Source organism: Spirochaetota bacterium (assembly GCA_035477215.1).
Taxonomy (GTDB): Bacteria; Spirochaetota; UBA4802; order UBA4802; family UBA5368; genus MVZN01.
This window is the reverse complement of sequence record DATIKU010000031.1, coordinates 1-115,343: the sequence shown is the minus strand read 5'-3', so window position 1 is coordinate 115,343 and position 115,343 is coordinate 1. Positions and strand designations below refer to the sequence as shown.

The window sequence follows — 115,343 nt, the reverse complement described above, 5'->3', positions numbered from 1 at the left end:
CGGGGATTGAGGTCCTTCTTGATGAACTGCTTGATCAGAAAGTCTGCGCTGTACTCGAGTGAATAATAGATGTCGATGGTGCCGAGCCGCTCGTTCTTGATTTCAAGGAGCTTTTCCTTCTGGCCGTCGAATACGATCCGTATCTTGTCGCCGGTGATTTTTATGTATTCCCTCAGTCTTTCGAGGAGGCCGCGCCGCGCATCCGAAAGCCTCCCCTGGTACATCAGGCCTTCGAGGTCGGGGAATTTGTAGATGAGGTTGAATCCGTCGATAAGGTAGACCATACGAACCGGCTACAGGCTTTTAACGAATTTATCAATCCTTTTCATTGCGGTCCTGATGTTCTCCATGGAATTGGCGAAGGAGCAGCGGATGTGATTTGTCCCGCATGCGCCGAAAACTCCGCCGGGCACCACGGCCACTTTCTGCTCATTGAGGAGTTTCATCGCAAAATCCTCGGAGGACAGACCGGTCGGCGAGACGTCCGGAAAAACGTAGAACGCCCCCTGTGGAGAGAGGCAGGGGAGTCCCGCCTCGTTGAACCGGCTGACGATGAAATTGCGCCGCTTGGTGTACTCGGCGCGCATGTGCGCAACCTCCCGGTCGGCGCTCTGCACGGCCTCGATCGCGGCGTATTGTGAAATGGAGGGGGCGCAGAGCGCGGTGTACTGGTGTATCTTCAGCAGCACGTCGATGAGATATTGCGGCCCCGCTACATATCCAAGACGCCAGCCGGTCATGGCGTGTGACTTGGAAAAGCCGTTAAGGTAAACGGTGCGTTCTTTCATTCCCGGAAGAGAGATGATGGATTTGTGCTCGTTTTCGTAGATAATCGACGAGTAGATTTCGTCCGAGAAGATGATTAGATTGTTTTTTACCGCAATGCGCGCGATGGCCGTCATGGTGTCGGAGTCAATGCTCGAACCGGTGGGATTGGACGGATAATTGAGAAGAATGGCCTTCGTTTTAGGTGTAATCGCCTTTTTGAGGCGGTTGATGTCGATCCTAAAATTCTCGCCGGCGAAGCTCGGTATTCCCACCGCAACGCCGCCGATGAGGCGGATATTGGCCTCATACGAAACGTAGCAGGGCTCGATGATGATGACCTCGTCGCCGGGATTGACGATGCTGCGAAGCGCGATATCGAGGCCCTGGGATACCCCCATGGTAACGACGACCTCGTCCTCCGGGCTGTAAGAAACGCCGTGCTGCTTTTCGATGGCTGCGGTTATGAGGTTGCGCAGCTCGAGCAGGCCCCTGTTTGGCGTGTAATGGGTATACCCGTCCTTGATGGCGAAGATGCCTGTGTCGGAAATTCTCCAGGGGGTGACGAAATCGGGTTCGCCGACGCCGAGCGATATGCAGTCAGGGGTCGAGTAGACAATGTCGAAAAACTTGCGTATGCCTGATGGCGGGATGTCCCTCGCCGTTTCCGCCAGCAGTGATTCGAGATTTCCCTTATTGTTGACCAGAGTGAGTTTCACAATATTCTCCTGAAATACAAAGGCCGAACCCTGATGTTGCGAACGAAATGCACAAATAGAAAACATCGCGGTATTAATAGCAATACTATTTTCGGCTTTATTTTTAATAATGGTTGGGGTGCAAATGCAGTCAGCTATTCATCATTTCGGCACCTTTTTATAATCCTCGAGAAATTTCGCAAGGCCAATGTCGGTGAGCGGGTGTTTGACGATGTTCTCGAAGACCGGGTAGGGGATGGTCGCGATATGGGCTCCCATCAGTGCGGCGAGCTTTATATGGAGAGGGTTGCGGACCGAAGCCACGATGATCTCGGTGTCGAAACCGTAGTTATCGTAGATCGTAACGATTTCATCGATAACGTCCATTCCGTCGGAGGATATGTCGTCGAGTCGCCCAACGAACGGCGAGATATAGGTGGCGCCCGCCTTCGCCGCCATGAGCGCCTGCAGCGAGTTGAAGCACAGCGTGACGTTGGTCTTGATTCCCTCGCCGCTCAGCGTCTTAACCGCCTTAAGACCCTCCGCTATGAGCGGCACCTTGATGACAACGTTGCCGCCGATCTTCGCCAGCTCCCTGGCCTCTTTTACGATTCCGGACGAATCGGTGGCGATGACTTCGGCGGATACCGGTCCCTCGACCTCGCGTGCGATTTCGGCAAGCACCTCGATGTAGGGCCTCTTGATTTTGCTTACCAGGGAAGGATTGGTGGTGACGCCGTCGAGTATACCGACCTCGCGGGCCTTTCTGATTTCGTTGATGTCTGCGGTGTCGATAAAGAATTTCATTTTGTGCGCTCCGATATTTTTTAAGGGCCCTCCGGCTTCGGCGAAGGGCCTCAGTACATGGGCTTGTAGTCGAACTGGTGCATGGCGGTTATAAAACGAACCGTGCGCGTCTTCGATCGCATTACGACGGAATGGGTCTGAGCGCCTCCGGACACGTAAAGGACGCCCGGCAGGAGCTCCCCGTTGGTGATGCCCGTCGCCGCGAAGACGATATCGCCCTTGGCCATATCGCTGATGCCGTATATCCTGTCAAGGTCTTTCTCCCCGGAATCGAGCACCATCCTTTTATCGTCCTCGTTACGGTAGATGAAGCGGGCCTGAATGTCTCCTCCGAGGCATTTAAGCGCCGCGGCAGCCGCCACTCCCTGCATTGCGCCGCCGCTTCCCATCAGGATGTCGATCGACTTGCCGTCCATGGCCGTCGCCACCGCTCCCGAGATATCACCGTCGTTGATGAGCTTGATGCGAGCGCCGGTTTGCCTGATGCTCGCGATCAGGTCGCGGTGGCGGTCGCGGTCGAGCACGCACACGGTCACGTCCTCGATATATTTGTCCTTGGCGCGCGCGACCCGTTTAATGTTTATCTCGGGTGGCTGGGTGATGTCCACGACTCCCCTCGCCTCGGGCCCGACGGCGATCTTTTCCATATAGATCTGGGGAGCGCCGAAAAGTGAGTCTTTTTCGCCCATGGCGATCGCGGCGATCGCGTTGTTGCCGCCGTTTGCGCAGGTCGTTTTTCCGTCGAGTGGAGCGATGGTGATATCGACCTCGGAACCGGAGTTGGTGCCGACCATCATTCCCCTGGCGAAGGGGCTGTCGCCGTATTCGCCGCCGCTTACGATGCAGCCCCGGATAGAGACCGATAAAAACACCTTGGCCATGGCCTCGGTGGCCGCACGGTTGGCCAGTTCAGCGTCACCCCTTCCCATAAGTCGGCTTGCGTACAATGCAGCCGCTTCGGTGACTCGCACCACTTCAAGTGCGAGGTTTCTGTCCATATACCCTCCGGAAGTGCAAATTAGCCGTCGATAAGAGACGAGTACAGCCTAATCTTCCGGCGGATATAATCAAGCGAATATTCGTTTTCCCAGTATCGCCTGTCAAGAGAGAGCTCCCTGTAGGAGGCGAGGAGCGAGGCCCATGACCTCCTCAACAGGATTTCATTCTTTTTCATGAGCTCGATGTTGACGATGAAGAGGCGCCTGTTGAAAAGCGAGATAAAACGGCTTCCGGAAGCTGACAAACTCACGTCCTCGCCCTCAATTCCGGTGATCAGGGTCTTTCCGTCATGGACCGCGTAAAGACAGATCACCTGGTCGTTTAGAAACGAAAGCGTTGCGGCGTGAGGAGAGTAGCTGAGCGAGGTGTTCAGCGACGAGGACAGCAGGGTGACGACGGTTTTATTTCGTACGTCGTAGAGGCGCACCGAATAGCTGCCGGGTGCTCCCGAGCGGAATGCAATGGTATGAGCGTCCACCCAGAAGGTCTCGGAGGCGGAACTGATGCCCGGTATCGGGAAGGAGGTCCGGCCGCCGTAGAGCCGCGCGGCGTAGCTGCCGCCGCCGCCGCAAAGGACGAGCGTGTTGCGCCGGTCCGGGGAAAGCAGCGCCATGGTCGTGCCGCCCGGCACGGCGATATCGGCATATCGCCGCTTTTCGATCAGGAGCCTGGTCCTGCCGGTATCCGGATGGTACTCGGTGATTCCGGCGGGGGCTTCGTAGACAATGGCCGGTTCTCCGGACGGGATGTCGAAATCGAGGAAGCCGGTCGCCGTGGGCAGTATGCTCGTCTTTCCCGTTCGGAATGAGTAGATGACGGTCTCTCCGCTGGGAACAACGTCCTCTTTGCGTATCAGGCGTTTGAGGGCGAGAAAGCTTCCATCGGGGCTTGTGCGCACCGCAGTGATGATACCCGGAATACGGGTGCGCTCGGCACGTCGCTGCCTGTATGCATTGTACTGGAAGAGAATGTTGCCGGCGAGGCCGGGGACTTCCTGAATATAGAAAAGTTCCGGCCCGGACAGCCATCCCGCGAATATGACGTTGCTATCCACCAGGTGCGCCTGCACGCTCTGATAGGCGTCAAGCTTCTGTATGGCGAGGCGCTGTGCGCGGAGCGAATCCTTCCTGAAATAGAGTTCGTCCAGGTTGATGTCCCGTGCGAAAAGCGCCGCCGGGAGGAGCAGTAACAGGCAGGCTAACGATTGTCGGAACAAGCGCGGTCTATTCCGACGGCCGGTCAGCCTTGTCGTTTTCCACCGGGCCGAGCGGCGTTTCGGCGGTTTTCCCGGATGCGTCTTTTATGATTTCCGCCTCCACGGCCTTTCCCTTTTTTTTCCTTGGAATGGGTGGGATCGCGAACTTCTGTCCGGGGAAGATGAGGTCGGGGTCCTTGATTTTATCCCGATTGGCGACGTAGATGAGCGGCCACAGGCGTGCGTCGCGGTAGACGTATAGCGAGATGCGCCACAAACAGTCCCGCTTTTTCGGGTCGAATTTTACCACGTATTCCTTGACGGAAGGCTGTATGAAATCGGTATCGTCCTCTCCGGGGGGGGAAACCGATTTATCATCCGTATATTCGCCGGCTTTTTCTACCGCGGCAAGCCGTGCCTCGTCGGCCTTCTTTTCGATGGCGATCGCCATCGCGTTCAGAATCGCGATGGCCTCCCCGGATTTTTCGAGGGAATTCTGAAAGGCCCTGTTTCCGAGGTGCGTTTTACTTTCGACGATCAGCGAGCCGGCGCTGTGGATTTCGGTTGAGAACTCATCGTCCATGCCGGTGTCTTTGGCCCTGACAAGCGCGGTTTCGGCGGCGGCGAGGCTCTCGCGGGCGAGAGCCTCATAGGTCTTTTCAGTGGCCGCGGTCAGAAGCTCATCGCTTCCGGCAAGGACTCCGGCGGCCTCTTTGATGTAATTTTCAGCCAGCGCGGTTTCCGCTTTTGCGAGCTTTTCGTCGATGGCCGCGAGCTCATCGGCGGCGAATTCGGTCCCCCGGTTCTTTTTAAGCTGGTCGGATTCGGTACGGATGCGGTCCATTTCGCTCCGTATGCCGGGAAGCCCCGTCATGGCTTTTGATTTCGCCGCGGCGCTCTGTCTTCTGGACTCGAGCGATGCAAGATGGGACTCCCAATACGCCCGCTCCGTTGATCGCGCCCCGGCCAGTTTGAGCGAATCGCCCGCCGCGGTGAATTCCTCTGGTGCCAGTTTCTCGGCGTAAAGGGCCTCCGCTTCGGTGTACTCTTTTCCGGCTTCGTCCATGGACCCGGCGGCCAGGAGAGGAAGGGCCTTGGCGATCGCGGCCTCCGCCCGGCTGATGGATTTCAGCGCCTCATCGGCGGCTTTTTTAGTGTCCTCGGCGGTTATGTATTCATGGCTTTTAAGCAGGGAGGCCTCGGCCTGTTTCAACTCCTCGGGGGCGTACTTTTCGGCCTTTACTTCTATCGCGCGTCCAATTGTGGTTTTCGCGCGGGTCATCTCTCGGATGGGGACATCGAGTCGGCAGGATAGTGCGAAGGCCAGCGGCAGTAGGATCAACGCGAGATACGCGGCGCGCCGGATATGGTTATTATTCATTTGGTTTCCCTGTTCCCGTGATGTGTTCGTTACCAGGCAGACAGTACGGCAAAAAATGAAATTTTTCAAGAAAAAATTACATTGATGGCAATTCGCCGCCGGTTCCGCGGCGGAAAAATTAACTTGACAAACAGGCTAAAGTTTTAATTATTGGAGGTCTGTCGTATGGCGCTCATTGAGGCGGGTGCGTGCCATGGAAGCGATGAGTAAACGAAAAAAACGGAACACATTCACCACAAAGGTGCGAAGCTCGAACCCATAGCGAAAGCTATGGGTTCTTAATTTCAACGTGACGAGACGAATAGAGATGTTGACCTCGGAAGTGCTGGTGCTTAACGCGGGATTCATTCCGATACGGGTCACCTCGGTGAAGGAGGCGATATGCCTGCTCACGTCCATGAAGGCGGTATCCGTACTCGAGGAAGACCGGTATGTGCGCTCGCCGTCCCTGTCGATCCGCATGCCCTCGGTTATATCCGTGGTCGGTTACAGCGGCTTCCCGAGAAAAAGGGTGGCCTTCTCGAAGCTTAACGTCATCTACCGCGACGACATGGCCTGCCAGTACTGCGGGCGCCGGTATTCCATGCGAGAGCTTACCGTCGATCACGTCATTCCGCGCAGCAGATGGGAGTCGATTACCGGCAGAGTGCTCACCGACGGTTTCGCGAGCTGGAGGAACCTGGTGTGCGCGTGCAGGTGGTGTAACAGCAGAAAGGGAAACCGGCTGATGAACGAGATCGGCTGGGCGCTGCTCCGGGAGCCGTTCGAGCCCGAGTACATGCCGCACCTGGTCATCTCGCACGACAAGGCCGAGAAAAAGGGATGGCTTCCCTTCTGTCTGGTCAACGTCAAGATCATCGACCTTATTTCCGACGGCGCCTGTGCGCCGTTATCGCATGCGGGAGCGCGTGTAGTTTAGAAGCCCTCCGTCCATCAGGATATCGCGCTGACGACGCGTGGCCTGAAGATCGAATTCGAATTCCCTTCCGCCGATCCGTATGCCGATCCGGCCTTCTCCCGAAACGCGCGAATGAAGCTCCGTTGCCGCGAACTCCTGTCCCTGCGAAATGAGCTCGTAATCCGACTCGTTCGCGAGCACGAGCGGCAGTATGCCGAAATTAACCAGGTTCGCCGCGTGAATCCGTTCGAACGACTTGGCCATGACGATGCGCACCCCCAGATACATTGGACAGATCGCCGCGTGTTCGCGGCTCGATCCCTGGCCGTAGCTGTGACCTCCGAGAATGGCGGTGTACAGGCTTTGCGCTTTTCCCGCGAGCGCCCGTGCGGAGAAAGCCGGGTCGACATTTTCGAAAACGTACTGGGCGTATTTCGGGATGTTGGAGCGATAGATGAGACGCACGCCGGCGGGCATGATATGGTCGGTGGTGATCTTGTCGCCCACTTTCAGCTGAACTATGCCCTTGATCGTATCGAGGAGCGGGTCGGTACGGGGCGGTTCGCCGATATTCGGTCCCCGGAAGACGGGCGTCCTTATATCGGACGGCGGAATGATCATACTGTCGTCGATGATAAAGGATAGAGGGGAGGCTATTGCCGGGTACATATCCGACGGCATGTCCATGGGATCGACGAGCTCGCCGGCGAGCGCCGAAAGGGTCGCCGTTTCGGGGCTCACCAGGTACACCTGCGCGGATTTGGTGCCGGAGCGCCCCTCGAAATTACGGTTGTTGGTGCGAAGCGACACGCCCCCGGTCAGCGGGGCCTGTCCGGCGCCTATGCAGAATCCGCAGGCCGATTCCATTATGCGCGCCCCCGCGGCGATCATTTCGGCGAGCGATCCGTCGCGCGCAATCATCTCGAAGACCTGGCGTGAACCCGGCGCTATCGCGAGGCTAACGTCGGGGTGCACCCTGCGTCCCTTCAATATCGCCGATACGGTGGCGAGGTCTCGGTACGAAGAATTGGTGCAGCTTCCGATGGCGACCTGATCGATCTTCATGCCCTTGAGGGTGGAGATTTTCTCGATATTGTCGGGCGAATGCGGGCAAGCGATCATCGGCTCGAGCTTCGCCAGGTCGAGCTCAATGGTGCGCTCGTACGTCGCGTCCGGATCGGGCAACACCTCGCGCCAGGCGCTTCCCCTCGCCTGCGCGCGAAGGAACTCGCGGGTTATGTCGTCGCTCGGGAAAACGGACGTGGTGACGCCGAGCTCGGCGCCCATGTTGGTGATGGTGGCGCGCTCGGGCACCGAGAGCGTCGTGACGCCGGGGCCTGTGTATTCGATCATCGTACCAACGTTGCCCCTTGTCGTGAGTGTCGCGAGCACCTGGAGGATGATGTCCTTGGCGCTCACCCAGGGGCGGAGCCTGCCGATAAGATGCACGTTTATAACACGGGGACATGCAAGGAAAAACGGACCGCCTCCCATCGCGGCCGCCACGTCGAGGCCACCCGCGCCGATGGCGATCATGCCGATCCCGCCGCCCGTGGGTGTGTGCGAATCCGATCCCAGGAGGGTGGCCCCGGGCCTCCCGAAACGCTCGAGATGCACCTGGTGGCAGATGCCGTTTCCGGCGCGCGAATAATGGATGCCATAGTTCGCGTTCATGGTCTGGAGATAGCGGTGGTCGTCGGAGTTCTCGAAACCGGTCTGAAGGGTGTTGTGGTCGACATAGGAGACCGAGATCTCGGTCCGCACGCGGGGTATGCCCATGGCTTCGAACTGCAGATACGCCATGGTGCCCGTGGCGTCCTGGGTGAGTGTCTGGTCGATCCGGATGGCGATCTCACTTCCCGGGACGAGCCGGCCCTCGAGGAGGTGGTCTTTCAATATCTTGTAAACGACGTTGTCGCCCATGTGCCCGCTCCTGTCGTGCTGATGCTCGGTCAGTCGGCCGGATAAGAGTGCGCTGGAGTTGTCCGCTCCCCCGTGGCCGCTCCTTAGACCATATTTCTGAGCAGCCCGGAGAACCTGTCAAGATTTTCTCGAGCGGCCGCGTGTACGTCCGCCGCGGAGAACTTCATACCGTGCGGGGCGAAGGCGAAATCTCGGATTGCCTCGGCGGCCGATCCGGCATCCAGTGTGCCGCGCGTTCCGAGGTTCCGGATGCCGAGATCGGAGGGAGCGATATCGCACAGGCGGGAATGGTATTCCGAGGGGTTGATAGCGACCAGGCGGCATGAGGCCGCGCGGGCCTCGTAGAGGGCGATGCCGAAGTGCGAAATAAACACCCTGGACGAGAGGAGGAGACGGGCGTAGTCATCCTGTCCGACCGACTTCGTAGTTGATCCGTCGCGAATGAACGACCCCGTTCCCCGGAACACGGCGAATCGGGCGTCCGGAGGGAGAAGCGAAACGAGGAAGTTCACGTACTCGTCGGCCGGAAAGGCCCCGGCGTAAAGGGTGTAGTCGATGTTCTTTTCCATGACGGCGTCTCCGAGCTTTTCGAGCGCGGAAAGGAAGCCGTACCCGTAAAGGAAGAGCCCTCGGTCAGATTGATGGGGCGGCGCGTTCGAAGACGGATTGGGCAGCAGGTCGACGGCGTAGTCGGCGGCCTCGCGCCCCGGACCCAGGTCGTCGACGCAGAGCACAGGGGCCGATTTTTGTAAGCGGCGAATCTCCTCGATGGTCGAATCGCGCCTGTCGCGAACGAAGAGCGAAACGCGGCCATCCGGCCCGGTCCGAACGTGACGGCGCAGTTCGTCGGGGAAAAAATCGGGACAGGTGTCGGCCAGAAGCGTCGCACGCATGCCGGTATCAACGTTTAAATGGCTGAGAAGCGATGCCATCCGCTGGACGTGGCCGCGGCCGAGAGCGCCGTCCCATCCGGTGAGGATGGCGATCAGCGGTTCAGGCATTCCCGCTCTCCGCGTGCCGCATGGAGCGCTGGCCGATCCCGGCGTTAAGCGAAATTATTTCGGGGTGTTTTTTTACGTACTGTATGACGTCCGCAAGCGGGAACACTTCCCCATGATACAGGTTTTCATAGAGCGTAGCCGCAAGTCGAAAGTCCTCTTCGGTGTCGACCGTGAGGCGCAGGTCGGGATGGGGATTCCTGAGGTTGGCCGCGGGCCGTTCTATACGAAAGAGCTCGGGGTGCTCCTTTATATACGGGGTTACATGTTCGCGGTGATAAGCCTTGCTGTTCTGCTTATAGGCCTCCTCGAGGGCCTCGCGTTTGATGATCTCTACTGCGGTGCCCAGCGGCAAATTGGAGAGAGAGCAGAGGTCCGCGGTCGATTCGAGCGCTATCTCGACGGCCATTGATGCATATTCGGGGTCGGTGAACGGGTTGTCACCGGTTACGCGCACGATGTAGTCCCCGCCGAATTCGAGGGCCGAGAGGTAATAGCGTTCAAGCACGTTGTCGATCGATCCCACGAAGACGCCCGCGCTCATCGACCGGGCGAGCTCAATGATGGGCGCGTTCTCCTCGCCGATACTGGTGGCCACGACGACGCCCTCGACGCCCTCGATGCGCTGGGCCCGGTCGATGACATGGGCGAGCATCGGGCTGCCGGCCAGCTCGAGCATCGCCTTTCCGGGAAGGCGCTTTGACCGCATGCGCGCCTGAATTACCGCGGTAACGCGCGGTTTGAGCTTTCTGCCGTTTACGACTCCATTTACAACCATTTTGTTTTTCCTGTGGGCTTAAATTAGAGGTTGAAGGTATACCACTCGTCGCAGGAGCGGCAATCGGGCCGGGAGGACAGTTCGCCCTTATAGTCACGCACGAACGATTCCCGCGACTTTTCCCAGACGGCCTGGAGCGTCTCGTTCGCGAGCGTGCCGCGTGCTGAAGCGCCGTCGACGTCCTGCCTGCAGAAGGCGACGGCGCCGCTTGAGAGGACGTAGCAGTCTCGCTGAAGGTGCCAGCAGGGAATCCGCTCGAGCGGAGAGAGGTCGCTGTAGCGACGGTCCTGGATCATACCGAGATAGGTGTTTTGCTTCTGTAGGATGATCGCAACGCCGTTCTTTTCCCAGGCGTCGTAATAGCGGTCCAGGAAGGGCTCGGTTTCATTGATTTTAAGTATCTGCACATAGAGGCTTTCTTTCGCGGGCAGGGCCTCCCTGAGCGCGAGTACGTTGCGGTGCACCCGCTCGAAGTGATCCGCCCCGTGGAGCGCCGCGTAGGTCGCCGGGTCGATCGCGTTCAGGTTGACGATAACGCGGAGCCTCCCGTCGCCGGCCGATCGGACGAAGGAGGCGAAGTTCTCCCCGGCGAGAAGACCGTTTGTCTCGAGGATGAGATTTTTAAGGAGCGGTTCGCACAGGGCGCGCGATGTAAGCTCGAAGAACGATCCGTGCATGAGCGGCTCTCCGGAACCCCCGAAACAGAGTGAGTAAGGGAGGCCGAAGGATGCAAGCCCCTCGATAAGCCGCTCAAAAACACTTGTCTGCATATCCCCGCGCTCGGCGGAGAGCTTTTTCCGAAAGCAGAATACGCAGTCGAGATCGCACCGCCCGGTCAGCTCTATTTCGAGATATGACGGTCCGACGTGAAGCGCCTGAGGGTTCGCGGTGATTATGTCCCCGATCTCCGCATAGGAGGGCTTTTTGCCTGTGATGGAGAGGATATTTTCAATGATGCGCCGTTCGCGCCGGTCGCCCGAGCGGAATGAGAGGCGTTTTTCCCTGATGTCGGGATCGCGATAATAGAGCTCCACGTCGAACTGGTTGATATTCGAGCGGACGACCTCGGAGAGCGGAAGCATGGTGCCGTCGGATTCCGGCACCGATTTGACGAGCTCGTGCGAGATGATCTCACAGGAGTATCCGCGCGGGAGGTTCTCGGAATAGGTGAACTCGGCCAGATAGCGAAGGTGAACGCCGAGCATGTCCCGTATGATTTCGGGATCGAGTAACGGCGAGTCGGCGTAAACGAGCGCGATATGGTCCGCCCCGGTTTCGGCGAAGAGGCGTTTCCAGAAGGCGACGTCGTCGCGGTCGCTCCTGACGCTGAAGCCGGGCGTGCCGGCAAGAGCGCCGGAATACGACGCGGGCGCGGTTACGTGGACTGCGGCGAATACGCCAAGTGTAAGAAGCGCGTTCCGCAGCGTGTCGGGGACGAATTCCCCGGCCACGGCAAGGTCGGCGTCGGCGAGGCCGTCTTCTATGTACAGCAGGGCATCGACTTTCAACGCGGCCTCCTACGCCTTTACGTAGTCTTCCATGTAGATTCGAACCTCGGATTCCCTGCGGCGCTGCACCACCCATTTTGCGAACTGCTCGTCGAGCTTCTGCTGAAAAAGCATGCTGACGATCCTGTCCTCGACCGAGTCGAAGGTTACGGGCCTCTTGCCCAGGAATTTGACCAGGTGGTATCCGAAACCGGATTTGATGGCGCCCGAGAGCTGGCCGTCCTTCATCTGGAAAACCTGGTTGGCGAAATAGGGGTCGAGTTCCGCAAGCGACATCCACCCGATCGCTCCTCCCTTCCGGGAGGTACCCGGGTCCTCGGAGTGCGCGGCGGCAAGCTGTTCGAAGGATTCGCCGCGGGCAATGCGCTGGCGAAGCGCGTTGATCTCGGCGATCACGCGCTTTTCCTCTCCGAGCGAGGCGTTTTTGGGCCGAATGAGAATATGTTTCACGTTGACTTCGAAGCCGAGTTTGACCCTATTGGCGTTGTACCAGTCCATGGCCTCCCTGCGGGAGGGGGGAGTCACTCCGATGGCCAGCGACATAACCTGTTCGGTGATGAGGGATTTGCGGACATCCTCCCTGTATTCGTCGAAAGGGACGTTCTCGACCTTTTCAACACGCTTCTTGAAATCGTCCATCGAGGCAATGTTCATGCGGCCCATGAGTTTTTTAATATGATTGGTCACCTTCTCGTCGCTGACGACGATGGACTGCTGTTCGGCCTCCTGGAGAACTATGGAGTCCTCGATGAACCGGTCGAGCAGCCTGCTCCTCTCGTAGGCGAGCCGGTTTCGCGGAACGTTCTTTTTCTGTTGAAGGCGAATTAGCCTGCCCGCCACCTCGCTTTCGACGATGGGCCTGTCGTTGACGACGGCGATGACCCTGTCGAAGGGCTCCCACGAATAGGAAGCGGGGGTCGAGGCGAATACGATGAGCGCGAAGAGAGCGATATGCTTCGTTATTTTCATTGCCTTCAGCCGGGAATCACCAGTTTTTTTATCTCTGAACCGTTGTCACCGAAAAACACGGACTTGAGCCGCTGAATGGTGTCGGTAAGGTCCGAGGCGTACAACTCAATATCACCGCGGCCTTCCCGATTTTCAAGGCTTTTTTCCTTCAGGATGGCGCTTACCTCGCGGGCGATCTCGACGCCCGTATCGATGAGATCCATGCCGGGAAAAACGTCGGTGATGGCCTTTTTCAGAAGCGGAAAATGCGTGCATCCCAGGATGAGGTTGCGGACACCACCGTCGTACATCTCCTGCAGGTAGCGTCTGGCGGCGAGACGGGTGATCTCGTCATCTATCCATCCCTCTTCGGTGAGCGATACGAAGAGGGTCGCGTGCTGCTGGACGACCTTCATGCCGGGGGAAAGCTTTTGTATCTCGCGTACGTACGAGCCGCTGTTCACCGTGGCGCGCGTTCCAATGATGCCGACGGTCCCCCCGCACGCGCGGGCGCACGCGGCGCGTGCCCCGGCCTCTATGACGCCGATGACGGGCAGGGGAAATTCATTCTTCAAGGTCTCCAGCGCCGCGGCCGAGGAGGTGTTGCAGGCGACGACGATGATTTTGACGCCGCGCGATACCAGGTAATCCGTAATCTCGCGGGAGTAGCGGATTACGGTGTCGATCGAGCGGGTGCCGTACGGGAAGCGCAGGGTGTCGCCGAAATAGACGATGTTCTCCGACGGCAGGAGATCCCTTATCGCCTTGCAGACGGTCAGCCCCCCGACCCCGGAGTCGAATATACCCACGGGACGGTCATCCATCGCCGGTTTTCCGTTCGCCGGTCATTTTCTTTTTATAGAGCATGTATTCGATGCCGTCCACGAGCGCCTGCCACGACGCCTCGATGATGTTTTGCGAAACGCCGACCGTGCCCCAGTGGGAGGCGCGGCGCTTCTGGTCGATGAGCACCCGCACCTGGGCGCCGGTGCCGGCCTTTTCGTCGAGGACTCGCACCTTGTAGTCGGTGAGCTGTATCTCCGCGATCTCCGGGTAGAACTTCTCGAGCGCCTTGCGAAGGGCGTTGTCAAGCGCCTCGACCGGACCGACGCCGTTGGCCGCCGTGTGTTCGACGGTGCCCTCCACCTCGACCTTGATGGTCGCCTCGCAGGTCAGCACGTTATTCTCGTCCTTTTCGGTGATTACCCGAAAGCCCCTGAGGTTGAAAAACGGGATGTATTCGCCGGTGGCCTTGCGGATGATGAGCTCGAACGAGCCCTCGGCGGCCTCGAACTGGAACCCCTGGTCTTCGAGGGTCTTGATCTGCCTGAGGATTTTTGCCGGAAGCGCCAGGCCCTCTTTGAGTTCTATACCCAGCTCCTTCGCCTTGAATTCGATGTTGCTCTTTCCAGCGAGCTCGGACACCAGCACCTTCCTCCTGTTGCCGACCAGCGCGGGATCGAGGTGCTCGTAAGTCGAGGCGTCTTTTTTCAGGGCCGAAACGTGTATGCCGCCCTTGTGGGCGAAGGCGTTGTCGCCGACATAGGGGGCGCGCTCGTTGTGCGCGAGATTGGCGATCTCGCTGACATATCGGCTCACCTCGGTGAGGTGAGCGAGCGAGGACGCGGCGGCGCAGGTGCGGCCCATCTTGAGCACCAGGTTGGGGATGAAGGATGTCAGGTCGCAGTTGCCGCAGCGCTCTCCGTATCCGTTTATGGTGCCCTGCACCGATCGGGCGCCGGACATCACGGCCGCGATGGAGTTGGCGACGGCGACCCCGGCATCGTTATGGAAATGGACGCCGACGGGCGACTTTACCGACTGAACGACGGCCCGCGTCACCGCCTCGATCTCGTGGGGGAGCGTGCCGCCGTTGGTGTCGCAGAGTACGAGCATGTCGGCGCCCGCCTCTTCGGCCTTCGCGATGGCCGAAAGTGCGAAACCGGGATTGGCCCGGTGGCCGTCGAAAAAATGCTCGGCGTCGAGAAAGACCTCGAAGCCAAGGTCTTTCAGATAGGCCACCGTGTCGTTGATGAGCGCGAGATTCTCCTCCAAGGTGATGCCGAGCGCGCCGGTGACGTGGAAGTCCCAGGTCTTCGCGACGATGGTGATGGTATCGGCTCCCGACCCTGCCAGCGCCTGCAGAAGCCGGTCGTCCTTTGCCTTTGTGCGCGGACGGATGGTCGAGCCGAATGCGGCAATCCTGGCGTGGCCGATATCGGTCTTTCGAATTTCCGAAAAAAAGATGTCGTCCTTGGGATTTGAACCAGGCCATCCGCCTTCGATGTAATCGATCCCGATGCGGTCGATTTCGCGGGCTATACGGATCTTGTCGTGCAGGGAGAACGAGATGCCGAAGGTCTGCGCACCGTCCCTGAGGGTGGTGTCGTAGATGATGATTCCGTTTTTGTCAGCTTTTGATTTCATCGCTCAATCAGTATGATACTTTTCCGGTCCGCAGGGTCGTATTCGCGCGGGGATTGTCTGCCGTACGCCGGACCGGGTGCGCACCTCCGATTCCTTTTCCCCGATTATTTTATAGACGGGAACGTCCGGCTTCAGGATACGACGAGTATACCGCTCTTTCAACCGACGTCACGGGAAAAGGCATGCTTGGAGAGGGAATGAGATTTTTCAAGCAGTTTTTCGGCCGAAATAGCGCAGGAAGCCGTTCTCGAAAACGCCCAGGTCTCCCGTCCGCAGCCACCGTTCCTCGTCGAAAGCGTCAAAGGTGTCGCCTCTAACCTTGTAGTAACCGGCCATTATGTTGGGCCCGCGCGCAAGGATCTCCCCCTGATCGGATATCCGGACCTCACACTGGTCGAGCGGTTTGCCGGCGGTGCCAAACATGAAATTCCCCGGCGAGTTGATCGCGACAAATGAAGCCGATTCCGTAAGGCCGTAGCCCTGGTATATCTGGACACCGGCCGCGTAAAAAAGCTCCTCGATCTTCCGGGGAAGAGCCACGCCGCCACAGATCAGGAAGCGTACGCGCCTTCCTACAAAGCGCAGTATTTTCTCCCGGAGGATGAGTGCGGTCAGCCGGTGGCGGAGGCGCAATCCGCGCGTATACGGCCGCATTTCGAGCATGTAGCGCGCCAGGACTGCTCCGGTGTCGATTGCCCAGCGGCTCATCGCCTGCCGCAGGGGTGAATCCGCGGCCATGCTCTCCTGTATGGAGGCGTAGAGCTTCTGGTAAAATGACGGGGGCGCGGCCATACAGGTAGGCTGGACATCGAGCATGTACTCCCATGCCATGCGATGGTCGTCGCAGTAGCAGTTGACAGCGCCGCGGCTCAGAATGAAATACGACCACGTACGCTCGAGCGCGCGGCTGAGCGGGAGGTAACAGAGAGAAGTATCCGTTTCCATCAGGGGAAAGAGCTTCGCGAGTGACTTGACCTGATGGAAGAAGTTGGCGTGAGTGAGGATTACCCCCTTCGGCTCGCCCATGGTGCCCGGCGTATAGATGATGCTGGCGTAATCGTCGCTCGAGGCATGCGAAAGACGGTTACGGACGTCTTTCTCCCGCTTTGATTTTCGGCCCATTTCGAGGAAATCCGCAAGCGACTGGTTTTGCGCCACGGCGGTGTGCGCGGCGAGCCGGCTGAAAATGATGACTCGCTGCAGGTAATCCGACGAGAGGTAGAAGGTCATCGCCCTGTTGTATCGTTCCTCGTCTCCAACGAAGAGGAGCTTGATGCCGGCGCTGTTGACGATATACTCGAGCTGTTCCGTCGAATGGCCGCTGAAAACGGGGACGGAAACGGCGCCGACTGCGGCGATCGCGAAATCGGCGAGGTGCCATTCGGGGCAGTTCGGCGCGTAAATTCCGATCCGGTCGCCCTCGTTGATGCCCGACTCTATCAGGGCCTTGGCGATACTCATGATCTGTTCGCCCAGGCTATACCAGGTGATGTCCTTCAAGCCCGATGGTGAACGGTAGCGCATCGCCGTCCTGCCGCCGAACTTGTCGATTCGATCGAAGATCATCAGCGCAAGATGTTCTTTGTCCATTTACCGCCTCGGTACCTGCCGGGGGGATCCTTTTACAATGTAAAAGCTATAAAGCGGCTTATCGAATTTTTCAAGAACAATTACCATGGGTAATGAAACTGAATGGAAAGCGCCGCCCGCCCTCTCTTCCGCGGCGGGGGAGCGGGATGGATTTCGGATTAGGGACTGAGGCGGTAAACCCGCCCGGCATGCGGCATAAGCCATCGGAAGCCTTCATTTGGCGGCGAGTTGGTTTATGGCGTTATATGCGCTCGCCGGGACAAATCTGCTTGATTTATTTTGGATTTTCGGGTCTCACTGGGGCAGGCGGTGGCTGAAAGGAAGTAATTCTTGATATCGGAAAATAATTATAAAAGAGCACGCCCCCCCTCGTTGCGGGCCCGTGTACTCTCCACGTGTTTCGGAAAGGCGGGCACGATGGCCTTGACCGGCGGTCTCGCCCTTTTCCTGGCGACCAATGTCGTCGTGCTTCCCCTGATTTGGCTCGCGTCCTCGCTGGTGCTTTTTCGCCGGCTCCCTTCTTTTAATGAAGTGGTGCTGCTGTGGGTCATTCTTTCGGTCGTATCACCCGTGGCGATCTGGATTTACCGGAAAAAGGCCGGCGAAATGCGGGCCTCGATCGAGGACCTGAGCTATGAGATCAGGTGGAAAAATCTGATGATGGAGTATACCGACGAGATCTTCGTGGTGCTCAACATGTTCGGCCAGATCGTCGCGTTCAACCGGAACTTCGACAATCTCGTCGGCGTTCCGAAAGGAGAGCTCGTCGGAAAGCCCCTGCGGCAGATACTCGACCGGAGTTTTTTCGAAAAGGACTCACACCTCGGATACATCCTGCTCGACCGCTTCAGGGACGTGTTCTGGGGAAACGAGGCCGATTTCACCTGCCCGCTGCGGGACTGTTCCAGCGGGGAGATACGCACCGTAAGCTTTCGCATGATTCCCATTTTGAAGGAAGGAGAACTCCAGAACATACTGGTAACGGGCCGCCAGGTGTCGGACGATAACCTGACAAGTCTGTTCCTGGAACGCGAAACGAGCCACTATGTAATGGACAACAACCTAACGCTGCTGTACAGCCTGTCATACCGGCTTACGCGTAACCTTCAGCGATACCTGAACCGTGGCCAGGTTTACCTGGTGCAGATGGCTCTGCAGGAGGTCCTTATCAATGCCGTGGAGCATGGGAACCTTGAAATAGATTTCGATAGAAAGACGGAATTGAAAAAGAGAAAGGGAAATTACTGGGACGTCGTAATCACCGAGTCGGACCGGGATTTGCTGAAAAACAGGAAGGTACATGTGTCCTACGTGCTCGACGAAAACAAGGTTGTGTACACCGTCCGCGACGAAGGGCGTGGTTTCGACTGGAGGAAATATCTCGGCGATGTCCCGGTTAGTATCGGAGAGCAACTGCTTGAGAATTTTCACGGTGTGGGGCTTCATCTCGTGCGGAATGTTTTTCATGTTTCCTTCAACGAGGATGGCCGGGAGGTGACGCTGACGCGTTATTTCGACAGGAGGAGCGCGTAAAGTATGGCAAACGCGTATCGTAACCCGGTGCCGACGGTCGATCTAATCATCGAAACAGGGCGCCCGGACGGGGGAAGGGGGATTGTGCTGATCCGCCGCAAAAACCCTCCGTACGGATGGGCGCTGCCGGGGGGCTTCGTCGATTACGGTGAATCGCTCGAGGCGGCGGCGGTACGGGAGGCGCTTGAGGAGACTTCGCTCCGAGTGGAGCTGGTGCGCCAGTTCCACACCTATTCGGACCCGCGGCGCGACCCGCGGGGGCATACCATCAGCACCGTGTTTGTCGCGCGCGCAACGGGAACGCCCGCCGGGGCCGATGACGCGGCCGAGGCGGCGGTGTTTTCTCCCGGTGAAATGCCGGCCGACATGGCGTTCGACCACGGCGAGATCATCGCCGACTACCTGGCGGGCAGGCATTAAATTTGGTGCCGTTGCCCCGCGGGCGCAGAGAGGGCGGGGGTATCGCCCGGTTATGTCAAAGCACAGTTGATTACGGAATGAGGATGGCGGGATGAAGAAGACCTCTGGTTTTGTAAAGGGAGTAACCAAGCTCGCGCTGCAGGCCCTGATCAAGGCGACCAATGCCGATATCCGCACTCACGGGGATGAGAACCTGCCCGCCGGACCGGCGGTGTACGTCGTGAACCATTTCACGCGGATGGAGACCTTTTTTCTTCCGTACATCATCGAAAAGGCGGCTGGGATGGACCTGTTCGCACTTGCCCACGTTGACTTTTTCAGCGGCGGCTTCGGAAAATACCTCGAGAAGCTCGGGGCGATTTCGACGCGCGACCCCGAACGCGACCGGAAGATGATAGGCGGGCTGCTTCGGGGGGACCACTCGTGTATGATCTTCCCCGAAGGCCAGATGGTAAAGGACAAAAAGCTCGTCGAGCGCGGCAAGTTCATGATCTACAACGCGGGGATCCGCCGCCCGCCGCACACGGGCGCGGGACTTCTGGCGCTGCGGGCCGAGTTCTATCGGGCGAAGCTCAGGCATTTTCTCGAAACCGGTTACACCGAGGGCGTGAATGAATACATGGCGCATTTCGAAATAGCTTCGCGCGAAAAGGCGGTCGAGAGCGCGCAAATCGAAAGCGTTATAATACCCGTCAATATCACTTATTTCCCGATACGCGCCCGGAACAACATCGTCAACAGGCTGGCCCACCTTTTCGTGGAAAAACTCCCCGACCGTATAGAGGAGGAGCTTGAAGTTGAAGGGACGATGCTCAGCGAGGGGGTCGATATCGACATCAACTTCGGGCCGCCCATAGCCCCGGGCGCGTACCTGTCGGGAAGAAGGTACGACCGACGGGTGCATGACCACGCGCTCTATATTTCCGGGGAGGAGACGAAGAGCGCACTCCAATTCGGGCGGGAGGCGCTCGCGCTTATGCAGCGCTATATGGAGTCGATATACGGTATGACCACGGTTAACCACGACCACGTCTTCGCCTACCTTCTCGAGAAATACAGGAGAAAGCGGATCGACGTGCAGGATTTCAAGAATCGGGCGTTTCTGGCGATCGACCGGGTGCAGGGACATCCGATGCAATCGGCGCACACCTCGCTTTCACTCAAACAGCGCTACCTCCTTACGGGAGATGCGCACGGGCGCTTCGAGAGCTTTATGGACGCGGCGAAATCGGACGGGCTTGTTGTCGAGGACGGGAAGGCCATCTATAAAAACCGCGAGCGCTTCTCGCGGCCGTACGAGTTCCACGACATACGCCGGGACAATATCGTCGAGGTGCTTAAAAACGAGATCGAACCGCTTGGGGCCGTCGCCTCGGCCCTCGATTCGGTTATGAGACTTCCGTCGTGCCTGGTCCGTAGAAAAATCAGGAAGCGGTTTCTCGAGCTGGACCGAGACGTTTTCGAAAGCGATTACGAAAAATATTACCTCGACGGCGAGAGCAAGCCCCGGAACATCGGCAGGCCGTTTTTTTTAAAACGGTTTTTCGGCCGCAGGGGCATTCTTCTCATCCACGGCTATATGGCGGCGCCCGAGGAGGTCCGCGCGCTCGGCGAGTACCTGTACCGGGCGGGATACACGGTGTACGGCGTGCGTCTGCGGGGCCATGGCACCGCCCCCGAGGACCTCGCCTCGAGGAAGTGGGAAGAATGGTACGAGTCGGCGAATCGCGGCCTGATCGTGCTGAAAAACACCGTAAAAAAAATAGCGGTGGCGGGATTCTCGACCGGGGCGGGCGTGGCGCTCTTCCAGGCGATCAACAGGCCGGATGCATTCAGGGGTGTTGTTTCGATCAACGCTCCGCTCAAGGTCAACAACATCGGTTCGCGCCTGGCCTCGACGGTGGTGCTGTGGAACAGCTTTCTGAATAAACTGCGCGTTGGCCGGGGAAAGATGGAGTACGTGAAGAACGAACCGGAGAACCGCCATATAAACTATTTCCGAAACCCGATAAGCGGGGTCGCCGAGCTCGAAAAATTCATGGATGTCGTCGAGAAACGGCTGAAAAACCTTCATGTTCCCGCGCTCATCGTGCAGGGATCGAAGGACCCGGTGGTGAACCCGGCGAGCGGTATCGAGATCTTCGATCTGATCGGGGGCACCGACAAGGAGCTCTGCAGGCTCTATGCCGAACGGCACGGCATAGTGAACGGCGAGGGCTCGCAGAGAGTATTCCGGCGCGTGGAGAGGTTTCTGAGCGAGGTGATGTGCTGAGGGCCCGTATCAGTATCGCGTGGTGATGGCGATACCGGCGTCGACGATCATGATCGTGCTGTCGATATCGATCGAATACAGGCTTTCCTGTTCGAGCTTCGCGTCCATTTTTAAGCGTCCGCCGGAGACGAGTACCGAAATGCCGGTGGCCTGATTCAGTGAATAGTGCGCCCCCAGCGTCGCGTAGAGTATCTCCATCTTCGAACGAATGCTGACGCGTCCGATGGTCTCGCTCTCCTGTGAGGATTCCCGGTAGTCGTATCCGGTGCCGAAGGTGAAGGCGAGCCCTTCCATCACATTGAATTCGATTCCGCCCTTGAACTGCATCGACGCGTCGGTGGTGATGGTGAAATTGCGGCTGAACGGGGTGATGGAATCACTGCCGCCGTCCAACACGCTCGTTGTGAGATCGCGCTCCCTGTTGTACGATGTGTTTGAAAGCATATAGGCCGCCTCGAGCGCAAAACCGACGAGCGGCGAGAGGCGGTGATAGCCGCCGACGACGAACTGGGGGCTTTCGGTGTAATAAGCTTTATACGGGGTGCTGTTCGAGCCGCTGATTTCCGGAGCCGCGAGATCATATTCGACGTGATTGTACTCGAGCTCCTGCTTCCTCAGGGTTATCGTGCCCGAACGCAGCAAAAAACCAGCCTGTGTTTTGGGCGTCCGCAATGAATACCCGAAACCTGCACGTGCCGAGAGTGACTGGTCGGTTTTCTGAGTATCGAGGCTGGCGATTATTGGGCCGCTCAAGTAGTCCTTTGTTTTGTCCGCGCGCTTGTACCCGACGGCCGTTATAAGCTGGAACCCGATTGAGGAGCCGTCGGTGAGCGGAAGGGCAAGCGCCACGGCCAGCGACGGGTTGACCTCGAATATCTTTTCCTTTTCAATTTCTTCGGTTATGGCATAGAATGTATTTCTCGATTCTCTATAGGAAACAAGGTCTCCCGCCATCTCTCCGAAGACAAACCCCAGCACGGAACCTGAAAGCTTCATCGAATACGAAACCACGCCGCCGGCATTGAATGTTGACGGCTCGCCGACGCTGATTGGTAATGATGAATTATAATCGATGTCGGAATCGTCCACCGCCCGGTAGCGGACGAAGGCGGCGGCCGCGTGGTCGGCCGGCTGCAGGGCGAGCAGGGCGGGGTTGCGGGCGGTGTCGAACGGTCCGTCGGAGATCACGGTCACGAGGTTGCCCATCGCGGTGCCCCTTACCTGGGCGCTCCCCGCGGAGGGAAACGCGACGAGAAACAGGACAAGGGGAAGAGCGAGTATCGGTCGGTTCATCGATTCAGCCGCCTATTCGTACAGGAAGGAAATATCCACGCCATCCTTGATCTGCATCAGTGTGATCGGGATGATGCGTGACTCGTAGAGATTGATAGTGTCCGGGACGCGGAGCGAAAGCTCAATCTGCTTTGAGGCGAATTTCTTGTGGGCAAAGGTTATTGTAAACGGAATGTCCTTTTTCTCGTCCATTTGCTTCTCGATGTACGAGGGCCAAAAGTGGAAATAGCCTTTGGTCGCCTTGTTCGTGGTGTAGGGATTCGTCCAGCTTTCGTCGATCATCGCGGCGGGTTTGCCCTTGTACAGAAGCGTGACATCGACGCCGGGTATTATCGAAAAGGTGGTTTCCTCGAGGGCCTCCCCCATGATGTGCGGGAGCATGCGCTCGCGAACGGCCAGTTCCTCGACGCTTGAGGGGCTCGATGCGCGGCGGTTGCGAATGTTCTGTATGGCTTCCTGGATGAGAAAGAGAATATCGGTGCGCTGCTGGAACTTGAAGCGCGATTCGAGCTTGCCGTGTATGATGCCGCGCTCGCTGGTAATATAGCGCGCCGGTACGCGGTTGAGGACGTACGCGATGATGTCCTGCTCGTATATTTCGGCCTTGGGTATATCGTTATCCTTTTTGAGGACCTCGCGCGCCACGCTTGTTACGATGTCTTCCATCAGGTTTTTTACCGCCATCGCCGGACTCTCCTTTTTTCTGTTTATTGAAGGCTATCCCAATTACATCGGTAATACTCTCGACCGCGTGGAATTTCAAGCCTTTCTTTACGTACTCGGGAATCTCCTCGAGGTCTTTTTTGTTCTGTACGGGGATGATGATTTCCTTCAGCTTCGCCCGTCGCGCCGCGATGACCTTTTCCTTGATTCCGCCGACCGGAAAAACCCTTCCGCTCAGCGTGAGCTCGCCTGTCATGGCGAGGTTTTTTCGCATGGTCAAACCCGTGGCGAGCGAATACATGGAGCAGGCCATGGTTATGCCGGCCGATGGGCCATCCTTGGGCGTCGCGCCTGCCGGGATGTGGAGATGCACGATATTGTTTCGGAAGAATTTTTCGGCCCCATCGTTGCCGGCGAAGAGGTGCTGAACGTAGCTGAAGGCGATGTTCGCGGATTCTTCCATCACCTCTCCCATCTGGCCGGTGAGTTTGATGAGGCCGCCCTTCTGTGCGCCGACGCCGATAGATTCGATAGTGAGGGTCGCCCCGCCGTACGCGGTCCATGCCAGTCCGAGCGCGATGCCAGGCCGGTCCATTCCGGTGATCTCGTCGTCGATGTATATCTCCGTCCCGAGGTATTCCCGTATGGCTTTGCTCCCCAGTTCGGCCCGGGGGACCTTCCCGGTTCTGGCGGTTGTCGAGGCTGTCTTGCGGCAGATGCGTTCGATCTGCCGCTCGAGGTTGCGAACGCCGGCCTCCCGCGCCCACGCGTTGATGATATATAGAAAGCCGCTCTTGTTGATTTTAATGGAGCCCTTCGGCAGGCCGTGGCGTTCTATCTGCTTGGGGACGAGGTACCTGCGCGCGATTTCGTATTTCTCCTCGGTGATGTACCCTGACAGGCGAATGGTCTCCATGCGGTCAACGAGCACCTGGGGGATGGTGTCGAGCGTGTTGGCCGTGGTGATGAAAAACACGCTCGAAAGATCGAAGGGCACGTCGAGGTAATGGTCGCGGAACTCGACGTTCTGCTCGGGATCGAGTACCTCCAGGAGCGCCGAGGCCGGATCCCCCTGAAAGCTCTGTCCGAGTTTATCTATCTCGTCGAGCATGAAGACGGGATTGCGGGACTTGCAGATCTTGATGCCCTGGATGATCTTTCCCGGCATGGCCCCGATATAGGTGCGCCGGTGCCCTTTTATCTCGGCCTCGTCACGCATCCCGCCGAGCGACATGCGGAAAAACTTCTTGTTGAGCGCGCGCGCGATCGACTTGCCGAGCGAGGTTTTCCCGACGCCGGGGGGGCCCACCAGGCAGATGATCGAACCGCGCGCGTCGGGCTTTAGCTTGCGCACGGCGAGGAATTCGAGTATGCGCTTCTTCACGTCGTCGAGCGCGTAGTGGTCGTGGTTCAGTATCTTCTCGGCGCGGTTGATGTCGAGCGAGTCCACGGTTGTCTTGCTCCAGGGAAGCGAAAGGACGATTTCGATATAATTGCGCGTTACCGAGTACTCCGCTGAGTTTGCGTCCATCATCGAGAGCTTTTCCATCTCCTCGTCGATCTTTTCCTTCGCCTCGCCCTTCAGGCCGGCTTCCTCGGCCTTCTTTTTCCACTCCCTGGCCTCGCGGGAGCGTTCGTCGTCCTCCGCGCCAAGCTCCGAGCGGATTGCCTTGAGCTGCTCGCGCAGGAAAAACTCCCGCTGCTGCTTGTCTATCTTCTCGTTTATCTGGTTCTGGATCTTTCGCTGGATGGACAGCACCTCCATCTCCTTCTGGAGAAGGCGCAGGACGCGCTCGAGGCGTCGCTTGACGTTGATCGTTTCCAGAACATCCTGGTACTCGTTCTTCTCGAGGTTCAGGATCGAGGTGACGAAGTCGGCGATCTTTCCCGGCTCGTCCACGTTCACCATGGTGAGTTTCATCTCCTCGGTGAAGAGGGGATTGTTTTCCGAGAGCATTTTCAGCTGCGAGAGCACCGCGCGGGTGAGCGCCTTGATCTCCATGTTTTTTTTGGGCATGTCGTCGTCGAGATACTCGACATCGACGACGATGTGGGGCTTTTCCGATATGACGTTCTTGACGCTGAAGCGCTTGATGCTGTTGATGAGGACGTTGATGCCACCGTCGGGGAGGTTGATCTTCTTCAGTATTTTCGCGGCGGTTCCGAGCGTGCAGAGGTCGGCCATCTGGATGTCCTCGACGTCGTCGTCTTTAAGGAGCACAAGCCCCACCGTGCGCGTCGTGCCGAGCACACGGTCTATCGCGTCGGAAAATCGCCCCTGCGATATGATGAGGGGGGTGACGATCCCCGGAAAGATCGGCCGGTACCTGATCGGGATGAGATAGAGCTGCGACGGCAGAACATGGTCGATCGCGATGAGATCGCTTTCGAAAAGGTTGGAATCGATGTCGATGGCCGATTCGTCGGTGTAGCTTTCGTCGTTTATCATTAGGGTTTCCTGGTTTCTGTCTGTCGTCAGCATCGCCCGGCCTCGCCGGTGCAGTCAAAACATTTTTCCGGCGCGGAGTGTGAATCCTATCCGAGCAGCCTGAAAATCTTTTTTAGCAGAGAGAGCTTATTCCCGTAGGGCGGGTATCGAAGAGGCATGTCGATCAGGTTGGACCGTTCGAGGACGCCGCGCCTGTGAGTGAACGTGTCGAAGCCGTACCTGCCATGATACGCTCCCATGCCGCTCTCTCCGATTCCGCCGAAAGGCAGGTGATGGCTCCCAACGTGCGATACCGTGTCGTTCAGGCAGGCCCCTCCCGATTGAACCCGCGCGAAGAGGGCATGCGCTTTGCCGGGCCTTCCGGTAAAGTAATACATGGCCAGAGGGCGGGGCATGGAGTTGACGAGCGAGACGACCTCGTCGGGGGAATCGTATTCGAGTATGGGAAACAGCGGCCCGAATATCTCCTCCTGCATGATGCGGTGCTCCGGGCGTACGTTCGCGATAAGCGTCGGTTCGATATAGCGCTCGCCGGGAGAGGTGCCGCCCCCGTGGATGATGTCGCCGTCTCGCATGAGCGCGGTGACGCGGGCGAAGTGCCGCTCGTTGATGATGCGCGCGTAGTCCGGGCTCCGCCGTGGATCGTCGCCGAAAAATTCGCGGATGGTCTTGATGAAAAGACCGATGAACTCCTCGCGCACTGAGCGGTGCACCATCAGGTAATCCGGCGCCAGGCAGGTCTGGCCGGCGTTGAAGAACTTGCCCCAGGCTATTCGCTTGGCCGCAAAGTCGAGCCGCGCGTCCGCCTCAACGACGGTGGGGCTTTTTCCGCCAAGCTCGAGCGCCACCGGGGTAAGGTGCTTCGCGGCGGCGGTCATCACAACGCGCCCGACCGCGGTGCTTCCGGTGTAAAAGATGAAGTCGAATTTTTCGGCGAGTACCGCGCTGGCGGTCTCGACTCCGCCCTGCGCGACCGCGATATACGAGGGATCGAAGGTACTGGTAACCAGCCTTTCAATCAGATCCGAGGTTGCCGGTGACAGCTCGGACGGCTTGATAAGGGCGCAGTTCCCGGCGGCCATTGAGGCGATGAGCGGGCCGATGGTGAGGTAAAAAGGGTAGTTCCACGGGCTCATGATGAGCGCGGTTCCGTAGGGTTCACGGTAGATGACGCTCTTTGAGAGAAAGTGGATGATCGGCGTGGGGACCCGCTCGGGCCTTGACCAGTTACGAAGGTTCCCGGCGGCGTATTTGATCTCGGGGTACAGAATGCCGATTTCGCTGGCATAAGATTCGAACTCCGGTTTCCGGAGGTCCGTGCAAAGCGCCGTCATAATGTCGGCCTCGGCCGAGCGGATTGCCGTGCCAAGATTTTTCAGCATGTCGATCCGGAAACCGGGATCGCGGGTGGTTCCCGTTTCGTAGAATTTCCTTAACCGTGAGACTGTTTCACGAATAGCGGAATGTTCCATGATCAACCTCTCTGCGGTCCCGTTTTGAGTCCCGCAACCGCCATTAAGTTACCGAACATCGTCGCGCTGTTACCGCGCCGGGACCCGGCGAATTCAGGGTGTAATCGGGCGCCGTAGAGCGGACGCTACCGGGGTGGCAGGCCGATCACCCGAGTATGGCTCCGGTTGCGGCATGAAGTCAATAGAAATTAGGTATGCGCGGCCGAATCCGGCGTATCAGAAAAGATCGAGGATATCCATTGGATGTTTGATGAGCGCACGGGCGCCGGACGAGCGGAGTTCATCGGCGTCGCGGAACCCCCACAAAACGCCCGCCGGGAACATGCCGGCGCGGAGGGCCGTCTCCATATCGCCCCCGCTGTCGCCAAGCATGATGGAGCGCTCCGGCGCGACGCCCAGTGCGACGAGTATCTCGAGCGCCTGTGTAGGATCGGGCTTTTTGGGGTGGTCAGAGCGCGCCCCCCGGACGATTTTGAAATAGCCGTCCAGGTATTCGCGAATAATTTTCCCAGTGTACTCGTCGGGCTTGTTCGAAAGCACGGCCATTTTCAGGCCGCGCGCGGCGAGCTCGTCGAGGAGCGGGGGTATTCCGTCATAGGGGCGGGTGGTCGCGTTGTACCGGCGCGCGTACTCGCCTCGGGCCCGATCCAGGCAGCGTGTGGTCGCCCCGGCCGCGTCAAGACGTCCGGCTATCGCCCGTTCCACGAGGACGTCCATGCCGTTGCCGACCATCAGGCGATAGCGGTCCACCGGATAGGGCGCAAGCCCCTCCTCGGCCAGCGCGGCGTTAACCGAATCGGCGATATCCTGAAGGGTATCGAGCAGGGTTCCGTCGAGGTCGAAGACGACCGCGTCGTATTTGGATGGCTTTTCCATGCGGGGAAGGGTTCCAGCCGGGGATGGGGGTGTAAAGTACATTTTCCCGTGAAACGGGAACACATCGGACGAAATCAACCGGGGTAAGCACCTCGTACTTTATCAACACGTGCACGGGGAGGGTGTCGGCAAACAACCCCGGCTTCCTGTAAGTATACATACCATAACGCACCGGAGGGCGATGAGGTTCGCGTCTTTGTAAAGCCCGGGGCCCTGGGATATGAATGAGTGGAGTCATACGAAATGATGAGGCAGGGTGTGGCTTTCCGCGGGAAGTGCTTCCGATGATGGTTTCCAGGTCGTAATAAGAAAATGCCCGGAACATGCAGCGTTTGCCTCCGCAATAAATGAACCTCCCCGGAGTCCAACGGGGCCCATCTTCGACAAGCGTCAGGCTTATTATTTCCTCGCGTTTTGGGTAAACAGCATTTCAAATGATGTCGTCATTTCCACATACCAATATTTTTTCCGCAAAACCCAGTGTAGCCGTATTTCCGCTTGACTTACTTTGTAATATTGTCATACAAAGTAAATGTACACATTGGCGCAGGGTGTCTCTGGTTGTATTACCTTTGTCTCACGGCGAAGGGACTGGGGAACGCCCCGCTGCAAGTAAAATAATCTATTTAACGCGCATGCACTATTTCGCCGGCTCCATGAGGAACACGGGAACGCGGCGGTTCGCACCGCATGCATCCGGAGGAATGAGGGATGAGTACGGAAAAAGCGCGACGTGTGGCCGTGATAGACGGACGTCGGACGCCGTTTCTCAGGTCGGGGACCGGATATTACGATCTCATGGCGTGGGAGCTGGGCAGGTTCGCGGTCAAGGGACTGGTCGCGGCGACGGGAATCGATCAAAAAGCGATTGACCAGGTGATCATGGGAACGGTCGCATCGGACGTGGCGACGACCAACGTTGCCAGGGAGATCATGCTTGGCGCCGGGATTCCGGAAAATGTTCCGGCATACACCGTCACCGTGGCCTGCATATCGGCGAATGCCGCGATTACCGCCGGGGCCGACATGATAGCGACCGGGAACGCCGACGTTGTGATTGCGGGAGGGACCGAGAGCTTTTCGGACCCCGATATTAAAATTTCCAAGCGATACCGCCGCTTTCTCCTCGACCTGACGATGTACCGCAGGCCGAAGACGCTTGCGGGAAAGCTCAAACTTCTCAAGGGAATGAAGGTGATGGACTTTATCGTTCCCCAGCGGCCGGCGATCGGCGAATACTCAACCGCCCTCTCGATGGGCCACAACGCCGACCGGCTTGCGAAGCGGCTGGGGATCTCGCGGGACGAGCAGGACCACTACGCCGAGTTCTCACACCGGCAGGCGGTCGCGGCGATCGCCTCGGGCGCTTTGAAAAGTGAGATCGTGCCGGTAGTGGTCCAGGGAACCGAAAAAACGATAACCACGGACAACGGTCCCCGCGCGGACGCGACATTTGACGGGCTCAATAAGTTGAGGCCCGCTTTTTATAAAAAATACGGAACGGTCACCGCGGGCAATTCCTCGTTTCTGACCGACGGAGCGGCCGCCGTGCTGTTGATAAGCGAGGAAAAGGCGAAGGCCCTGGGGCTGAAGCCGAAGGCCTATATCAGTTCGTATGTTTATTCGGCTCAAGACGTGTGGGATGAGTTGCTGCTGGGGCCCGCTTTCTCCATTGCGAAGCTGCTGAAAAAAACGGGCCTTGAGCTCTCGGAAATAGGGGTGCTGGAGATACACGAGGCCTTCGCCGCGCAGATGGAAGCGAATATCCGCTGTCTCGAGTCCGACTCCTTCGGGCGTGAAAAGGTCGGATACCCGGCCAGGGTCGGCATGGTTGACAGGAGCAGGCTGAACCTGTTCGGCGGGTCGCTGTCGCTCGGCCATCCCTTCGGGGCGACCGGCGCGCGGCTGCTCACCACATGCTGCAACCGGCTTCAGGAAACCGGACAGCGGTTCGGAATCATCGCCGGCTGCGCGGCGGGCGCGATCGGTAGCGCAATACTGGTTGAAAACGCCGCCTGATGATGAAAAGGAGGATAATCATGAGCAACGAACGGACTACAGGAACGGGAACGAAAGAAGCGCGGGAGGGTGGTCATGTCCCGGTGGACCGGCTGTCGCTTTCCCATCTGAAAATAGAAAAGACGCGCGACGGTATCGTGCTGGTGATCATCGATTCGCCCGGCACCAAGGTGAACAAGGTTTCCTCAGCGCTGCTTGGAGAGATAGAGACGATGATAGAGTCGGTCGAAAAAGACGTTACGGTGCGTGCGATGGCGGTTGTCAGCGGCAAGGACGACAACTTTATTGTGGGGGCCGACATCGACGAACTCAAGGGGAAGAACACACGGGAGGAGATATTCGAGTATATCAGCACGGCGAACGGCATACTCAACCGGGTCGAGCGTCTGTCCATTCCCGTGGTGGCGGGGATCAACGGAAACTGCCTGGGCGGAGGGGTCGAGTTCTGCCTTGCCGCGGATTACCGGATGGCGACGGACTCGCCAAAGACCGTCATGGGCCTTCCCGAGGTGCAACTGGGGCTGTTCCCCGCCGGGGGCGGTACACAGAGGCTCCCAAGGCTCATCGGTCTTACCCAGGCGCTTCCTTTGCTCCTTACGGCAAGGAACATACGCCCGCGAAAGGCGAAAAAACTCGGCCTCATCGACGAGATCGTCTATCCCCACGCGGTCCGCGATGCCGCCGTGCAGAAAGCGCGCGAGCTCACCGAGCGAAAAGGAAAAATTAAAAGGAAACGCAAACGCTCGATTGTCACCGCTTTTCTTGAAGGTACATGGTTCGGCCGCCGGATCGTCTTCTCGCAGGCAAGGAAAATGGTTATGAAGCAGACGCACGGACTGTATCCGGCGCCGCTGGCTATACTCGATTCCGTGGCCTACGGCTACAGGAAGGGTGCGCTGCGCGGTATAGAGGCCGACTGCAGGCGGTTTTCCGAGCTTGTGCTCTCGCAGCATGCGAAGTCGCTGATGGGGCTCTTCTTCGCGATGACCGAGGCGAAAAAAAACCCCCGGCGCGACATCGCGCGACAGGTCAAGAAACTCGCGGTGCTGGGGGCGGGCTTGATGGGAAGCGGCATAGCCGCGGTCTCGGTCGAGCGCTGCGATACGGTGCTGGTAAAGGACACCACGCTCGATGCGGCCGCGCGCGGCATGCGCGAAGTATGGAAGGGACTGGTGAAGCGCGCCCGCTCGGGAGGAATCACGCCTTTCGAGCGCGACACGCTGTATGGGAAGATGGTTCCCTGCGATGATTATTCGCTGTTCAGGGAAACGGACATCGTCATCGAGGCGGTCTTCGAGAGCCTCGATCTCAAGCGGCGGATACTGGCCGATGTGGAGCGCGCCACCGGCGAAAAAACGATTTTCGCTTCCAACACCTCGGCGCTGCCGATCCGCGAGATAGCGGCGGAGAGCCTGCGCCCTGAGAACGTTATCGGCATGCATTATTTCAGCCCCGTGCAGCGAATGCCTCTTCTCGAGATCATCACGACCGATAAAACGGCCGACTGGGTGACGGCGACAGCGCTCGAGTTTGGCATTCGACAGGGGAAGACCTGCATCGTGGTTAAGGACGGGCCGGGGTTTTATACGACGCGGATACTGGCGCCGATGCTGAACGAGGCGGTACTGCTCATTGAAGAGGGGGTGGACCCGTCCGCCATCGACAGGGCGATGCTCGCCTTCGGGTATCCCGTTGGTCCCATCGCCCTGCTTGACGAAGTGGGAATCGATGTGGGTGCGCACGTATCGATAGGCCTCGGGCCGATGTTCGAGGCGCGAGGGGCAAGGCCGTCAACGGGGCTCGGGCTGCTCTACGAAAAGGGCTATCACGGCAAGAAAAACAAAAAGGGTTTTTACCGTTATGACGTCAAAAAGAAAAAGGGGATGCGTCAGATCGACCGGGATGTTCTCGGCATTCTGAACGCCGCTGCACACAAAGAAATCGGTGTGCGCGAGATTCAGGATCGTGTGAGCCTCATGATGGTGAACGAGGCGCTACTCTGCCTGCAGGAGGGCATCATCGCCTCACCGCGCGACGGGGACACGGGGGCGATCCTGGGCCTTGGATTTCCGCCGTTCCGGGGAGGCCCCTTCAGGCATATCGACACCGAGGGCGCGGGCGCGATACTGGGACGCATGGACGAGTTGGCCACATCGCATGGAGAGCGCTTCAAGGCGGCCGGGATCCTGCGCGACGCGGCGTTATCCGGTAAAGATTTTTATTCGTCAAGAAAGGGGTAACAATGGAACGCACACTGCCGATCAGCGAGGAGCATGTCATTTTCCGGGATTCTCTGAGGAAGTTCATCGCCGTGGAGATCGGCGATAACTACGCGCAGTGGGAGCATGAGGGGATCGTCCCGCGCGGGATATGGAAAAGGTTCGGGGAGAACGGCTATCTCTGCCCCTGGGCGGCCGAGGAGTACGGCGGCTCCGGGGCGGATTACCTGTTCTCGGTCATCATAACGGAGGAGCTTGCGCGTGCGGGCATGGGGAGCCTGTTCGTCCCGCTGCATAATGACATCGTGGCCCCGTACATCGACTCGTACGGCACGCGCGAACAGAAGGCCAGGTGGCTGCCCGGATGCGTTTCGGGGGACATCATCCTCGCCGTCGCGATGACCGAGCCCGAAGCCGGGTCGGACCTCGCTTCCATAAAAACGACCGCGGTGAAAAAGAACGGCCGCTGGATACTGAACGGCCAGAAGACCTTTATCTCGAATGGTATACTTTCCGATCTTGTCGTGGTTGCCGCGCGTACGGGCGCGGCCGACACGCCGGCGAACCAGGCGATGAGCCTGTTCGTGGTGGAGCGGGGCGCGGAAGGCTTTTCGCGCGGCGCGCCCATTAAAAAAATAGGCCTCAAGGCGCAGGACACGGCCGAGCTCTTTTTCGACGACTGCGCCATTCCCGAGGAGAACCTTCTGGGAGAGGTGGGGATGGGCTTCATCTTTCTCATGCAGAAGCTACAGCCCGAGCGGCTCATCTGCGCAGTGGGCGCGCAGGCGGCCGCCGAGCGCTGCCTGGAGATCACCGTGGAGTACGCGAAGGAGCGGAGACTGTTCGGCAAGCCCCTTTCAAAATTCCAGAACACGCAGTTCGTCCTCGCCGAGATCGCGGCCGAGGTCGCGGTCGGAAGGAGTTTTGTGGACGACCTCATCCGAGCGCACATGTCCGGCAAATCGGTGATGAACGAGACCTGCATGGCCAAGCTGTGGGTGACCGAGATGGCGAAGCGCGTCGCGGACCGCTGCCTGCAGATCTTCGGAGGCTACGGCTACTGCTCCGAGTACCTCGTCGCGCGCTTTTACGTGGACGCGCGCGTCCAGACCATATACGCCGGCACATCGGAGGTCATGAAGATGATCATCGCGCGGTTCATGGGGCTATAGGCGTAATTTCCTAAATTTTGCCTTTTCCCGCACCGATAAGGAAGGAGAATCCAACTATTCTCCGGAGTTGACAATGCTGAAAAAATTGCTGGCCGCAGCTTTCGTCATCATGCCCCTGGCGCTCTTCGCCCAGTCCGGGCCGGTTAAGGACGCGCCCGATAAAAAAGAAAAATCCGCGCTATCCGTCACCAATATCCCGGTACAGGCGCAATACAGCGGAAAGTTCGAGGTGGAACACTGTTATTTTAACAGACGTATTGATCCCGGCGGCAAGGGAGAACTGCTCGAGGTAGAGATCATCCTCAAGAGCCGTCAGAACGATCCGCTCGACATGTACATCTTCACCGTGGCGACGTATGAAAAGGTCGAGAAGACCAAATCGAGCTTCGAGCTCCCTGTCCCGGAAAGGGAGCGCATTCGAAATTTAGTGCCCTATCCCGACGACATAAAGAACTACGAGTACGATAATCCTGACGCGAAGGGTAAAACCATGCTGGTGAAGCACCCGAAAAATCCGAAGGCCGGCATCGACCCTGCAACCGGAAAGCCCTATACGCTTAAGGACAGGCTGGTCGTGCGCACCTATCACCTGAGCCCGTATCGGGTCGACTACGTGTTCTTCAACAACGTCATCATTCTCATTTTCGACGGGGAGGGGAACCCGCTGTACCGCAAGCTCTACGAGATCAAGGGTCGGCGACGCTGACACGAACCTATTATTGATGAAAGCAAAAGGCCCCCGACCGGGGGCCTTTGCGTTAAATAGTGGTTGACCTCGGGGTTGCTGTGAAAAAGGCTTGTTATTAAATTGTTTTACTCTATGGTGGTTCCGCTTGAAACAAAAAGCGGATTCCCCTTCAACGAGGAACGGATATGAGCTGCGTGGTGATCATTGGCACACAGTGGGGCGACGAGGGCAAGGCGAAGATGATCGATTACTTCTCCGCCGGGGCGGATATCATCGTGCGCTACCAGGGCGGGGCGAACGCCGGGCATACGGTCGTGGCCAACGGAGTGAAGCATGTCTTTCATCTGATCCCCTCGGGGATACTGCATCCCGGCAAGGTGTGCGTGATCGGCAACGGCGTGGTGCTGGATCCCGAACAGCTTCTTAAAGAGATCGACGCCATCGAGGAGCAGGGTATCGAGGTCGGCAGCAGGCTCCTTATTTCGGACGCGGCCCACCTCATCCTGCCCTACCACAAGCTCTTCGACGAACTCGTCGAGGAGTCGCGCACCAACCGGATCGGCACCACGAAGCGGGGCATCGGCCCGGCGTATTCGGACAAGGCGCTTCGTCTTGGCGTACGCGTCGGCGATATCCTCGATGACGATTATCTCGCGGAGCGGCTGGGCTGCGGCCTGTCGATGAAAAACAGCTTGTTGGAAAAGATGCACGGGCGCGGGCCGTTCGACAGCGCGGAGATACTGGAACCCGTGCGGAATTTCAGGGACCGCGTGAAAGGAAATATCATCAACACCCAGAATTACCTGCACCGCGCCGTTGAACAGAAAAAGAAAATTCTACTTGAGGGAGCGCAGGGAGTGGCACTCGATATAGACCATGGCACCTACCCGTTCGTCACTTCGTCGAACACGACGATCGGCGGGGCGCTTACCGGCACCGGCCTTTCGCCGTTTAATATCGATAAAATAATCGGTATCACCAAGGCCTACGTGACACGCGTCGGCGAGGGGCCGTTTCCGACGGAGGACGAGGGCGACGATGGCGCTCGTCTTCGCGAGAAGGGCGGTGAGTTCGGCTCGACAACCGGCAGACCCCGTCGCTGCGGCTGGTTCGACATGGAGATCATGCGGTATTCGAAGCGCGTGAACGGCCTTACGAGTCTTGCGCTTACGAAGATAGATGTATTAAGCGGCTTTAAAAAGATAAAGGTCGCCGTGGGATACGAGATGGATGGAAAGCGACTGGAATACTTCCCCTCGTCGATGAACCACAAGATTCGACCGGTTTACGAGGAGCTTGACGGCTGGGACGAGGACATTTCGGCCTGCCGCAGTTTCGAGACGCTGCCCTCGAACGCCAGGGCGTATGTCGATTATATCCGGAAAACACTCGATATCCCGATTTCGATTGTCTCCGTGGGGCCCGACAGAGAAAATACCTTTGTACTCGATTAAATTTTACATTCGAGCCGGTGCGCGACCGGGGAATACCGGCCTGCCAGAGATTTGCAACACGGTTATTATATTGTTTTTTAACGGTTGTGTGCTAATTTTTATTTGACAGTAAAACCGGCGTTTAATACCCCTAAGCCCGTACGTTTTGAGTCGCTAGCTCAGTCGGTAGAGCAACTGCCTTTTAAGCAGTGGGTCCGGAGTTCAATTCTCCGGCGACTCACAGAAAATTGCGAAATATTGTTGACCAATCGACGCAATTTTTTATAGTGCCTCAGCATTTGTCCCCGTCGTCTAGGGGTCTAGGACACCGGGTTTTCATCCCGGCAACAGGGGTTCGAATCCCCTCGGGGATGCGTTGAAAAGGCGGCCGAAAGGCCGTCTTTTCAGTTTTGGATGAACACATCCATTATCGCCTCCGCCATCAGGCGATATCCCTCCGTGGTCGGATGGACCTGGTCGAACTGTACCAGCGTGCGGAAATCGACGCCCTCCAAGATTTTTCTTCGCCAGTATTCATGCACCCTTGCGATTGGAAGCGAGTTTTCCGCCGCCAGTTCCTCGATCTTCGCGTAGAAAGGCGCCGCTATCGCATTGTCGCGGGATTCGCCAAGGTGGACCGAGGTAAGGAGGATGATTTCGGCATCGGTGTTTTCGCGGATGCGGTCGATGATGGACTGGAGGCTGCGTTTAAAGCGTTCGACGGGATGGCCGATAAAGGCGTCGTTGAGCGCGAACTGGATGAAGACGCAGTCCGGGTCCTCGTCGATCACGTCCTCGCGGACGCGCAAGAGGCCGCCCTCGGCGGTGTCGCCGGGGATGCCCCGGTTGATGATGTCAAACCGCGCCAGCGGATACTTTTCTTTTATCATCTCGCATAGAAATACGAGATAGCCCCTGTTCACCAGCCATCCCTGGGTGAGCGAATCGCCCAGAGCGACGATCACGGCGGGCGAACCTTCCATGAGCTTACGGATTGTGGTAATAGCCTTCATGACAGACCCCGGTTTCATTTCGAAAATGACGATTATTCAGAGATACCGAAATTGCGGAGTGCGTCAAATGAAAATACGCCGTATCGCATCCGCGGCCTGAAGCGGAACCTGCAGGAATATGGTTGATTTTTATACGTGAAGCGGTAACCTCTATCGGGATGCCTGGGGCGTTGCGGATGTAACCGTCCCGAGGGTGGCGATATCGCAATTGTATACAGGTGAGAGGAAATCTATGAAAAACGTACTGATTACCGGGGCGACGGGATTCATCGGGGGGCATCTGTTAGAGGCAAATCTGAAGAAGGGAAACCGCGTTCGGGCGATGGTATTGCCCGGCGATCCGGGCGGGGAGCGGTTGGCTAAAAAAAAGGGCGTTCAGGTCGTAAGCGGCGATGTGCGGGAGTATGATTCGGTAAAGCGCGCCTCCTCTGGAATGAACATCGTATTTCACTGCGCCGCGGTGGTGACCGACTGGGCGCCAAAGGCCCTCTTTCGGGAGGTGACCGTGGGTGGGACCGAGAACATGTGCCGGGCGGCGCTCGCGGCGAACGTAGACCGGTTCGTCGACATGAGCACGAACGACGTCTTTGGTATCGATGAGAAGAACATAATGGACGAGAAATTTCCTCTCAGGAAGTGGGGCGAGCCCTATCCTGATTCCAAGATCGAGGCGGAGCGGATCACCTGGCGTTTCCATCGGGAGCATGGCCTGCCGGTGACGATGGTCTATCCGTGCTGGGTATTCGGTCCCGGCGACATGACCTTCGTCTATCCTCTCGCCGAGGCGATCGTAAAGCGGGATCTGTTGTTTTGGAGAAAGGACGTCATCGTATGGCCGGCCTACATCGATAATCTCGTGGACCTCCTCATGCTCATCTCGACCGACGAGCGGGCGGTCGGCAACGGCTATCTTGTCCACGACGGCGAGTACGATACGCTGCAGAACTTCTGCAAGGGGATCGCCACGGCGCTGGGTGCGCCACCGACAACGCTGCACATCCCCTATTTCGCCGCCTACGCGGCCTCCTTCGCGATGGAGATGATCTGGAAGGCGCTGGGTAAAAAGGAACGGCCGCTCCTGACCACTTACGTGGTGAAAAACCTCGGTTCGCGCTTCAAGTTCTCGATCGACAAGGCGGCCAGGGAGCTTGGATGGAAGCCGAAGGTATCCTATGGCGAAGGTTTTGTGCGGACGATGGAATGGCTGAAGACCCTTGGCGTGGGAAATACCGCAGCGAAGTAGGCGTCGGCCCTATGCGTCCAACGCCTCGCGCACCTCGCGCATTATCTGCAGTTCCTCATTGGTGGGGACCACCATGGCGACCACGCGGCTACCGGGCCGGGTGAGGATTGCGCCGTGTGCCCGGTTCTTTTCGTCATCGAAATCGATACCGAGGAAGCTCAGGTTTTGCAGAATGTCCCTGCGTAAAGAGGGCGAGTTTTCTCCGATTCCCCCTGTGAAGACGATACTGTCGAGTCCGCCCATCTCGGCGGCATAGGCGCCGATGGTGCAGACGATGCGGTTGATCAGCACCTTCTCGGCGCGGATGGCGTTAGGGTCTCCCGAAAGGATGGCCTCAGCGATGGCGCGATGATCGCTGGATATTCCGCTCAGTCCCAGAAGTCCCGACTCCTTGTTGATAATTCTTTTTATGGCCGCGGCCGTATAGCCGTGGCCCATAAGAAAGAAAATGATCTCGGGATCGAATGAACCGCTGCGGGTACCCATTGGCAGACCCTCGAGCGGGGTGAATCCCATCGAGGTGTCGACGCTGCGGCCGTGTTTGACCGCGCAGACGCTCTGGCCGTTGCCGAGGTGGCAGGTGACGATTTTGAGTTCGGTGATATCCCTGCCCAGAATCTCCGCGGCCTTCAGCGAGACGTACTTGTGGCTTGTGCCGTGGAAGCCGTATTTCCTGATGCCGAATTTTTTATACAGCGCGTAGGGCAGTCCGTAGAGATAGGCCTCCTCCGGCATGGTCTGATGAAAGGCCGTGTCGAAGATGGCGTATTGTCGGGCGCCGGCGAGCTCATGAATGAGGATTTTTATGCAGGCAATGCCGACAGGATTGTGCAGCGGGGCGAGAAAGGCGATTTCCCCGAGATCGGAAGTCACTGTTTTGTCTATCAGGGTCGTGGCTCTGTAACGCTCTCCGCCATGCACGACACGATGCCCCACCGCGGTGATCTCGCTACGATCGTCTATGACGCTCTTCGCGCGGAGCGTTTCGAGCATGTCGCCGATGGCGCCCTCGTGGTCGCGAACGGCGCGGGCGCCCCGTTCAGTCTTACCGGTGATGACGATCTTCCTCTCGCAGGAGGTTTCGGTTCCCGACAGGCCTATACCGTCGTAATTGCCCCTTATAAGTACGTCCTCGGTCCGGGCGTCGAAGAGCTGAAATTTTAACGAGCTGCTGCCCGCGTTGACGACCAGTATTTTCATTTTAGACTCCACTATCTCCCGGTTGGGTGAATGGCGCTTGTCCATTGTGAGCAAACAGTACCCCGACACGTCCGATTAAATCAAGCAAAGAGTGCACAATCGGGCGCTCCGTTAAAAAAATCCCCTCCGGCCGTCAGGCCGAGGGGCATGCGCAGGAGGCGCCGGCGGAGTAACGTCACTGCGCCGGACAGCTATGTATAGAAGGATAGCTATACCATGCTCAGGTGCTTGTATTTCGGAAGGTGCCGCACCGCGGGCTTGAACGCATCGCGGCGGAACGGCTCGGCAAGAACATTCGCCCCTCCTTCGATAACGGCGTTGATGACAACCGGCTTTTTGGACTTCACCGCCTCGTTCACGACATCTTTCACATGGCTGTAATCCTCGACCTTGAACCCGAGGGCTCCCATGTCTTTGGCGACCTGGGCGTAATCGGGATTGGTTGGCAGGTCGCAACCGACGAAACGGTTGTTGAAAAAGTCGATCTGGTTCTTTTTCTCGGCGCCCCACTCGTGGTTGTTGAACACGACGGCGATTACCGGGATGTTCTCGCGGACCGCGGTCATCACCTCGGCTATGCCGCTGATGCCGTAGGCGCCGTCACCCTGGAGGGCGAACACCGGACTGTCGGGCGAACCCATCTTCGCGCCAAGCGCGGCGCCGTAAGCGAATCCGCAGTTGCCCCAGCTTAGCGCCGATATGTGCTGGCGCGCCCCGGCGAACCGGAGATAGCTGTTGCAGATCGACGAGTTGTTGCCGATGTCGGTCGTGACGATCGAGCCTCTGGGCATCGCGTCCGTGAGCTCCTTGATGAAGCGGCGCGGATGCATGAGCCTGTTGGTCGAGGACGACCATTTATCGAGCTCGTCCTTCCAGATGTTCTTTTCCTTTTCGATGTCCTCGATTCGCCTGGCGTCCGCCGCCCGCTTGCCGTCGATGGCCCGGAGGCGCAGGATAAGCTGCCGGGCGAATTCCTTTGCGTCGGCCATTATGCCGATATCGGCCTTTTTGGAAAGACCGAGCTGGCTGGCGTCCACGTCGATCTGGATGATCTTCGCGTCCTTCGGCCAGTAGTCGATGTCGTACTGTGGAAGCGTGCCGAAAGGTCCAAGACGTGTGCCGAGCGCGAGTACAACGTCGGCTTTGGCGATGAGCCGCATCGCGGCCTTGGAGCCGCAGTAGCCGATAGGTCCGACTGCGAGCTGGTGGTCGGCCGGGAAGCTGTCGTTATGCAGATAGGTGTTGACCACGGGCGCGGTGAGGTATTCGGCGAGCGCCTTGGCCTCGTCGTGGGCGTTAGCCTGCGATACGCCGCCGCCGGCGAGGATCACCGGGAATTTGGCCTTTGCAAGCATCTCGGCGGCCTGTTTCACCTGCTCCTCGGGGCCGGGACCGTAGCATACGTCACCGGATTTGTATATCTCGCAGTCCAGATCACCGTAAAAAAAATCGCGTGGGATGTTGAGCTGGGTGGGGCCGCTCAGCAGTTTGGCCATGTAAAAACAGCGGCGCGCGAGTTCGGTCATGCGCTCGGGGCGGTTTACCCGCACCTGGTACTTGGTGGATTTCTCGAACCAGGGCATCTGGTCGAGTTCCTGGAATCCGCCGGTTCCGATACCCATGCTGCCGGTCTCGGGCGTGATGGCGACGACGGGAGAATGCGCCCAGAAGGCGGCGGTGATCGCCGAAACGAAGTTGGCGGCGCCGGGGCCGTTCTGGGCGATACAGCACTGCGGCCTGCCGGTGACGCGGGCGTAGCCGTCGGCAGCGTGCGCGGCCGCCTGCTCGTGGGCAACCGGAATAAAGCGGATACCCGCGGCGGGGAAAAGATCGAGTGCGTCCATGAATGCGCTTCCAACGATGCCGAATACGTCGCGTATTCCCTCGGCAACCAGTGTTTCAACGAGCGCCTCAGACGGTGTCATTCGCGGCATACAGAACCTCCTCGGTTTACGATGTTTTAAGTGATATAATTACGCCACCCGGGCCATATTTCGATTATTCGGACATGCGCCTGGATGCGGTTCGGATGTTTAATTATATGAATTCAATTCATATAATGAACATGGTTCAGTATGTTATAATTGTCAATAGTTTTTTATTAATTTAATCGGGCCCGGGTTGGATCAGATATCGTTTCCAGGTTTTTAGAATGACGAAAAGCGGGTCTTATAAGTTTTAGGCGGGCGCATAAATTATCTTGACGACATATTTCAGAGTCCTAATAAAACGATATTGTACGCATGTATCCGAACCGGCTTTTTCGACTCTACCGGGTGCACAGACGGGGAATTACAGGTAAATGATAAAAAAGGACTTCAAGTACAGGGAGATACCTTACAACTACACCTCCTTTTCGGACCGGGAGATAATCCTCAGATATTTCGACGAAGAGACGGCGGATATCATCGAATCGCTGCGTTCACAGCGCGTTACCGGCAGGAGTGCGAAGCTCCTCTTCGAGATATACGGAGACCTGTTCATAATAGACCGAAACCCCTATATCTTCAACGATTACCTGGAGGACCGCCGTAAGCAGCGACGCTTAAAGCGGCTACATGGTGCGCGCCTTGATATCATCGTCAAGGGAGCGAACGGCAATCCCCTTGTTTTGAAACTGGTCGGGAAGACGCTGGAGCTTGATAAAAGTTTTTTCGCCGGTTTCGCCGCCGAGAAGCGGCTTCGAAGAAGGATATTCCACGTCCTGAAATCCTGCACGGCGCGGGCCAATATCCAGTTTTCGGCGTTTCACAAGGTGTCGCACGCCACCGACGCCACCGACTGGAGGGTCGAGTACCCCGCGGTCGTGGTCTATCCTGACGCGGTCGAGGAGATACCGGCGCTCATACGCGCGGCCAGAAAGCTCCACCTCGGCGTCATCCCCCGAGGGGGCGGTACGGGGCTCACCGGCGGCGCGGTCCCCGTGCGCCGAAACTCAATGGTCATCAACACTGAAAAGCTCAACCGGATTTTCGGGATCGAGATGGAGCGGGAAGGCGGAAGAGAGTTCCCCGTGGTACGCGTCGAGGCGGGCGCGGTCACCGAGGACGTCATAACCTTTTGTGAGCACAGCGGCTATATCTTCGCGACCGATCCCACATCGGCCTGGGCCTCGACGATCGGGGGCAACATCGCCGAAAACGCCGGCGGCAAGAAGTGCGTGATGTGGGGCACGGCGATCGACAACCTGTATTCGTACACCATAGCGGACGCCCAGGGGCGCGTGCTCGAGGTGAAGCGCCGCGATCATCCGTACCGGAAGATCCTGCCGGGGGACACGGTGGTCTTCGATGTATGCCGCATCGAGGGCGCGAAGAGTGTCCCGGGTAGCACCATTACGCTCCTCGGCACCGATATCCGCAAGAAGGGACTGGGAAAGGACATCACCAACAAGGCGCTCAAGGGGCTTCCTGGCGTGCAGAAGGAGGGCGGAGACGGGATCATCACCACGGCGCGCTTCGTGCTCTATCACCCGTTCGCCCATTGCAAGACCATATGCCTGGAGTTTTTCGGCAATAACCTTATCAACGCGTCGAAGGCGATCGTCGATATCGTGAGCACCTTCGAAAAGGACGCGGTGGTCTTTCTGACCGCGCTGGAGCATTTCGACGAGAAGTACGTTCTGGCCATCGATTATCGAAACAAGTCCAAACGGACCGCCATCCCCAAGGCGGTGCTTTTAATCGATATCGAGAGCAACAACGAGGATCTTTTACTCGATGCATGTGAGCGTATTATCCGAATGGTGGGGCCCTATAACACCGAGGGGATCATCGCGACCGACGGGAAGGAGCGCGACCTGTTCTGGGCGGACAGAAAGAACCTCGGCGCAATCGCGCGGCACACCAACGCCTTCAAGCTCAACGAGGACGTGGTTATCCCGCTCGAGAAGCTGCCGCTGTTCGCCGATTTCATCGAGAAGCTCAATCTACAGAAGGAGCTGGAAAACGACATCCGTATCATCGACGACGTCGAACGCTTCCTTTGCGATGCGAAATCCGCCCAGGGGGCGGATTTCAGCGCCGCCCGTATCGACTCCTACATCGACGGTTTGCGCAAAGTCCGCGAATGCTACCGGGCCTACGTCGAAAACTTCGACCGGCCCGCGGGGCCGGAGCTCGGGGGAGGAAAGGGAGAGACCGTTTTCAAGCTGATCCAGGACGGGACTATCACCATCCAGTTCGAGGATGACGTCATTACGCACTTCGCCATAACCTTTCACGGCTATGGGGAACTGCTCGACAGGTTCAGCGCGGTGGTCCGGAACGAGCGTAAGCGCAAGATCATCATCGCCACTCACATGCACGCCGGCGATGGAAACGTTCATGTAAATATTCCGGTGCATTCCAACGACTACATGATGATGCGCGAGGCCGACGAAACGGCGGGTGTCATAATGCAGGAGACCGTTCGGCTGGGGGGCGTCATCTCCGGCGAGCACGGCATCGGGCTTACAAAGCTGCGGTTTATCGACAACGAGGTGCTCGAGGAATACCGCCGGTACAAGCTGGAGAACGATCCGGAAGACCTGTTCAATCCCGGAAAGCTCAGCGCCGATTTCCCGCAGAGCAGCATCTACACGCCGTCATTCAACCTGCTCGAGCTGGAGGCCTTCATCCTCAAGGCCACCGATCTCGAGATTCTCTCGACCTCGATCGCCCCGTGCGTCCGCTGCGGCAAGTGCAAGTCCGTATGCAACACGCACTATCCCTGCGGCACGATGTTTTACAATCCGCGGAACAAGATCCTCGGTGTTGGGCTCATCATGGAGGCGGTGCTCTACGACGCGCAGACCTCCACGTCGCTGTCGTTTCGCAATTTCAAGAAGCTGCGGGAGATCTCCGACCACTGCACCATGTGCCATCGCTGCCAGGCGCCGTGCCCGGTGAAGATCGATTTGGGGAACATCACCCTTGACGTGCGCGAACTCATGGTGCAGCGCAAGAAATCGCAGTTCAAGGCCGCGACCCAGTTCACGATCTTTTTCCTGCGCCGGCGCGGCTATTACATCAACAAACTCCTTCGGGTCCTGGTCTTCCGGCTGGGCTACGGCGCACAACGGCTCGGGTATTACGTGAACAGGCCCGTCTCGAAGGTCACCCGCGAGCTTTTACCGCGGATCAGCGGGTACCTGGCCGGTCGCTTCCCGCGGACGGGACAGAAGTCGATTCGCGAGCGCCTTCGCCTCAAGGGCGGCAACTGCTTTTATTCCTTTGAAAACCCCGACATGCCGGTCAGGAAAAGCGTGGTCTATTTCCCGGGTTGCGGTTCGGAACGGATGTTCCCCGAAATAAGCATCGCCGTGATCGCCCTGCTGTACAATGCGGGCGTACGGGTGGTCATTCCCCCGGAGTTCATCTGCTGCGGGTATCCCATGCTCGCCAACGGAATGACCGCCCAGGCGGACATGCGCAGCTACGAGAACCGGGTGCTCTTTCACAGAATTGCGGGCACAACCGGCTATATGGACATCGAGCATATTATCGTGTCGTGCGGAACCTGTTTCGAGATGCTCGAAAAATATGAAATTGAGAACATTTTTAACGGCGCCTCCATCATGGACATCAACGAGTTTATCGCGCGGGAGGAAATATACGGGAAGGCCACGGCGCCGCGGCATCCCGTGCTCTACCACGAGCCCTGCCACACGCCGCTGAGGCGCCTGGGCTACGAAAAGACCTTCGAGAAGCTGTTCGGCATCAGCCCCGTAAACATCCCCAACTGCTGCGGAGAGGGGGGCACACTGGCCCTCTCAACGCCGGAGATATCCAACACGCTCAGGGAACGCAAGAAACTGAACCTTCTCGGAGTTACGCGGCGCGGCAGGGTAAGCGTCCTCACCACCTGCCCAAGCTGTGTCCAGGGGCTCTGCAAGATCAACAACGAGCTTGCGGTGACCGGCCGCTCTCTCGCGGTGTATGCCGCGGAGCGTTTTCTGGGGCGGGATTGGGAGAAAAAGTTTCTTCAGACAGTGAAGAAAAAGGGAATAGAGAGAATCCTGTTTTAAGCGGACGCCGGCGGCGGATGGCCCGCAAACTTCCACCGCCGGATTACGGGTCTACCTGAGCGCTTCTTTGGAAAGCTGTGAATCCGCGATCGGCACGTTATAGGTCACCGATTTGATCCTGAGATCGGTTTTACTCTTTCCGTCCGCGGCATGCATGACCGCCCGGTAGGGAGTAAGGATGCCGTTCACTTTCCTGATGTCGTGGTTCTCCAGATATTTGTGCAGTTCGCCCTTCATGTAGATGTCGATCCGCATGGCGAAGAAGCTCGTTTTGTCGATATAGAACACCGCCTTATCGTACACGACATTTTTTGATCTGGCCTTCGCCTCGACCTTGTAGCAATCGACCCCGCCGGCCCTGGCGTCACCGAGAAGTGTGTAACCGTAATCGTCAATGTCCCTGGACTTGAGGTCCTCGTAGTAAAAATGAGAATTGACGAAGGGTTTGTCCGAGTCGGCGAGCGCGATACGCTTCACCTTGCCGGAGGAAAGAACGAGCCACTGGTCGTCATCGCGGCCCTTGTAGGTGTGCGTCAGAAGCTGTATGCTGGTCGGACGGCTGAACGAGATTAACACCCTTTCGTTGTCACCTGACTTCTTCCCGACAAGCTCGAATTCCTTCTCGACAACCCTGCCGCCCTTCTCGATAAGCATGAGCACCGCGGCACGAACGCTCTTCGGCTGCGTCAGTGCATCGCTCTTTTCCATTATCTGTCTTCCGTCAAGCGCGTGGAGCGGGGAAGCGACGAGGGCAAGTAAAGCCGAAAGCGCGATTAAGAACGATCTCATCGTAAACCTCCTTCAGGCGTGGCCTGGTTTTCTATGTTGAATATTTTGCCTATATAAAAATATTTCCAGAATCGCGAGTTGGATTTTGATTCCGAGAGATCAACCCCCGTAAACCGGATGACCGCCGGAAGAATGAGCAGCGCCCCTGCCGTGGTTGCCATGAAAGTTACGCCCACAAGTAAAGCGAAAAAGATGATGGGCTTGAAACTCGATACGATGAGCACCGCGAATCCGAGGATGAGCGCGAGCGCCGTATAGATGATCGCGCGCCCCGCGGTCGAAAGGGTGGTGCGGATGGTATCGTCGAGATCTTTGCCCGCACGGCGGTGGTGGCGGAAGGTGTTGAGGAAGTGGATGGTGTTGTCGACGCCGATGCCGATGGTGATCGATGCGATGATGGCGGTGGCGATATCGAGCCGTATTCCCGCCCATCCCATCAGGCCGAAATTAAGGGCGACGGCGATCCCGATAGGAATGAGCGAAACAAGTCCCGCTTTCCAGTTTTTAAAAAGAAGCGAGATGACAATGCCGACCACGGCAAGCGAAAGAAACAGGCTCATGAGCTGGCCCGTCACCACGTGTTTGGCGAGCCGGGTAATGATGATGGGCTCGCCAGATATCGCCAGACGGTATCCGCGCTCTTCGAGCATTGGGGTAACCCCCGCTCGTATGGAGGCGATGATCTCGTTGAGCCGCGAGGTCGAGAGCGGCGCGCCCTCCTTTTCGTACATCCGGGCGAAGAGGTTGACGGTGCGGAAATCCTGATCGATGTACGGCTCGAAGTCGTCGGCGCGCCCGTCCGAGTTCAGGTCTTCACCCGAGTAGATTTCGAGGTAGTCGGCTATGTCGGATTTGGATTCGGGTATGACGTAGGCGGCCGGGGCGTTGTTGTTCATGGCCATATGCATGCGCTTTATCACATCAGTGAAGGAATCGGTGCGCCCGATCTGGAAGGACTTATTTTTTTCCGCGACCAGCCATGTTCGGACTGCCTCGACGGTCGTAAGAAACTGGGGGTCCTTTGCGCCGTCGGTCCTTCCGGAATCCAGAAGGATGTTGAGGCCCAAGCTTCCACCAAAGCGCTCGCCGATAAGCCTCGCGCTCACGTTGATTGCGTCATCTTCACGAAAATAGGCGCTTATGGATGTTTCGGTCTTGAGAAACGTGATGCCGATGGCGGAAAAAACAAGGATTGCCGTCGTCACGGCCATGACGGCGCGCGTGCGCTCGGTCGCAAGGCGGGCCATGAATCTGACGATAAAGTCGACCGGGGCTTTTCCGGAAGATTCGCCGGCACGGCCCAGGTCCCGCGACGCTTTGGGCAGGAAGATGCAGAGCGCGGGGATGAGCGAGGAGGCGATGAGCACGGCGAAAAAGGTGCCGATCGCCGAGTACAGTCCCCACTCCCGGATGGCGGAGACCTGGTTGGTGACCAGTGTGGCGAATCCGATCATCGTGGTGAGGCTCGCGAGAAGCAGCGTGATGGCGATGGTATTGAGCGATGTCCTGATTCCTTCAACCGGTCCACGGTCGCGTATGAGCCCCGCATCGAGAGCGAAGCGGTTGAGTATGTGAATGGAATAGGAACTCCCTACGGCGATCATCAGAGGCGGAAGGGAGATGCCGATGACGGTGAGTTTGCCGCCAAGATGCCCCATGAGCCCCAACACCCAGACGTCGGCGAGGATAAGCGTGATGAATGGAAAGGCAACGCCGAGTGCGGACCGGAAATTGAGGTAAAAAATGAGAATCATCACGAGCATCACCAGCGGCATGAAGAGTCGCAGATCATGCTGCATGTAGCGGTTTATCTGACGGTAGAGGACGGGAATACCCTGCATGGTGATGCGAAGGTCCGGATGGCTCAGGGCGATCTCCTGAATCTCGGAGGTGATGCCATCATAATCGCGCACGTCGATCAGGCGGATGAGGACACCGAAGTTGGTGATCTCGTCCGAGGCGGGGTTGCGGTAGAAAATGCCTTTCTCGAACGCCGGGTTAGCCCAAAGGCGTGATTTTAGCTCCGGCGCGCCGACCCTGGATGTCGGTACCATGCGGCGGTCGTTTTCATCGCGCTCGACAAGGTCAAACGCGGAAAGGGTGTCGTCCCGGCCTGAGATGTCTTTCATGGTGAAAGGCGAAAGGATTCTGTCGACCAGACGCTCGGCGCGCACGCGCGCCGACTTTGCAAGCTCACGGTCGAGCTTCGAGAGCTGGTCACGGTCAAGGGATTGCGCATTCCCGAAGAGCGAGATGATTTTCCGGGACAGAAGACGCGAGTAGGCCTGATCATCTTTATAGTGCTCCAGGAGTTCTTCCCTGTTAAACGGAGCCCCCGCGGCGATAGAAAGGAATTTTTGGCGTCGGCCGGCCTCGCGGGCCTCATCGAAATCCCGGTACTCCTCGATATCGCTTATCAGGTTGTCGAACTCGAGGAGCCGTTCATCGCTCCAAATATTATCGGGGGCGACATCCATGATGATGAACTTGCCATTGTTTCCGTACGTCTTCTTGACCTCCTCATTGAGAAGGAATTCCGCGTCCCTGGAAGGCATCATGGAGTCGAGGGAGTTGTCGAAGCGAAGCTTCGGAAGTCCCGCTCCAAGCGCGATGGTTATAAGTACGATGACCGCCACGATGGTGCCGGGGCGGTTGATGATAAACCTGATGTATCTGTCAAGCATGCCGGTCCTCAGCCTGTCGGTCAAGGAGGCCCGAGAGAAAGAGGCTTTTGAAAGCGACGATGCTGTCCTCGACGGTCAGATTGTGTTCAAGAATAAAATCGGGATTGAGCACGGTGTTGCTCGCTCCGGTCAGAAACCCGACCACGATGGAAGGATTTATGTTTTTAAAGACGCCGGCACGTATGCCGGTTCGGATGGTGCCGGTAAACAGATCGACCTGTTCGCGCTCGAATTCGCGGATCCTCTCGTTGATGACGGGGTAATAGCGTCTGACGTCCCTGAGTAACGGCCGCGAAATGCTGCCAAAGAGCTTGTATGCCGTCGCGAAAAAGCGATCAAGTCGCGTAAGCGGATCGGACTCCGTCCTCTCGATCGTCCTGAATTCCGCCCGCATCTGGTCGAGGATCGCGGCGAACACGATTTCCACGAGCTCATCCTTGCTCCTGAAGAACTTGTAGAGCGTCTTCTTGGATATGCCGCACTCGCTGGCGATCATGTCGATCGTAATGCCCCTGATTCCGAAAATCGACGAGAGGCGCTTGAATATCTCGATGATCTTCGCCTTTACGATTGATTCACCCATAATCAGGTACCGTTCATTGAATCGTAGTTTTATTACCCTATGGAAACTATAAAAACCAATACAGTTTCCCTGGTATTTTGTCAAGTCAATAATGCCCGGTTCGATACTTGCTCCACTCGGGTGGGCAAAGAACCAAGGAAAATACTCCGCGCATATAAATACTGTTGAAGCGAGAGCTTTGTTTTATCGATTATATCAGAGTCGTACCTCAATCAGGTGTTATCGGGCATAAAAGACGCGCGGATGGCCATGTGGCGTAGCGTGAACATCATGCCCGCACCGATATATCGGCGAGGAAATCGGGATGAAAAAGCTGGTGAGCGTATGCGCAGCAGTGTCGTTGGCGCTGACTGTTTCCTGTTCGTTAAAAAAGGAAACACCGCTGAGACAGGAAATATCACCACTTGGCGATAAGCTTTCAGCCTTTTTCAGGCTGTGCAGCCGGGATGCGGCAGGCGGGGCGAAGGTCGTAGAGAAGCACGATATAGTTAAAATGCTCACTCATTTTCTGCGTATGGACGGGGGCGGGAAAAAGTATTACCTCCTCGAGCGCGAGCACATCTCGGAGATGATCCTTGCGGTTACCGAAGGCCTGTACTCGGATTTTATCCTTATAAACCGGCACGGGGTCGTGGTGTACAGCCGCGAGAACGACGATATCTTCGGGAAGAACGTACGCACGGGCCTTTCGGAAAGTCCCCTGGCCAGATGTTTCGCCCGGCAGGACCAGGACCTTCATGTGGAGGACGTTGCCGTTTTTCCCCCGGGGTCCGGCCGGTATGCGATTTTCATAAGTTCGAGGATCATGGTCGAGGATTCTTTCCATGGTTTTTTTATATTGCAGGCGGGGATTGATAAGATTGAGGGATATCTGGACGGGAAGACGGAGATAATCGATTATGAGGGCAGGTACCGTATCTCGCCGCGCCGGGAGTTGATAATGACTGAGCACCCTCTATTTGAGCGCATGGAACAGGGGAAGGCTGGCAGCCTGTCGGCCGACGGCAAACGCTACGAGTACCATCCTTTCGAGTTTTTGGGAATCCGCTGGCTTATCGTCGGCGAGCGCTGATCAATCGATCATAAAGCGCGCGACGAGGTCGTGCGCGTTCATGAAAAGCGAGAGAGGTCGTTTGTCCCTGGCACGCTGCCGGTTGATCTTTTTCGCCGTTTCGACGAGCTTGCCGTCGTCAAGCGCCCGAGCGCCCGTCTTGAGCAGACCGCTGAGCAGGCCGGGGAAGATCACCGCGGTGTCGATGTGCTGGCGGGAAACGAAATCGCGTACGCCCTTTTCAGTGATGATGCCCCGTTCGAGCTCGTCGAACTCGATCAGCGAGATGACGATCTGTCCCGCCCGTATCCGGTGAAACTCGTCAATGGTGAAGTGATTTCGAAATAAGAGTATCACATCGGCATTGTTAAAGATGTTCTCCGGAGTGGTCGCGAGCCCTCCCGATTTTTCGAAGGTAAGCATGAGCTTTTCGTTGTGGTCGTAGCCGAGAACTCGATGACACCCGAGTCCGTGGAGCAGACGCGTGATGCGGAGCGAACTCGTATCGATGCCGATTATACCCCCGGTCGCTTCGGGAAGAGCCAGGTGGTCCCTTTCGAGAAGATGAAGGGTCTCCACCAGCAGGAGGAGCGGTAACTCATCGTATGCCGTCGAAATCACGGGAAGCGTCATCTCGGACAGGAGCTGCTCATACACACCGCTGTCGTCGACGTCCTCGATGCCGGTTATGCGCAGCGCCGCGAATCCGGCTTCGATGCTCTGGATGGTTTTTATGAGGTCCTCGATCTGTCCGTATGTGATGATCAGCGGCAGCGCGTTAAGCCCCGTGAAGTGGCCGGCGATCACAGCATCGCGTTCGAGATCGGCATGACAAAGGCGTATCATCTCGATCGGGGGCTCGACCCTTCTCTTCATACAGCCGATCATCCCCACTGTCCTTAAAATGCCGGTGCAGTGGTCTCCCTTCCCCTGGCGAATCTGCGCACGCATGAGTGCCGCCGATCCAAGCAGGCGTATCTCGTAGTCGGCCTGGTTTTCGATGGGCATCTTCCCGGAGACGTTCAGCAAACCCCCGGCTATCGAATCCTCGAGGATGTTCCGCTCGCTTACGATCTGGTAGGTGTCGCGGGACGCCGGTGCGCCGGCGAGAAAGGCCTCGTAGGCTTCAGGGTCGGAATATATGATCTCCGTGTCGAGGATATCGTACCCTTCGACGCTTTCTTTCAGGCGCAGCCGTTGAAGCCGACACCCGTGCCGGAAAAGCTCGTCAGTGAACGCGCCGAGCGATCCTTTGGTGATTTTGACCTGGAGTTCGACAATCAATTGCATGGTTATGCCCCGCCGCTTTACTTTTATTATCGAAAGGAAGGGCGCCGATATTAACCAGGAAAAGGCCGCCGGCCGGGCGATTGCCGAAACTGGAGCGAAGAAGGGAACTCCGGTGCGGCAGTTTCGGGCGATCGGCGGAGATTGACCCGCAACAGGAGCCCCCCGGCTACCGGGAAAGGCGAAGGCGAAAAGAGGCGCCGAGCTTCCGGGCGCCGGACAGGTATTTTTCGTGAATATCTCCGGCGTGACATCCTTCCATGTTCGCCAACAGAAGAAAATCCTCTCTGCGATAAACGTATTCCAGTGCGTTGAAAAAATGGCGTATAATCGTTACCGTGGGCGAAAACATGTTGCGGTAGTTCGAACCGCCCGTGCAGATCAGGTTCCCCGTCTGTTGTTTCGACGTCCGTTCTCCGCGCCGCCTGCTTTCCCACAGTACCTGGCTGCGGTCGATGAAGAGCTTGAGGGGGCCAGGTGGAGACGAGAAATACAGCGGCATGGAAATCGACAATAGATCGGCCGCGTAAAGGGCGTCGTAAAGAGAGGTCATGTCGTCATTAAAAACACATTCCCTTCGGCTCGCGCAGTGCCCGCAGGCGGTGCAGGGATGGATGGAAAGATCATAGAGGTAGACACGCCTGACATGGTCGGGTCCGAGGGCCGCCAGAAATGATTCGTGAAGAGCCGACGAAGCCCCCGTTTTGCGGGGGCTTCCGAAAAGCGCAAGGACCTTAATCTCAGTCCTCCCTGATACGGGCAAAGATCATCCTCCCCGCGGTCGTCTGAAGCACCGAGGTCACGATGACCTCCACCTCGTGCCCGAGGCGGCGCCGTCCGTTTTCCACCACGACCATGGTGCCGTCGTCCAGATATCCTATGGCCTGGTTGGGGTCCTTGCCTTCCTTGATGAGCGCGACCTTCATCTCCTCGCCGGGAAGGACGATGGGCTTGAGCGCGTTCGAAAGCTGATTGATATTAAGGACCCTGACGCCGTGGAACTCGGCGACCTTGTTGAGGTTGAAGTCATTGGTGATGACCATCGCCTTCATCACCTTGGCCATCTTGACGAGCTTGGCGTCGACCTCGTGTATCTCCGGGAAGTCCATGTCCGAGATCTTCACCATGATGGTCTGGTCTTTCTGCATCTTGTTCAAAATGTCCAGGCCCCGCCTGCCGCGGTTTCTCTTGATCGAATCGGCCGAGTCGGCGATCATCTGCAGTTCGTTGAGGACAAAGTTGGGTATGACCAGTATGCCCTCGATGAAGCCTGTGTCGCATATGTCGGCTATACGCCCGTCGATGATGACGCTGGTGTCGAGTATCTTATAGGCGATCCCGCTCTCTTTCCCCTCCTCGGCCTTCTCGGGAATAATGTAATCGAGCAGTGAGATGCTGTCGTTGTTGATGACGAAAAAGAGCATTGTGGCGAAGCCGATTACATGGTAGATGAGCGCCTTTACGACCGACTGCGACTCGGTCGAAATGGCCAGCGGCATCGAGGCGAACGCGATGACCAGAAGGTGGCTGAAGATGAGCCCGACGAAGAGTCCCAGAAGCGCCGCCAGCAGTATCCGCGTGGAAAAGGTATGGGATACGTACTCGATTACGATGATGATCGCAAGCGCCGAGATTGCGGAAATAAACCCGCCCAGAACAACCGCCTGGAGTGATACGTTGACGTAATACAGCGAAGTGAATACGACCGAGGCGAGGATAAAAAGAATTCTGAAAATAGCTATCATACCGGATGACTCCTTGAATTTGTAATGGCGTTTACGAATGGACCGATCACCGGATCGGCGCCTTCGGCGCCACTGTTTTATTTCTCCCCATGCGACGAATCCGGACTTACGCCAGATTCTTGCGGGTTTATACTGAGAGGGCTTCGGAGACCAGATTGCCGGCTTCTTCGATGACGATGCTCTTTGCGAGCGCTATCTCGTGAATAACCAGTTGGTAGGCGTTCTCGTAGAGTTTGCGTTCCATGATGGATAATTCCTTTTCCCTTCCCCTGCGGTAAAGGTCCCGGGCGACCTCGCCCACCTCATAGATGGAGCCGCTCTTCACCTTGTCAAAATTGCCCTGGTAGCGAAGCTTCCAGTCGTCCTCGGTGATTACTTCCTTTTTCTTGAGCAGCTCGAGCACCTTGTTGACCTCGCGCTTGGAAATGATCGATCGAAGACCGATTTCCTTGGCCTTGTCGACCGGGATCATCACCTTCATGCCGCTGTTGATGATCGTCACCATGTAGAACTGATTCCTCTTTCCAAGAATTACCTTTTTCTCGATAGCATCGATATTTCCGACCCCATGCATAGGGTAGACGACCTTGTCTCCGACCTTGAACATAGCCCTCTCCCTATAAAGGAGGAATGAAGAGCCCCCTTTATAGATCGCGAATTTTTAAACGATACACAAAATGACGCGTACACGGGCCTCTTTCCCGTGCCGGCGCACGGGAAGGGCGCGATGCCGCCATTGATAAAACGCTTCGGGGGAAGCCGATAAATGGTTGTATCGGGCCATACGCCACCGCCATCCAGTATCTGCCGCCCGCGGCGGCATACTGAACAATACCGTTTTATGTTTGGTATAATTACAATCAGGCTCAGATTATAGCATAGGTGGGGGCGAATTCAAGTATAAAATAATCGTCTGGCAATTATTCTTTGGTCTTGAGGCCTTCTTTTTCCATATACACATCGAGTATGGACTTCATTGTTCCGGTTTCTTCTTCGCCACCGTACGATGGCGTATAGTGCGTTCCGGGAGGTTCACCCGGGAAAACGGGGTCGCTCATGCCGTTATAGACCTCCCGCATATAGTGCCCCCATACTGGCGCCGCGATTCCCGCCCCGGCCTGGTGCTTGCCAAGGGACATGAACGGTCTGTCGTATCCGAACCAGACGACCGCAGCGACTTCCGGGGTAAACCCGCAGAACCAGGCGTCGGTCCAGTTCGATGTGGTGCCGGTTTTTCCGGCGCACCTCTTGCGGAACTGGGCGATGTTCCTGATCGCGTCGGCGGGCGTTCCGCCGTTTACGACCGCCTGCATCATATCGTTCATTATATAGGCGGTCTGCTCGGAAATCACCTGTATGCTGCCGTCCATCTCCCTGGAGGCGATGATGTTTCCGACCTCCTCCTCAATGTTGGCGAGCTCGTTTCCGTCGCGATCGACTATGTAGCGTATCGCGAAAGGAAACACGTCCCGGCCGCGATTGGCGAAGATGGCGTATCCCGTCGCGATTTCAAGGGGGGTGAGCTCGGATGAGCCGAGCGCGAGCGACGGGCTGGGCGTAAAACGCGACTGGGGCACCTTGAGCATCCGGGAGGCGAAGTCGATGATGCGGTCGGCGCCGACGATATCATAAATGCGCACCGAAATCACGTTGATAGACGCGGCGAGCGCCCGGCGGAGATTAACCATGCCGGAGAAGCTTCCCTCGTAGTTTCCTGGCGCCCAGGTCTCCCCGGTTTCATCGATGTCGACCAGCGGAGCGTCGGGGAGCACTGTATTGGGGCTGATTATCTTGTTTTCAATTCCCGCGCCGTAAACGAACGGCTTGAATGCCGAGCCGGGCTGGCGCCGCGCCTGGACCGCGCGGTTGAACTGGTTGTTGACGTTGAAGCCGGAGCCGCCGATCATGCTGGTTATATAGCCGGTTTTAGGCTCGATTGCGAGGAAGGCGCCCTCGACCTTAAGCGTCGATGAAATGGCCGAGGTTGCGGTGCGGAACGCGTCAATACTCTGCGAGGACGACCGAACGTCCATGAGGATCGCCATGATGTCGATGGAATCGATCACTTCTTCCGCCATTTTCTTTTTAACGATAGTCTCGAAATCATTTTTCACATATACGCCGGGGAGACTGAACACCATGCGCAGGGTTTCGTATGCATCGAAGAGCCCGCGATCGACCGCGCTGTTGGAGTACTTGTTGGCGAGCTCCGAGACGGCGTTCTGCCTGACAAGCGCGGGCGGAAAATATTTTTCAGCGATTTCCTGCCGCTTGAGGTTGAGGGTGGTATAAACCGACAGCCCCTCCGTGTAAACGGCATCCTTGCCGAAGCGAGCGGTGAGTATCTGACGCACGTAATCGGTGAAGTACGGGGCGCGGTCCTCGCTCCTCGAAAACGCGTTCTTTGTCGTGAATTCGGTCTTAATTGAATCGACGAAGCCGGGCCAGAATTCCTGGTAAATCCTGTCGGCGCGCCCGGCGCTCAGGTAGCCCGCGTCGACCATGCGGCTGAGGGTATCGCGATTCTTGATATAGGCCTCGTGGGTGTTCATGAGCGGGGAGTGACGCCCGGGCGCGGAGGGAAGGGCGGCCAGTACCGAACTCTCGGCGACATCGATCTGGCGCACGTCCTTGTTGAAAAAAAGCCGCGCGGCGGACGAAACGCCATAACAACCGTGACCGAGGTATATCTGGTTGAAATACATCTCGAGGATCTCCTCTTTGGAAAACCTCTTTTCGATCTGCAGGGCGAGTACCGCCTCCATGGCCTTTCGCGCGAGCGTGCGTTCACCGCTGGTGAAAAGCCTCTTGGCGAGCTGTTGCGTGATGGTCGATCCGCCCTGGACTACCCTTCCGGCGATCAGGTTTTTGGACATCGCGCGGACGATGGCGAGCGGATTGATGCCGAAATGGCCGTAGAATTCGCGGTCTTCCGCGGCTACGAACGCATTGATGAGGTTGCGGGGCAGGTCCTCGTAGGCGACCAGATCCCTTTTTTCGCGAAAGAGCTCGGCTATGAGCTCTCCGTTGACATCGTATAGCTTGGTCGGGAGGCTTACCTGGAATTGCCGGAGGTTTTGTATGCCGGAGAAATTCTTAATCTGCGCGATTACATAGCCGAAAACGACGCCCCCCACAAGCGATGTGACCACCAGCGCAATGAGGAAGCCCTTCTCTATCCTGAGGATGTTTTTTTTAATGTCTTCCATGTAGGGAAGCCCCTTTGCATGCCCGCAGCGGTTCCGCGCATTTCAACGCGCCCAGATTTCTATTGATGGCCGAATTAATCAAGGAATTATTTCATTTACCGGGTTCAGGACCGGAGGGTCTTCGCTATGTACCCGAAAAGCCAGACTGCGCCGATTATAATCAGAAGTATGATGACGGCATATATAAGGAAGCCGAGAATGCCGACCAAAAGTTTAAGTATAAGGGGAATGACGTATCGAAATCCCACGTACAGGACACACAGTGCAGCCCCGAGATACAGTATAAAACGGATGTTTTCCCGCACAGCAGACCTCCCTGCGGCGATTGCGGCAACGCCGCCTGATGAAGACAGGATAACATCGGGCTACAGCGGCGTCAATGAATTTGAGGCTGCTGATGATGAATGCGAAACGAAGAACCTCCCCGCCGGTGGGGGAGGTTCGATGCTGTTAACAGATTTCAGCAGGCAAGGCCTGCCGGTGTTTAATCACCAGCCGACGTTACGGCCGCTCTGAAACCTTAATGAACAGGTTAAGCTCCTTCCCCTCCCTCCATACCGTGGCCTTGAGAGTTTTTCCAATTGGCGTTTTGCCCACAATGTCCACGAGCATATTATGGTCCCTGATCGGGGCGTCGTTGAGTTTTATGATAACGTCGCCCGCCCGGACGCCTGCTCTGGCCGCGGGGCCATTTTCCTCCAGGCCGCCGATCAGGGCGCCTTCCGCCGCCTTGAGACCGAACTGTCTGGCATATTCTTCGGTAAGGGGCACGATCTGCACGCCGATATACCCGCGTTTAATCTTCTTGTGGACCTTGAGCTGTTCGAGTATGGATCTGGCCGTATTGATGGGGATCGCAAAACCGATGCCGAGATTGCCGCCGCTGTTGGAATAGATCATTCGATTGATACCGATGACCTCGCCGTTAATATTGATGAGCGGACCGCCGGAATTGCCGGGGTTGATCGACGCGTCGGTCTGGATGTGGGACTGCGAACCGCCCATCATATCGACGTCCCTGCGGCCGGTGGCGCTTATCACTCCCACGGTGAAGGTCTTATCCAATCCGAAGGGGTTTCCGATCGCGATGGCCCAGTCGCCGACCCGGACCTCGTCGGAATTGCCGAGGAACACCGGTTTGAGCTTTTCCCTGGGCGATATTTTCAGAAGCGCGATATCAGTTTTCTGGTCCGAGCCGATGATCGTCGCGGGGTATTCCTTTTCGTTGATTTTGATCGTGATTTTATCCACGCCGGAAACCACATGGTGGTTGGTGCAGATATAACCGTCCTCGGACAAAAGGAAGCCAGTCCCCAGTCCGGTACGCCGCTGGGTTCGTGGTCCCTGCTGCGGTGCGCCGAAGAATTCCCTGAAAAACGGATCGTTGAAGAACGGGTGCTGTGGTATTTTTACCGTCTGCTCGGTCGCGATGAACACCACCCTGTCCTTGTAGATGTCGTAGATGTCCCTGAAGGCCTTCTGGATCTCCGTCGCCTTGACGGCCTCGGCGCTCGACTTTATCGGTGACGGGGACGACTCTCCGAATACCGGCGCGTCTTTCTGAGAGCATGAGAACGGGTAAATGAACAGCGAAGCGAACAGGACGAGGAATATGGGTAGTACTGCGGTTCTCCTGACGGTCATCACGGGCTCCTTGCGCTATTTTTCTGGAGAATAGGGTCTCTCCAGGCAATTCCTGTTACAGGGGTCGGCAAAAGATCATGCCGGTGACAGGATTCTCGATATTTAAGATAGCACCGCCAGGCAGGGTATTCAAGCATTAATATATTTCGGACGTGCCGACGGTGCTCGTTCTTGACACGGCCGCACACCGGGTGCATACTCGGGGACGGATGCGTCGTTTATCATCGGCGGGAGATCGGTAAAAATGGAACCTTCACTGCGTGTAATGAACATCGGAGATGCCGCCATAGAATACCTCTTTTATGACGGTGACGGTCCGACCATTATAATGCTGCACGCCACGGGCTTTCTCCCCTGGCTCTGGCACCCCATAGCGAGAAAACTCGCGGGGAAATACCGGATCATCGCGCCTTATTTCTGCGATCACCGGCATGCCGAGCCCGAGGACGGCGGCCTGGGATGGATGATACTGGCCGAGGACCTCTTCCGCTTTTGCGAAGCGCTGGGCAATGGTCCTCCGTATCTGGTGGGGCATTCCATGGGCGCGACGGTGATGGCGATCGCGAACGCGGCGCACGGTTCGCCGGCGGAACGGATGGTGATCATAGAGCCCATATTCCTGCCGCAGGATTTTTACCGTGCAAAGATCAGCGTTGAGCAACATCCGCTGGCGTCGAAGTCCATAAAGCGCCGCAGTCACTGGAGCAGCCGCGCAGCGGCGAAAGAGTATCTGCGCTCGAGGGCGCTCTTTAAAAACTGGGACGAAGAGATGCTCGACCTGTACGTGCGCCATGGGATGGTGAATGGTCCCACCGAAGGGCTTACGCTCGCCTGTTCTCCAAGACGGGAAGCGTCGCTTTTCATGGGTGGTATGCAGTACGATCCGTGGCCGCTGTTGCCGAAGCTTTCCTGTCCGGTTCTGGTGGTTGAGGGAGAAGAGAGCGAAAACCGTCAGTTCATCGACCTGAAAAAAGCGGTCTCGCTCATGCCACGCGGGGAGTATGCCAGTATAGCCGGCGCGGGACACCTGGTTCCGATGGAAAAGCCCGCGCAGACTGCGGATATGATACAGGAGTTTTTTTCGCGCCCCGTCTGAACGGCCGGTCGGGATGGCGGGGAGTCAGGAGCGGGAGGGGAGGGGGACGTGGAAGCAAAGCGAGTGGATGAAAGCGCGATCGAAATGGTACAGCAGATGTCGCATCAGGACGCCAACCTGGCGGGGAACGTGCACGGCGGTGTCATAATGAAAGCCATCGACACGACGGCGGGTATCGTCGCCGCGCGACATGCCGGCAGCAACGTGGTTACCGCGTCGATCGACCGGCTGGACTTTCACAGTCCGGTGTACATCGGGGATATACTGCGCCTGAAGGCCGGCCTGAACTTCGCCGGCAGGACGTCCATGGAGGTGGGCGTGCGCGTTGAGGCCGAGAACTTTATTACCGGGGCGGTACGGCATACCTCGTCGGCCAATCTTACGTTCGTGTCGCTCGACGCGCAGGGTAGGCCGATGGAGATACCCGGACTGATCCTTGAGACCGACGAACAAAGGAGGCGCAACGCCGAGGCCGCGTCCAGAAGGAGCCTCAGAATACAGCGCGACTGACCCGGCCGCGGACCGCGAGCGGGGTGCTTGTCATTTGTCGGCGAATGGATCCTTTTTCCCCTTCCGGGATTGTTCCGTTTCCTTTTCAATCGCTTTCCTGAAAATGAAACGGTAGTTGGTTGACCGGTCCATCTCGATCTGGTCGAGCGAAACCTCGTTTCGTTCCTCTTTTTTACACCCGGACGCGGCCGTGATTACGGCAAGTATCAGAACCATCGCGCAGCATGTCCGCATCGCTTTTTCCATGAACTGTTTATAGCCCGGGCGTTTCTCCGGCGCAATCCATTAATAAATAAAATCGGGAGGCGTCAACGGGCAATTAAATTGACATTGAAAGGCCACTCATATATACTTCATCCCACGAGGATCGGCGAAGGACTTCGATGAAGATAAACGACGACACGATAAAACTTGCGGTTGAGCGCCGTGTGGTTGTAAATCACGGGGCTAAGGGGAATAATGCCGCGGAGAAGGCTTCGATAATTTCCCATAAACCGGTTAATCCATCGTTCAGGTGGGTGTCTGACCGGCAGGCCGGGGAAAGTCGCATGACCGAGGCGCTCAGCATCGCTCAGATGGCGCGGCATGTGCTGCAGCGGGCGGTGGAGATATCGTCGCGCCTGCGCAACATGGCCATGGAGGCGATGGCCTCCCGCCGGGTGGATTACGTGGGAATCGCAGGAGTAAGTGCGGAGTTATCCTCCGCACTGGGTGAGTACGCCGGAAAATTCGGCATGACGGCGCTCCCTGTGGCGGCGCTGGATCCGCAACCCCAGGGCGGCACCGGTGGCGTGAAGGCGTTGCATGCGGAAATTGGCGCTGCTCTAAAGGAGATGTCCGCTTATGCGGCGGAGATAAACAAAGGGAAGGAGGTGGATACCTCCCGGCTCGACATTCTTCGGGCCAGGCTTCAGGACAGGTTCGCCGATGCCGAAAAAACGGTCGCCCTGTTCGCGAGCAGGGGCCTGGACATGGCGCGGGAATACGCTCCCGGCGGCGCACAAGGGGATTTCGCCGGCATGCGAATGCTGGTTCAAGAGTCCATCGGTCGGGATTCAAAAGCGGCCCTAATCGCGCAGGGAAACATCAATCGCGAGACGGTTACCGTGCTTTTGCAGGCGTAGCCGCCTCAGCGTGGCGCGCTGTTTAATGTTGAGCCGACTGCAAGGAGAATAATGTAATGGAAGTATTCGACGGTTTTATCGCGGCAATCGCGGCGGAGTTTAAAATTAAGTTCCATAAAGACGGCCCTGGCGCGTATTCCACCGAACTGAGTTTCGACAACGACCGGTCACAACAGGTGCTCATTACACTTAGCAAGGACGAGGTCGGCGACCGGATCATCAACTATTATTCATCGATAGGGAAACTGAAGGGCGACTTCTGCGAACTTTTCAAGTACGCGCTGCAGACGAATGCGACGCTACCACTCGGATCGCTCGCCCTGATTGAGGACAAGCTGGTGCTCCGTAACTCAATTCTGCTTCAAGACTGCGATCCGCGCAGGTTTCTCAAGTCGCTTACATATATCGCCGCGAAGGCCGACGAGCTCGAGGAAATCCTTCTTAAAAACGACGCTTCGTAACCCGTCCTTATAGATTGTCCAATCTCTCGCCTATCTTTTTCATCATCTCCCTGATGACGGGGAAGTCGTCGATGTCGTCGGCGTGCAGGAATACCACTATGTTTTCCCTGACCGACACAATAGCGCGGTCCGAGTTATATCCAACGAAATCGGTAATCTTTTTTATCTCATTTTTTGCCGACGTCATGTTGTTGTAAACGATGATATAACAGACGATGTCATCGCCGAAGGGCGTAGCCGGACGCGTGAGAATGGTCATGTGGATATCGGCCACCCGGTCGGGGTCGCCGTCGGGATATATTTCTTTGGTAAGCCTTTTTATTGCGGCCCGGTCGAACTTCCAGGGGTTTTCCCTGAGCACCCGCTGGGCGAAGGGGGGTATGCTGCCGTAGACGAGACCCTGGGGGATGTCGTTGACGGCCAGGCGTATCTGGTCGATAATGGTTCCCTTGTATTCCGCCCCGGCGAGCGGCATGATCAGGAGCAGCATCAGGATTGACGAGACGACGGGGAGAGCGCGTTTTTTCATGCTTGCCTCCATGTAATTCACTTGGGCGGCGCCGTCCGGCCCCGCCTGCATCCCTTTTCGGCATCCGGGCGGCATGTCTGCAGCCATATTTTTCATTCGGAGGCATCGATAGCCTGATGTTGTTTATCAGGTGAAATTCAGGGTTTTCCGAGGGGTTCGGCGACAACGATTTATTCCACATAATATATGCATATTGATGATTATGATGTTTATCATCTGTCGATGCCGTTTTTTTATTGAGACATAATATTTTCCTTGACGAATAGCCAAAATGACGGTAGTTTCATGAATCGCGGTTCGGGCGCCTGATATAAAAACGTTACTGCTCTGTCTGATGTGTCCCTGCTGTGCTTTACGAGAGCGGCCCTGTATTTCAACCGTTACTTGCAGCGTCAATGAAATCTTAAGAATAAGATCATCTGGAGTATCTCATACATGGAAGATAATGCGTCCCGGGTGCAGTATATACGTAAAAGGGATGGGCGAATTCTTCCCTTCGACGCCGAAAAGATTACCGACGCCATTTTCAAGGCGGCGAAGGCGGTCGGTGGGAGCAACAGGGAGACGGCGCAGTCGGTATGCGATTCCGTGGTCGGTATCCTCGATATACTGCATTACAAGGAAGGCAGAACCCCCACGGTCGAAAACGTCCAGGACCTCGTCGAGAAAATGCTCATTGAGAGGGGCCACGCGCGTGTCGCGAAGGCGTTCATACTCTATCGCGAGCAGCACCGCAAGATCCGCGAGGGCAAGGACCTCCTCAACGAGGGCATACAGCTCATCGAGCATTACCTTGACCGCTCCGACTGGCGCGTCAACGAGAACAGCAACATGAGCTATTCCCTTCAGGGGCTCAACAACCATATTGCCTCGGCGATCACTGCCAAGTACTGGCTCGAGCGTCTGTATCCGCCCGAGATACGCGAGGCGCATGTCTCCTGCGATTTCCATCTTCACGATCTGGGCCTCCTGTCCGCGTACTGCGTAGGATGGGACCTCAGGGACCTGTTGCTGCGGGGCTTCGGGGGCGTTCCGGGAAAGGTCGAAAGCCGCCCTGCGAGGCACTTTCGCAGCGCGCTCGGCCAGGTGGTAAATTTCTTCTACACCCTGCAGGGGGAATCGGCCGGCGCCCAGGCCTTCGCGAACTTCGACACCTATCTCGCTCCGTTCATCTTCTATGACCGGCTTACGAAGACCGAGGTGAAGCAGTGTCTGCAGGAGTTCGTGTTCAATATGAACATACCGACCCGCGTCGGTTTCCAGACACCCTTTACCAACGTGACTCTTGACCTCAAGGTCCCCTCGACGATCGGCGAGGAGTATGTGGTAATAGGCGGAGAGATCCGCGACAGGAAATACGCCGAGTTCCAGGAGGAGATGAACGTTTTCAACGTGGCGTTCGCCGAGTGCCTCCTCGAGGGCGACGCGCGAAACCGCATTTTCACCTTTCCCATTCCGACCTATAACATCACCGCCGACTTCGACTGGGAGAACCCGGCGCACGACCGGCTGTGGGAGATGACGGCAAAATACGGCATACCCTATTTCGCCAATTTCGTTAATTCCGACATGGACCCCGAGGACGCGCGCTCCATGTGCTGCCGCCTGAGGCTCGACAACAGGGAGCTCCGAAGCCGCGGCGGTGGGCTTTTCGGGGCGAACCCCCTTACGGGAAGCATCGGGGTGGTGACCATAAACATGCCCAGGCTCGGGCATCTCGCAAAGGATGAGGCGGGGTTTTTCGAGAGGCTCGCGCACCTCATGGACCTCGCGAAGGATTCGCTTGAGATAAAGCGGAAGGTGCTCGAGAACTTCACCTTGAGCAACCTGTATCCATATACAAGGGTATACCTCTCGGACGAATACGAGCGAAACGGCCGCTACTGGCTGAACCATTTCTCAACGGTCGGCCTGGTCGGGATGAACGAGACCTGCGTCAACCTGCTCGGAAGCGATATCTCAACGCCCGAGGGAAAGGGGTTTACCATACGCGTGCTCGACTTCATGAGGGAGCGCATACGGGGATACCAAAACGAGACCGGAAACCTCTACAACCTGGAGGCGACGCCCGCCGAGGGTGTGAGCTACCGTTTCGCGAAGCACGACAGGGACGCCTATCCCGACATCAAATCGGCCGGAACGAACGAGCCCTATTACACCAACTCGGTGCATCTCCCCGTAGGGCACACGGAAGATATCTTCGACGCGCTGGACCATCAGGACGAGTTGCAGACGCGCTTTACCGGCGGTACGGTTGTCCACGGGTTCATCGGCGAGAAGATCGACGACCCGCAGATGGTCAAGCACCTGGTGCGCCGCATCGCCGAGAACTATTCGCTGCCCTATTTTACCATCACCCCGACGTTCAGCATCTGCCCGGTGCACGGTTATATCGCGGGCGCCCATAAATTCTGCCCATACGAGCACACGGAGGAGGAGCTGGAGAGATTCGGCGTTGAGATTACGGCAAGAGATGCCGATTATAATAAAAAGATAGCGATGTAACAGGAGATATGGAAATATGAAGAAGGACAGGCGGATCCCCGTTGAGGTGTATTCCCGAGTGGTCGGATATTTCAGGCCGGTCAACCAGTGGAACAAGGGGAAACGGGAGGAGTTCAACGAAAGAAGGGAGTTCTCCCTCAAGGATGTCAAGGAAGCATGCATATATGAATATAAAGGGAATACACAAAACCTCGCTGATAGACTTTCCCGGTAGGATATGCTCGGTTTTCTTTACCGGGGGGTGCAACCTCCGGTGCGGCTACTGCCATAATCCCGAGCTCGCCTGCAACAGCGGCAGCCTGCGGTTGTATTCCAACGACGAGGCGCTCGGCTTTATTAAAAAGCGCCGGGGCTTTATCGACGGCGTGACCATCTCGGGCGGTGAGCCCACCATCTCGAGAAATCTGGAGTCGTTTATCGGAGCCGTCAAGGAGATGTCCATGGCGGTGAAGATCGACACCAACGGCCTCAACCCCGAGGTGGTGGCGCGCCTTGTCGACAAGGCTCTGGTCGATTATATCGCTATCGACATCAAGACATCGCCGCAGAAGTACGATTTCGTTGTGGGGCGGCAGGTCGATTTTTCGCGCGTGATTGAGACGGTTGAAACGGTAAAAAGCTCCGGACTGGAGTATGAGCTTCGGACCACCTGCATCCCGAAGTACGTGAAGCTCGAAGACTTCGGGAGTATCGGGGCCGCGCTCGGCCGCGTAAAAAGATATTACCTGCAGCAGTTCGTGGCCGATGTCACGCTGGACGAGTCCTTCCACAATTTAAAGCCATATCCCGTCGAAACGCTCTACGGTTTCCGCGAATATGTAGCCACCTTTGCCGACCTGTGCGAGCTTCGCGGCGTCTGACAGACCGGCCGCGCGGTGCGTTGGTCGGCGTTTCGCGTACCAGACACGGGTGCCGGTCGGACGGATTTGACCTCCGGTGAAAATCACATGATGAAATTTCAAAGAACTGCGATACTTATTTTTCTCTGTACTCTGGTCGCCATCCCACCCGCCGCTTCCGGTGCCGGTGCGGAGACAGGGGTTTTGCCCGTGAGGTGCGCGCTCTGGCTCGATGTCTATACCGGGGAGCCGGTATCATTCGATTCGATGATCGAGGATTGTTTGAAGGCCGATGTGATATACATCGGCGAGCGGCACGGCCTGAAGCGCCATCACGACATGCAGCGGTCGTTTGTCGAGGCGCTTGCGGCGAAAGGCAGGACGCTGCTGCTGGGGATCGAACAGATGGAGTCGCACTACCAGCCGGCGCTTGACCGGTTTAATCGCGGGGAGATCGATTTCGACCGGCTTGCCGCCGATACGGACTGGGAGCGGCGGTGGAGCAATTACCTTGATTACCGTGCCGTCCTGGAGGCGTGCAGGGAGGCCGGAGGATCGGTGCTCGCGCTCAATGCGCGAGCCGAGGTAGTGCGCGCAGTAGCCCGCGCAGGACTCTGTGCGCTGGATGAGCGTGAGCGCGCAGAACTGCCCGCCGAAATCGATCTTGAGAATGAAGAACACAAGCGATTGCTGGGTATGATGCTTCCGGTGCACGCGTTCACCAGCGGAGAGGGGCTTCGCCGTATGTATGAGGCGCAGGTCGCACGCGACGAAAAGATGGCCGACATTCTTTCGGAGAGGCTGTTGAAGGAAAACGCCGCCGGAAATAATTCTATCATTGTTGTCATCGCCGGGGCGGCGCATTTTGCGTACGGACTCGGGGTGCCCTCAAGGGTAGGCCGCCGCGTTCCGGGCATACGCGGGCGCATCATCATCCTCTCCGAAAGCGGAGACCTGCGCCCGGGAGAGCGCGAGCGGATGATGGCTCGCGATACCGGCATCACTCACGAGGGCCTGAAATTCATCTCCAAACCCATCGCAGACTATATACACATAACCGAAAGGGCGAAGTGATCCCCGTTTCTATGGGAACGCGAAGAACGGCGTATCTTTGTGCACTTGTGCTGGGTGTTTTTATCGTGGCGGGACCCGCGGAGTGCGGAGGGAAGGGCTATTCGGGATCGTATGCCGGCATAGCGATCGAAAAATTCCTGACTGGACGGTTCGATCCGGAGAGGGAGAAGGGTTTCGTCGAGCTGTCGACGCTCGGCGTTCCGGTGCAGGGAGGGCGTCAGTATCTTCGCCGGGAGGCCGCGGAGGCGCTGGCGGCAATGTTCCGTGATTTCAGGAAGACCCACCCGGGCCTTGAATTCCGTGTGCGGAGCTCGACCCGGAGCTGGGGACACCAGAAGACAATATGGGAAAGCAAGTGGTACGGGGCGATGCCTGCCGGAGGAGTGCGGCTTGCCGAAGCGATAAGCGATCCCGGTGCGCGGGCCGTGAAGATATTGGAATTTTCCTCGATGCCCGGCACCTCGCGGCACCACTGGGGGACCGATTTTGACCTTCAGGAGCTCGATAACCGCTATTACGAGTCGGGCCCGGGAAAAACTTTATATCGCTGGCTCGCCGTTAAAGCGCAGTCGTACGGCTTCTGCCAGCCCTATACCGCGGGGCGCACCGGCGGACATATGGAGGAGAAATGGCACTGGTCATATATGCCGCTGGCCGGGGGCTATCTTGCGGACTGGATCCGTATCTTTAAAGAGTGTCCGGCATGCCTCACGGAAGAGGACGGCTTTGCGGGATCGGATGCGGCGCTGCCCCTGGCCGTCCGGTACGTGGAGAGCATCAACCCGGCCTGCCGGTAGAAAGTATGCCGCTTGCATACATGCCCCCGCCGGTTCAGGGCGACGACGCCAGTAGAATCGCCTCGAGCACGTCCTTCTCGCTGTAAATATCCCGCAGGCACACGGGTTCGTTAAAACGCTTCCCGGGCGGGAAGACAGCCAGAAGCGGGATGGAGCGGCTGCCGAGCGCGCGAAGGAGGTCCTGCGCCGCCGGGTTTTCGCGCGTGAGGTCGGCCGTAAAAAGCGTAATGGACTGTTCATTTATCCGCGCCACGACGTCTGGGGTGTAGAGGGATGTTTTCTCCACCAGGACGCAGTTGGGGCACCAGTCCGCGGTGAACTTCACGATCGATATCCTGCCCGCCTCCCTGTTCGACTCGAGCGCTTCCATGGAAAACCCGGCCGTTGAAGCGACCGCGGCGCGTTTGTTCGCGCCGTCGAAGGCCTCGAATGAAAGCCAGTATCCGGCGGCGGTGAAAAGAACAAGCACCGCGGCGGAGACCGCCCTGCTCCTCGCGCTTCGTGTAATGTTTCCGAACCGCCCGTATTGCCAGAGCCCGATTGCGAGTACGAGAAGAAACCACAGTACCGGTATAAAACTGTCAGCGTGGAGGATGCCCATTAGGTAGACGGTGGTGCCGAGCAAAAGGAGCCCCATCGCCTGTTCGAAGATGACCATCCAGTCACCCGGCCTGGGGACGAAACGGATGAGCCCTGGAGCGGCCGCGAGCGCCAAATAAGGGAAGGCCATGCCGACGCCGATGCTCATGAAGATCGCGAATATCACCGTGGGCGGCTGGGTGAAGGCGAAGGCCAGCGTCCCTCCGAGGAACGGTCCGCTGCAGGGCGTGGCGAGGAGCGTGGCGAGCATTCCCTTGACATAGGAATCGACGTAAGCATTGCCGATCCCGCGCGAGACCCGCGACGCGAACGAGGGCACGCCGAGCGTGAAAACGCCGAGGAGTGAAAGTCCCATGGCGAAGATTACCGCTATCATGCCGACGAGGAAGAGGCGTTTCTGGAAAAGCTCGCCCCAGTTGTAGCCGAGGAACGAGCCGAGCGCGGCCAGCACGGCGAAGCTGGTGAGGATGCCGAGCGAAAACAGAAGGCCCAGCCTTTTGAGCGTGCCGCGCTGCTCGCCGACGTGGCGCACGAATCCCATGAGCTTCAGGCTTACCACCGGAAGCACGCAGGGCATGAAATTGAGGATAAGCCCCGCGATGAGGCCCAAGAGCACGGCCTGAACGATACTCGAGATGTCGCTTGCCGACACGTAGCGAGGGGTGAAACGCGCGTCTTTTATCGATCCGGACGGCGGTGTGCCAACGGCCGTTTTATCAGGCGCATCTGAAGAGAATATCGTATATCGCGAGAGAGTCTCTGCCGAGAATTTCACGGAAGCGGGATAGGAGGGAAGTACTTTGATACTGTGGTCAATGTCCATCATCTGCGGCATGCAGGCCCCATGCGTGCACACAAGCGCCTCTACTATAATTTTTATTGAGTGCGTTGACGGTTTTACCTCCGGGTCCACGTAGAACGGGAGGAGAATGCTCGTTGCGCCCTCGTATATCCAGACGAAGTCTTTTTCGCCGGCGGCCGTATACCGGCCGGGGGGAAGGAAACGGGCGGGCTGGAACGCAAACCCCGCAACGGGGACCACGCGCACCGTAGTCGGCTTACCAATCCCCGGGCCCTTGGGGTTCCCGTAGATGTAGGAGCCTCGGGGAATCGTCAATTCAATAATGAAATAACCGCTGCTACCGGCGGTGATTGCCGTCTGCTTTTCGGCGCTCTGCACGCGTATGCCGGAGAAGCTCCACGCGGGGGAAAGCGGCTGTAGGATAAGCGCCAGGAGCGTCGCTATAATGGCGAATACGGACAACAGTCGTGTCATTGCACTTTCTCGGATAACGGAATCGGGTATTACGATGCAACCCTACGGTAAGAGGATGTATTATTCAAGTGAAAACTCCGCCGAAAAAACGGTTCATCAACCACTTGGGCGGCAGGTAAGGGGAAATGCCTTTGACAGGAGTGCGATACGGGCATAAAATATACCGGTGAGCGGGATGGATAAGCATCATGGCGGGGTTGAGTGCATTCGGTGCGGCACCTGCTGTCTTGCCGATATGGTCGCCTGCGCGAGCGCGGAGGATGCCGAGCTGTGGAAGCGCGCGGGGCGGGATGACGTCCTGCATATCATCGATAATGAGCGGGCGGTCTGGATGGGGGACCATCTCGTATCGGCGATCGATGGCCGGGAGCTTCATCACTGCCCGTTCCTCGAACGGGTGAACGGCTGCTTTTCCTGTTCCATATACGACCTGAGGCCGCGGGTATGTGCGGAGTATCGACCCGGCTCATCTCAAATATGCCCGCAATTCAAAAAATGACTTTACGGATATCCCCCCCTGATTTAGGGTACTGCTTTGAACAAAATGCCTAAAATTGATCATATTAGTTGCGGGAAGTGTCGATGAAAAGTCCTGGATCTTCGAGTCCCTACCAGGGGTGGGTCGTCAAGCTCATTATCGTTAACGTCGTGGTGTACGTCTTTCAGATATTCACCGCATCAAACCAGACGCAACATTCCGCGCTTACTTACTTCCTCGGCCTTACACCGTCCCTCGTCGTGGAGAAAGGCTTCATCTGGCAGGTGGTATCGTACATGTTTCTGCACAGCACCGCCGGTTTTTTTCATATTTTTTTCAACATGTACGCGGTGCTGATATTCGGTACGCCGATCGAACAGGAGTGGGGAAGCCGGAAATTCCTCGGGTATTATTTCTTTTGCGGTGCCGGCGCGGGTATTTCGATCCTGGTAATCAACCTGATTTTACAGGGGGACGCGTATCACATCCCGACGATCGGGGCTTCGGGCGCCGTATTCGGACTGTTGCTCGCGTTCGGGGTGTTGTATCCAAACTCCGAAATCCTGCTTTTCTTTTTCATTCCGATGAGGGCGAAGTACCTTGTCATGCTTTTCGGACTGGTCGAACTCTACCTTGTGCTCTTCAGCAGGGGACACGGCAGCATCTCGCATATCGGGCATCTTGGCGGGCTCTTCTTCGGAATCGTCTATTTCCTGGCGACGAGAAGGAACAGCATTAAGTTCCGCACAAAAATGTTCGCGGCCAGGATGGAAAAGAAGGCCGCGGAAATAGTGCCGAAGATCGGCTCCACGGCGGCGGCGCAGGACGAGCGGGCGAAACAAAAGGACATCCTCGCCAGGCTGCGGAACGGAGGGCTTTCTGCGCTTTCCGACGACGAGGTCCAGTACATCAAATATCTCGCGATCATGAAGGACGGCGCCTCCGCGCGATGCGACAGCGCTGATTACAACATCGACGACGCGTACTGCGCAAACTGCGAGGACGCGGACGCATGCTTCATCCGCGAGGTGAAGCGCCACAAGGAAAATTAGTCTTTACAATTTGATCTTTCGGTATTTTCATTAGCCGAAGGGGCACGACAGCGCCCCCGGGTCGTCGCGCCGCCGGGTTCGCAGGAACTCGAATGGGCTTGTTGTGCAAATTGCGAGTGTCACGGTTTCCCCCCGCCGTCGGCGGGCGGGAAACGGAGATTCTCCGGTTTCGCGACATCTCTAATCATTTAAAAAGACAAAGGAGAATCAAAATGGCGAAGAGAGTGTATCTTTTCGGAGGCAAGAAGGCCGATGGAAAGGCCGAAATGAAAAATCTCCTCGGAGGGAAGGGGGCCAACCTGGCCGAGATGTGCCAGATTGGTATTCCCGTTCCCGCGGGCTTTACCATCACCACCGAAGTGTGCAATGAATACTACGCGAATAACATGAAGTATCCCGCGGGACTCGAGAAGGAGGTGCTGGACGCGCTGAAGGGGGTCGAGCGGATCATGGGGGCGAAGTTCGGCGACCCAGAAAATCCGCTGCTGCTTTCGGTACGCTCGGGCGCGCGGGCGTCCATGCCGGGCATGATGGAGACCGTGCTCAACGCGGGGCTCTGTTCAGCCACTATTCCCGGCATGATTAAAAAGACCGGCAACCCCCGCTTCGTATACGACGCGTACCGGCGCCTCATCATGATGTATTCGGACGTTGTGATGGAAAAGGCGGCGGGTCTCGAGTCGGAAGAGGGCAGGGGCATACGGGTGCAGCTCGACAGGATGCTTCAGGAACTTAAAAACCGCAAGGGCTACGCCACCGACGCGGACATCAGCGATTCCGATTTAAAGACGTTGTGCGATGATTTCCGTTCCAGGGTGAAGGAGGTGATCGGTAAAGAGTTTCCCGACAACGCCCTCGAGCAGATGTGGGGCGCGATCGGAGCGGTGTTCTCCTCATGGAACGGCAAGCGAGCGATATCCTACCGGCGGATCGAGGGGATCCCGGACGCCTGGGGAACGGCGGTCAACGTGCAGGCCATGGTCTTCGGCAACATGGGCGCGAGCTCGGCGACCGGCGTGGCCTTTTCGCGGAACCCCGCCAACGGCGACAACCACTTCTACGGCGAATGGCTGGTAAACGCCCAGGGCGAAGACGTGGTTGCCGGCATACGCACTCCGAACCCGCTGAACGAGGCTACCAAAAACGAACAGAACAGGCACCTGCCCTCGCTCGAGACCGCGATGCCCGAGGCGTACAAAGACCTGGACGCTTATCGTACAAAGCTGGAGCGGCATTACAAGGACATGCAGGACATCGAGTTTACGGTTCAGGAGGGGCACCTGTGGATGCTGCAGTGCCGCGTCGGCAAGCGCACCGGAACCGCGGCGTTGAACATGGCGATGGACATGCTGGACGAAAAGCTCATCTCGACCGACGAGGCGGTGATGCGCGTTTCGCCGGCCCAGCTCGACGAGCTGTTGCACCAGATCGTCGACCCGGCCGCCGAGATGGAATCGACCGTGCTGACCAAGGGGCTGCCTGCAGGTCCGGGCGGCGCCGCTGGCCAGATCGTGTTTACGGCCGACGATGCGGTCGAATGGGCTCTCCAGGGTAAGGACGTGATTTTGGTCCGCGAGGAGACCAACCCCGAGGACGTGGAAGGGATGCGGGCAGCCATAGGCATTCTCACCGCGCGCGGGGGCATGACCTCACATGCCGCGCTTGTCGCGCGCGGATGGGGCAAGTGCTGCATCGTGGGTTGTGGTGCGCTGCATGTCGACGTTCAAGCGAAGACCATGCGCGTGGGAGAAAGGACATTCAGCGAGGGCGATTACCTGACGCTGAACGGCACCCGCGGATACGTATACAGCGGAAAGCTCGCGATGATTGACTCGACCGAGAACCCGCGCTTTGTGGGATTCATGACGTTCGTGGATGCACGCCGACGACTTAAAGTACGGACGAACGCCGACACTCCCGAAGACGCTGCGAAGGCGAGAGGCTTCGGGGCCGAGGGGATAGGCCTTTTCAGAACGGAGCATATGTTTTATGGAAAATATTCGGAGCAGCCTCTCTTCTTTCTGCGGCGCATGATTATATCGAAGGATGAAAAAGAACGCCGTGCCGCGCTCGACGAGTTGTATCCGTTCGTGAAAAAGGACTTCAAGGCAACGCTTGAGGTGATGGACGGGCTTCCCGTAACCATCCGCCTTCTCGACCCGCCGCTGCACGAGTTCGTGCCCAACCGCCAGGACGAGCGCGAGCGTCTGGCGTCGAGCCTCGGTATCACCCTCGACGAGCTTAACAGGCGCGCCGAGGCGCTCCACGAGTCCAATCCGATGATGGGGCACCGCGGTGTTCGCCTCGGGATCACTTATCCCGAGATTACCGAGATGCAGGTGCGCGCCATTCTCGAATCGGCGGTCGAGCTCACTCGCGAGGGTAAAAAGGTGGAGCCGGAGATCATGATTCCGGTGGTGAGCACGAAGGCCGAGTTGGATCACCAGAAGGCGATCGTGGAAAACGTCCACGCCCAGGTGTGCAGAAATTACGGCGTGAGCAAGATCGATTACCTGTTCGGGACTATGATCGAGGTCCCGCGCGCGGCGCTCACGGCCGGAAAGATAGCGGAGGCGGCGGAGTTTTTCTCCTTCGGCACCAATGACCTCACCCAGATGGGGTTCGGCTTCTCCCGTGACGACATCGGAGGGTTCGTGCCTGAGTACGTGGCGAAAAAAGTGCTGCCGGCCGATCCCTTCCAGATTCTGGACCAGGAGGGCATTGGCGAGCTGATAGTCATCGCTATCGAGCGCGGCAGAAAAACCCTTAGGAATCTGAAGGTGGGGATTTGCGGCGAGCATGGCGGCGAGCCGTCCTCGGTCGAGTTCTGTCACAGGGTCGGGATGGATTATGTGAGCTGTTCGCCGTTTCGGGTGCCGATAGCGCGCCTCGCGGCGGCCCAGGCGGCGATCCGCGGCCTCGGCGCGGGGCCTAAAAAGAAAAAACCGGCGGTGAAAAAAGCGGTGAAGCTTGCGAAGCTTACCAAACCGGCGAAACCCGTAAAAAAGGCCGCGGCGGTTAAGCCGATAAAGAAGGCGAAACCGGCCAGACCAGTAAAGAAGGCATCCCCGCCCAAAAGAAAACCGGCGGCGAAAAAAGCGATAAAAAAAGTTGTGAAGAAGGTTGTGAAGAAACAGGTTAAGTTAGTGACTAAGGCGGTTCGCGAAAAAAAGGCCGGGAAGAAAAAGGGCGGTAAAAAGTAGTTTCGGCGTGAAACGGGGGGCCGCATGGCCCCCCGACGAATTACCGAACTGGAGAGGGGCGATCATGAAAAAACCGGTATGTATTGCGGCAATTCTCCTGATTCCGGCCACCATTGTGCTGGCATCATATGACGACGCGCTGAAACTATTTCAGGAAAACAAATACCGCGAGTCGCTCGAGAAGATCGCCGCCGAACTATCGGTGGACAGGGATTTTCAGGATAACTCCCCCAACTACGCCCTGCGCTTTCTCGCGGCGCATAACCACTGGAAAATGGGAAACCACGAGGCGGCGATCTCGCATTTCCGCCGGTGCGCCGACATCCGGAAGAACCTGCCCGATCCGCTTATAGACCTGGGACTCCTGCTTATAGACTTTAAGCGCTACAGGGACGCCGAACTGTTCGCTCAGCGTGCCCTGACTTTACAGAAAAGCCCGACCGCCTATTACGTGGTCGCAAAATCCGCATACGGTCTGGGGAATTACTGGCGGGCAAAGGAATTTTTCGAGAAGGCGATTTCCCTTGACCCCGAATTTTTCGCCGCATACAACGGCCTTGGAATGACGCTGATGCGGCTGGGGAGGTACACCCAGGCCAGCACCGCTTTCGCGGCGGCGCTGGCATCTGCTCCCGCATCGCCCGAGCTGTTGAACAACATGGGGCTGTGTCTTGAAAAAATGGGAAAGCCAAAGGAAGCCCTCGAATATTATAAAAAAGCCGATCGGTTGAATCAAGGCAACGCTGTGATACAGCAGAATCTGGCACGGCTGTCGGCCCGCGGATAGGAAAAAGGCGTCGGGCCCGATGCTGTCCGGACATTAAATCCAAACCGCCAATGCTTTGTAAACGCCGGGCCTTATACACCGACGCGTTTTACCGGATTAAACGGGCGGCGCTCTGCGTTTTAATCATGCCGCTCGCGCTCCTCGCCATGTCACCATCACCCCCACGGACTCTCGGCTGGCCTATCGACCGTCCGCAGCGCATAACCGGCACTTTCTGCGAACTCAGGGGACCGCGCTTTCATCTGGGGCTCGATGTGAGTACCGGAGGGAGGAAGGGATTCGAAATCTTCGCAGCGGATGACGGCCATATCAGCACGGCACTGTACCAGAAATGGGGGATCGGATACGCGATATTCATTACACACCCCGACGGCAGAAGAACCTTTTACGGGCACATGGACGGGTTCGCCGACAGGGTGCTTGAGAATTCTGCGGTCGTCGGGTACCGCCAGAAGATTCTGGATAGGGAGGATTTCAGGCTGGAATTCAAAGGGGGCGATATCCCCGTCCGCAAGGGCGAGCGCATCGGGTATTCGGGAGACAGCGGCATCGGAAGGGAACATTTTCACTTTGAGGTGCGCGATGAAAAAGGCGTGCATCTCAATCCGCTGCGCCACGGTCTTAGCATCGATGATACCATCCCTCCAGATTTTTCCGAGCTCGGGCTGGTTCCTCTGGATGGCCGGTCGCATATCGACGGCGTCAATGCCGGTCGGTCGGTGGCGGTTGCAAGGCCCTCTAAGGGCGGGGTATACAGACCCAAGTGGAACGGCACGCCGGTTGCCGGGGGAATCATTGGAATAACGGTCGCCGCCGGTGACAGGGCCGGGTATATCAGCAGAATCGCCGTGTACAGGATCGAGCTCCTCGTTAATGGGAAAAAGATATTCGAAACGCGGTTCGACCGCATGAAACGCGAAAAGATACATCTTGCGGGGCTCTATTACGATTATTCCGCAGCGAACGGTACTTTTTATACCCATTACCTCTACTCAAGGATCGGAGACGAGGGGAGGATCGACACCACCCGACTTGTGGGGAAAGCGCGCGTTACGATACTCGCGTATGACGCAAACGACAACAGGGCGGAGCTCGAGTTCGATCTGCTTGCGGCGCCGCCGCTCGAAAAGCCGGTACGCGAGTTCTCGCCGAACCTTGTTCCAGGGAGGGAGCTGCGCCTGTCAAGCGAAGACGGCCTGTTTGCGGCCGTCTTCGATAAAAAGGCCGCGTTATACCCCGAGCGCGTGTGGCTGAAACAGGATCCGCCGCTTCGCATCGCCGTTGCGGGGCTTTCCGTCCGGAGCGCCGTGTACACAATGTTCCCTCCGGACCTCTGCGTCGATCGACCGATGGAGCTGTCGCTGGAGTACAGGGGTGATGACCGCGCAAAGGTCGGGCTATACCAGATCAATCCGGCGACCGGACGCTTCCATCCCATAGGGAACCGGTACGACCTTAAAACGGGCTCGTTCGTGCATTCCAGCCATCGCATGGCCGGCTTCTTCCTCCTGCGCGACGACGCGCTCCCCGAGGCCCGGTTCAAATCGCCCGGAATCATCGCGCCCGGACGGCCGCTCTATATTCCCGTATCGGATATCGGAAGCGGGATCGACCTGGGTTCCATTTCTCTGACTGTCGACGGGAAACCGGTAAAGTGGGACTACGATCCGGATTATTCGCGCATCGAGATACTCCGTCACAATGATATCTGGTCGAAAGGAGTGCATGAAATCGAGCTCGGTTTAAAAGACATGGCGGGCAATGAAATGAAAAAACTGACGGCCGGGTACACCGTTAAATGAGCGTTTACCTTAACGGAAACCCAGTTCCCTGGCTGATATCCCGGTGCGGACCGGAGGTCCGCCACCTGTGCCTCCGCGACATCCTGCGACCCACGTGTGGCGATGCGGCCGTTCTGGAAGGGTATGAGTCGCTGCGTTCTTCTGATGTATATCGTCGGTTCTTCAGTGCGGCCAGGGGAGGTATTCTCGGCGATAAGAAGCGTTTCGACCTTGTCGCCAGAGGGGCCATGTGGCGTTTCGCGGAAGCAGTGGCGCGCGGCTATGACCGAAGGGAGCCGGTCGTCGATGCCACGGCGGAATTCATCATGCAAAAATGCCGCGGCGAGTCCGGTGGATTCGTAATGAACTGGAAACCGGCTATCGAGGCCGGATGCATCACCGGGGCCATGGTCCGTCGTCTGCTTGAAGCGGGCTTCGATGACGAGCGGACGGAGCGGGGTATCGCGTGGATACGGGAGCATCAGCGGGAGGACGGCGGCTGGCTGCACTGCCCCATCGCCGGCTCGATGGACGTGATGTGGCTGCTGCTTTTCAGAAGGGCCGGGGCGGGCCTCGCGCGCGAGGGAGACGCATCGGTTCCGAGCTGTGTGTTTGCCACGTTCGAGTGCCTGATGGCGTTGCTCGAACATGGCGACAGACGCGGCCGCCTGGAGGAAGCGGCGGTGAGCGCTTCGGAATTCCTGCTTTTAAACCGACTTTTTGCGGATATCACGAACGGCGCTGATTCCGTATGCGCCGCGGGGGGAAGGGCATCTGATTTTTCCCGCTCCGGATTCCCCGTTCTTTTACATTATGACACTCTTGCGGGCATGATCGCGATCGCCCGTGCCGGACGGTTCGGGGACACCAGGGGGAACGGTGCGTTCAATGCGCTGATAGCCAAGCAGAACACTGACGGCTCGTTTCCGGCCGAGCGACGAGAGCGGGGGATGCTTTGGGAGGGGGGCAGGATGGCGCGGCACAACAGACGCGATCCCTGGGTGACTCTCAACGCGCTTCGACTGCTTACGCGTGCCGGTCTTGTTTCAGCGAAGGATTTAGTTTGAAAATGCGTAACCGGCGGTAAGGATGAACGCGACGGCGTCTATGGTTCCGGATGTCGCGCCGTCGAAATATACTTTTGAGAGGTCTTGTGGATTCGTGATGTTAAACGGCTCCCCGAAGCTGCAGTTAAGCCTGGTCCAGTCGCAACCCAGCGACACGAACAGTCCTCCTGAAAAATAGATGGTGCAGTTGAGCTCGGCGCCGTAAGTAAGCGCGGAAAAGCTCCGTTCATTTTCCCCGGTGACGCCGATTAAGGTAGTATTATGGACCAATATTTTACTGGCGACCGGCGCCGCGTGATACGTGGCGAACGCGTAGCCAATCATCGGCGTGAGCGTGAAATCCCAGCGTTTGCGCGTCGTGACGTGGAATGAAGGACCCAGATAAAACGACAGGTCTTTGTAAAGATATCCCCTCCAGTTCTCGTAATCAGAACCGAAATTGGTCTTCTGCACCACGCTGTTGCGCTTCAGCCGAATCTTCGCACCGACATGGTCGAACGGCATGTACTCGAACGAAAAACCAACACCAAAATAAAGATGTGAAACTTCAAAGGCTTTCGCCAATCCTTCACCTGCGTCGATGGTGTAGGTAGAACCCTCAAGAAAGGCGTTTTCGGCGTCGAGACAACTGCCGAAGGGCATCCCGATCGAAAAAAAGGCACCCAAGAGCATCTGGCCCTTGTGCGCGCCTTCGGGGGGTTTGTCAAGCTCGTCGAAGTCGGCGGCGTATGTGGCCGTTGCGAAAAAAACGAGCAGGACCGCGGGGACCGTTTTGAAAAGGCTTCGGATCATTTAATGCTCTTTTTCTTTTCGATCTCATCGAGCGTTGACAGCACCTTTTTTACGATCTGTCGCGATATATCATCGTATCGCGAGCTTCCAATGAGGATGTCGTTTCTGTCCCATATAAGCGAAAGACTGCAGCAGTACTTGGCGTAATAGCGACCGACCAGGATGACGTCGGCCACCAGCAGTTTTCCGATCTTCACCGCGCTTTTATCGTCGATGAAACCGGTCATTGAGAGGTTCTGCTCGTTAAGTATGCGCTCGAGCGCTTCACGCTCCACGACCTCTACCCGTCCGGTTTTGAAGAAGTAGTGGCTGATGGCGTCGGAGAATTCATCGCCCCAGGCGGCTCCTTTTACGTCGAAGGGGAACACGGCAACTTTGTTCAATTTTTTGCTGACATCGACCTTCTTGGTTATGGCGATGTCGATCGTGGAGCACGCCGATAATCCGATCCATGCAATGGTAATTATGAATGGCAGGTGTTTTTTCATGGTGTCCGCCGTCCGAAAAAGTGGTCTGTATTTATCGCATTTCACGAACCCTCCGAGCATAGATCAGCGCCGGCAGTGTGTCAATATTAATTGCTGGTGTGGCCCGAGAAGACGTTTTCCCCCTGCCGGCGGGCCGGCAGGGGGAAAACCCGCCCCGGGTAAAAATAACTTTACTATTTCATAAAGGGAATGATGATTGAGCATGTGCCGGCAACAATCTGCGGAGATATCATCTTGAAAATACTCATCATCAATTATGAATTTCCTCCTCTCGGCGGAGGAGGAGGTGTTGCGACAATGGACCTCGCGCTGGAGTGGGTGAAAACCGCGCGGGTGGACGTGCTGACGTCGTGGTTTAAAGGGCTTCCTTATTACGAGCGGGTGCAGGGGATCAACGTTTATCGCGTCCCGATTTTTTTTAGGAAGTCGAGAGACGCGGCGAGCTTCCTTTCCATGTTTTCGTATCTTCCCTTTGGATTTTTCAAGGGGCTGCGATTATGCCTGAAAAACCGCTACGACGTCATAAACACCCATTTCGCCGTGCCGTCGGGGCCGCTGGGGTATATCCTGGGGCTGATCTTCCGGATTCCCAATGTGCTCTCGCTCCACGGGGGAGACATCTACGATCCCAGCAAGAAGATGTCGCCGCATAGAAGTTTTTTCTGGCGGAACGTGGTACGGTTCATCATGAACCGGGCCGATCGTATCGTCGCCCAGTCGAGCAATACGCGCGATAACGCGCTAAAGTATTATGCGCCGCGGAAGGAAGTCGGCATCATCCCCCTTGCATTTCATCCCCCGATTCTTTCGGGGGCAAAACGTGCATCCCTTGGGTTCAACGAGAACGAGTTCCTCCTCATAACGATCGGCAGGCTCATCAAGCGAAAGGCCATCGACCACATGATCCGGGCCGTCGCCGCCGTCCCCGACGCGCGGGTGCGGCTGCTCGTGCTCGGCGACGGGCCGGAGAGGGAATACCTCGAATCGGTCACCCGCGAGCTTGGCATGAACGGGAGGGTGGTGTTTACCGGCCATGTCACCGACAGGCAGAAGTTCGAGTATATCGAGGTATCGAACGTTTTCATTTCCACGTCCCTGCATGAAGGTTTCGGGATCGTCTTTATGGAGGCGATGTACTGCGGCCTGCCGATTATTTGCAGCAATCATGGCGGCCAGGTCGATTTCCTGAAAAATGGAGAAAACGCGCTCCTGGTCGGCGTCGGCGATATCGGAGGCTACGCCCGGTCGGTACGCCGGTTTATCGATGACGGCAAGCTGTACAAACTGTGCTCCGGCAACAATCGAACGAAGGTAAAGGATTTTTACGCGGAAAACGTGGCCGCGCGCTATACCGCTACATTCAGAGAGGTTTCGGGCAATCGTGAGTGAAGATTCCGAACGCAGCATAGGCCTGCTGTCGGTAAACAGCGAGCTGGTCGACGATTTTTCCGCGCAGTATGCCGACCAGGATGTGCGCGTGTTCCGGTCGGTCGACGCGGTAAAGGGCGAGGGAACGCTTTTGCTCGCGATCGACGCCGACATGTTCGAGTCGAACGACCTCATCCAGTTCCATCTTTCGCGCCTGAGGAAAAAGCTCCAGGGCGTTCCGGTGCTTTTGATTCTGCGGGTCAGCCATCTGGAGGGCCTCGACCACGAATGGTTCTATGACGAATTCGTGCTCTACCCTTTCAGAAAAAGCGAGTTGCGCAGCCGTGTACAAAGACTCCTCTGGGACAAAAACCTGCCGGACGATGAAAACGTCATCGCGATCGGCAATATTAAAATCAATCTTTCAGAATATTCGATTTACCTTAATAAAGAGAAACTGGATTTCACCTACAAGGAGTTCGAGCTTCTGAGGCTGCTGGCCCAGAACGAGGGGGTCGTCTTTTCGCGCAAGGACCTCCTTGCCAGGATATGGGGTGTCGAGTATATCGGCGGCACCAGGACCGTCGACGTGCATATTCGCCGTCTGCGGGGAAAGCTGGGCGACGAGTTTAACAGCATCATCGAGACCGTACGCAATGTCGGCTATCGCTGCCGGGTGCAGGGCGGGGAATAAGGCGAAAATTGCTTGCTATTTTAAATCGTGTGTCGATACTGTCCAGGGTTTTTTACGCGAGAAGCCGCCTGTCGGGCGATTCGAACACACTGTCAGAGAAAGTTGCGCGACCACCATCCCAAAGTATATGACTGCCACCATGTCACCACGGAGGAGCCCGGTGAACCCGGGTTGCCCCTGGCGGGTGACGATTTTTATGTGAGAGGATTCCATGAATCAGGAAAAAAAAATCGAGAAGGTCCTCGAAATTGCACTCACGGAAGATCTGACGGAATACGTTAAGCTTTTAAAAATTTTAAAGAAGCCCCTTCCCTTCTTCGGCGCCACGAAACGCATCGCCGCGGCGCTGTTAAAGGAAAGCCTGGGGGACATATCGAGGCTCGATTTGTCGCTGGATAAATTCACCAGAAAACCGGAGGCGGGCTCGGTCGTATTCGAGGACATCAAGGACGGTCGTGCGCGGTTGTTTATCAACATAGGCAAAAACCACGGGATTTCGCCGGGCGATCTTATCCGCGAGGTAGTCAAGAGGTCCGGCGTCGACGGCAAGCAGATAGGAAAGATCGACATCCATCCCACGTACTCGTTTCTCGAAGTGCCCGAGCAATACGCTGAACTTGTGCTGCTTTCGTTCGAAAACGTGAAGATCAAGGGAGTCCCCATCGTCATTGAGCCGGCGAAAAAAAGGAAAAAAAACGGGTAGCGCACCGGATAGTACCTCGCCCGAGGGACTGACATGCCCTCTCTGTTCGGCGCCCGGCGGCGAACCGGTTTCCCGTGATATCGATCATTTCCACCGATGCCGCCGGTGCGGTATCGTCTTTAATTCCGCGTACAAGCCATTGCGTTATGATGAGCGCTATTTTCTCGATGCTTACCGGAGCCAGTACGGGAAAACCTACGCCGAAGACAGGGACGCCATACGGCTCCTGGCCGACGCACGACTGCGTAAAATACTGGCCCTCTGCGGCAGAAAGGAGAAGCGCGGGAAGTTGAGCCTGCTCGATATTGGTTCGGCGCTTGGCTTCTTTATGGAAAGCGCGAAAGATGCCGGTATCGGCCGGGTGTATGGTGTGGAGATATCCCGCTATGCGTGTGAGTGGTGCAGGCGCGAGACGGGTTTCCGTGTCGCCAACACGGCGTTTGAAAAGACCATGTTCGATGAAACCTTCGATATCATAACCGCCTGGTATTTCATCGAACATTGCGAGCGGCCACGCGAGGTCATACAGCGTATATACGCGCTACTCAACCCCGGCGGTATTTTCGCCTTCTCGGCCCCCTCGGTTTTCGGTCCCCAGTTCCTGTTTGACCGCCGGACCTGGGGGGAAAATCATCCTGAAGACCACCGGATTGACATCTCGCCCGCCTCTGCGGAACGAACGCTAAAGAGGATGGGATTTTGCACGGTAAGAATTCGCGCCGCGGGCGTTCATCCGGATCGCGTCCTTCCGCGGGCTTCCCCATTTTTCCGGCCTTTCAGCCTCATCTACGGGAAACTTGCGCCGCTTCTGCGTTTTTCCGACACTATCGAGGTTTATGCGCGGAAATAAGCCTTCCCCCTCTCCTTAAAGGATTTGACATTTATTTGATTTAATTTATCGTTTTCCTCTTGACTGAAATTGCTTTTTATCCGGCTTCTGTACCGGAAACCCTGACCCAGCGCAGGGGATGTTTTGTCATATCCGGACTCGAGGATTAATTGCATTCCGTATGATATGCAACTATATGATAAATAATAATGAGGTGTAAGCGATGAAGATGACATTTCAACCAAGCCGACTGAAAAGGAACAGGACACACGGGTTCCGCGCGCGGATGAGTACGCCCGAAGGCAGAGAGGTCTTGCGGCGGAGGAGGGCGAAGGGAAGGCATAAGCTGACTGTTTCCGACGAGAAGAGGCTGCCCAAATAGAGAAATGACCGGGTGAAGAAGATCTATTCCTTGAAGGGAAAAGGGAATTATCAAGAGGTATTCGAGAAGGGGAAGCGATTCAATATTGAAGGAATCCAGTTAATCGTGTTAAGATTGAAATTCAACGAAGCTTCATCGACGCGGGACGGCGGGCCGGAAGGCGGCGGACGCATGATACGGATAGGCATCTCCATCGGCGCACGATACGGCGGCGCGTGCGAACGGAACACGGCAAAGAGAAGAATACGAGCGATATGCGGGGAGATGCTGCCGTCAATAGAGCAGGGGTATTATCTTGTGCTGCGCCCGACCGGCGCATTCGGTGGACTGGAGTATTCCCGGGCGAAGGATTCGATACGGCGACTTTTTCTGATGTCAGGTGTGCTGAAGCGATGAATCGGGCGAGCGCCTTCGCGGTGATGACGCTTAGAAAACTGATATTACTTTACAAGGCGCTTCTTTCTCCGTACCTTCCGCCTTCATGCAGGTTTATTCCGACATGCTCGATGTACGCGATGGAAGCGCTCGGCAGGCATGGACTGGCGAAAGGGCTTATTCTAACGGTCGGGCGCGTCGCCCGCTGCAACCCGTTCTGCAGGGGCGGTTACGATCCCGTGCCATAGAGCAGTGGGGATCTCATACATTCAGCCGCGACTTCCACGAGTTTGTTCCCTCCCATCAAGGTGCCGATCCTTGCGCCCGGGCGTGCTTAGCGCGTACTTATGTGCCGATGGTCCTTTTTGTAACTATTGCGGTTCGCAGCTGACGACATCATTATAACCTCAGAAGGATGGATAATGGAAAAAAGAACCTTGCTTGCAGTCGTGCTCGCCCTGGGAGTCTGGCTCCTGTGGTCCTATTTTTTCGTGCAGCCCCAGGCCCCACAGGAGGGGCAGGCCCCGGTCCCACAGGAGCGCGTTGAAAAATCGCCGGATACCCCCGCCCTGCGGGAAGTTCCGCGCGCCCCGGCGGGAGGCGCCATAACGGTTCGCGGCGCGGCGAAGGAAGAGACCATAAACGTTACTACCGACAAGTATACGATCGTATTGAGCAACAGGGGCGCCGCGATGAAGAGCTTCAAGTGTAATGCCCGCAGCACCCAGCTTGTAGTGGAAGACAGTGGTTTTCAGGCGAAGGGGAGGTTCGATTTTTCCCTGCACCTGAGTGAGAACGAGTTTCTCCAAGGCTCCGCTCTGGATGAGGTACTGTGGAGAACTGTAAAGGCTTCGAACGAGGAAGTAAAGTTCGTGGCCGCTGGCACCATGCAGGACGTGCCGGTGCGCATTGAGAAGATCTATCGATTCGTTAAGGATGCCGATTATTTTACCGTTTCTTACAGGGTGCAGAACGCCGGCAGAAGAAGCGTGGTCTTTCCCGGCGGGGCGGTGATATTCTCGGCCTCGGATTTTATCGGCCCGGCGATGGACTTCGACAATACCTATAACCAGGTCCACGGCATCTATTCCGTGGACAACAGCTTCGAGAGGACATCGAAAGGCAGCGGTTTTTTCACAAAGGAAGGAATCGTAAAAAAGGAAAACGGCGTCATCCAGTGGGTCGGGATGATGAGCAGGTATTTCCTCCTCATAATGATTCCCGATGATTTTTCGGGAAGCGGCGTGATCTCGGACAACAGGCCGGGAACCGGTTTCCGGACCGGAATGTACCTTCCACTCGACGAGCTGAAGGGAGGGGAGACTCTTTCCAAAAACTTCAAGGTCTACGCGGGCGAGAAGGACAAGGACAAGCTTCGGGCCGTATCGGAGAGCGTCATAGACGCGGCCGATGTGAGCAAATGGATAGAGCCGATACGCGATTTTGTGCTGTGGTCGTTGCTTAAGATAAACATCCTTTTCGGCAATTTCGGCTGGTCGCTGGTGGTGTTCTCGATTCTTTCTAAAATCGTACTATTGCCGCTGACTCAGAAATCGACCGAATCGATGAAGAAGCTGCAGGCGCTCAATCCGCAGATAACCGAGCTCCGGGAGAAGTTCAAGGACAAGCCCGAGGCACTTAACAAGAAGATCATGGAACTCTACAAGAAAAACAAGGTCAACCCGGCGAGCGGCTGCCTGCCGTTGCTGTTGCAGATGCCCTTCTTCTTCGCTCTCTACAGCGCGCTGATCAACTCGATCGATCTCTGGCAGGCGCCGTTCATACTGTGGATTCAGGACCTGTCGCTTCCGGATACCATATTCAAGATATACGGGTTCAACATCAACATCCTGCCGATCATAATGACGGGTACCACCTATCTTCAGCAACGCATGACAACCGGGGAGGCGGTGGGCCAGCAGCAGAAGATGCTCATGTACTTGCCGCTGATATTCATCGTGATATTCTGGAACATGCCGTCGGGCCTGGTGCTTTACTGGATCATGCAGAACGCCTTGCAGATGCTGCACCAGCTCTATACCAACAGGAAGGGGAGCGAGAAGACCGCATAATGATCTTTTCTCGTACGACGGGTCCCCGGATATCCGTCGTGCGACGCATTTGAATTGTCGCGATAGTGAGGATATGCACATTCCAACCTTCCGCCGGCGGGTGGAAGCCGGTATCCTGGATCTACGCGGCGACTCTATTATTTCGGTGAGGAGGCTTATATGAAGGTGTTGGAGATTGAGGGTAAGACGGTTGAGGACGCAACCCGGAAGATGATGGCCGAGCTCAATATCGACGACGTCGCGAAAGTGAAGATGGAGGTGCTTGACCAGGGAAAGAGCGGAATATTCGGATTCGGCGTCTCCAGGCCCGCCAGGCTCCGCGTATATTATAACGACATCGCCGCGGACGTGGGGGAGATGACGAAAGAAATACTTGTAACGATACTTAAAAAGATGGAAATAGAGGGCACGGTCAGGGACGTTAAAGAGGGCGAAAACAAGGTGTACGTTGAAATAGAGAGCCCGAAGTCCGGCCTGATCATCGGCAAAAAGGGGAAGACGCTTGAGTCGCTGCAGTTCCTGGTGAACCTGATGGTGAACAACCGGACCAAGGGTGACAAGAAGATCATTCTCGACATAGAGTCATACCGCGCCAAGCGCGAAAAGACGCTCAGGAAACTCTCGAAGGAGATAGCGCTCAAGGTCATCAAGACCGGGAAACCCTGGACGCTCGAGCCGATGAATCCCTTCGAGCGGCGCCTGATACACCTGACGCTTCAGAACGATTCCCGCGTTACCACCAAGAGCGAGGGGCTTGGCATCTACCGGAAGGTGAAGATTTCGCCTAACAGGTGATGAATGGTGATGATCGAGGACACGATTTGCGCGCCGGCGACGCCGCCGGTCAACTCGCCCATAGCGATACTGCGATTGAGCGGCCCTGAAACTTTCAGGGCCGTCGCGTCTCTGTTCAGCCGCCCGGACCAGCTTGCGCACCGGCGGGCCGTGTACGGATCGATACTCGACGGGCGGTCGATTGTGGACGATGCCGTAGTGCTGGCTTACCGCGGGCCTGCGAGCTTCACGGGCGAGGACATGGCCGAAATATTCTGCCACGGGAACCCACTCATCGTCAACCGGATCATGACGCTTCTTCGGGCCCGCGGCGTGCGGGTGGCCGCTCCGGGCGAGTTCAGCAGCCGGGCGTTCCAGAACGGCAAGATAGATCTTACCGAGGCGGAAGCGATCAATCATATCATCACCGCGCGGGGGGAGTGGGAGATCGAGGCGTCGATCAGGCAGATGCACGGATCGCTTGCGCGTGCGATCTGCGAAATACGCGAGCGCCTTGTGGTATTGAAGGCGGACATTGAATGCGGCATCGACTTTGCCGAGGAGGATATCGAGTTCGTCGACAACGATTCCGCCCTGGAGGGGCTGGATTCCATCCGGGAGCTCGTTGAAGGAGTGCATCGACAGTGCCGGATCGGGGAGCGAATCAGCCGCGGCATCGACCTTCCCATTGTCGGCAGGCCAAACGTCGGGAAATCGAGCGTGCTCAACCTTCTGCTCAACACGGAACGCGCCATCGTTTCGGCGATACCCGGAACCACGCGCGACACCATCAGCGAGAGCATACGGATAGCGGGCATGCACGTAAACCTTATCGACACCGCGGGGATCGACGTTCCCTCGTGCGAGATCGAAAAGATGGGGGTGGAGCTGAGCCTTGCGAAGATTGAGGCCTCTTCAATGCTGGTCGTCGTCGTCGATGTGTCGGTCGGCATCTTTCCAGAGGACCGCAGGGTTCTCGCCGCGACCGCAGCGAAAAAACGCGTACTGCTCCTCAACAAGGCCGATCTGGTCGACGAGGCGGCGCTTTCCCGTCTGCGCGTGGAGCTTGGCGGCGAGGGGTTGGCGTTTTCGGCGAAAACCGGTCGCGGATTGAAGGAGTTCGAGGCGACGATTGCCGCATCCCTCGCGGAGGATTTCGCGGATCAGAAGGATTTTTTCGTTGCGGACGTCCGGATGACCGGTTTGCTCGAAGAGGCGCTCGGTTCGATCGGCAGGGCCGCGGGGCTACTCTCCACGGGGGAGCCCAGGGAGATCGTCGCGTTTGAACTCCAGTCCCTGCTCGACATCCTGGCGTCGGTGACCGGCGCGGTGACGCCGGACGATGTCCTCAATTCAATATTCTCCCGTTTCTGCATAGGAAAATAATCCGGTATCGTCGTTGGCGAGGATCTCGCCCATCAGTGGCAGGACGATCCCGCGATAGCCCGAGGGATCGTCGCGGACCGTATTGAAATGTTCCGCATGGCGTCTGAGAAACTCGCGGGCGCCCGCCGCGTCGCCCTGACGGGCGCGCAGGCGCGCGAGCCGGTAGAGCGCCACGCTACGTTCATTAAACGCGAGGCGCGTTTCGAGCAGGCCGCGAAGCGTGCGCTCGGCCTCCGCAAGCCGGCCCTTCCGTTCGAGCGCTCCGGCGGCCGACAGCTCCGGGCTCATGGCCAGAGGAGTGCCCCGGGTTTCGCCCAGCCGGATTTCATCGAGCATCGGTGCGAGCCGTACAGGCGGAATCATGTTAATCCCCGCAAGAATCTTTAAAAATTCAGGCGAGCTCCGGATCGCGTCAAAAAGCGGTTCCCGCCGGATGAGCTCGTGCGAGTTGAACCCCAGTTCAATGGCCTCCCGTAAAAAACGAATTGCCCCGGCCGTGTCTCCCGAGCGAAGCCGAATTAGCGCTCGTTCGTACGACAGCCAGTGGACGCCCTTTGTCGGGGGGAGCGACCGGAGCATCGCATCGGCGGCCGACGGGTCGCCCGCAAGCAGGGCGGAATAAAGATAGGGAATCGCAAGCGTTTCGCCGGACTCGAGCGCAGTTCGGTAGGAAGAGAGGGCCGCGGAAGGGCGTCTTTCCATCTCGTCGATTTTACCGGCGTTTATAAGGGCGCGTCCGCGAAGAGCACGATTTTTCAAGAGGGCGGAAAGCATGCGGCGCGCCTGTGGCCGGCTTTCGGTATAATAGAGGTAAAAGACATCATGGAACGGGTCAACGCGCGAGCGGTCAGCGGACGCCGGGATATGCGCGGGCAGAATGATGCACACTATCAACGAGCATAAAAGCAGTCCGGTTCTGGGTGTCATCATCGTTCGGTTCAAAGAAAAACTCTTGAAAAACTCGCCATGGCGGGCACTACTACCTCAGCGTAGTCACCGCTGAAATGGTCGCGCAGCGCCCCGGGAACATCAGACGCGGCGAGGCCATGTGTCCGCCAATCGTAAACGGTACCGCAACCAAATGTCTAAACGAATCGAATTAACGATTCAAGTTAAATTTATGGGAGCGTTCGCGGATTATTACTCGTCGGGAGATGTCCATGAAGGCCGTTATCGTCGCTTTTGCGCTTTTTTTCATCGTCTGCGCCTCGCCAACCGTGCGCAATAAAGCGGACGATATAATAGAAAACAGCCCGGGACTTCTTCCGCTCGCGCTGAGGTTTCCGTCGGACTGCGGCGAAGAGTGGAAGGGCGATATCGACAGGATCGCAAAGCGTCAGGTCAAAACGGGCTGCGATTTATGGAACCTCGCCCGGTATTATCACACGGTCGAGCGCGCTTCGGGGAGCGCGGGACGGGCCATGAAGCAATATGAGGCGATAACAGCCACAGGTGCACGGCATCGTGCGATGGCAAAGAACAACATGGCCTGTATCAGTCTCAACGACGGCAAAGTCAGGGAGGCGGAGAGTGGATTTCTCGATATGATCGGCGGTGCTGACGCGATCATTCCAGCATATTATAACCTGTACATACTCTACCGGCACGCGGGGCGTCTCGAGGACGGGGCGAAGACCCTGCTGCTTATGAAGGAACGCTATCCGGAGAACAGTTACGCGGGCCTGGAACTGGGCGATATCTTTTTCGAGCGAGAAGACTACGCCATGGCCGGGCGTTTTTACCGCGAGGCGCTGGAAACCAATGATGACAATCCGGTCTCCGTACATCGCATGGCGGTGTTCATGGAAAAGGCCGGCAGGGACGATGAAGCGGAGGTTTACTACCGGCGCTGTATAAAGTCCTTCCCGGGGTACCGGCAGGCGTATATCGATTATTCCTCCATGCTGCTGAGGCAAAACAGGAAAGACGACGCCCGGAAGGTGCTGAACAGGGCCATGCGGCTTATGGACCACGGGGACGGGGGCGAGGCGAGATAGACATGCAGAGGATGCTCTACAGGATCTTCATGGGAATTTTTACGGCCGTGCTTGTGCTGGCGGCAGTGAACGCGTCCGCCCCCGCGGGGGCGGCGGAAGACCCCTGGCTGTCGTCCGGAAAACGGCTCTGGCGCGGAGATTCCCGCGGTGCGCTCAAAGAGCTTGTGCAGACGGCGCTGAAGGAAGACGATCCGGCGCTGCTCGAGTACGGCGTATTCAGGATGGCCGAAGCGCTGAGCTATCCTGAACTGGTCCCCGGGGGCATTCGGGCATGTGAACGGCTGCTCGCGGAGAATGAGGCCGTCGCCCGGAGCGAATCGCTCAGGGCCCGCATACGGATTCTTCACGCCTGGCTGTCGCTTCGAAGCGGCGTTACCGGCGCGGCGGAAGCGATGCTCGATGAGCTCGGTTTCGTTAATGACTTCAAAGTGCTCGGGCCCTTTGATCCTCATGGCGCGACACCATTCGATGCCGCGCGGATGCCGAAGGCCGACATCGGCGCGGCCGTACTCTATCCCGGAAAACTCCATCCGGTGCGCTGGTTCGACGCCCGGACAGACCGCATGGGCATCCTCGATATCGGCGAAAGGAACCTCGACGCGGCGGACGCGCTGTATTTCTTCGCGGCCGAGTTCACGACGCGCTCCGAGGAGACCCGGGTGTTCCATATCGGGAAGACCGGTCATACGGAAATATGGATTGACGGAAGGCGGGTTTTTAAGAGCGAGACCAGGCACCGATTCGTGCACGACCAGTACCGTGTGAAGGTGCGCTGCGTCCCCGGGAGGCATCGCGTACTTGTCAGGATGGAGGATTCGCTCGGGGACGGAATCAAGTTCTCGCTCCGCCACAATGAGCTCGATAAAAATGAAAATGCGAAGGTCGCGCGCGATACCGGAACGGTGGCCGGTGCTTCATGGTTTCCCGCTTTACGCGAGCTTTCCGCCCGTGCCGGCAAAGGCGGGCCGGACGATGCGTTTCGCGCCGGATACCTGATATACGCCGCAGGCCTTGACAGCGAGGAGACGGGCGAAGCGGCCGCCCTGTTCCAGGCCGCCCTCGGAAGTGACGCATATGGTCGCATGGCGCGCTACTATCTTGCCCTGTGCCGGGATGATGAGGAGAAGCGCGATATACTCCTGCGCCAGGCCGCTGACGGCGATCGCACCGCCCTTTTGCCGCTCGTGAAGATTGTGGAAAGCAGGATATCCAACGGCTTTCTCCACGAGACGCCGCCGCTCATCGCCCGGATAAGAGAGATAAATCCGTCCTGCCCCGCCGCGTCGGAGCTTAAATCGTTGTATTTTACGGAAAGGGGATGGTACGACGAGGCGCTTAAACAAGCGAGATCCCTGATCGAATCGGGCTTTCCTTCTGTGGGAAGGACCGTCCGGGGCCGGGTCCTGAACCTTCGGCAGCGTTACCGAAGCGCGGCCGACGAATACGGAATACTGTGTGGCCTGGACCGATACAACAGGACGTATGCAAGGGCGCTCGCCGATTCGCTGGAACGCACGGGCGAAGCCGGCGGGACCATATCCGCCCTTGAGGGGGCCGTGCACCTTTTCCCCTGCGATGCCGACCTGCGCCGAAGACTTGCCGGTGCCGTGCGAACCTCCAGGGGAAGAGAGGCCGCTCTGCCCTACCTTACCGCGGCACTCGCGCTCGCTCCGGATGACAGCGGTATACTTTTCGATATTGGCTCCCTCTATTACCAGACCGGGAGTGTCTCGTCGGGTCTTTACTATATGAAAGAAGCGCTCCTGCGCAATCCCGACAACTTCAGAATGAAGGAGTATATCGACGCGATAGAGAGTACTCCCGACCCGCTGGACCGCTTTCGGGTGAAAGACCTGCCCGTGTTCGATGATGGCACGGGGCTATATCCGGACGAGGCCGCGGTGGTGATACTTGATGAGTGCGTGATGAAGATCACGGCCGACGGGTCGTACGAGAAGACGGTGCGCAGGGTGTTCCGAATCAACGCTGAAAGCGCCATACGCGATTTCTCCACACAGTACATTATCTTCAATCCCGCGACGGATCGTGTCGAGGACGTGCGCTGCACCGTCACGCGCGGCGGCGAGGTGGTGGAATCCGCGGAGTCGTACGTTCGCTCGCTTTCGGACCCAGAAAGCCGGATGTACTACGATGTGCAGGCCAGGGTGCTCTCGGTCCCCTCGCTTGGCAAGGGGAGCCTGGTCGATCTGAGCTACCGGGTACGGAGCGGTGAGGCGCGGCTGTACCGCGGGTATGTCGGCGAGCAGATTATGGCCGGTGGGCGCTACAGGACGCTGATTTCGAACACCGTTATCAGCCGGCCCGAGGGCATGCGGCTGCATGTGCGCCTGAGGGGGCTTGGGAACGATCGCTTATCCGTTACGCGCCAGGGAGATCGGCGAATATACCGGCTCTCGCTTTCGAACCTGCCCCCCAGCAAAGACGAGGTCGCCATGCCGCACCAGAGCGAGATCGTCCCGTCCCTGATCGTCAGTTCGCATGGCACCTGGGAGGAAGCCGCGCGCTGGTACTCATCCCTTATGCGCGGCAGGGTAACGATGAGCACTGAGATGCAAAAAGACCTCGCCGAAATTGTCGGACCCGAAGACAGCGACCTGGAAAAAATGAGGAAGATATTCAACCATGTCAATTCGTCGATACGGTATGTCGGTTTTGAACTGGGCCTGGGCGGGCTGCAGCCGCGGAACGCCGACCTGACCTATGCGACACGGATGGGCGACTGCAAGGACCTCACACTTGTGCTAATATCGATGCTCCGCAAATCGGGGATCGACGCGAGGATGGCTCTCGTCCGCACCCGTGAGCGCGGCGCCCTTGACCGGTCCATCGCATTCATCGGGCAGTTCAACCATGCAATCTGTTTTGTCAATCTGGAAGGAGGCATTTTCCTGGACGCCACGGCGAAAATGGCGGGCAGCCGCGAGCTGCCGACGGAAGACCGGAATATACAGGCGTTCGTCATCGGTGACGGCGGTCATTCTTTTATTACTACGACCGGCAGTTTTTATCACGAGAACACTGATGCGGTGACCACCGACGTTGCCATCGATGCGGGGGGCGGCGCTGTTTTTAAAAGAACCCTTAGCAAGGGCGGGGCGTTCGCCCGTTCCGTTCGACTCGATATTCTGGACGAATCCGAAAAGCTGAGGGGGATCGCTTCCTACTGGAATTCCAAATACACCGGTACGTCCATTAACGGCCTTTCGATGCATCAGGCCGGAATCGAGCGGCCGGTGGTGTATTCGTACGACGGACGCATCCCCTCGTTTCTCTCCACGACGGGGGAGTACGCCGCCTTCCAATCGTTCCTCGTGTCGTCGGATTATTACCGAGAATACGGAATGATGAAATCGCGTGTTTTCCCTGTCCGCATATCGGGGGGATGGACGAGCGAGACGACCGTTCGGTTCACGATGCCCGTGGGATGGGAGGTCGCGGTATTGCCGAGGGGGGAGGAGCGCGTTCATTCCCGCTTCGTGGCGAAGTTTGAATACGCGATGAAGGGGAAAGCGGAAATCGAGGTGAGATCGAGCATCGTTTTCAGGGACTCCTCGGTCGACCCGTCGGAGTACGGCGAATTCCGGGAGTTTCTGCTCTTCATCCACCGGAAAGAAAACGAGCGCATAATTCTAAGGAGCATAAAAAATGGCGGGCCGAAGGCTGTTCGGTAAGACGCTCGCGCTGGCAGGGGCGGTGTTCCTCCTGTGGGCCGTTCCGGCGGGAGCGGCGGAGGAAGACATACGCGCGTACGAGGAGCGTATATTCAGGAGCTTCGCCGCAGGCGATTATTACGCACTGTACGATTCCATCGAGGCCATGCTGCTGCGATTTCCCGCCGCGCCCGAGGCGGCGCTGTATTTCTCCGATCTTGGTACGCTTTCAGACCTTCATGGATTCGCCAGGGTCGACGGCGTTTTTACGCGCGTCATCGCCGGGCTCGACGCGGAAAATGCGCCGAACGCGAACCTGTACCGCCTTTTGATCCTGATTGAGCGCGAAAAACTGGCGCGCCGGTTTGCGCCTTTGAAAGCGATCGAGGATGCAAAGCTTCTGCACCCGGTCCGGCATTGGATGGTGTCGGGGCCCTATTATCAATTCGGCGCTGCCGACCTGGAGTATCCGTTCCTGCCCGAAATAGCTTCACCGGAGGCGGGGAACGAAGCGCGATGGAAAAAGGCTGTCGCGGATGAAAAAACCGGGGAGGTCGATTTCAAGCGTATACTCTACCCCGAGAGGGGTGTGGCATACGCGACTACAACCCTTTCGCCAGGGAGTCCCGTCAGGTTGCGCGTATATTCACCATGCGCGTACCGGCTTTTTATTAACGGGAGAGAGGCCGTCGCGAACATCGATGCCGGTATCCGCCGGTCGGTCCGCGTAATCGAGGCGAAAGCGGAGGGGAACATAACGATAGTGATGAAACTGTACGCCGATGATGACTGGCGATTCCGATTGATCGTGACCGACATGAACGACAGGCCCGTCCCGTTGAAGGGCTCTTCGGACAGGCCGGCCACGGGGCCGTGCGAATTTATGGAGGTGCTGGATTATCCCTACGATCTGCTGGTGGGGCGTTTGTACAGCGGGGTACCCGGCGCGTCCTTCCACCTGGGAAGCTATTTCCGCGAACGCGACAGCCGCGAGGCGGTTAAGCATTTCAGGAAGGGGAAATCATCCGAGGGTGGATATCCCTCTCGCTATTTCCTGGCGGAATCACTTCTGGAGAGTGCGGAAAGCGACAAAAGTTCCGCGGAGTATGTGGAAGCGGCGCGCATCTATCATGATCTGTGCGAAACGGACTCGTCGTTTATTCCGGCACAGTACCGCCGACTGCAGATCATGACGGGCAGGCGGGCAATGGCTGAGGCTTATGCCGTTGGCAGATCGCTTGTGCGGCGCGCCCCGTTCTTTCTGCCTCTAAGGGAGGCCTATTCGATGCTGCTTTCGGAGCTCGGGTATGAAAAGGAATTCGAGGAAGATATCGCGCTCTTTGCGAAGGAGTTCCCGTCTTCGCCGGCGCCGAGAAAAGGACTGGCCGCGCACAACCGCTGGAATGACCCCGCTCTCGCGGCCCGGCAGTACCGTGAGATCCTTGGCAAGGGTTTTGACAGAACCTCGTTCGAAACGCTGATAGACATCTGCCGCGACATGGAACGGCATGGGGATATTATCGCTCTTGTGGACGAACACGACCGTTTCGACGACTACGGCAGGGAACGTATCGACGCACTCATCGACATCGGTGAATACGAGCGGGCCTCCCGGTTGCTTTTAGAGAGGGTCGCCGTAAAGGAAGATCCTGAGGATTACCTGCGACTGGGGAGGATCGGCTACCTGGAAGGGGAGGTCCCTTCGCCCGACTGGGGAAGGATGCTTGCGATCGCGCCGTCCTATTATAAGATGGGCGACCTGCTGGATTTCCTCGCCGGGGGAGGGTTCGAACCACCAATGGCCCGCGACCGGGAGGAAAAGGGCGAGGACCACGCCGCCTCGTGGATACGTGGCAAGAAAAAAGGCACCGGCGTTCCATCCGAGGTTATTTACCGGGGAAGGATATACCGGCTGAACGCGGACGGCAGCAGCCGGGCTTTCTGCGAGGACGTTATTTATATCCATGACAGCCGGGGTATCGAGCGATATGGAGAGTTCAGGCTCGAGCACGGGAACAGGGTGTATCCAGTGAGGGCCCGGGTCTATCGTGAGGACGGAAGCTACAGCGACGCCGGCCGGATTATTCGTGTGGACGGGACCTCATATCTTTCCCTCCCGTCGCTCGGCGAGCGTTCCGTCATTCATGTCGCCTACTACGCGGACAATCCCTTCGACCTGCGGGGTTCATCGAGGATTTTCGCGACTCCCATCGCGGCAATACACGATTTTGACGAAGCGCTTGGCGTGTTTTCATGCCGGGTAATCGCTCCAGAGGACATGGACGTGAAAATTGTCTACACCGGCGGCGAGGTGACGCACCGAAGGCGCAACGGCATGATCGAGTATTTGATGAGAAGCGAAAGCCATAAGCCTGTCCGGATGGAACGCGCGATGGGGAACAGGCTGCAATATCTTCCGCTGTATTCGATCTCCACGATGCGGAATCGGAAGGAATTTGCTATATGGTATAACGGCCTTGTGCGTGATGCGTTCTCTCTTCCGGACGACGATATCCGCACGAAGTTCGCCGGCGGCAGCGTGGATGAAGCGGCAAGAAGGATTTATGCCTTTGTGTCGCGGGAGATCGATCTGTTAGGCAATGTACTTTACTATCCCGAAAAAGCGGCGACAACGATGATGAAGCGCAGGGGCACGCCGGAGGACAAGGCGGTGCTTGCCAGGGCGATGCTGGAATGCCTGGGGATACGTTCGTATTTCGCTTTCACGGGTGGGCGGGATTTCCCCGACCTTCGCGGTTTCGTCTCTCCCGGGATATTTTCGCATGTACTGCTGTATGTGCCAATCGACCGGCGAGGCGGGGTCTGGATTGATTTCTCGCAGGCCAATAACGGCTACGGCGTGGTGGGCCCGGAGATTGAGGGGACCGAGGCCCTGGTCATTCTGCGGGACAAGGCTGAAACGCGCACCGTCACCTCTCTGAGAATGAGCGGGAGCAGGATCGGAATGAAGGTGCAAATCGACAACAGGGGGAACGCTTTTTTCAACGGGAGCATACGCTTTTACGGCGCCCGGGGGGAGGTGCGTTCGCTGTTCCAGGACGCACAATCCAGGGAGGAGATGGTCAACCGGCTCCTCGCACAAATGTTTCCAGCTTTCAGCCTTGACGATTTTAAACTCGCCGGCCTCGAAGCGGCTGATTCGCCCCTGGAACTTGCGGTCAAGGGAAGGGTATTCTCCATTTCCGCGGTAGCGCCCGACCGGATCGTCATTTCACCGGTGCTCAACTCGAGCGAAGTGCTGAACCATGTCGACGATCGTAATAGAAAGCATCTTTTTCACATCGTCCGTCCGGTAAACGAGTCAGAGTCCTATAGTTTTGTTCTCCCCGAGGAGTATCGCGGGGCCGTGCTGGAAAGGGAAGACGTGGTGCGGTGCCGGTTCGGGTATGCCATGATTCGGGTGTCGAAGCGCCCGGGGTCCATTGAGCTCGATGTCGACAAGGAAGTACACGTTAACGCGGTCTGCATCGATCCGGCCGATTACGGTGAGTTTGTCGACTTCTCGACGGCCGTCCAGCAGGCCGAACAACGGCACGTTATAATCGAAAAACCAAGGTAGGATTTTCTGAAAAACGCGCGCTTCCAAACAAACATTCGAAAAATACCGGTATCGAACCATAAATATGCAGTAATAAATCCGAATTAAAACAGCCCCAAACTCAAGCCGGGTGTGGTCTTTTAATAATCGGCCTCGTTCCGTGTACGTATGGCATGCTGAATCCGTGAAACAATTAATTTATCAGTGACCCGCGACCTTTTCAGCGAGCCCCGATCATTTTTACTTTACGGGAATGGTAATTCGGGTTGACAGGCTTGGTATGGTCGGGGTTGCATAATAAATGATGTCAGCTTGAAAAAATCGTTTTGCGTCGACAGACCGGATCGTTGGCTGTCGCTCGTTGCGGAAATAAAAAAATCAGTTTATTTTATACACGAAGGGGTTAACCGATGGCCCGTGAAAACTTTCTGGAGCGTTTTTTTCTGAATAAATATCACGACGCTCCTTTTATAATCCAGAAGAAGGCGCAGACGCTGATGTATTATACCATTGTGATAGGCCTGTTGATGATTGTTCTCTCGGCCATCTTCTTCCTTTTCCTGTCCGAAAGGGCGGTGCAAGCGAACGTGGTCATCTTTATAGTTTTTGTCACAACCATTGTCACTCTGTTTATGTTGAAACTCGGTCGGTACCATGGGGCCGCCAATATCTTCATGCTGGTAGTTTCGCTCGCCGTAACGGCGGGGCTGTTCGCCAAGGTCAACCGCGACGCCTATGCGGGATATACGACCTTCATTTACTTCATGATAGCGCTCATAGTGCAGGCGATGCTTTTCTGCGAAAAAAAGTGGATATTCAGCTTCACGGCGCTGTTTCTTGTCAGCGACATCTCCTTCTTCTTTCTCGTGAAGGACAAACTCGATCCGATAAGCCTCAAGGCGGCCAAGGTCGGCATGGTCGACAGCAGCTTTGTCATCATCTTTACCTTCGTTCTGTCATACCTCGTACTGCGCATCACCGAGCAGGCGATTGAAAAATCGGACGAGGAGCGCAGGCGCAGCGAAGAAAGTTATGCGAGGGCGGGAAGCCTCCTCGGTTCGGTCCGCGAGACCTCGAAGCGCCTTGCCGATTCGGTCGAGGAACTCTCATCGACATCGAACTCGTTTTCGGAATATTCCCAGAACCAGGCGGCCTCGGCCGAGGAGATCATGGCGACGATCGAGGAGGTGTCGGCGGGAGTCGACCAGGTCGCAATTCGCGCGGGCGAGCAGTTCCAGAGCCTGACGGCGCTCGTCGCCAAGATGAACGACCTGTCAACGACGATCGGGTCGATGGGCGACGATATTTCCGAGGCCGTCACGCTTACCGGCAATATCGCCGCCAACGCCAAAGAGGGCGACCGTTCGCTCGGCGATATGAGTGGCAGCATGCAGAAGATCGGCGAGAGCTCGAAGGAGATGACCGGGATCGTCGCGATCATCAACGGGATATCCGATCAGATCAACCTGCTCTCGCTCAACGCCACCATCGAGGCGGCGCGTGCGGGCGAGGCCGGCAGAGGATTCGCCGTTGTCGCCGACGAGATATCCAAACTGGCTGACCGGACCGCCGACAGCCTCAAGGAGATAGACAAACTGATCAAGGGAAACAACAGCGAGATCGGCAGCGGCCTGCGCAACGTCGACGAAACGGTGGGGGTTATAAGGAGTATTATCGAGGGTGTAAACACGATAAGCTCCATGATGGAGTCCCTGACCAACCAGATGCGCGTGCAGCAGGAAATAAACGTGGATGTCAACGCGGAAGCGGCCAAGGTGAAGCAACGCTCGGACGAGATCAAAAACAGCACCGAGGAGCAGAAGACAGCGGTCACCGAGATCGTGCGCTCCGTGGCGAGCGTGAACGAGCTGACCCAGTCATACGCGGCGGGAGCGGAGAGGCTCTCGAAGAGCGCCAAAAACGTCGAATTTGTCGCGGATTCGCTTAAAAACCAGATACTTGCGCAGGAGGCCTGAGGGGGCGTCAATGCCGGGTGAGCGCCGTTATGAGCCCGGCCCGCGGCGGATAGCGTTCGACGAGATCCGTGCGGTCGCCGGTCCCGAAATCGGCGAAATCAAGCCCGGCGCCACGGTTGTTCCGAGGAGCGCGTATGAGCCGCCCGGCACGAGCCGCGCCCCCTGCCGCACGCCAGCCGGAATGATCGCCTGCGGAACCATTCACTTCGCCGGATCGGCACCCATCATGATCATTTTCCCCCTCCCGTCCGGAAAGAGGTGCAGCATTTCGACCCGGTCCCCCGGGTAGTGATGAAAGATCTCGTCGCTCGCCAGTCGGTGCATAGACGAAAAGGTGTCGGGGGACGGCAGGTAGTGGATGGCAGTGCAAAACGACCGGTCTCCGTTGTAGCGCGGCGACAAATGGCCGCGCGCGATCGATTCGGTTGAACGGCAGGACTCCGCGAAGCAGCCTCCCTCCGCATGTACTTCAAGGCGCAGCATCCTGATAATTTTTTCGGCGGTCATCTATCGAAACCTCCGCGCGAACGGTTATCGGGGCATCGGGGCGAATGGAGGAGCCTTCCCGCCGCCGGTTCCCTTCGAGAATACGCCCGTCTTTTTTCTGATTGCAAGTCTTATGGGGGATGGCCGATAGTATTCCTGTGAGAGTATTTTCCGGGGAGGCCTCATTGGGACGTCCATGCCATACACTTCTCTATAGAAAGCCGATACGGGAGGGATTTGCCGTCATCGCCCACCGCGGCGCCTCGGCCTATTTCCCCGAGAACACGCTTTTGTCGCTCGAGGGCGCCATCGCTATGGACGCGGATATGGCCGAGATCGACGTGCTGGTCTCGCGCGACGGGGTGCCGGTGGTGGTGCACAACGAGCGCATCCACCGCGCGACCGGAGGGCATGGCCGCGTGGCGCAATACACGGTGGCCGAGCTTAAACGCTTAGATTTCGGCTACAGGTTCAAGGCGGCCAGGGGCGAACAGGTCCCGACGCTCGAGGAGGTGCTGGTTCTGTGCGCCGGCCGCATCGCGCTCAACATCGAGATAAAATCGGGAGCGGTGCAGGACATGGTGTTGGACGGTATAGAGGCGAGGTGCCTGGAACTTGTGTACCGCCACGGAATGGAGTCGCACGTGGTGTTTTCGAGCTTCGATCCGCGCGCGCTGTTGCACTGTAAAATCATCGACCCGTCGGCGGTGACGGCGGTCCTTTATGACGACCGGTATTATCCGCGTTCGCAGGCGCCGGCGGCGATCGTGGAGCACCTCCGCGCGGATGCGTTCAATTGTTCGAAAGATGAGATCACCGGGGAATGGATGGCGGACTGCGCCGCGCACGGAATTCCGGTGAACATCTATACTGTGAACGACCCCAAGACGATGAGAAGACTCATCGCAATGGGAGCGAGCGGCATCTTTTCGAACCGCCCGGACGTGTTAAAGAAAACGGCCTCGGAGGCGCCCGCCGTTTAAACGGCCAGCGCCTCTTTCTCCTTCTTCCCGAGAGAGTGATAGTGCTGATACGAGACCGTGAGCGCCCGCGTCGCCTCTTCCGGAGACTCGAAGATGGGAAGGTTATACTCGGTCCTTATTGAAAGTATGCGATCGATCGCGTTGGGGATGTAGATTGCGGCCGGCTTGTCGTATTTTTTACAGATAGTCCCGAGCTCGCAGATGGCTTCCACGACCACCTTCTGCCACACGTTGGGTATTGCGAGAAGCCCGTCCACGCGGTCCGATGACAGAATGGCGTCCCAGATGTCGATGAAGGTCTGTTTTCCCAGCGTCGGGCCCAGGTCTACCGGGTTAGAGACGTTGAAGAGCTTAGCGGTGGCGCGCAGACATTGCTTCGTCTCCTCGGAGAAGGATGCCATCTCGAGGCCGTTTTCCACGATCAGATCGGCCATTATGCCGCCGAAGGCGCCGGAGTTGGTGAAGACCGCCACGCGCCTGCCTTTCATGGGCGGCATGGTAGTGAACATCTTCGGAAGCGAATAAAGCTCCGAGATCGACTTTAAGCGCACGATGCCCGCCTGGCGGCAGGCGCTCTCGAAGATGACGTCGTTGTTGGCCATCCCCGCCGTGTGCGACATGGCGGCTTTCGATCCCTCGCCGGTCCGACCCACCTTATAGACAAGTACCGGCTTTTTCACGCGCTTCGCCGTTTCGAGGAGCTTCCTGCCGTTTTTCACGTTCTCGAGATAGAGGCAGACAACCTCGGTGTTGTCGCCGTTAAAGTATTCGATGAGATCGGACTCATCTACGTCTTCCTTATTACCGATTGAAACTATCTTATTGATGTTGGTGATATCCTTACGGAACGAATCGATGATGAGCGCACCTATGCCGCCGCTCTGGATTATATACGAGATGGAGCCCGGCCGATCGAAGACGCCGTCGTACATGCCGGGGGTGATGCCGAAGAAACAGCAGAACTTGTTGTGAGCGTTGATGGTTCCAAGGCAGTTGGGGCCGAGAAAGCGTATGCCGTACTCGCGCGCGCATTCGCTGATCTCCTCCTGGAGTCGTTTGCCCTCCTCGCCGGCCTCGGAGAACTCCGCGGTTTCAATAACGAGGTGGCGGATACCCTTCTCGCCGCATTCCCTGACGATGGCGGGGGTCACTCTGGCGGGGGTGAGCACGACCGCCAGGTCGATTTCGCCGGGTATATCGAATACAGATTTGAAGCCGCGGGAGCCATGGACATCCTCCCCCCTCGAGTTGACCGCGTACATTTTGCCCGCATAGCCGAGATGGCTCAGGGCAATTGATATGCTGGCTCCGAGGTTGAATGGAGAGTTCGATGAGCCGATTACGACGACGGATGCGGGGTTGAAGAACTTGTCCATGGAGCGCTCCCTGATTGGTGATCCAAACCGCGCCTATAAATATCCGGCGCGGGGCTCTCCCGCTCTGAGCGGGATACAATGACGAATGCCCGTATTTGACCGCATATCGAAAGTACAAAATTTAAAACACCTGTTTTTTTATTCAATGAAAAAATAATATATATTTTAATAATGAATGATAATATATATAATTATTTATATATCGTATATTCTGTGATGGTATAGAAAATAATTTCTTCCCCGGCCTCGCCCCGTACTCCATTGAATATTTTTAAATTTATGGACACTTTCGATTGACAAATAATAAAATACTCTCTACGTTATTCTCCCTCCTTCTTGAGAGAAAAGCGACCGGACGTGTCAGTGTCGGTAGCGGGCAAAAGAAGCGGATATAACTACCAGCGGTATGAGGTCAGGCCATGTTCAATAAGGAATACGAAGCGATGCAGTTGTCAAAGCTGAGGGAGGTGCAGCTCGAGCGGCTGCGATGGTCGGTGAAGCACGCCTACGATAATGTTCCATTCTACCGGCGGTCGTACGACGCGGCGGGCTTCAAGCCCGAACAGATCAAGACACTGGACGACCTGCGCCGGGTCCCCTTTCTCATGAAGCAGAACATGCGCGACTCGTACCCGTTCGGGCTATTTGCGGTGCCGATGGAAAAGGTTATCCGCATACACTCCTCGTCGGGGACCACCGGCAATGCCACGGTGGTCGGCTATACCAAAAACGATATCGAGATATGGGCCGAGGTTATGGCGCGAACGATAGCCTGTGCGGGAGGGTCGTCTAAGGACGTTGTCCAGGTTGCCTATGGATACGGGCTTTTCACCGGCGGACTGGGCGCGCATTACGGGGCCGAAAAGATCGGGGCCACCGTGGTCCCTATCTCCGGGGGCAACACGGAGCGCCAGCTCATGCTGATAAGCGACTTCGGCACCACGATGCTCGCCTGCACGCCGAGCTACGCGATCAACATGGCCGACCATGTCGAACGGAACAGGCCCGATTACGATTTCCGCAGAACGAAGCTCCGCGCCGGTATCTTCGGCGCCGAACCGTGGACCGAGCAGATGCGCACGGAGATTGAGGGCCGCATGGGAATCGACGCCTTCGACATCTACGGGCTCTCGGAGGTGATAGGCCCGGGAGTTTCGTGCGAGTGCAGCGCCAAATCGGGCCTGCACGTTTTCGAGGACCATTTCTATGTGGAAATTATCGACCCTGAAAGCGGCGAAGCGCTCCCCGAGGGAGAGAAGGGCGAGATCGTCTACACCTCCCTTACCAAGGAGGCCTGTCCGGTCATTCGCTACCGTTCGCGCGACATCACCCGCCTCTACCGCACGCCGTGCTCGTGCGGACGGACACTGGTCAAAATGGAAAAGGTGACCGGCCGCTCCGACGACATGCTCATCATCCGCGGCGTCAACGTGTTCCCGTCCCAGATAGAGGCCGTGCTCATGGAGGCGGAAGGGACCGCGCCGCACTACCAGATCATCGTGGACCGCAAGGACGCGCTGGACGATATCGAGGTGTTGGTAGAGGTGAACGAGCGGATTTTTTCCGACGAGCTGAAGGTGATGAACCAGCTCGCGGCGCGCATCAAACAGCGCATGCAGAGCGTGCTGGGCGTCTCGGCGAAGGTTACGCTGGTGGAGCCGCGGACGCTCGCCCGCAGCGAGGGAAAGGCGGTGCGCGTCGTCGACAAGCGGAAACTGAAATAGACCGGGGCGCGATGGGCCCGCGGTGGATCACACTAAAAGGAGGCGGTCATGAATATCACGCAGCTTTCTCTCTTTCTTGAAAACAAGCCCGGCAGGCTCCAAAGCGCCCTCAAGGTGCTGGCCGCAAAGAATATCAACATACGCACGCTCACCATCGCCGAAGTTGCCGATTTCGGCATCATCCGGATGATCGTAAACAATCCCGACGAAGCGGCGAGGGCGCTACGGGAAAACCACTTCACCTGCGCGACGACCGAGGTGCTGGCGATCGAGATAGCGGACGTGCCCGGGGCGCTGGAAAAGGCCCTGGAGGCCTTCTCGCGGCACGGACTTAACATCGAATATATGTACGCATTCACCGAAAAAAGAGACGACAAGGCCGTAATGATTTTTAGATTTGATGACATCGAGACGGCCAAGAAGGCGCTTGCCGGCGAAGGATACAAGATAGTTAAAAGAACCGACATTATCGGAGGGTGACCGGCGCCAAAGGCTGAAGGCGAACGTTAAAAACACCCCGTAAAAAGAGGGGAAGCGCATGAAGAATTCAGAAATTTTAAAACGGTCGATGTGCGTGATCGCGCTGGCGGCCGCTGTGGCCGTCGTATCCTGCTCGACCTATTCAGTGTCGAAGGAGATGTCGAGCGGGAGCGCCCTGAAAAAAATAAAAAACGCATGCATCGTGCTGCGCATGTCGCAGAAGAGCAAGATAAGCCGGGAAGAGCAGACCAGCAACCTGTCCAACTGGATCGCGGCGGCCAGGCCGCTTAAAAAGACGGCCATCGCCCCCGCGTGCGGTGAGGGGATTTGTTCCTATGGCGGCGAGGAAGAGCGTTTCTTTCAGGTCGACGGCGAGGGAAATTTCCTGAAATTCAAGGCGACCGGAGTGGTGAACGAATTCGTCCGCGCCAATGGAGCCGAACTCAAAAAGATCCTCGCCGAAAACGACTGTGACGGCCTCATCATCTACGAGGTCTACGGGGTCATGGCCCTCGAGATGCAGTTTTTCGATTTCGACTCGGTCGTGTGCGTACTCGATCGCGACCTTAGGACCGTGTACCTCGACCACCAGTTTGACTCATTCGACGTTGAGGAGATCAGCGCCACGCGACTGAGGCAGCAACTCCTGGACAGGGTGAGCGAGCGCCTGATACACACACTCGACGACCTTAACTTTCTCCGGCGATAGGAGCATGCGCTCGCCGTTCACTCCCGGCACGGAGCGGCCGTGCCATTACCGGGAGCTTTTCATCGCCTCGGACGGCGGCCTCTATCCCTGTTGCCTCACCTGGAACAATCCCTCCCTCCGCATCGGCCACATCTGCGACACCGATCTCGAGGACCGCATACTCGCTTTCGACGGCTCGTGCCGGTGCTCCAGCTTTACGCTGAGGAAGGGGACGCCGTCGGACGAACGCGAGTACAAGCTGAACGTCGAAACGGGCCTCGCCTGCAACGGACGTTGCGCGATGTGCTGCGTCGACGCCCCTTCTTCACACAGCCCGTACCTGTATTACGGGGAACTCGACCGGCTCATCGAAACCCTGCCCGCCATCAATCACATGGTGGTCCAGGGCGGCGAGGTGCTCATCCAGAAGAAGACCATGGACTGGCTTCGCGCGCTTTCACTGAGGCGTCCGGAAATCCCACTGGCCCTCATCACGAACGGGAACGTGGAAGCGGATACGGTGCCGTTCGTTGAGTCGCTTTTTTTCAACGTGCTGGTTTCGGTGTACGGTTTCCAGGCCGAGACCTACCGGCGCATCACCTGCATGGAACTTGAAAAGACGCTCCGCTTCGCCGGGGACCTGGTGAAGCGAAAGAGGACCACGGTGCACTTGAAGTACCTCGTTACGCCCCTCAACCTTCACGAGCTTCCGCTCTTCCTGCGCTGGGCGATCGCGCTTGGCCCTGAAACGATCTCGGTGATCGACTCGAACACCGCTCTCTACATCAACCGGAACACGCCCGACCGCTACTGGGACATCATCATCGAGCACACGGGCGAGGAGGCCCGCAAAGAGCTCGCCACCTCGGTGAGCGCGCTACGCGAGGCGGGTACCGTCGTGCTTATCGACGCGCTGTCGCGGGAGATGTTCGGGATCGATGAAGTCTTCATCCAAGGGGCCGGCCTTTCGGGAAAAATACTGCCGAACCCGATGGTGGGATGATACGGTTTTCCGGCCGCGGGGAATCCTGGTGCTTAAGACCGAGTGCCCAGTATCATCGGAACAAAAACAAGGAGTGTCAGTATGCCCGCCCAGAACGCAAGCCAGAATATTTTCGCGAAGCGGATAACGGGTTTCATGAGCTCCCTCCGGGAGTTATCGTGCGGGCCATGAAGGCCCTTTCGCCATCTCCTTTTCGAGTTCCTCTTTCACCCTTTTTTTTCGCTCTTCGGCGAGCCTGATCATGCGGGTAAAGTTTTCCCAGTCGGTGTCTTCGATGATCTTCCAGTTTCCTGCGCCGCGTTCTTTTACCACCAGATCCCATTTGAGACGGCGCACCGAGGCGGGTGTTCCCACCAGGGCCAGTAGCGTGATAAAAGCGACGACACATGACAGGATGAACCACGGAAGCGCCCTGTTCACATCAAGGCTCAATCCCATTGTTATAACGCCGTATACCAGGGCGGCGAGGGGAATGATCGCCATGAGCGAAATGAGGAAACTCGATATCCATGAGCGGTTTATAAAGAAATTGCCGGGGCTTATGCTCAGGACATGATCGCGTGCATTTTCAACGTCGAATGTAATGGTGTCGGGTTTACGTCTTCGGTCGGGGACAATGAGCACGCTTTTAAACCGCGCGGTGTGCTTCATATCGAGTTATCCGGACTGTACTTCATGATGGCACGACGGTACACTCAACCCCGGAATATGGCCAGTCATTTTTATCGATGATCGGGGTGGTGGAGGGGCGTTTCTCGGCACCGGCCGCCGCAAAACGTAAATGGGGGAGGGGTTGGCCGGAAGATAGAAACGCATTGGAGACGGCGGGATTCGAACCCGCGTCCTGCAACACACACCTGCAACGTCTACATGCTTGTCCCCTTCATTTTATTCAAGTCCTGATTCCGGGAAGGAGCGCCGTACTCAGGACCGGGTTCCCTGTGTCTTCGCTACGGCGCCGGGAACGGGCGCCTTCGCTATCCCCTGTTTCTTACGCCGCTGAAAGCCCCAGAGGAGCAGATCCACCAGCGACGCCCGTGGGTGTTAAGCCGCGAGAGCTAATTCGTTGTTTGCGTTTAAATTTTTCCCGCCGCGATTTACGAGACGACGGACGCTCGGCATGCGGTTGCAGACACATCATTGCAGTCGAAACCATAATCGTCCCCTGCATAGTACAATATAGCACAACGGGAGCGCGGCGTCAACAGTAATGTTGGGGGAAGGGGGATGGATTCTGGAAAGTGGAGTATCGTTCCAGGCCGATCCCCGGAAGGCGAAGGCGTTCCCGCGTCTGGCGAAGAAAAGCGCTCGTTCCGTAAACTTATTGCCAATTCCGCTCCTCGTGCTATTCTGATCGAGCTCAAACGAGCGTAGTACCCGTAAGACCGAGGGAGAAAGCCCCATGAAATCGTCGACGCGTCGCCTCGCAGCCGTGCTCGTCATAGTACCTCTGATCCTGGTCGCCTCGATTCGCGACCAGAATGCCGCGGCCGATATCTCTTCCGGATACGACGTGCGGATACTGCGCGACCGCTGGGGCGTGCCGCATGTGTTCGGGAAGAAGGATACCGACGCGGCCTTCGGGCTGGCGTACGCCCACGCCGAAGACGACTTCAAGACCATGCAACTGGTCATGATGGCGGTCGGCGGCCGCCTGGCGAGCGTGCTCGGGCCGAAGGGCGCGGGGAACGATTACCTGGTGAACCTCATCCGCCTGTGGGACACGGTGAACGCGAGATACGAGACCGACCTGGACCCGCGCACGCGCGCCCTGTGCGAGGCCTATGCCGGGGGCGTCAATCACTACGCCGCTCTCCATCCGCGCGAAACCGTTCCGGGCCTGGGACGCGTAACGGGAAAGCACATCGTGGCGGGGTTTGTCCACAAGATGCCGCTCATGGTGGGCGTCGATGTCGTACTGAAAGAGCTTTTCGAAAAGCCGAAGACCGCGGCCCTCCGGCCGATCGACTCAATGCTCGCCGCGTCCTTCGGGCATGACGCGCCCTCCCGCTTCGGGACGGGCGTCGGTTCGAACGCCATCGCACTGTCGCCCCGGCGGAGCGCCGGCGGCGAAACGATGCTGGCCATTAATTCGCACCAGCCGTGGGAGGGGCCCGTCACCTGGTACGAGGCCCACGTGCACAGCGAGGAGGGATGGAACATGACCGGCGGTCTGTTCCCGGGCTCGCCCGTCGTGTTCCACGGGCACAACGAGTATCTCGGCTGGGCCCACACCAACAACTACCCGGACCTTGTGGACGTGTACGAGCTCGACATCAACCCCGACAACCCGAACCAGTACCGCTACGACGGCGCGTGGCGCGAGCTCGAGGTCCGCGAGGCGCCGATACGGGTAAAACTGCTGGGGCCACTGCGCTGGACCTTCAAAGAGGAGGTGCTGTGGTCGGTCTACGGCCCGGCCATTCGCAGGCCGCACGGGGTCTTCGCCGTGCGTTACGCCGGGATGAGCGACATCCGCCAGGTCGAGCAGTGGTACCGCATGAACCGGGCGAGAAACATGTCCGAGTGGGAGGAGGCGCTTGGCATGGCGACCCTGCCGATGTTCAACTGCACCTACGCCGATCGCGAGGGGAACATCCTGTATCACTACCAGGCGCTGCTTCCACTGCGCGACGAGGGCTACGACTGGTCGAAGCGCCTGCCCGGCGACACCTCGAAGACCCTGTGGACCGGGTATCTGCCGTACGGGCGCCTGCCGCGCGTCAAGAACCCCGCGTCGGGTTTCGTCCAGAACTGCAACAACACGCCGTTTCGCGCCACGCTCGACCCCGAAAATCCGCGCGCGGAGGACTATTCGAAATCGTATGGAATAGAGCTTCGCATGACGAACAGGGCGCTTCGCGCGCTCGAGCTCTTCGGTTCGGACGACTCCATAACGCCGGAAGAATTCTACCGCTACAAGTATGACATGGCCTACTCGAAGGAGTCGAAGATGGCGAAGCTCGTGGTGCGCATCCTCGCGCTTCCCCCGTCCGATGATCCCGTTGTAAAGAATGCCCGTGATGTTCTGGCACGCTGGGACCTGCGCGTGGATCCGGACAACACCGGCGCGGCTCTGGCTGTGACCTGCCATACCATCATCATGAAGGGCCGCGAGAGGGTCGAGGTCGCGGACGTCCCGGAACGCGCCATCGCCAACGGGTTCGCGAAGGCCGCGAGGCTCGTGCAAAGCGCGCACGGGCGCGTCGATGTTCCCTGGTCGATGGTGAACCGGCTGATACGCGGGACTACCGACCTGGGTCTCGGCGGCGGTCCCGACGTGCTGCACGATGTGACCGGCGACTTGATGAAGGACGGACGGTTCCGGGGAAGGGTCGGCGATTCCTACGTGCTTCTGGTCACCTGGGACCGAAACGGGAAGCTCTCCTCGCGGAGCATCCACCAGTACGGAAGCGCCACTCTCGACGCGGCGTCGAAACATTATGCCGACCAGTCGCCGCTCTTCGCAAGGCGCGAGCTCAAGCCGGTGTGGCGCGACGAGAGCGAGATACGCGCGAACCTCGAGCGCGAATACCGACCGGGTGAAGAAATGACGAAAAAGCCGTAAGGTGAAATACATCACGCGCGCTTGACTTTATCCGCGGACCGTGAAAGAATGCGGGTATATCAAATACGCCAGGAGGGGAATATGAGCCTTACATCGTTACTTCTGTTTGTGGTGATCGGGGCGGTCGCCGGGTGGCTGGCCGGAATAATCATGAAAGGCGGCGGGTTCGGCCTCGCCGGTAATATCATCGTCGGCATCATCGGATCGTTTATCGGCGCCTTCCTGTTCAGGCTCCTCGGCATAACGGCGGGAGGAATGCTCGGCTCAATCGTTGTCGCGCTCGTCGGTGCGATTGTGCTGTTGTATATCGTGAAGCTGATCAAAAAATAATCCTCAGGGACACCGTGCCCCGTCCGCTCCCGGGGCGCACGGTGTCCCTGAATATTCAGGGATATCGGCGCGTCACTGCTGTTCCTGTTCGCGCAGGCCGCGCGTACCGAGCGCCCGTTCAACCGGAACCCGGCGGTGCATTGCCTCGGTTCGCCCCGTTAAACGCATCTCCTCGGTGGCGAATATCGCGCTGGTTTTTCTACTCGGCATCGTCTTCGAGTCCGCCGGCGACCTCAATTTCTCCCAGATGCTCGATTTCATAATCGACAGCACCGTCTCCCTGGTGTTTACGAGCGCGGGCTGCTACTCATTCGTCACGATGGCGCGCGGCTCGCTCGGGCGGATACTCTCGGAGGCCGACAGGATACTCACGGCGGTCGACGAGCAGAAGACCGCCTTCGACGAGATTTCGAGGAATATATCGTACATCAACCAGCGCGCGCAGGAGATCGCGCACGGCTCCACCGAGCTGTCCGAGACCTCCAGGGGGATCGAAGGCGCGGTTCAGGAACTGGTGACGCTTTCGGTTAAGGCCTGAGCGGCGCCGCCTGATAACGGGCTCGCCTGGCGCGGACGTAGCGGCGCGCGCCAGGATCGGAGGTCCGTGCCTTAATAGCGCAGCTCCGCGCCGAGCACCGCGTAATGGAACATTGAGAAGGTATAGACCGTGTCGTTGTCGGCGCCGCCCTCGAGCAGCCGGTAGCCGGCCATGAGCGCCACGCGTTCGGTGCGGCGGTACACGATCCCCGCGAACACGTCCTCGGCGCGGCCGTAGGGCGACCACGCCGCGTCGCCGCAGGCGAGGAGCGACAGGGCCGGAGAGACGATCCATTCCAGGTAGAAGTTCAATAGCGGCACGAAGCCGGTATTGTCGAGCCCCCCTTTCTGCCCGCCGCCCTCCAGCGAAATCTCGGCGTCCCGAATCTTCCCGGTAATGCCGGCGCCGAGCTTCACGATCCCGTTGCTCAGAAAATAATAGCGGTAATGCGCCCGGTATGAATCGAACCTGAAGCGCCCCTTTACGTCGGTGCCGGCCGGGAAGGTTTTGCCGTCGAACTCGACGGCCCGGTCGAGCCTTCCCTCGGGACGAATCCTCAGCCACGACGCCATGAGCCCGACGTAATGCCGCCCGGCGAACTCGTACCCGGCCTCCACGCGCGGCGAGAACACAATGTCCGAGTCGAGGTCGTCGACGTACGAAAAGCGCGTTCCCGTGTCGCCGGGAAGGGCCACGTCGTTGCGGGATGAGTACACCGTGCCACCCTGCAGAACGGCTATGAATTCCGCGGCCGCGGGAATCGGGGAGAGCGCGAGCAGTAGTACGAATGTGCGTAGTGTTCGCCGTATGGTTTTCATCGTGTATCCTCCTGTTGTGGCGCGCGACGCAGGACGCCCGCCGGGGTCCGGGCGACCGGGCCCAAAGGACCGATCGAGCGGCGTGCCGGTCACTATGCTTACATTATTTGACAGTGTTTGTCAAACAGGGCGTTGAAGGCAAAAGAATAAACTTCTCACCCTTCCTCCTCCACCCCCAGCCATTCGCGCAGACATCGGGCGGCCTCGTCGCGGCAGAGCGGAGCCCTTCCCGTCGAATACAGCCCTATGCGCATGGAGATGATTGTTTCGTTCGCCCAGGGCCACCAGGCCGCCAGGAGGATGAAGTCGCCGTCGGCCTCGGCGGCGAATATGAGCTGTCCCGGACGGATATCGAAGGTCGAGTCCACGATGCCGCGCACGCGCTGCGAGGCCTTTTCGATGGTGCCGACGTCCCAGTGCCGGACAAACTCGTTGATGACCGCGCCGAACACACGCTCCTTCTGGGCCGATTCGAAGGCCATGAGCGCGGCGTTGAAACGGTCGTCCCATTTCCACGAATGGCCCCGCGGCGTGCCTTCGGCGATGCGGGTGCAGATTTCACGGAAGCGGGAGAGATCGGGTGTGCCCATGTACGGAGAGTATACCCGGTGCGATTGAATGTCAAGCTGCGGAGGAGTGTGGGGGCCTGCATGATTGCCGGGAATGGGAACCTGGATCCGCCGGCGGAATGTCCGGATCGTGTCGGCTGTATCGATGCGCCCCCTCGATTGTTTATGGGTACCGGGCCGAACAGGCATGGTATATGATGCGTAGAGGATGCGAGTGTCACGAAGAATATTTGGAGGAGGTGAAGCGAGGCCTGCGGCCGGTCAAGGAGTCATTACTAAAACGGAATAATCATTGACATACAATTACCGTCCTGTACCGTTCCTTGACGCTGTCGACAATGCTTCCATCCGTAGAGGCAAAAAGGCAGCATGCGTGAGCGGAGAATTTATAAAAGTCCCCTGATATGGGGCCTTTCGGTGGGAGAAGGGCCGTCACCGGAGGAGAACTCCCGACAACCGGGCATATATCCGAAGAAATTTTTCTCCGGAGAGGAAGAACTTTCCTGGATAGCGACACGGGAAGCGATGCGGCAGGGCAAAGGAGGGGTGACTGATGAACAACTTTTCGTTAATAATCGATTATTTTATTGAAAGGTTCAGAGAAACGTCCTTCCTCAAGGAAAGACTCGCCAGGACCCTTGTAAAATTCATTTTATTCTGCATGATAGTTTGCACGCTGCTCATCGTAATGCTCGTTCTGACAGCGCCCGCCTCTCTCAGGACCACCTTTCCGGTTGTCGCCGCGATCGTGGCCTCCATGGCCGTGTCCCTCGTCATTCTCAGGCGCGGGCACTACAACGCGGCGGCCAACCTGATCAGTACGATCATTGTGCTGGCTCTCCTGGGTGGCGTTATCGCCAGAATCGTTCGCGAACCGAACACGGTCTTCTCGGCAAATTTTTACTTCCTGCAGGCATCCGTGGTTTTTATCGCGCTTTTCTGCACAAAAAGATGGGTCGTATCCTTCGCCGTAATCATCATTGCATGCGCCATTGCAGCTTATGCGCTGGTATCGCAGCGGCTTGATGAGGCGGGGGCGGCCGTTGCGAGGATGGGGTGCATCTATTCCGTTTGCGCCGTGATCTTCACCGTCGCGATCTCTCTGCTCATAACGACAATCTTCGGGGCCACGCTGAAAAGACTTGAGGAAGTGTCGCACCAGCAAGCGGGGCAGAATGAGGCCCTGCATAAGCTCGTTGACTCGATTACCGAATCCTCGTCGGATCTGGCAAGGCTTTCACAGGACCTTTCGGGGGCATCGCTGGTTTTCACCGAAGCGGCCCAGAACCTCGCCGCGTCGATTGAGGAGATTACCTCGGCAGTGGAGGAAATCTCCGCCGGTATGGAATCCGTCGAGGGAGGGACGCGCAGCCAGTATAACGACCTGAGCGTCCTGGCGGAACGAATGGGAGAACTCTCCGCTACGGTGGGTGATATCGGACATATAACCCGGGAGACCATTGATATTTCCAGCGGTATCGGACGCGACGCGCACGCGGGAGAGCAGTCTCTCACGAAAATGAGCGGGAGCCTGGGGACGATTGTGGACGGTTCGAAAGACATCCGGAATATAATCAACATCATCGATGATATTTCCGACAGGATCAACCTGCTTAGCCTGAACGCGGCGATCGAAGCGGCGAGGGCGGGCGACGCCGGCAGGGGTTTCGCGGTCGTCGCCGACGAAATATCGAAGCTCGCCGATCAAACGGCAAGCAGCATCAAGGACATCGACACCCTCATACTGACCAGCGACAATGAAATCAACAGGGGAATGATCGATGTTACCGAGGTCACCGGTAAAATCGCGCTGGTTATCGAGAGAATAACCTCCATCGACGGCATGATGAATCAAATCTCAAAGCATGTTCAGCGGCAGTCGACCGTCAACGTCGCCGCGAACGAGCAGGTGAACAACGTGAAAATCCGGTCAAATGAAAGCATGATTATCATCGAAGAGCACAAGAACGCCATAAGCGAGATCGTGAAAACGATTTCAGACGTCAATGGTATCACTCAGAATTTCGTAACGGAAGCGGAGAAGATTTTACAGAATTCCCGGCGCATGTCGGATATAGCGGCCGGACTGGAAAACGCGGTTAGATCCACCAGAGGCGTTGCCGGCGCGGGTAGTACCCGGCTTTCGCTCTGAAATATGCATGCCCGGGGCCAAAAGCAATATCCAGACTCCGGCAGATGGATTTAACGACCAAAGAAAATGTATTCAGGAAGGAAGCGCCTCGCCCGAGCGGGCATCAGCCGGCGGGAAACACTTTACGGCAACAGGGACCTTCTCCGATTTTTATTCTTTTCACCCTGCTATTCCATAAAGTGAGCGATAGGCTTCCATCAAGATTCTATTGAAATCATGTCAGATTTCTTGGAGTGTCGACAGGAGGGTTCGTCGGCTCCGTAGTGATCGCGCTTGTCGGAGCGATTGTTTTACTGTTCATTCTCCGGCTTGTGAAGAGATAACCATAACCGGTTAAACAGGAGGCATGCTGTTGTGCTGCCTGGATTGGCCGCCCGGCGCGCCTGCGGCGATGCGCGTGTGGATTCCCCGAAAGCGGTTGAGGTCGGGCGTGTTCACGGCCCCTTCCACACGTTGACCTCGGGATTGTCGTTGCAGCTTTTACAGAAGACCCTGGGGTCGCCATGGCCGCAGCCGTAGCACCACAGGTCAAAGACGCGGCAGTCGGCGCACAGGGCCTTCCCGCACCCGTTACAGAGCACCACGGCTTCCTTCGTCTTACAGGCCTCGCAGTCTCTGTTCTCCACGACGGTGATCATGCCGTTTCCCCTTCGATGATACGGATGGCGCGCGGATAGACGAGCGCCACCATGGCGTAGAGCTCCCAGGCGAAAGGGATGAATCCGAGGTAGCCGAGAACGGGCATCTCGAAGAGCTTGATGTGCCCCAGTATCGGAACGGTATAGTGCCATTTGGTGTGCGCCCAGTAGTTCCAGAATTCCCACAGGTAGCCGCAGAGCAGGCCCGCGAGGCCGAGAACCACGAGCGGGCGGTAGTCGCCGCGCGACATACTCCGAAGCAGCGATGGGTTCCCCATCAGAAAATTTACCGGTTCAAGTAGCAATGCAAATCCGAGCCACACGAAAGCGGCGGTGAATTCGGAGTAGTAGGTGTTCGCCGACCACGAAAGAAACGAAAAGAGCGTGGCGTCCGCTGCGCGATTCACATAGTACATCGAGAACGGAATGATCGGGATGGATAGAAAAAAGAGCCCGGTGATGAAAAGGGCGGTGAGCGTACGCCGGCCGACAGGTAAGGGCCGGGCGGCGATGTTCGGGACGAGCGTATACATCACGCCATAAAAAAGAAGGACCCCCGGGATGATGGTGGCGAACGACCATACATAGGCCGGGTAGAGGAGCCATGATGGTTCGACGAGATTTTCGTAGTGCCAGTTGGACAGGAAGATATTGAACCACTCGAACACCCACCAGCCGATGACGGAGATGACCGCGACCGGGACGATGGCCCCCGTGCGGAGGAGCGAGCGGCGCGCCGTGCCGTAGAGCACCGCGTCGAGAACGAGGATGAGGCCCGTCCAGAAGACCGGCGTGGCCCAGGTGGTAAGCTGCCGCATGTCGAGAAAGATGAAAAGCTGCATGAAGAGTATGAGAAGAACGCCGATGTAGATGTAAAAGGGATACGTGCGCGATGCCATAATGACGCTCCAACCGTTCGTCGTATCCAGATGCTATCCGCCGGCCCGGAGGAACGCAAGGATTTTATCGAGACGGCCGGCGCCCGTAAAGGGCCCGGCCGGGGGAATTGTGTTTGACAATATAGAGTATATGCTCTATAAATGGAGAGAGGGGCGCGCGCGATGAAAACAAGGGACAGCATCACCGAGGCGGCGAGGGAGCTCTTCAACGAGAAGGGGGCCTCGCGCGTCACCACCAACCACATCTCCGCGGCCATGAAGATCAGCCCCGGCAACCTCTATTACCATTTCCGCGACAAGGAGGAGATCATCCGCGAAATCTTCGGGCGCATCGTCGCCGATTTCGATACGCTCTACCGTGCGCCAAAGGACTTCTCGCCCACGGCGGCCGGGTTTTTCGGTATATTCACGCGGACCTGCGACCTCTACTATAAATACCGCTTCTTTTACCTGGAGCTCGCCACGCTGTTGGGGCGCGACCCGCTGCTCAAGAAGAAATACCTGGCCAACCTCCGCGTGCGCTTCAGGCGGCAGAAGGCCTTCTATGCGCGTCTCGCCGACGCCGGAATAATCAGGGCCTCGTCGGAGAAAGAGCTCGTGGCCAACCTCACCAACGGCTGGATCGTCAGCGACTTCTGGCTCACCTGGCTTTATATAAGCGACGCGAAGATCACGCCCGAGCGCCTCGGCGAAAGCGCGCGGCAGGTCTATTATTTGCTGAAGCCCCATCTCACTCCGAAGGCTCTAACGGAGGTTGAGGAATTGCTGAGGGGGTGAGGGGAGGAGGCTGCATGGGGACCTTTTCCCGTGGAGTGACCGTGTCGATTGACTCGAGGGCGTGGTGCCCGCGATCGTTTGTTACAGCAATTCGCGAACGTACTTTATCGAGTCCGCGATGACCGATGAGCGTTCGTCGCCACCGCGTGTTTCCAGCCGGCCGATATCACAAGCAAAACCAGTCGCATCC

Annotated in this window: 96 protein-coding genes, 2 tRNA genes, 1 other RNA gene and 1 pseudogene (1 of these 100 running past the window's edge); 55 read left to right on the top strand and 45 right to left on the bottom strand. The window is 57.5% G+C overall.

Features of this window, described 5'->3' with window-relative positions; genetic code table 11:
* The 6 genes from VLM75_07175 to VLM75_07150 all read right to left on the bottom strand — a co-directional run.
* A protein-coding gene (locus VLM75_07175; protein HSV96699.1) for an NYN domain-containing protein crosses the window boundary here: on the bottom strand, positions 1-284 show its 5' portion. 229 nt of this gene lie to the left of the window's left edge; 284 of the gene's 513 nt are visible here — the first part of the coding sequence; its start codon is at positions 282-284; its stop codon lies off the left edge, out of view.
* Positions 285-293: 9 nt separating this feature from the next.
* Positions 294-1,484: an aminotransferase class I/II-fold pyridoxal phosphate-dependent enzyme gene (locus VLM75_07170; protein HSV96698.1), complete on the bottom strand. Its 1,191-nt coding sequence runs from the start codon at positions 1,482-1,484 to the stop codon at positions 294-296.
* A gap of 141 nt (positions 1,485-1,625) precedes the next feature.
* On the bottom strand, positions 1,626-2,270 hold the full coding sequence (fsa, locus tag VLM75_07165; GenBank protein HSV96697.1) for a fructose-6-phosphate aldolase: 645 nt from the start codon (positions 2,268-2,270) through the stop codon (positions 1,626-1,628).
* Positions 2,271-2,320: 50 nt separating this feature from the next.
* Positions 2,321-3,268 (bottom strand): class II fructose-bisphosphatase, encoded by a 948-nt coding sequence (glpX, locus tag VLM75_07160; protein HSV96696.1) that lies wholly within the window; start codon positions 3,266-3,268, stop codon positions 2,321-2,323.
* A 20-nt stretch (positions 3,269-3,288) separates the two neighbouring features.
* A complete protein-coding gene (locus tag VLM75_07155; protein ID HSV96695.1) occupies positions 3,289-4,485 on the bottom strand; it encodes a hypothetical protein in 1,197 nt (398 codons plus the stop codon).
* 7 nt (positions 4,486-4,492) lie between these two features.
* On the bottom strand, positions 4,493-5,845 hold the full coding sequence (locus VLM75_07150) for a hypothetical protein (protein ID HSV96694.1): 1,353 nt from the start codon (positions 5,843-5,845) through the stop codon (positions 4,493-4,495).
* A 307-nt stretch (positions 5,846-6,152) separates the two neighbouring features.
* Here VLM75_07150 and VLM75_07145 point away from each other — a divergent pair, with 307 nt between their 5' ends.
* Positions 6,153-6,764, top strand: coding sequence for an HNH endonuclease (locus VLM75_07145; protein HSV96693.1), 612 nt, complete (start codon positions 6,153-6,155; stop codon positions 6,762-6,764).
* On the opposite strand, the gene VLM75_07140 is transcribed toward VLM75_07145, so the two are convergent.
* The 8 genes from VLM75_07140 to VLM75_07105 all read right to left on the bottom strand — a co-directional run bounded on the left by VLM75_07140 (position 6,735) and on the right by VLM75_07105 (position 16,915).
* Positions 6,735-8,666, bottom strand: a complete 1,932-nt coding sequence (locus VLM75_07140) for an aconitate hydratase (protein HSV96692.1) — start codon at positions 8,664-8,666, stop codon at positions 6,735-6,737. The genes VLM75_07145 and VLM75_07140 overlap by 30 nt on opposite strands.
* A gap of 83 nt (positions 8,667-8,749) precedes the next feature.
* On the bottom strand, positions 8,750-9,667 hold the full coding sequence (locus VLM75_07135; GenBank protein ID HSV96691.1) for a hypothetical protein: 918 nt from the start codon (positions 9,665-9,667) through the stop codon (positions 8,750-8,752).
* Entirely contained in the window at positions 9,660-10,442 is a 783-nt protein-coding gene (locus tag VLM75_07130) for a glycosyltransferase family protein (GenBank protein ID HSV96690.1), read from the bottom strand. Before VLM75_07130 ends, VLM75_07135 begins: the two co-directional genes overlap by 8 nt.
* Before the next feature lie 23 nt (positions 10,443-10,465).
* Entirely contained in the window at positions 10,466-11,950 is a 1,485-nt protein-coding gene (locus VLM75_07125) for a spiro-SPASM protein (protein ID HSV96689.1), read from the bottom strand.
* 9 nt (positions 11,951-11,959) lie between these two features.
* On the bottom strand, positions 11,960-12,919 hold the full coding sequence (locus VLM75_07120) for a peptidylprolyl isomerase (protein HSV96688.1): 960 nt from the start codon (positions 12,917-12,919) through the stop codon (positions 11,960-11,962).
* A 5-nt stretch (positions 12,920-12,924) separates the two neighbouring features.
* Positions 12,925-13,722, bottom strand: coding sequence for a glutamate racemase (murI, locus tag VLM75_07115; protein ID HSV96687.1), 798 nt, complete (start codon positions 13,720-13,722; stop codon positions 12,925-12,927).
* Positions 13,715-15,325, bottom strand: coding sequence for a citramalate synthase (cimA, locus tag VLM75_07110; GenBank protein HSV96686.1), 1,611 nt, complete (start codon positions 15,323-15,325; stop codon positions 13,715-13,717). The genes murI and cimA overlap by 8 nt, the downstream gene beginning before the upstream one ends.
* Before the next feature lie 207 nt (positions 15,326-15,532).
* On the bottom strand, positions 15,533-16,915 hold the full coding sequence (locus tag VLM75_07105; GenBank protein HSV96685.1) for an AMP-binding protein: 1,383 nt from the start codon (positions 16,913-16,915) through the stop codon (positions 15,533-15,535).
* A 417-nt stretch (positions 16,916-17,332) separates the two neighbouring features.
* Here VLM75_07105 and VLM75_07100 point away from each other — a divergent pair, with 417 nt between their 5' ends.
* From VLM75_07100 to VLM75_07090, 3 genes are all read left to right on the top strand, one after another.
* Positions 17,333-18,448 (top strand): ATP-binding protein, encoded by a 1,116-nt coding sequence (locus VLM75_07100; GenBank protein ID HSV96684.1) that lies wholly within the window; start codon positions 17,333-17,335, stop codon positions 18,446-18,448.
* A gap of 3 nt (positions 18,449-18,451) precedes the next feature.
* Entirely contained in the window at positions 18,452-18,868 is a 417-nt protein-coding gene (locus tag VLM75_07095; GenBank protein HSV96683.1) for an NUDIX hydrolase, read from the top strand.
* 91 nt (positions 18,869-18,959) lie between these two features.
* Complete coding sequence (locus VLM75_07090; protein ID HSV96682.1) at positions 18,960-21,140, top strand: alpha/beta fold hydrolase; 2,181 nt, start codon at positions 18,960-18,962, stop codon at positions 21,138-21,140.
* 9 nt (positions 21,141-21,149) lie between these two features.
* Here VLM75_07090 and VLM75_07085 read toward each other — a convergent pair whose 3' ends face one another.
* From VLM75_07085 to VLM75_07065, 5 genes are all read right to left on the bottom strand, one after another.
* Positions 21,150-22,433 (bottom strand): hypothetical protein, encoded by a 1,284-nt coding sequence (locus VLM75_07085; GenBank protein ID HSV96681.1) that lies wholly within the window; start codon positions 22,431-22,433, stop codon positions 21,150-21,152.
* 12 nt (positions 22,434-22,445) lie between these two features.
* Positions 22,446-23,117, bottom strand: a complete 672-nt coding sequence (locus tag VLM75_07080) for a late competence development ComFB family protein (protein HSV96680.1) — start codon at positions 23,115-23,117, stop codon at positions 22,446-22,448.
* A complete protein-coding gene (gene lon, locus VLM75_07075) occupies positions 23,050-25,545 on the bottom strand; it encodes an endopeptidase La (protein HSV96679.1) in 2,496 nt (831 codons plus the stop codon). Before lon ends, VLM75_07080 begins: the two co-directional genes overlap by 68 nt.
* Positions 25,546-25,631: 86 nt before the next feature.
* Positions 25,632-27,017 carry an aldehyde dehydrogenase gene (locus VLM75_07070; GenBank protein ID HSV96678.1) on the bottom strand — a complete coding sequence of 462 codons (1,386 nt, stop codon included), beginning with the start codon at positions 27,015-27,017 and terminating at the stop codon, positions 25,632-25,634.
* Between the two features lie 216 nt (positions 27,018-27,233).
* Complete coding sequence (locus tag VLM75_07065) at positions 27,234-27,893, bottom strand: HAD-IA family hydrolase (protein ID HSV96677.1); 660 nt, start codon at positions 27,891-27,893, stop codon at positions 27,234-27,236.
* 711 nt (positions 27,894-28,604) lie between these two features.
* Here VLM75_07065 and VLM75_07060 point away from each other — a divergent pair.
* From VLM75_07060 to VLM75_07030, 7 genes are all read left to right on the top strand, one after another.
* Positions 28,605-29,912: an acetyl-CoA C-acyltransferase gene (locus VLM75_07060; protein ID HSV96676.1), complete on the top strand. Its 1,308-nt coding sequence runs from the start codon at positions 28,605-28,607 to the stop codon at positions 29,910-29,912.
* A 20-nt stretch (positions 29,913-29,932) separates the two neighbouring features.
* On the top strand, positions 29,933-32,152 hold the full coding sequence (locus tag VLM75_07055) for a 3-hydroxyacyl-CoA dehydrogenase NAD-binding domain-containing protein (GenBank protein ID HSV96675.1): 2,220 nt from the start codon (positions 29,933-29,935) through the stop codon (positions 32,150-32,152).
* 2 nt (positions 32,153-32,154) lie between these two features.
* Positions 32,155-33,303 (top strand): acyl-CoA dehydrogenase family protein, encoded by a 1,149-nt coding sequence (locus VLM75_07050; protein ID HSV96674.1) that lies wholly within the window; start codon positions 32,155-32,157, stop codon positions 33,301-33,303.
* Between the two features lie 73 nt (positions 33,304-33,376).
* The gene (locus VLM75_07045) at positions 33,377-34,009 is read left to right on the top strand and encodes a hypothetical protein (GenBank protein HSV96673.1); all 633 of its coding nucleotides are present in this window, start codon (positions 33,377-33,379) and stop codon (positions 34,007-34,009) included.
* 167 nt (positions 34,010-34,176) lie between these two features.
* The gene (locus VLM75_07040) at positions 34,177-35,445 is read left to right on the top strand and encodes an adenylosuccinate synthase (GenBank protein ID HSV96672.1); all 1,269 of its coding nucleotides are present in this window, start codon (positions 34,177-34,179) and stop codon (positions 35,443-35,445) included.
* A gap of 147 nt (positions 35,446-35,592) precedes the next feature.
* Positions 35,593-35,665, top strand: a tRNA-Lys gene (locus VLM75_07035).
* A gap of 60 nt (positions 35,666-35,725) precedes the next feature.
* Positions 35,726-35,798: transfer RNA gene (locus VLM75_07030), tRNA-Glu, on the top strand.
* A 30-nt stretch (positions 35,799-35,828) separates the two neighbouring features.
* On the opposite strand, the gene VLM75_07025 is transcribed toward VLM75_07030, so the two are convergent.
* Positions 35,829-36,437, bottom strand: coding sequence for an SGNH/GDSL hydrolase family protein (locus VLM75_07025; protein HSV96671.1), 609 nt, complete (start codon positions 36,435-36,437; stop codon positions 35,829-35,831).
* A gap of 232 nt (positions 36,438-36,669) precedes the next feature.
* Here VLM75_07025 and VLM75_07020 point away from each other — a divergent pair, with 232 nt between their 5' ends.
* A complete protein-coding gene (locus VLM75_07020) occupies positions 36,670-37,680 on the top strand; it encodes an NAD-dependent epimerase/dehydratase family protein (protein HSV96670.1) in 1,011 nt (336 codons plus the stop codon).
* Between the two features lie 9 nt (positions 37,681-37,689).
* Here the strand turns inward: VLM75_07020 and VLM75_07015 are convergent, their stop codons facing one another.
* Positions 37,690-38,880 carry an acetate kinase gene (locus VLM75_07015; GenBank protein HSV96669.1) on the bottom strand — a complete coding sequence of 397 codons (1,191 nt, stop codon included), beginning with the start codon at positions 38,878-38,880 and terminating at the stop codon, positions 37,690-37,692.
* Between the two features lie 209 nt (positions 38,881-39,089).
* Entirely contained in the window at positions 39,090-40,814 is a 1,725-nt protein-coding gene (gene xsc / locus VLM75_07010; protein ID HSV96668.1) for a sulfoacetaldehyde acetyltransferase, read from the bottom strand.
* A gap of 368 nt (positions 40,815-41,182) precedes the next feature.
* On the opposite strand from xsc, the gene VLM75_07005 reads away from it, so the two are divergent.
* Positions 41,183-44,887, top strand: coding sequence for a DUF3683 domain-containing protein (locus tag VLM75_07005; GenBank protein ID HSV96667.1), 3,705 nt, complete (start codon positions 41,183-41,185; stop codon positions 44,885-44,887).
* A gap of 51 nt (positions 44,888-44,938) precedes the next feature.
* Here VLM75_07005 and VLM75_07000 read toward each other — a convergent pair whose 3' ends face one another.
* Genes VLM75_07000 through VLM75_06990 form a run of 3 tightly spaced genes read right to left on the bottom strand, consistent with a single transcriptional unit; the run spans position 44,939 to position 48,943 of the window.
* Positions 44,939-45,676 (bottom strand): outer membrane lipoprotein-sorting protein, encoded by a 738-nt coding sequence (locus tag VLM75_07000; protein ID HSV96666.1) that lies wholly within the window; start codon positions 45,674-45,676, stop codon positions 44,939-44,941.
* A complete protein-coding gene (locus tag VLM75_06995; GenBank protein ID HSV96665.1) occupies positions 45,673-48,360 on the bottom strand; it encodes an efflux RND transporter permease subunit in 2,688 nt (895 codons plus the stop codon). Before VLM75_06995 ends, VLM75_07000 begins: the two co-directional genes overlap by 4 nt.
* On the bottom strand, positions 48,353-48,943 hold the full coding sequence (locus tag VLM75_06990) for a TetR/AcrR family transcriptional regulator (GenBank protein HSV96664.1): 591 nt from the start codon (positions 48,941-48,943) through the stop codon (positions 48,353-48,355). The genes VLM75_06995 and VLM75_06990 overlap by 8 nt, the downstream gene beginning before the upstream one ends.
* 304 nt (positions 48,944-49,247) lie before the next feature.
* On the opposite strand from VLM75_06990, the gene VLM75_06985 reads away from it, so the two are divergent.
* A complete protein-coding gene (locus tag VLM75_06985; protein HSV96663.1) occupies positions 49,248-50,015 on the top strand; it encodes a hypothetical protein in 768 nt (255 codons plus the stop codon).
* Here VLM75_06985 and VLM75_06980 read toward each other — a convergent pair whose 3' ends face one another.
* The 5 genes and pseudogenes from VLM75_06980 to VLM75_06960 form a co-directional block, all read right to left on the bottom strand.
* Complete coding sequence (locus tag VLM75_06980) at positions 50,016-51,284, bottom strand: hypothetical protein (GenBank protein HSV96662.1); 1,269 nt, start codon at positions 51,282-51,284, stop codon at positions 50,016-50,018. It lies immediately after the preceding gene.
* A 166-nt stretch (positions 51,285-51,450) separates the two neighbouring features.
* Positions 51,451-52,044, bottom strand: coding sequence for a flavodoxin family protein (locus VLM75_06975; protein HSV96661.1), 594 nt, complete (start codon positions 52,042-52,044; stop codon positions 51,451-51,453).
* Positions 52,022-53,026: a PIN domain-containing protein gene (locus VLM75_06970; protein HSV96660.1), complete on the bottom strand. Its 1,005-nt coding sequence runs from the start codon at positions 53,024-53,026 to the stop codon at positions 52,022-52,024. The genes VLM75_06975 and VLM75_06970 overlap by 23 nt, the downstream gene beginning before the upstream one ends.
* 77 nt (positions 53,027-53,103) lie before the next feature.
* Positions 53,104-53,633: pseudogene (locus VLM75_06965) on the bottom strand (CarD family transcriptional regulator).
* A 313-nt stretch (positions 53,634-53,946) separates the two neighbouring features.
* Entirely contained in the window at positions 53,947-56,235 is a 2,289-nt protein-coding gene (locus VLM75_06960) for a PBP1A family penicillin-binding protein (protein HSV96659.1), read from the bottom strand.
* 126 nt (positions 56,236-56,361) lie between these two features.
* Between VLM75_06960 and VLM75_06955 the strand changes: the two genes are divergently transcribed.
* Positions 56,362-56,751, top strand: coding sequence for a hypothetical protein (locus tag VLM75_06955; GenBank protein HSV96658.1), 390 nt, complete (start codon positions 56,362-56,364; stop codon positions 56,749-56,751).
* Here the strand turns inward: VLM75_06955 and VLM75_06950 are convergent.
* The gene (locus VLM75_06950) at positions 56,737-57,879 is read right to left on the bottom strand and encodes a trypsin-like peptidase domain-containing protein (protein HSV96657.1); all 1,143 of its coding nucleotides are present in this window, start codon (positions 57,877-57,879) and stop codon (positions 56,737-56,739) included. The two genes, VLM75_06955 and VLM75_06950, sit on opposite strands and share 15 nt — an antisense overlap.
* A 244-nt stretch (positions 57,880-58,123) precedes the next feature.
* On the opposite strand from VLM75_06950, the gene VLM75_06945 reads away from it, so the two are divergent.
* Complete coding sequence (locus VLM75_06945; GenBank protein HSV96656.1) at positions 58,124-58,975, top strand: alpha/beta hydrolase; 852 nt, start codon at positions 58,124-58,126, stop codon at positions 58,973-58,975.
* A 48-nt stretch (positions 58,976-59,023) separates the two neighbouring features.
* Positions 59,024-59,485 (top strand): acyl-CoA thioesterase, encoded by a 462-nt coding sequence (locus tag VLM75_06940; protein ID HSV96655.1) that lies wholly within the window; start codon positions 59,024-59,026, stop codon positions 59,483-59,485.
* Between the two features lie 30 nt (positions 59,486-59,515).
* On the opposite strand, the gene VLM75_06935 is transcribed toward VLM75_06940, so the two are convergent.
* Positions 59,516-59,719 carry a hypothetical protein gene (locus tag VLM75_06935; protein ID HSV96654.1) on the bottom strand — a complete coding sequence of 68 codons (204 nt, stop codon included), beginning with the start codon at positions 59,717-59,719 and terminating at the stop codon, positions 59,516-59,518.
* A gap of 149 nt (positions 59,720-59,868) precedes the next feature.
* On the opposite strand from VLM75_06935, the gene VLM75_06930 reads away from it, so the two are divergent.
* Positions 59,869-60,609: a hypothetical protein gene (locus tag VLM75_06930; GenBank protein ID HSV96653.1), complete on the top strand. Its 741-nt coding sequence runs from the start codon at positions 59,869-59,871 to the stop codon at positions 60,607-60,609.
* A 56-nt stretch (positions 60,610-60,665) separates the two neighbouring features.
* Complete coding sequence (locus tag VLM75_06925; protein ID HSV96652.1) at positions 60,666-61,070, top strand: hypothetical protein; 405 nt, start codon at positions 60,666-60,668, stop codon at positions 61,068-61,070.
* 7 nt (positions 61,071-61,077) lie between these two features.
* Here the strand turns inward: VLM75_06925 and VLM75_06920 are convergent, their stop codons facing one another.
* The gene (locus tag VLM75_06920; protein HSV96651.1) at positions 61,078-61,599 is read right to left on the bottom strand and encodes a hypothetical protein; all 522 of its coding nucleotides are present in this window, start codon (positions 61,597-61,599) and stop codon (positions 61,078-61,080) included.
* A gap of 435 nt (positions 61,600-62,034) precedes the next feature.
* On the opposite strand from VLM75_06920, the gene VLM75_06915 reads away from it, so the two are divergent.
* The 5 genes from VLM75_06915 to VLM75_06895 all read left to right on the top strand — a co-directional run bounded on the left by VLM75_06915 (position 62,035) and on the right by VLM75_06895 (position 66,814).
* Positions 62,035-64,104: a ribonucleoside triphosphate reductase gene (locus tag VLM75_06915; GenBank protein HSV96650.1), complete on the top strand. Its 2,070-nt coding sequence runs from the start codon at positions 62,035-62,037 to the stop codon at positions 64,102-64,104.
* Between the two features lie 16 nt (positions 64,105-64,120).
* Complete coding sequence (nrdD, locus tag VLM75_06910) at positions 64,121-64,318, top strand: anaerobic ribonucleoside-triphosphate reductase (GenBank protein HSV96649.1); 198 nt, start codon at positions 64,121-64,123, stop codon at positions 64,316-64,318.
* On the top strand, positions 64,269-64,964 hold the full coding sequence (locus VLM75_06905; protein ID HSV96648.1) for an anaerobic ribonucleoside-triphosphate reductase activating protein: 696 nt from the start codon (positions 64,269-64,271) through the stop codon (positions 64,962-64,964). Before nrdD ends, VLM75_06905 begins: the two co-directional genes overlap by 50 nt.
* A 189-nt stretch (positions 64,965-65,153) precedes the next feature.
* A complete protein-coding gene (locus VLM75_06900) occupies positions 65,154-66,017 on the top strand; it encodes a ChaN family lipoprotein (GenBank protein ID HSV96647.1) in 864 nt (287 codons plus the stop codon).
* A 65-nt stretch (positions 66,018-66,082) separates the two neighbouring features.
* Positions 66,083-66,814: a M15 family metallopeptidase gene (locus tag VLM75_06895; protein HSV96646.1), complete on the top strand. Its 732-nt coding sequence runs from the start codon at positions 66,083-66,085 to the stop codon at positions 66,812-66,814.
* A 34-nt stretch (positions 66,815-66,848) separates the two neighbouring features.
* Here the strand turns inward: VLM75_06895 and VLM75_06890 are convergent, their stop codons facing one another.
* Positions 66,849-68,690 carry a cytochrome c biogenesis protein CcdA gene (locus VLM75_06890; GenBank protein HSV96645.1) on the bottom strand — a complete coding sequence of 614 codons (1,842 nt, stop codon included), beginning with the start codon at positions 68,688-68,690 and terminating at the stop codon, positions 66,849-66,851.
* Between the two features lie 175 nt (positions 68,691-68,865).
* Between VLM75_06890 and VLM75_06885 the strand changes: the two genes are divergently transcribed.
* The 6 genes from VLM75_06885 (at position 68,866) to VLM75_06860 (ending at position 77,058) form a co-directional block, all read left to right on the top strand.
* Positions 68,866-69,189, top strand: coding sequence for a YkgJ family cysteine cluster protein (locus VLM75_06885; GenBank protein HSV96644.1), 324 nt, complete (start codon positions 68,866-68,868; stop codon positions 69,187-69,189).
* An 83-nt stretch (positions 69,190-69,272) separates the two neighbouring features.
* The gene (locus VLM75_06880; GenBank protein ID HSV96643.1) at positions 69,273-70,220 is read left to right on the top strand and encodes a rhomboid family intramembrane serine protease; all 948 of its coding nucleotides are present in this window, start codon (positions 69,273-69,275) and stop codon (positions 70,218-70,220) included.
* A 212-nt stretch (positions 70,221-70,432) separates the two neighbouring features.
* Complete coding sequence (ppdK, locus tag VLM75_06875) at positions 70,433-73,423, top strand: pyruvate, phosphate dikinase (protein ID HSV96642.1); 2,991 nt, start codon at positions 70,433-70,435, stop codon at positions 73,421-73,423.
* A 64-nt stretch (positions 73,424-73,487) separates the two neighbouring features.
* Positions 73,488-74,210 carry a tetratricopeptide repeat protein gene (locus VLM75_06870; GenBank protein HSV96641.1) on the top strand — a complete coding sequence of 241 codons (723 nt, stop codon included), beginning with the start codon at positions 73,488-73,490 and terminating at the stop codon, positions 74,208-74,210.
* Between the two features lie 50 nt (positions 74,211-74,260).
* Entirely contained in the window at positions 74,261-76,012 is a 1,752-nt protein-coding gene (locus VLM75_06865; protein HSV96640.1) for a M23 family metallopeptidase, read from the top strand.
* On the top strand, positions 76,009-77,058 hold the full coding sequence (locus VLM75_06860; GenBank protein ID HSV96639.1) for a prenyltransferase/squalene oxidase repeat-containing protein: 1,050 nt from the start codon (positions 76,009-76,011) through the stop codon (positions 77,056-77,058). Before VLM75_06865 ends, VLM75_06860 begins: the two co-directional genes overlap by 4 nt.
* Here the strand turns inward: VLM75_06860 and VLM75_06855 are convergent.
* The gene (locus tag VLM75_06855; GenBank protein ID HSV96638.1) at positions 77,050-77,850 is read right to left on the bottom strand and encodes a hypothetical protein; all 801 of its coding nucleotides are present in this window, start codon (positions 77,848-77,850) and stop codon (positions 77,050-77,052) included. The genes VLM75_06860 and VLM75_06855 overlap by 9 nt on opposite strands.
* The gene (locus VLM75_06850) at positions 77,847-78,338 is read right to left on the bottom strand and encodes a CsgG/HfaB family protein (GenBank protein ID HSV96637.1); all 492 of its coding nucleotides are present in this window, start codon (positions 78,336-78,338) and stop codon (positions 77,847-77,849) included. Before VLM75_06850 ends, VLM75_06855 begins: the two co-directional genes overlap by 4 nt.
* A gap of 234 nt (positions 78,339-78,572) precedes the next feature.
* On the opposite strand from VLM75_06850, the gene VLM75_06845 reads away from it, so the two are divergent.
* The 10 genes from VLM75_06845 to mnmE all read left to right on the top strand — a co-directional run bounded on the left by VLM75_06845 (position 78,573) and on the right by mnmE (position 86,921).
* On the top strand, positions 78,573-79,727 hold the full coding sequence (locus VLM75_06845; GenBank protein HSV96636.1) for a glycosyltransferase family 4 protein: 1,155 nt from the start codon (positions 78,573-78,575) through the stop codon (positions 79,725-79,727).
* Complete coding sequence (locus tag VLM75_06840) at positions 79,720-80,400, top strand: response regulator transcription factor (protein ID HSV96635.1); 681 nt, start codon at positions 79,720-79,722, stop codon at positions 80,398-80,400. The genes VLM75_06845 and VLM75_06840 overlap by 8 nt, the downstream gene beginning before the upstream one ends.
* Before the next feature lie 211 nt (positions 80,401-80,611).
* Complete coding sequence (locus VLM75_06835) at positions 80,612-81,103, top strand: DbpA RNA binding domain-containing protein (GenBank protein ID HSV96634.1); 492 nt, start codon at positions 80,612-80,614, stop codon at positions 81,101-81,103.
* A 139-nt stretch (positions 81,104-81,242) separates the two neighbouring features.
* A complete protein-coding gene (locus VLM75_06830; protein HSV96633.1) occupies positions 81,243-81,953 on the top strand; it encodes a class I SAM-dependent methyltransferase in 711 nt (236 codons plus the stop codon).
* Positions 81,954-82,155: 202 nt separating this feature from the next.
* Positions 82,156-82,314 carry a 50S ribosomal protein L34 gene (rpmH, locus tag VLM75_06825; GenBank protein ID HSV96632.1) on the top strand — a complete coding sequence of 53 codons (159 nt, stop codon included), beginning with the start codon at positions 82,156-82,158 and terminating at the stop codon, positions 82,312-82,314.
* Between the two features lie 12 nt (positions 82,315-82,326).
* Complete coding sequence (rnpA, locus tag VLM75_06820) at positions 82,327-82,710, top strand: ribonuclease P protein component (GenBank protein HSV96631.1); 384 nt, start codon at positions 82,327-82,329, stop codon at positions 82,708-82,710.
* Positions 82,707-82,937, top strand: a complete 231-nt coding sequence (yidD, locus tag VLM75_06815) for a membrane protein insertion efficiency factor YidD (protein ID HSV96630.1) — start codon at positions 82,707-82,709, stop codon at positions 82,935-82,937. The genes rnpA and yidD overlap by 4 nt, the downstream gene beginning before the upstream one ends.
* A gap of 174 nt (positions 82,938-83,111) precedes the next feature.
* Complete coding sequence (gene yidC / locus VLM75_06810; protein HSV96629.1) at positions 83,112-84,761, top strand: membrane protein insertase YidC; 1,650 nt, start codon at positions 83,112-83,114, stop codon at positions 84,759-84,761.
* 159 nt (positions 84,762-84,920) lie between these two features.
* On the top strand, positions 84,921-85,556 hold the full coding sequence (jag, locus tag VLM75_06805) for an RNA-binding cell elongation regulator Jag/EloR (GenBank protein HSV96628.1): 636 nt from the start codon (positions 84,921-84,923) through the stop codon (positions 85,554-85,556).
* A 3-nt stretch (positions 85,557-85,559) separates the two neighbouring features.
* Positions 85,560-86,921, top strand: coding sequence for a tRNA uridine-5-carboxymethylaminomethyl(34) synthesis GTPase MnmE (mnmE, locus tag VLM75_06800; GenBank protein HSV96627.1), 1,362 nt, complete (start codon positions 85,560-85,562; stop codon positions 86,919-86,921).
* On the opposite strand, the gene VLM75_06795 is transcribed toward mnmE, so the two are convergent.
* Positions 86,889-87,851, bottom strand: coding sequence for a hypothetical protein (locus VLM75_06795; GenBank protein HSV96626.1), 963 nt, complete (start codon positions 87,849-87,851; stop codon positions 86,889-86,891). The two genes, mnmE and VLM75_06795, sit on opposite strands and share 33 nt — an antisense overlap.
* Before the next feature lie 230 nt (positions 87,852-88,081).
* Here VLM75_06795 and VLM75_06790 point away from each other — a divergent pair, with 230 nt between their 5' ends.
* From VLM75_06790 to VLM75_06775, 4 genes are all read left to right on the top strand, one after another.
* Entirely contained in the window at positions 88,082-88,918 is an 837-nt protein-coding gene (locus tag VLM75_06790; GenBank protein ID HSV96625.1) for a tetratricopeptide repeat protein, read from the top strand.
* Between the two features lie 2 nt (positions 88,919-88,920).
* On the top strand, positions 88,921-92,610 hold the full coding sequence (locus tag VLM75_06785) for a DUF3857 domain-containing protein (protein HSV96624.1): 3,690 nt from the start codon (positions 88,921-88,923) through the stop codon (positions 92,608-92,610).
* On the top strand, positions 92,585-96,169 hold the full coding sequence (locus VLM75_06780) for a hypothetical protein (GenBank protein HSV96623.1): 3,585 nt from the start codon (positions 92,585-92,587) through the stop codon (positions 96,167-96,169). The genes VLM75_06785 and VLM75_06780 overlap by 26 nt, the downstream gene beginning before the upstream one ends.
* A 389-nt stretch (positions 96,170-96,558) precedes the next feature.
* A complete protein-coding gene (locus VLM75_06775) occupies positions 96,559-98,124 on the top strand; it encodes a methyl-accepting chemotaxis protein (GenBank protein ID HSV96622.1) in 1,566 nt (521 codons plus the stop codon).
* Between the two features lie 201 nt (positions 98,125-98,325).
* Here VLM75_06775 and VLM75_06770 read toward each other — a convergent pair whose 3' ends face one another.
* The gene (locus VLM75_06770) at positions 98,326-98,631 is read right to left on the bottom strand and encodes a cupin domain-containing protein (GenBank protein HSV96621.1); all 306 of its coding nucleotides are present in this window, start codon (positions 98,629-98,631) and stop codon (positions 98,326-98,328) included.
* A 164-nt stretch (positions 98,632-98,795) separates the two neighbouring features.
* Here VLM75_06770 and VLM75_06765 point away from each other — a divergent pair, with 164 nt between their 5' ends.
* On the top strand, positions 98,796-99,593 hold the full coding sequence (locus VLM75_06765) for a glycerophosphodiester phosphodiesterase family protein (GenBank protein ID HSV96620.1): 798 nt from the start codon (positions 98,796-98,798) through the stop codon (positions 99,591-99,593).
* Here VLM75_06765 and VLM75_06760 read toward each other — a convergent pair.
* Positions 99,590-100,969, bottom strand: a complete 1,380-nt coding sequence (locus tag VLM75_06760) for a CoA-binding protein (GenBank protein ID HSV96619.1) — start codon at positions 100,967-100,969, stop codon at positions 99,590-99,592. The two genes, VLM75_06765 and VLM75_06760, sit on opposite strands and share 4 nt — an antisense overlap.
* Positions 100,970-101,388: 419 nt before the next feature.
* On the opposite strand from VLM75_06760, the gene VLM75_06755 reads away from it, so the two are divergent.
* From VLM75_06755 to VLM75_06740, 4 genes are read left to right on the top strand one after another with little or no spacing between them, the layout of a single operon-like run.
* A complete protein-coding gene (locus VLM75_06755; protein ID HSV96618.1) occupies positions 101,389-102,693 on the top strand; it encodes a phenylacetate--CoA ligase in 1,305 nt (434 codons plus the stop codon).
* A gap of 48 nt (positions 102,694-102,741) precedes the next feature.
* Positions 102,742-103,173, top strand: coding sequence for an ACT domain-containing protein (locus tag VLM75_06750; GenBank protein HSV96617.1), 432 nt, complete (start codon positions 102,742-102,744; stop codon positions 103,171-103,173).
* Positions 103,174-103,231: 58 nt separating this feature from the next.
* A complete protein-coding gene (locus tag VLM75_06745; protein ID HSV96616.1) occupies positions 103,232-103,882 on the top strand; it encodes a hypothetical protein in 651 nt (216 codons plus the stop codon).
* Positions 103,883-103,886: 4 nt separating this feature from the next.
* On the top strand, positions 103,887-104,864 hold the full coding sequence (locus VLM75_06740; GenBank protein ID HSV96615.1) for a radical SAM protein: 978 nt from the start codon (positions 103,887-103,889) through the stop codon (positions 104,862-104,864).
* Positions 104,865-105,017: 153 nt separating this feature from the next.
* On the opposite strand, the gene VLM75_06735 is transcribed toward VLM75_06740, so the two are convergent.
* Both VLM75_06735 and ssrA read right to left on the bottom strand, forming a co-directional pair.
* On the bottom strand, positions 105,018-105,515 hold the full coding sequence (locus VLM75_06735) for a hypothetical protein (GenBank protein HSV96614.1): 498 nt from the start codon (positions 105,513-105,515) through the stop codon (positions 105,018-105,020).
* 164 nt (positions 105,516-105,679) lie between these two features.
* Positions 105,680-106,030, bottom strand: a transfer-messenger RNA (tmRNA) gene (gene ssrA, locus VLM75_06730).
* Positions 106,031-106,266: 236 nt separating this feature from the next.
* Between ssrA and VLM75_06725 the strand changes: the two genes are divergently transcribed.
* The 3 genes from VLM75_06725 to VLM75_06715 all read left to right on the top strand — a co-directional run bounded on the left by VLM75_06725 (position 106,267) and on the right by VLM75_06715 (position 109,300).
* The gene (locus tag VLM75_06725; GenBank protein HSV96613.1) at positions 106,267-108,432 is read left to right on the top strand and encodes an acylase; all 2,166 of its coding nucleotides are present in this window, start codon (positions 106,267-106,269) and stop codon (positions 108,430-108,432) included.
* Between the two features lie 81 nt (positions 108,433-108,513).
* A complete protein-coding gene (locus VLM75_06720; GenBank protein ID HSV96612.1) occupies positions 108,514-108,762 on the top strand; it encodes a GlsB/YeaQ/YmgE family stress response membrane protein in 249 nt (82 codons plus the stop codon).
* A 175-nt stretch (positions 108,763-108,937) separates the two neighbouring features.
* Complete coding sequence (locus VLM75_06715; GenBank protein HSV96611.1) at positions 108,938-109,300, top strand: hypothetical protein; 363 nt, start codon at positions 108,938-108,940, stop codon at positions 109,298-109,300.
* 71 nt (positions 109,301-109,371) lie between these two features.
* Here the strand turns inward: VLM75_06715 and VLM75_06710 are convergent, their stop codons facing one another.
* Positions 109,372-110,118 (bottom strand): hypothetical protein, encoded by a 747-nt coding sequence (locus VLM75_06710; GenBank protein HSV96610.1) that lies wholly within the window; start codon positions 110,116-110,118, stop codon positions 109,372-109,374.
* 155 nt (positions 110,119-110,273) lie between these two features.
* Entirely contained in the window at positions 110,274-110,708 is a 435-nt protein-coding gene (locus VLM75_06705; protein ID HSV96609.1) for a hypothetical protein, read from the bottom strand.
* Positions 110,709-111,240: 532 nt separating this feature from the next.
* Here VLM75_06705 and VLM75_06700 point away from each other — a divergent pair.
* Positions 111,241-112,839, top strand: coding sequence for a methyl-accepting chemotaxis protein (locus tag VLM75_06700; protein HSV96608.1), 1,599 nt, complete (start codon positions 111,241-111,243; stop codon positions 112,837-112,839).
* A gap of 233 nt (positions 112,840-113,072) precedes the next feature.
* A complete protein-coding gene (locus VLM75_06695) occupies positions 113,073-113,162 on the top strand; it encodes a GlsB/YeaQ/YmgE family stress response membrane protein (GenBank protein HSV96607.1) in 90 nt (29 codons plus the stop codon).
* Between the two features lie 111 nt (positions 113,163-113,273).
* Here VLM75_06695 and VLM75_06690 read toward each other — a convergent pair whose 3' ends face one another.
* Together VLM75_06690 and VLM75_06685 are read right to left on the bottom strand one after the other, a co-directional pair.
* Entirely contained in the window at positions 113,274-113,477 is a 204-nt protein-coding gene (locus tag VLM75_06690; protein ID HSV96606.1) for a B-box zinc finger protein, read from the bottom strand.
* Positions 113,474-114,376 (bottom strand): hypothetical protein, encoded by a 903-nt coding sequence (locus tag VLM75_06685; protein HSV96605.1) that lies wholly within the window; start codon positions 114,374-114,376, stop codon positions 113,474-113,476. The genes VLM75_06690 and VLM75_06685 overlap by 4 nt, the downstream gene beginning before the upstream one ends.
* Before the next feature lie 162 nt (positions 114,377-114,538).
* Here VLM75_06685 and VLM75_06680 point away from each other — a divergent pair, with 162 nt between their 5' ends.
* The gene (locus VLM75_06680; GenBank protein HSV96604.1) at positions 114,539-115,153 is read left to right on the top strand and encodes a TetR/AcrR family transcriptional regulator; all 615 of its coding nucleotides are present in this window, start codon (positions 114,539-114,541) and stop codon (positions 115,151-115,153) included.
* The last annotated feature ends 190 nt before the right edge of the window (positions 115,154-115,343 follow it).

Excerpts from the sequence above, each read along its gene's own strand:
- murI (HSV96687.1), bottom strand. The coding sequence starts at position 13,722 with ATGGATGACCGTCCCGTGGGTATATTCGACTCCGGGGTCGGGGGGCTG.
- VLM75_07025 (HSV96671.1), bottom strand. The coding sequence starts at position 36,437 with ATGAAGGCTATTACCACAATCCGTAAGCTCATGGAAGGTTCGCCCGCC.
- VLM75_07065 (HSV96677.1), bottom strand. The coding sequence starts at position 27,893 with ATGGAAAAGCCATCCAAATACGACGCGGTCGTCTTCGACCTCGACGGA.
- VLM75_06920 (HSV96651.1), bottom strand. The coding sequence starts at position 61,599 with ATGAAAAAACGCGCTCTCCCCGTCGTCTCGTCAATCCTGATGCTGCTC.
- VLM75_06865 (HSV96640.1), top strand. The coding sequence starts at position 74,261 with ATGCTTTGTAAACGCCGGGCCTTATACACCGACGCGTTTTACCGGATT.
- VLM75_07135 (HSV96691.1), bottom strand. The coding sequence starts at position 9,667 with ATGCCTGAACCGCTGATCGCCATCCTCACCGGATGGGACGGCGCTCTC.
- cimA (HSV96686.1), bottom strand. The coding sequence starts at position 15,325 with ATGAAATCAAAAGCTGACAAAAACGGAATCATCATCTACGACACCACC.
- VLM75_07070 (HSV96678.1), bottom strand. The coding sequence starts at position 27,017 with ATGGAACATTCCGCTATTCGTGAAACAGTCTCACGGTTAAGGAAATTC.
- VLM75_06890 (HSV96645.1), bottom strand. The coding sequence starts at position 68,690 with ATGACACGACTGTTGTCCGTATTCGCCATTATAGCGACGCTCCTGGCG.
- VLM75_06950 (HSV96657.1), bottom strand. The coding sequence starts at position 57,879 with ATGACCGTCAGGAGAACCGCAGTACTACCCATATTCCTCGTCCTGTTC.
- VLM75_06945 (HSV96656.1), top strand. The coding sequence starts at position 58,124 with ATGGAACCTTCACTGCGTGTAATGAACATCGGAGATGCCGCCATAGAA.
- VLM75_07055 (HSV96675.1), top strand. The coding sequence starts at position 29,933 with ATGAGCAACGAACGGACTACAGGAACGGGAACGAAAGAAGCGCGGGAG.
- VLM75_07090 (HSV96682.1), top strand. The coding sequence starts at position 18,960 with ATGAAGAAGACCTCTGGTTTTGTAAAGGGAGTAACCAAGCTCGCGCTG.
- VLM75_06850 (HSV96637.1), bottom strand. The coding sequence starts at position 78,338 with ATGAAAAAACACCTGCCATTCATAATTACCATTGCATGGATCGGATTA.
- VLM75_06860 (HSV96639.1), top strand. The coding sequence starts at position 76,009 with ATGAGCGTTTACCTTAACGGAAACCCAGTTCCCTGGCTGATATCCCGG.
- VLM75_07015 (HSV96669.1), bottom strand. The coding sequence starts at position 38,880 with ATGAAAATACTGGTCGTCAACGCGGGCAGCAGCTCGTTAAAATTTCAG.
- VLM75_06905 (HSV96648.1), top strand. The coding sequence starts at position 64,269 with ATGAATATAAAGGGAATACACAAAACCTCGCTGATAGACTTTCCCGGT.
- VLM75_07130 (HSV96690.1), bottom strand. The coding sequence starts at position 10,442 with ATGGTTGTAAATGGAGTCGTAAACGGCAGAAAGCTCAAACCGCGCGTT.
- VLM75_06770 (HSV96621.1), bottom strand. The coding sequence starts at position 98,631 with ATGACCGCCGAAAAAATTATCAGGATGCTGCGCCTTGAAGTACATGCG.
- VLM75_06955 (HSV96658.1), top strand. The coding sequence starts at position 56,362 with ATGTACCCGAAAAGCCAGACTGCGCCGATTATAATCAGAAGTATGATG.
- xsc (HSV96668.1), bottom strand. The coding sequence starts at position 40,814 with ATGCCGCGAATGACACCGTCTGAGGCGCTCGTTGAAACACTGGTTGCC.
- yidC (HSV96629.1), top strand. The coding sequence starts at position 83,112 with ATGGAAAAAAGAACCTTGCTTGCAGTCGTGCTCGCCCTGGGAGTCTGG.
- VLM75_06790 (HSV96625.1), top strand. The coding sequence starts at position 88,082 with ATGAAGGCCGTTATCGTCGCTTTTGCGCTTTTTTTCATCGTCTGCGCC.
- VLM75_07120 (HSV96688.1), bottom strand. The coding sequence starts at position 12,919 with ATGAAAATAACGAAGCATATCGCTCTCTTCGCGCTCATCGTATTCGCC.
- VLM75_07095 (HSV96683.1), top strand. The coding sequence starts at position 18,452 with ATGGCAAACGCGTATCGTAACCCGGTGCCGACGGTCGATCTAATCATC.
- fsa (HSV96697.1), bottom strand. The coding sequence starts at position 2,270 with ATGAAATTCTTTATCGACACCGCAGACATCAACGAAATCAGAAAGGCC.
- VLM75_06755 (HSV96618.1), top strand. The coding sequence starts at position 101,389 with ATGTTCAATAAGGAATACGAAGCGATGCAGTTGTCAAAGCTGAGGGAG.
- VLM75_07005 (HSV96667.1), top strand. The coding sequence starts at position 41,183 with ATGATAAAAAAGGACTTCAAGTACAGGGAGATACCTTACAACTACACC.
- VLM75_06985 (HSV96663.1), top strand. The coding sequence starts at position 49,248 with ATGAAAAAGCTGGTGAGCGTATGCGCAGCAGTGTCGTTGGCGCTGACT.
- VLM75_07100 (HSV96684.1), top strand. The coding sequence starts at position 17,333 with ATGGCCTTGACCGGCGGTCTCGCCCTTTTCCTGGCGACCAATGTCGTC.
- VLM75_06735 (HSV96614.1), bottom strand. The coding sequence starts at position 105,515 with ATGAAGCACACCGCGCGGTTTAAAAGCGTGCTCATTGTCCCCGACCGA.
- nrdD (HSV96649.1), top strand. The coding sequence starts at position 64,121 with ATGAAGAAGGACAGGCGGATCCCCGTTGAGGTGTATTCCCGAGTGGTC.
- VLM75_06690 (HSV96606.1), bottom strand. The coding sequence starts at position 113,477 with ATGATCACCGTCGTGGAGAACAGAGACTGCGAGGCCTGTAAGACGAAG.
- rpmH (HSV96632.1), top strand. The coding sequence starts at position 82,156 with ATGAAGATGACATTTCAACCAAGCCGACTGAAAAGGAACAGGACACAC.
- VLM75_06775 (HSV96622.1), top strand. The coding sequence starts at position 96,559 with ATGGCCCGTGAAAACTTTCTGGAGCGTTTTTTTCTGAATAAATATCAC.
- VLM75_07080 (HSV96680.1), bottom strand. The coding sequence starts at position 23,117 with ATGGCGGTAAAAAACCTGATGGAAGACATCGTAACAAGCGTGGCGCGC.
- VLM75_06935 (HSV96654.1), bottom strand. The coding sequence starts at position 59,719 with ATGCGGACATGCTGCGCGATGGTTCTGATACTTGCCGTAATCACGGCC.
- mnmE (HSV96627.1), top strand. The coding sequence starts at position 85,560 with ATGGTGATGATCGAGGACACGATTTGCGCGCCGGCGACGCCGCCGGTC.
- VLM75_06740 (HSV96615.1), top strand. The coding sequence starts at position 103,887 with ATGCGCTCGCCGTTCACTCCCGGCACGGAGCGGCCGTGCCATTACCGG.
- VLM75_06720 (HSV96612.1), top strand. The coding sequence starts at position 108,514 with ATGAGCCTTACATCGTTACTTCTGTTTGTGGTGATCGGGGCGGTCGCC.
- VLM75_07140 (HSV96692.1), bottom strand. The coding sequence starts at position 8,666 with ATGGGCGACAACGTCGTTTACAAGATATTGAAAGACCACCTCCTCGAG.
- VLM75_06835 (HSV96634.1), top strand. The coding sequence starts at position 80,612 with ATGAATCAGGAAAAAAAAATCGAGAAGGTCCTCGAAATTGCACTCACG.
- VLM75_06960 (HSV96659.1), bottom strand. The coding sequence starts at position 56,235 with ATGGAAGACATTAAAAAAAACATCCTCAGGATAGAGAAGGGCTTCCTC.
- VLM75_06705 (HSV96609.1), bottom strand. The coding sequence starts at position 110,708 with ATGGGCACACCCGATCTCTCCCGCTTCCGTGAAATCTGCACCCGCATC.
- VLM75_06700 (HSV96608.1), top strand. The coding sequence starts at position 111,241 with ATGAACAACTTTTCGTTAATAATCGATTATTTTATTGAAAGGTTCAGA.
- VLM75_06780 (HSV96623.1), top strand. The coding sequence starts at position 92,585 with ATGGCGGGCCGAAGGCTGTTCGGTAAGACGCTCGCGCTGGCAGGGGCG.
- VLM75_06970 (HSV96660.1), bottom strand. The coding sequence starts at position 53,026 with ATGATAGCTATTTTCAGAATTCTTTTTATCCTCGCCTCGGTCGTATTC.
- VLM75_06795 (HSV96626.1), bottom strand. The coding sequence starts at position 87,851 with ATGATGACACCCAGAACCGGACTGCTTTTATGCTCGTTGATAGTGTGC.
- VLM75_07060 (HSV96676.1), top strand. The coding sequence starts at position 28,605 with ATGAGTACGGAAAAAGCGCGACGTGTGGCCGTGATAGACGGACGTCGG.
- VLM75_06685 (HSV96605.1), bottom strand. The coding sequence starts at position 114,376 with ATGGCATCGCGCACGTATCCCTTTTACATCTACATCGGCGTTCTTCTC.
- VLM75_06855 (HSV96638.1), bottom strand. The coding sequence starts at position 77,850 with ATGATCCGAAGCCTTTTCAAAACGGTCCCCGCGGTCCTGCTCGTTTTT.
- VLM75_07045 (HSV96673.1), top strand. The coding sequence starts at position 33,377 with ATGCTGAAAAAATTGCTGGCCGCAGCTTTCGTCATCATGCCCCTGGCG.
- jag (HSV96628.1), top strand. The coding sequence starts at position 84,921 with ATGAAGGTGTTGGAGATTGAGGGTAAGACGGTTGAGGACGCAACCCGG.
- VLM75_07020 (HSV96670.1), top strand. The coding sequence starts at position 36,670 with ATGAAAAACGTACTGATTACCGGGGCGACGGGATTCATCGGGGGGCAT.
- VLM75_06995 (HSV96665.1), bottom strand. The coding sequence starts at position 48,360 with ATGCTTGACAGATACATCAGGTTTATCATCAACCGCCCCGGCACCATC.
- VLM75_07000 (HSV96666.1), bottom strand. The coding sequence starts at position 45,676 with ATGAGATCGTTCTTAATCGCGCTTTCGGCTTTACTTGCCCTCGTCGCT.
- VLM75_06680 (HSV96604.1), top strand. The coding sequence starts at position 114,539 with ATGAAAACAAGGGACAGCATCACCGAGGCGGCGAGGGAGCTCTTCAAC.
- VLM75_06725 (HSV96613.1), top strand. The coding sequence starts at position 106,267 with ATGAAATCGTCGACGCGTCGCCTCGCAGCCGTGCTCGTCATAGTACCT.
- VLM75_06710 (HSV96610.1), bottom strand. The coding sequence starts at position 110,118 with ATGAAAACCATACGGCGAACACTACGCACATTCGTACTACTGCTCGCG.
- glpX (HSV96696.1), bottom strand. The coding sequence starts at position 3,268 with ATGGACAGAAACCTCGCACTTGAAGTGGTGCGAGTCACCGAAGCGGCT.
- VLM75_07085 (HSV96681.1), bottom strand. The coding sequence starts at position 22,433 with ATGAACCGACCGATACTCGCTCTTCCCCTTGTCCTGTTTCTCGTCGCG.
- VLM75_07105 (HSV96685.1), bottom strand. The coding sequence starts at position 16,915 with ATGGACAAAGAACATCTTGCGCTGATGATCTTCGATCGAATCGACAAG.
- VLM75_06785 (HSV96624.1), top strand. The coding sequence starts at position 88,921 with ATGCAGAGGATGCTCTACAGGATCTTCATGGGAATTTTTACGGCCGTG.
- VLM75_07040 (HSV96672.1), top strand. The coding sequence starts at position 34,177 with ATGAGCTGCGTGGTGATCATTGGCACACAGTGGGGCGACGAGGGCAAG.
- VLM75_06870 (HSV96641.1), top strand. The coding sequence starts at position 73,488 with ATGAAAAAACCGGTATGTATTGCGGCAATTCTCCTGATTCCGGCCACC.
- VLM75_06980 (HSV96662.1), bottom strand. The coding sequence starts at position 51,284 with ATGCAATTGATTGTCGAACTCCAGGTCAAAATCACCAAAGGATCGCTC.
- VLM75_06915 (HSV96650.1), top strand. The coding sequence starts at position 62,035 with ATGGAAGATAATGCGTCCCGGGTGCAGTATATACGTAAAAGGGATGGG.
- VLM75_07050 (HSV96674.1), top strand. The coding sequence starts at position 32,155 with ATGGAACGCACACTGCCGATCAGCGAGGAGCATGTCATTTTCCGGGAT.
- VLM75_06990 (HSV96664.1), bottom strand. The coding sequence starts at position 48,943 with ATGGGTGAATCAATCGTAAAGGCGAAGATCATCGAGATATTCAAGCGC.
- VLM75_06930 (HSV96653.1), top strand. The coding sequence starts at position 59,869 with ATGAAGATAAACGACGACACGATAAAACTTGCGGTTGAGCGCCGTGTG.
- VLM75_06745 (HSV96616.1), top strand. The coding sequence starts at position 103,232 with ATGAAGAATTCAGAAATTTTAAAACGGTCGATGTGCGTGATCGCGCTG.
- VLM75_07150 (HSV96694.1), bottom strand. The coding sequence starts at position 5,845 with ATGAATAATAACCATATCCGGCGCGCCGCGTATCTCGCGTTGATCCTA.
- VLM75_07145 (HSV96693.1), top strand. The coding sequence starts at position 6,153 with ATGTTGACCTCGGAAGTGCTGGTGCTTAACGCGGGATTCATTCCGATA.
- VLM75_06880 (HSV96643.1), top strand. The coding sequence starts at position 69,273 with ATGAAAAGTCCTGGATCTTCGAGTCCCTACCAGGGGTGGGTCGTCAAG.
- VLM75_06925 (HSV96652.1), top strand. The coding sequence starts at position 60,666 with ATGGAAGTATTCGACGGTTTTATCGCGGCAATCGCGGCGGAGTTTAAA.
- yidD (HSV96630.1), top strand. The coding sequence starts at position 82,707 with ATGAATCGGGCGAGCGCCTTCGCGGTGATGACGCTTAGAAAACTGATA.
- lon (HSV96679.1), bottom strand. The coding sequence starts at position 25,545 with ATGATAAACGACGAAAGCTACACCGACGAATCGGCCATCGACATCGAT.
- ppdK (HSV96642.1), top strand. The coding sequence starts at position 70,433 with ATGGCGAAGAGAGTGTATCTTTTCGGAGGCAAGAAGGCCGATGGAAAG.
- VLM75_06760 (HSV96619.1), bottom strand. The coding sequence starts at position 100,969 with ATGGACAAGTTCTTCAACCCCGCATCCGTCGTCGTAATCGGCTCATCG.
- VLM75_06750 (HSV96617.1), top strand. The coding sequence starts at position 102,742 with ATGAATATCACGCAGCTTTCTCTCTTTCTTGAAAACAAGCCCGGCAGG.
- VLM75_06885 (HSV96644.1), top strand. The coding sequence starts at position 68,866 with ATGGATAAGCATCATGGCGGGGTTGAGTGCATTCGGTGCGGCACCTGC.